Source organism: Bosea sp. 29B (genome assembly GCF_902506165.1).
Taxonomy (GTDB): domain Bacteria; phylum Pseudomonadota; class Alphaproteobacteria; order Rhizobiales; family Beijerinckiaceae; genus Allobosea.
The window spans coordinates 3,062,899-3,174,020 of the sequence record NZ_LR733817.1 but is presented as its reverse complement, the minus strand read 5'-3'; the positions used below and the strand labels follow the sequence as shown (position 1 = coordinate 3,174,020).

The following is a 111,122-nucleotide window of genomic DNA, read 5'->3' as shown; positions in this document are numbered from 1 at the left end:
TGCGGGCGGCGGCAGCTTCCCTATCGTCGCCCTTCATGCAAGGTTGCCGGCGAGATCGCCTGTGCCGCAAGATCGCCTGAGCCGAAGGAGAACACCATGGGTTGGGTCGTCCTTGGACTGATCGTCGTCGTCGTGGTCTGGCTGATCATGACCTATAACGGCCTCGTCGCGATGCGCCAGCGCGTCAACCAGGCCTTCGCCGACATCGATGTACAACTGAAGCAGCGCCATGACCTGATCCCGAACCTGGTCGAGACCGTGAAGGGCTATGCCACTCACGAGAAGGAAACCTTCGACGCGGTGATCAAGGCGCGCAACCAGGCCCAGGCCGCGACCGGTCCGCACGACCAGGCCGTGGCGGAGCAGCAGCTCACCGGCGCCGTTGGCCGCCTGCTGGCACTGGGCGAGGCCTATCCGGACCTCAAGGCGAGCGCGAACTTCCAGCAGCTCCAGCAGGACCTCGGCAATGTCGAGGACAAGCTGGCGGCGGCGCGGCGCTTCTTCAACAATGCGGTCAGCGAGTTCAACGCGGCGATCCAGGCCTTCCCGGCCGTGTTCTTCGCGCCGCAGATGGGCTTCAGCCCGCGCGAGTTCTTCGATGTCGGCGAAGAGACGCGCAAGCAGATCGAAGTCGCACCGACCGTGAAGTTCTGAGCGGCGCGATAGCCTCACAGCGGAGCTGCGGCGATGCCGGGGGAAGCCTTCGGGCTCTACACCCATCAGCGCAACAACCGGACCCGGTCGATCGCCCTGATCATCGGGCTCTTCCTGATGGTCTACCTGACCGTCTGGGGCGTGATGCTGGTCGGCTATGGCTATGTCGGCGTGCCGCGCGGGCGCACAGTGCTGAACTTCGTCGGCCAGCGCTTCTGGTCCTGGCTGCCCTTCATCACGCTCGCCACCGGCGCCTGGGTCCTGATCGGCTTCAAGATCAATGTCGGACTGATCGAGGCGGTCTCTGGCGCCGAGGGCGTGACGCGCGAGGCGCAGCCCAAGCTCTACCGGATGCTGGAGAACCTCTGTATCTCGCGCGGCATGGTGACGCCGAAGCTCGCCATCATCCAGAGCGACGCGCTCAACGCCTTCGCCAGCGGCGTCAATGACAAGCAGTTCACGGTGACGCTGACCACCGGGCTGATCGAGCAGCTCAATGACGCCGAGATCGAGGCTGTCATCGCGCATGAGCTGACCCATATCCGCAATGGCGACGTCCGGCTGATGGTGATCGCCGTGGTGATCGCCGGCATCATCTCCTTCGTCGGCGAAGTCGTGTTCCGCAATCTCGGGCGGGTTCGCATCTCCTCGGACGGCGACAAGAAGGGCAGCGGCTTTGCGATCATCCTCGGCTTCGCGGTGATCGCCGTCGCGTGGCTGCTCGCCGTGCTGATCCGGCTGTCGCTGTCGCGGGCCCGCGAATATCTCGCCGATGCCGGGGCGGTCGAGCTGACCAAGAACCCCGACGCGATGATCTCGGCGCTGCTGAAAATCTCCGGCCGCGCCGACATCGACAATGTCCCGTCGGGCGTGATGGACATGTGCTTCGAGAACGATCCCGACGATTTCGCCGACCTGTTCTCGACTCATCCGTCCGTCACCAAGCGGGTGCAGGCGCTGGTGCAGACAGCCGGCGGACGCCTGCCGCCGCAGGCCCCGCCCGGCCCGCCGAAAATCAGCGAAAGGCAGACGCTGCCGGAGATCGCCGAGACCTCGGCCGCGCACGGGCCGTGGTCGCGCCCGGCGCCGCCGACTGGCGGCTAGCGCCCGTCCTTCGCCCAGCCGAGCGCTTCCTCGAGCCGGTCGTCGCCCCAGAACAGTTCGCCGTCGCCGGTGACGAAGGTCGGTGCGCCGAATATCCCGAGCGATTTGGCGAGCTCGGTCTCGGCCTTGAGCCGACCCTTGACCTCCTCGCTGCGCGAGGCGGAAAAAGCGGCGGTGGGGTCGGCGCCCGCCTCGCGTAGAGCTGCCGTCAGCACCGTCTCTTCAGCGATGTTGCGGCCTTCGCCGAACTCAGCACGGAACAGCGCCTTGGAGAAGGCTGGCAGCCAGCCGGCCTCGCGTCCGGCCAGCGCGAGCCGCGCCGCGATCAGCGAGTTTTGCGGGAAGGTCTCGGGCTTGACGATGGTGAGACCGGCCCGGCCAGCGCGGCGCGCCACATCGCGCCACATATAGCGGCCCTTGTTCGGATAGAGGTTGAAGGGCGAGCTGGTCCAGCCCTGCGCGGCGAAGATCGGCCCCAGCAGGAAGGGCCGCCAGCGCACATCGACGCCAGCCGCCTCGGCCAGTTCCTCGATCCGCAGGGCGCTCAGGCAGGAATAGGTCGACGCGAACTCGTACCAGAAATCCAGAACAGGACGATTCGGCATCTGACCCCCAACCAGCAACGCATCGCTCCGCCCGCATTGCGGGCGGCAACCCATCAGCGGATGACGCCAGATCGATCAGAAGGTTCCGATTGCGTCGCCCCGAACCCTGCGATAGTGCCCGGTTACGTCCGAAATGCGGCCGGCCAGGTCGCATTCTCTACTCCAGGCACGAGCCCCCGTGCCGCCACTGCAGGAAGACCAGTCCATGGCCGACAAGCGCGTGAACAAGGTCGTACTCGCCTATTCCGGCGGGCTCGACACCTCGATCATCCTGAAATGGCTGCAGACCACCTATAATTGCGAGGTCGTGACCTTCACCGCCGATCTCGGCCAGGGCGAGGAGCTGGAGCCGGCCCGCCAGAAGGCGCTGCTGCTCGGCATCAAGCCCGAGAACATCCATATCGAGGACCTGCGGGAAGAGTTCGTCCGCGACTATGTCTTCCCGATGTTCCGGGCCAATGCCGCCTATGAGGGCGTATATCTGCTGGGAACCTCGATCGCCCGCCCGCTGATCGGCAAGAAGCTCATCGAGATCGCCGACCGTGTCGGCGCCGACGCGATTTCCCATGGCGCCACCGGCAAGGGCAACGACCAGGTCCGCTTCGAACTGACCGCCTATGCGCTGAAGCCCGACGTCCATGTGATCGCGCCCTGGCGCGAATGGGATCTGCGCTCGCGCGAGCAGCTGATCGCCTTCGCCGAGCAGCACCAGATCCCGATCGCCAAGGACAAGCGCGGCGAAGCGCCGTTCTCGGTCGACGCCAACCTGCTGCACGCCTCTTCCGAGGGGAAGGTGCTGGAGGACCCGGCGCAGGAAGTGCCGGACTATGTCTATTCGCGCACGATCTCGCCCGAGGAGGCGCCGGACAAGCCGACGGTCATCAGCATCGACTTCGCCAAGGGCGATGCGGTCGCGATCGACGGCGTCCAGCTCTCGCCCGCCAAGCTGCTGGCCAAGCTCAATGAGCTCGGCCGTGACAACGGCATCGGCCGGCTCGACCTGGTCGAGAACCGCTTCGTCGGCATGAAGAGCCGCGGCATGTACGAGACGCCCGGCGGCACGATCCTGGCCGTCGCGCACCGCGCCATCGAGTCGATCACGCTCGATCGCGGCGCCGCCCATCTCAAGGATCAGCTCATGCCGCAATATGCCGAGCTGATCTATAACGGCTTCTGGTTCTCGCCGGAGCGCGAGATGCTGCAGGCGCTGATCGACAAGAGCCAGGAGTTCGTCGCCGGCCAGGTGCGGCTCAAGCTCTACAAGGGCGGCGTGCATGTCATCGGCCGCTCCAGCCCCTATTCGCTCTACGATCAGGACCTCGTCACCTTCGAAGAGGGCGCCGTCGCCTACGACCATCGCGACGCCGCCGGCTTCATCAAGCTCAACGCACTGCGCCTGCGCACGCTCGGCCAGCGCAAGCGCAAGCTGGGGCTCTGAGACCGACAGGCATCGGCCTGGATCGATTGAAACGCTGGTCACCCCGGGGCTCCCTTCGCCCCCGGGGGTGACCAGCTTTTTTTTGTTGCGGGAGAAATTCCGCGCAAGATCAGATCTCGATCTCGACCCCGACCTCCACGACCTGCTTGGCCGGGATGTGGAAATGCGCAGCGGACCGCTCGGCATTGCGCTGCATGAAGGCGAAGAGCGCTTCGCGCCACATCGCCATCCCCGCGATGTCCTCGCGGGGAATGACCGTCTCGCGGCCGATATAATACGACATCTCAGCAAGATCGACGCCCTGCAGCAGGCCGTGCTCGACGCCGCAGCGCAAGCCGCTCGGGATGTGCGGCGTTTCCATGAAGCCGAAATGCAGGATCACGCGCGTAACGCTGGGGGCCAGTTCGACCAGTTCGATCCGGTTCTCGTCGGAGACGCGGGGAATCTCCTCGAGCTTGCCGGTCACCAGCAGGACGCGCTCGTGCAAAGCGTGGTTGTGGCGGACGAAATGCGTGAGCGAAAGCGGGAGCCCGCGCGCGGCCGAGGCCAGAAAGGCAGCCGTCCCAGGCAGGCGTAGCGGCGGGTTCGTCGCCAGCATGTCCAGGAACGCCTTCTCCGGCTCGCGCTGGCGGGCGCGCGCCGCCTCCACCAGAACAAGGCCGCGCCGCCAGGTCAGCATGATCATCGTCAGCACCAGGGCCAGCAGCAGCGGGTACCAGCCACCCTCGTGCAGCTTCGGCAGGTTCGCCGAGAAGAAGGCGAGATCGATCAGCAGGAAGAAGCCGTTGACCGCCACGACGAGGATCGGGTTGTAGCCCCATTTCAGCGCGATCAGCGCCGCGAGCCCGGTGGTGATCGCCATCAGCAGGGAAACGGCAATGCCGTAGGCGCCGGCCAGCGCATCGGAGGAGCGGAACATGAAGACCGAGGTCAGGGTCGCCAGGCAGATCATCCAGTTGACGATCGGGATGTAGATCTGCCCCTTCTGGTCATCCGCCGTGTGCTTGATGTGGATCGCCGGGAAGAGGCCGAGCTGCACGGCTTGCCGGGTCAGCGAGAAAGCGCCGGTAATCACCGCCTGCGAGGCGATGACGGCGGCGGCCGTCGCGAAGAGCACCATCGGATAATGCGCCCAATCGGGGGCGAGCTGATAGAACGGGTTGTCGAGCGCCTCGGGATGGGTCAGCAGCAGGCCGCCCTGGCCGAAATAGTTCAGCATCAGCGCGGGGAGCACGACCGTCAGCCAGGCGATGCGGATCGGTAGCGGGCCGAAATGACCCATATCCGCATACATCGCCTCGCCGCCGGTCACGGCCAGGAAGGTCGCGCCGAGAACCGCGAAGCCGACAAGCGGGGCGGTGTGGGTGATGAAGTAGAGCGCGTTGAACGGATTGATGGCGGAAAGGATCTCCGGCGCCATCAGGATCCCCCGGATGCCGAGCAGAGCGAGGGCGATGAACCAGAGCAGCATGACCGGCCCGAACAGCTTGCCGATGAAACCCGTACCCTTGCTCTGCACGAGGAAGACGCCGATCAGGATCGTGGCGCTCAGCGGAACGATCGCCGGCGCCAGGAACGGTGCATCGACCTTGAGGCCTTCGACCGCGCTCAGCACGGAAATCGCCGGCGTGATGGCGCCGTCACCATAGAGCAGCGCTGCACCGACAAGCCCGACCACGAGGACATAGGCCCGTGCCGAGCCCGGCTTGGCATGGCGCGCCTTGAGCAGGGCCAGCATCGCCATGATGCCGCCTTCGCCGCGATTGTCGGCGCGCATGATCAGCAGCGAATATTTGAGCGAGATGACCAGGATCAAAGCCCACAGGATCATCGAAACGCAACCGACGACGGCTGCGGGCTGAAGGGCTCCGCCGGCACTCGCGGCGCGGGCGGCTTCCTTCAGCGCATAGAGCGGGCTGGTGCCGATGTCGCCGTAGACGACGCCGAGCGCGCCGAGCGTCAGGGCCGGCATGGAGCCGTGCTGCTCGCCATGAGATGGCGCGCTGCCCTGTGACAGAACCCCTTGGGTCATGCGCCGTCCTCCCCTTTTGCAGGAGTAGGGCACGCAGCGGCAACGACAGCAAGGCTGGAGCCGCGGGATTACGCTGCGGAGCAGCAACACCCGAAGAGGTCGGTAGGCCGGCGGGAAGAACTCGCCGGCCTCTTATCGTGCCGTCTTACTTCGCGAGCTTGCCGAAGGCGAAGAACTGGGTCTCGCCGGAGGAATCGTCGACGCCGTCATTATCGGTGACGACGAAGAGGTTGCCATCCTTGTCGACCGCCATGCCCTCGACCTTGTCGAGCCCGTAGCCACCGAGCTTCATCAGGTCCGGCGTCAGGTCGCGCAGCAGCTTCTTCTCGACCGTCGGGATCTCCGAGGAGCCGAACGGCGCCGGCTTCAATCCCTTGACCGAGAAGGTCGCCAGCGTCTTCACCGCCTTGGTGCCGAACTGGTTGTCGCGCTCGATCACCGCGAAGCTGTCGTCGCCGAGATAGGTCAGCTCCGAGAGACCCATCCAGGCGCCGGCGGCAGGAGCCGTCAGCGGGTAGTGGAGGATGCCCCAGCTCTTGGTAAAAGGCTTGTAGGTCAGGATCTTGACCTTGCCCTTGGGGTCGTCCTTCCACTCGCGCTGGACTGCGATCCAGACCGTCTCGTTCTGGCCGGAGCCGGTGACGGCGACGCCCTCATAGCCCTGGTTGATCGCTTTGGCGGCGAATTCTTCCGGCAGGGCGATCTCCTCCTCGATCTCGCCCTTGGCCGAGGCGCGCAGCAGCAGGTTCTGCGTCGGCTTCTCCTTGCGCTCAGGGGCTCCCTCCGAAGCCAGCCAGAAGCCGCCGCCGGGACGCGTCGCAATCCCCTCGAGATCGTAGGAGGCGGGCTTTCCATCCTTGGTCACGGTGATCGCGCCGGTGATCGTCGCCGGCTTCTTCGACGCGTCGATCTCGAGGATGCGCGAGGGCGTATAGGCGCTGTCGGTGACGCTGAAGAGCTGGCCCGGAAGCTCGGGATGCGCGGCGAGGCCTGAGAGCGCGCCCCAGCCGAGCGGGAGGCCGTCGACATCGGCCGAGACGATGGTCGGATAGGCTGCCGGCGCCTCGCTGCGCTCATAGATGGTCACGGCCGAGCGCGCGCCACCCTTTTCCCCGAGATCGGCTTCGGAGGCGCTGACGAAGAGATTGCGTTGCGGGATCGCCAGCAGGCCTTCAGGCGCGATGCCGCCCGGCAGCGCCTGCAGGTAGCGCGGCGCCTTGCCCGGTCCCTCATCCTTGAAGACGAGCACGAGCGAGGCCCGCTCCAGGCCAACGAAGAACAGGCGCTCGCCATTATAGGTACCGACTTCGATGCCCTCCGGCTCGCTGCCCTTAGCAGCCGAGCGCCTCTCCGGGTAATGGCCGAGGCGGATGGCGATGTGATCGACCATGTTGCCCGCGTCGAACTCGACCGTGCCGTCCTTGCGGAAGATGGTGAAGCCGCGCGAACCACCCTTCCAGTCACCTTCATTGGCAGTGACGAAGCGGTCATTGTCGAGCCAGCGCACCGCATCGGGCTCGCGGCGCACGCCCTTCAGCTCCTCGACCGGCTTGATCTGGCCGTCGCGGGTCTTGTCTATGTTCGTGAGATCGACGGTGCCGGCCGGGAAATGCGCGACGAGCTTGCCGGTCTTGGTGTCGACCACGGCGATGTGGTTGTTCTCCTGCAGCGTCACCACGGCGAGGCCGTCCTGGTTGACGTCGACGAATTCCGGCTCCGGATCGGTCGGCTCGACCGCGGCGATGCCGGTGAGGTCGACGATCTGCTTCGAGGCGCAGTCGGCCTCGCCGCTCTTGATGCCGACCAAGGTGAGATTGCCGGCGGGAAGCTGCGGCAGGTCGCCCTTGTTCAGCTTCTCGTCGCGCTCGTTCTCGATGACGATGGCGAGCTTGCCCTTGTCCTTGGTCAGCGCGATCGAATCCGGCTGGCCGCCGAGCTCGCATTTGGCCACGACCTGCTTCGTCTTCAGATCGATGGAGGCGAGATGACCGGCCGGCTCCTTGAAGTTGTCGCCGGAGCTGACGACGACGGCAAAGGCGCGCTCGCCGAGGATCACGACCGAGGTCGGCTCACCGCCGACCGGGATGAAGCCGGCGGGCCTGGGCGCATTGGCGGTGGTGATGTCGATCAGGCCGATCGCCTTCTGCTCCGCGTCGGTATAGGCGAGCAGGGTTCCGGCCTCGTTGGCCGAAATGATCTCCGCGACCGTCTTCTTCTTCGCGTCGCGATCAGCCGGGAGATTCAGCGGCACCTGGAAGGTGGCGATGCGGTTGAAGGTCGGCTCGGCGAGCGCCGTTCCGCCAGCGAGGAACGTCGCGAGAGCCGCAAGGACAAGGGATTTGCGCATGGGACGGTCCTGTTCCGCAGGGTGGGGAGGCAGGCCTTCCGGCTAGTGAGCACAGGCGACAGTTTCGTGACAAGTCGTCGCAAAGCAAACGCCGCCGCGGGAGAGCCGCAACGGCGTGATCTGGGAAAGAGGCTGGTCAGCGCAGTGCGGCTTCGGCTCCGGCGGCTTCCGTGACCGACTTCTTCAGGCCGATCACCTCGAGTTCGGTAACGATCGCGACCGCCGCGGCCTGGGCCAGGACGAAAGCGATGCCGAGCGTGGTCGGCGCGAACCAGCCGGCGACCAGGATCAGCACGCTGTCGGCAATCCAGAGGATGTTGACGCCGATCACGGCGTAGACCGCGAGGCGCGGCAGGCGCAGCCGGCTGGCGAAGAACGCAAGCAGGGCAGCACAGGGCAGGAGCAGGAGACCGGCGCCACGCAGGAACTCCGCCGGAAAGCCGAGCAGGCCGGAGAGCGAACCGGCGCCGACGCTCAGCAGCAGACCGGTCGTGGCGCAGGCGGCGGCATCGAGGGCAAGGGCATTGCGCAGGAAACGCGAGGACTGGATGAAGGCCATGGTCGTTCTCCGGTTCAAGCCCCGTCTCAGCCGGGGCGGTTGCTGATGGAGGCCATGCTGCCGAAAGCCCGGCGGCCGGTCGATTAAGCCGGAGGTAATTGGATGGCGGCGCGGCTGCGGCTAGCTTGCCTGTCATGAACAAGCATCAGCAGCCCGCGATCGGGCATCTCATCCGCGACTGGCGCCAGCTGCGCCGTCTCAGCCAGCTCGACCTCGCGCTCGAAGCCGAGATCTCGCAGAAGCATCTGAGCTTCGTCGAGAGCGGCCGCTCGATACCGAGCCGGGACATGGTGCTGCTGCTCGCCGAGCATCTCGGCGTGCCGCTGCGCGAGCGCAACGCGCTCCTGCTCTCGGCCGGTTATGCACCGGTCTATCTCGAACGTTCGCTGGAAGACCCCAGCCTGCAGGCGGCCCGCAGCGCCATCGACCTGCTGCTCAAGGGGCACGAGCCCTACCCGGCCGTGGCGGTCGACCGGCACTGGACCCTGCTCGCGGCGAACAAGATGATCGCGCCGATGCTCGCGGTCGTCGAGGATGCCGACCTGCTGCGCCCGCCGGTCAATGTGCTGCGACTCAGCCTGCACCCGCGGGGGCTCGCTCCGGCGATCATCAATCTGACAGAGTGGCGCGGCCATCTCATCGCGCGGTTGCGCCAGCAGATTCGCGCCACGGCCGACCCGCTGCTGGCCGAACTCCTGACCGAATTGCTGAGCTATCCCGTCCCGGCCGCGCCGGTCGTCAAGGGTAGAGCGCAAGAGGAGGCGGAGCCGCCGATCGTACTGCCGCTGCACCTGCGGCTGGGCGAGACCGAACTGTCACTGATCTCGACCACGACGGTGTTCGGCACGCCGGTCGACGTGACCTTGTCGGAGCTGGCGCTGGAGACCTTCTTCCCCGCCGATGAGGCGACGGGCCGGGCGCTGCGCGCGATTGCGGAGGCCAATGCATCCGCCTGAGAGGCGGAACCAAAAGTTGGCGGCAACGTTCTTCCACCGAACCGGCGCTACCGCACCGATTTCGCGTCATTCGAAAAGGAAAACGTCCATGGGCAGCACCGCCGACAAGATCAAGGGCATGGCCAACGAAGCGGCCGGCAACGTCAAGCAGGCCGCCGGCAAGGCGCTGAACAAGCCCGGCCTCGAAGCCGAAGGTATCATGCAGGAGCGCAAGGGCGAGGCCCAGCAGGCGATCGGCAAGACCAAGGACGCGGTCAAGAAAGTGATCGACAAGGCCTGAGAATCAGGCCGGCTCCGATCAAAAAAGGACGGGCGCCGCGAGGCGCCCGTTTTTCTGTCTCAGGCCGCGCCGCCGAGGCCGCCGAGGAAATCCTTGACCCGGCCGAAGAAGCCAGCGGTCTCGGGATGGGTGGCGCCCGAGCTCTCGCGCTCGAACTCCATCAGCAATTCGCGCTGGCGGGCGGTGAGCTTCTGCGGCGTCTCAACCAGGACCTGGATATAGAGATCGCCCATCTCGCGCGAGCGCAGCACGCTCATGCCCTTGGCCTTGAGCCGGAACTGCTTGCCGGTCTGGGTACCCTCGGGGACTTTCACCCGGGCCTTTTCACCGTTCAGCGTCGGCACCTCGATCTCGCCGCCGAGCGCGGCCGAAGTCAGGCCGATCGGCACGCGGCAGAACAGGTCGGCGCCGTCGCGCTGGAAGATAGCGTGCGGCTTGATCGAGAGGAAAATGTAGAGATCGCCCGCCGGGCCGCCACGCAGGCCAGCCTCGCCCTCGCCGGCAAGGCGGATGCGGGTACCGTCCTCGACGCCGGCCGGGATATTGACCGAGAGCGTGCGCTCGCGGGTGACGCGGCCGGCGCCCTGGCAGCCGGTGCAGGGATCGTCGATGATCTCGCCGCGGCCGTTGCAGGTCGGGCAGGTGCGCTCGACCGAGAAGAAGCCCTGGCTGGCGCGGACGCGGCCATGGCCGCCGCAGGTCGGGCACTGGCGCGACTTCGAGCCGGCCTTGGCGCCGGTGCCGGAGCAGACCTCACAGGTCACAGAGGTCGGAACGCGGATGGTCTCGTTCTTGCCGGAATAGGCGTCCTCGAGACCGATCTCGAGATTATAGCGCAGGTCGGCGCCGCGCTCACGCGAATTGGCGCCGCGAGGGCCGCCACGGCCGCGGCCCTCGCCGAAGAAGGATTCGAAGATGTCGGACATGAAGTCCGACATGTCGGCCGGGCCACCACCGCCGCCGCCATTGTCGAAGGCCTGGTGACCATAGCGGTCATAGGCAGCGCGCTTCTGGCCATCAGAGAGGATCTGATAGGCCTCGTTGATCTCCTTGAACTTGATCTCGGCCTGCTTGTCGCCCGGGTTCTTGTCCGGGTGATGCTGCATGGCGAGCTTGCGGAACGAGCCCTTGAGCTCGACTTCCGTCACCGTCCGGGAGACCCCGAGGATCTCGTAATAGTCGCGCTTCGACATTCAACCAGCTGCCCCTGCGCCGCCCCGCGCTCCTTGCGCAGGCCGGCGAGTCATGTCCTGCCGACGCCATCGCCTTAAGGGAATGGCCGGGTCAAGCCCGGCCATCCCGTCACGGTCGATGGATGACCAAGTAGCGCGATCAGGCGCTCTTCTTCTTGTCGCCCTTGTCGTCGCTGACATCCTTGAAGTCGGCGTCGATGACGTCGTCCTTCTTCGGTTCCTCGGCAGCGGCGCCCTCGGCGGCAGCGCCTTCAGCAGCCTGGCTGGCGGCATACATCGCCTCGCCGAGCTTCATCGACGCCTGCATCAGCTCGTTGGTGCGAGCCTGGATTGCCTCGACATCCTCACCGGTGAGAGCAGTCCTCAAGGCTTCGAGCGCGGTCTCGATCGCGCCCTTGTCGGCGGCCGAAACCTTGTCGCCATAGTCCTTCAGCGACTTTTCGGTCGAGTGCACGAGGCTCTCGCCCTGGTTCTTGGCCTCGACCACCTCGCGACGCTTCTTGTCGTCGGCGGCGTTGGCCTCGGCATCCTTGACCATCTTCTGGATCTCGGCCTCGGAGAGGCCGCCAGATGCCTGGATGCGGATCTGCTGCTCCTTGTTGGTGGCCTTGTCCTTCGCCGTCACCGAGACGATGCCGTTGGCGTCGATGTCGAAGGTCACCTCGATCTGCGGCATGCCGCGCGGGGCCGGCGGAATGCCCATCAGGTCGAACTGGCCGAGCATCTTGTTGTCGGCCGCCATCTCGCGCTCGCCCTGGAAGACCCGGATCGTCACCGCGCCCTGATTGTCCTCGGCGGTGGAGAAGACCTGGCTCTTCTTGGTCGGGATCGTGGTGTTGCGGTCGATCAGGCGCGTGAACACGCCGCCCAACGTCTCGATGCCGAGCGAGAGCGGGGTCACGTCGAGCAGCAGAACGTCCTTGACGTCGCCCTGCAGCACGCCGGCCTGGATCGCGGCGCCGATAGCGACGACCTCGTCAGGGTTGACGCCCTTGTGCGGCTCCTTGCCGAAGAACTGCTTCACCACCTCCTGGACCTTCGGCATGCGGGTCATGCCGCCGACCAGGACGACCTCGTCGATCTGGCCCGCGGACAGGCCGGCATCCTTGAGCGCCTTGCGGCAGGGCTCGATGGTGCGCTGGATCAGGTCGTCGACCAGGCTCTCGAACTTGGCGCGCGAGAGCTTGATGGCAAGGTGCTTGGGACCCGAGGCATCCGCCGTGATGTAGGGCAGGTTGATCTCGGTCTGCGCGGTGGTCGAGAGCTCGATCTTGGCCTTCTCGGCAGCTTCCTTCAGGCGCTGGAGGGCGAGCTTGTCCTTCTTCAGGTCGATGCCCTGCTCGCGCTTGAACTCGTCCGCCAGGTACTCGACCAGGCGCATGTCGAAGTCCTCGCCGCCGAGGAAGGTGTCGCCATTGGTCGACTTCACCTCGAAGACGCCGTCGCCGATCTCGAGGACCGAGACGTCGAACGTACCGCCGCCGAGGTCATAGACCGCGATGGTGCCGGCCGACTTCTTGTCGAGGCCATAGGCGAGCGCGGCCGCGGTCGGCTCGTTGATGATGCGCAGCACCTCGAGGCCGGCGATGCGGCCGGCATCCTTGGTGGCCTGGCGCTGGGCGTCGTTGAAATAGGCGGGAACGGTGATGACGGCCTGAGTCACCGGCTGGCCGAGATAGGCCTCCGCGGTCTCCTTCATCTTGGTCAGCGTGAAGGCGGAGATCTGCGAGGGCGAGTAATCCTTGCCATCGGCCTCGACCCAGGCGTCGCCCGACGGGGCCTTCTTGATCCTGTAGGGGACGAGATCGATGTCCTTCTTGGTCATCGGATCGTCGAAAGTGCGCCCGATCAGGCGCTTGATGGCGAAGAAGGTGCGCTCCGGATTGGTGACCGCCTGGCGCTTGGCAGGCTGGCCGACCAGACGCTCGCCGTCATCCGTGATGGCGACGATCGAAGGCGTGGTGCGGGCGCCCTCGGAATTCTCGATGACCTTGGGCGTCGACCCCTCCATCACTGCAACGCAGGAATTGGTGGTTCCGAGGTCGATACCGATGACTTTACCCATGGACGGGATCCCTTTCGATTTAGCAGATCGCCGGAAGAGCGCGCGTAAGACGCCGCTCCCCGGCCCATGGCCCCGGGTCGCCCCCACCTTCCGCGGCGAACGAACCCGGGATACCCACGTCTGGCGGCCGAAGCGACGGAACGGAGCTTCAAGCCCCGGCCCGGCCTCACCCGCCGGTTACAACAAAGATCGACCGGCCCTGCGTTTCAGCGTTCGCATGTGAGTGCTGGCGCCTGGCGCAATCCGGCCCCGATGGCCCGTAAAAACCACCGCTTCGCGGCGTATATAGGGAGGGTGACGGCCTGCTTGCAAGGCGCGGAGCCGGATTAAGAATCGGCTTTGTGCAGTATCCCTCACAGAATTCGCGGGGCTGACCATTCCGGGTAAGTGTTGCGCGCATGCTCTTGCGCAACCGGCGTAGCCACTCCATTCAGAATGGACCTTGCGCCACCAGGAAACAGCCGTGACGACGCTCCGCCGCCCGACTGCCCATCGCCTCGCTGCCGGCGCAGTCATGGCCTGGCTCGGCCTTGCAGGCGCGGCTCTGGCTCAGCCGATGCAGCTTCCCGGTGCGCAGCCCTTCAACCAGCCCGGGGCCCAGCAATCGGCGCCGGCCTCCGTCGGCGGCCAGTCGTCGGCGCCGCGCCCGCGCACCATGCCGGCCATCAAGATCCCCGGCGAAGACTCGATTCTCGGCAAGACCTTGCGACGCAATGGCGGCTTCGGCGAAGCAACGCTGGAGAAGACCGGCAGCGGCTACGGCCTTAAGCTGCGCGCCGAAGGCTTCCAGTCCAGCAACCTCGTCGAACCCTGCGCCATCTCCTTCGGCGATACGCCCGTGCCGGTGACCTCGCTCGGCAAGCCGGCCGGGCTGCCACGCTACAAGCTGGAAGCCGCGGCCTGCCCGATCGTCTTCGACGTACTCGAAGGCGCCTTCCTGGTGGTCGAGCCGGAGCAGCCCTGCGTGATCGAGGCCGCCGCCTGCCGCATCGATCCCCGCGGCGTCTGGGGGCCGGACGTGCGCACCCTGCCGGCCCGCGCCAAGGAGACCGAAGCCGAGCGCAGCAAGGCGGAGACCGCGGTGCGGGAGGGCTACCGGGCGCTCTCGGCCAAGGCCAACCTGACGGAGCAGCGCACGATCGCCCGCGAGCAGGCCGGCTTCTCGTCGGAGCGCGAGCAGATCTGCCGCGACTTCCAGCGCGAGGGCTCACACGGCTTTTGCGGCGCCCGCATCACCGAGGCGCGCGCCGCCTCGATCCGCGCCCGCCTCGGCCTGCCCGAGCCGAAACCCGAGGCGGCCAAGCCGCGCCCGGCCACGGCAAGGCGGGCGCCCCCGCCTGCGGCAGCGCCCGCTCCGACCATCCAGTAAGCTTTTCGGGTTCAGGCGGCCTCGCCGCCCGCGACCTGGCCGGCCTCCCAGCCGAGGATGGCGCGCTTGCGCGTCAGCCCCCAATGGTAGCCGGTGAGCGCGCCGGACTTGCCGATGACGCGGTGGCAGGGGACGACGAAGGAGATCGGGTTCTTGCCGACCGCCGCACCGACCGCGCGAGCCGCCGAGGGCTTGCCGATATGGTCGGCGACGTCGCCATAGGTGGTGGCGCAGCCGACGGGGATGCGCAGCAGCGTCTCCCAGACACGGACCTCGAAATCGGTGCCGATCAGCACGACGCGCAACGGCGTCTGCGGCGACCAGCTGCCCGGCTCGAAGATGCGCGTCGCATAGGGCGCCGTGCTCTGCGGGTCGAAGCGGTAATCCGCATGCGGCCAGCGCCGCATCATGTCGGCCAGCGCCTCGGCCCGGCCGCCAATCACCTTGCCGCCGTCGAGGCTGTTCGAGACCCAACCGAGACCGGCGAGCCCACGCTCGGTGACCACGACCAGCGCCTCGCCGAAAGGCGACTGGTGGAAGCCATAGGACATGCGCAGCCCCTCGCCGCCGGTCTTCCACTCGCCCGGTGACATCGCCTCATGGGTGACGAAGAGGTCGTGCAGGCGGCCGGGGCCCGAGAGTCCGACCTCGAAGCTGGTGTCGAGGATGCTGGCGGAGGCGGCCAGCAGGCCTTTGGCGTTGTCGAGCGTGATCGCCTGCAGGAAGGCTTTGGGCGTCAGCCCGCACCAGCGCCGGAACAGGTGATGCACGTCGGTCGGGGTCGCACCGGCGGCGTCGGCGATCGCCTCGATCGTCGGCTGCTGGCGCCAGTTGTTGGTGATGTAGGCCAGGATGCGGCGCACGGTGTCGTAATCCGAGCCGGGCACCACCGCCGGGAAATCGGCTTCCGAGGGAATGGCCTCGGTGGCGCGGGCGAGCACGGCATTGGAGACTACGATCGGTTTCATCGCGGTCCTGAGACTGGAATGGGCGTTCATCGGTCTATCCTCGCGATCTGATCTCTCATGCTCACGAAGCTAGTCATGTCAGCATGCGTCTCCCACCCGAAAGCTGACAAGCTCGTCTTCGCCTCCGAGGCCACGTAGACATGCACAGATGACCGATTCAGCCGACGCCGTCGTCTCACTCTACCAGCGCCACGCCGCTGCCTATGACCAACAGCGCGGCCGCAAGCCGATGGAGGCGCGCTGGCTCGACCGCTTCCTGTCGCTGCTGCCGGCGACAGCAGCGGTGCTCGATCTCGGCTGCGGCATGGGCGAGCCGATCGCAAGGCATCTGATCGAGCGCGGCTGCACCGTGACCGGGATCGATTCATCGGCGCCTCTGATCGCGCTCTGCCGCGAACGCTTCCAGCAGCAGGACTGGCAGGTCGGCGACATGCGCGAGCTCGCACTTGGCCGGCGCTTCGACGGGCTGATAGCCTGGGACAGCTTCTTCCACCTGAAGCCCGACGACCAGCGCCGGATGTTCCCGCTCTTTGGCGAGCACGCCGCCGAAGGCGCTGTGCTGCTCTTCACCAGCGGGCCGGCCCATGGCGAGGCGATCGGCAACTTCGAGGGCGAGCCGCTCTACCATGGCAGCCTCGACCCGGCCGAGTATCGCGCGCTGCTGGACGCGAACGGCTTTGCCGTCGTCGAGCATATCGTCGAAGACCCGAACTGCGGCGGGCATACGATCTGGCTGGCGCAACGGACGGCCTGAGGCCTCCCTCAAGCGAAGCGCTGCAGCTTTGCGCGCGTCAGGCGCTGGTTGTTGCGGTGCCATTCGTCGTCAGTGAAGAAAACCGGCGAGCTCTCATCCCAGCCGCTGCAGCTGTAATCCGACTGCTCGGCGAAGAAGGCGACGAAGTCCTCGCGCAAGCGCCATTCGGCAATGGCCGCGCCCGGATGGTGGCCATCGAGGATGTCGCAGAGCTTGATCCCGGCCTCTGTGCGGATCAGGCCATGACCGCAGAAGTCGCGGTGGAATTCATGGATCAGCCCCTCGCCGACCGGACGAGTGATCACGCGATCCCAGACCTGCCCTGCCAGCACCGGGCCGAACAGGGCGCGATCGAGCTTGTCGCGCAGGACGAGTGCATAGGCGCGGACCGCTTCCTCGCCACCGTTCTGGTTGGGCAGCGGGCCGCGCCGACCGCGATTGGCGCGCAGGGCCGCGACAACGACGAAGAGGATCACCGCCCATGCGATCAGCGGGATGATCGTCGCGGCCATGCTCAGGCCGGTTCGAAATCCGGGCCGCGCTTGGCCTTGGCGAGCGCCGTGCCGAGTGCTTGCGCAAAACCCTCGCGCTCCCCCGGCGACAGCGCAGAGGCGACCACGGTGCGCTGGCCGCGCGAGACCAGGGACAGTTCGAGCAGGCCGTAATCCTCGTCGTCCTCGCGCTCGAGCTTGGTCCAGGCGGGGTTTGAGCGCCAGATTTTCTCGCGGCCATGATGCGAGACCTTGCGCAGCAATACCTCGAGCGGCGTCACGACAATGCGCTCGAAGGCGCGGGCCGCGTTGAAATTGACCTTGAAGGCGATGAAGATCGCGATGATGTCGAGGCCGAAGAAGCCGGCAACCGGCCAGGCGCCGAGCACCATGAAGGGAATGGAAGCTGCAACGCTGGTCAGGCAGACCAGCGTCATCACGATGCGAAAGCCGTCTTGGCCGAGCGAACGGTGCGGCGTGATCGTCGCGTCGAAGACCGGCTTCTCGGCCGCTTCGGCTGCATTGTCGCAATCGGGCTTGCCCAAGGTCATCCGCGAATTATAACGCCGCGATGCCCGCGCCGAACAGTCCGAAACGCCGCAGCCCTCTCCCGAAGCGGATCACAAGTCCGAAGCCGCGGAGCGCTGCCGAGGTCTACGAGATCTTCAGCCGATTCCGGCAGCAGAGACCCGAGCCAAAGGGCGAGCTCGACTATGTCAACGCCTTCACGCTGCTGGTCGCCGTGGTGCTCTCGGCGCAGGCGACCGATGCCGGCGTCAACAAGGCGACGAAGCGGCTGTTCGACCTCGCCGATACGCCGGAAAAGATGCTCGCCCTCGGCGAAGACCAGGTGCGCGAGCTGATCAAGACGATCGGGCTCTACCGCAACAAGGCGAAGAACGTCGTCGCGCTCTCGGAAAAGCTGATCGCCGAGTTCGGCAGCGAAGTCCCGACCGCACGCGAAGCGCTGGAGAGCCTGCCGGGCGTCGGCCGCAAGACCGCGAACGTCGTGCTCAACATCGCCTTCGGCGAGATCACCCATGCGGTCGACACCCATGTCTTCCGCGTCGCCAACCGCCTGCGCATCGCGCCCGGCAAGAATGTGCTGCAGGTCGAGCTGGGGCTGGAAAAGGCAGTGCCGGCCGAGTTCGGCCGGCACGCGCATCACTGGCTGATCCTGCACGGGCGCTACACCTGCAAGGCGTTGCGTCCGGCCTGCGAGACCTGCGTCGTCGCCGATCTCTGCGATTCCGCCGACAAGCGGATCGCGTAGAACGCCATCAGTTAATCGCCAATCGGGCCTGCTTGATGATCCCGGCCCAGCGGCGCGACTCCGCCTCCATCATCGCGGCGAACTCCTCGGGCTTGTTGCCGATCGGCTCGGCACCCTCGTTCTGCAGCCGCTCGCGGATGAGCGGGCTGTTGATGGTCTCGACCGTCGCCTGGCGCAGCTTCGCCGCGATATCCCTGGGCGTGCCCTTGGGCACGACGAAGCCGTACCAGGCGGTCGCCTCGTAGTCCGGCCAGCCGCTCTCGGCGACCGACGGGACGTCGGGGAAGAGCTTGGCGCGCGCCTTGCCGGTCACTGCCAGCGCCCTGACCTTGCCGCCCTCGATCAGGCCAAGCACGGAGGGCACAGTGGTGATCATGAAGTCGCTGTTGCCGGCGAGCAGGTCGGTCAGCGCCGGTCCGGCGCCGCGATAAGGCACATGCACCGCCTCGAACTGCGCGGTCTGCGCCAGCAGGATCGTCGCCAGATGGCTGGCGGAGCCGTTGCCGGCCGAGCCATAGGTCAGCTTGCCCGGATTCTTTTGGCCCTGTCCGACGAGCTCGGCCAGCGTCCTGTGCGGCGAGTTCGGCGCGACCACCACGACGAGCGGCGCCGCCGAGATCAGCGTCAGCGGGTCGAAAGCGGTCAGTGGGTCGACCCGGACATTCTTGAACAGATGCGGATTGACCACCATCGGGCCCTGATTGGCCATCAGCACGGTATAGCCGTCGGGCGAGGCCGCAGCCGCCTGGGCGGTGGCGAGATTGCCGCCGGCCGAGCCGTTGTTCTCGACCACCAGCGACTGGCCGAGCCGCTCGCCGACGCCCTGCGCGACGAGACGCGCGATCGCGTCCGTGCCGCCGCCGGCGGCGTAGGGCACCAGGAGCTTCATCGGCTTGTCTGGGAAGGCAGCCTGGGCGCGGGCGAACTCAGGCAGGCAGGTGCTGGCCAAGGCGGCTGTGATCAGGCTGCAGAGATGGCGGCGCGTGATCGTCATGGGTCAGTTCTCCTCCCGTTTCCGCCCTCTCTGCAAGCGCGAGGATCGCACTGGCGGGGACGATGACGTTACCTTCGAAAATGCGGCGCGCGGTGCGCACCAGGCTGGCGCGGACCACCTGACCGGCTGCGTCGAGCGCAAGGTCGACCTGGATGGCACCGCTCGGATGCTCGACCGCGACCAACGAGCCGATCTCGGGGGAAAGCATCTCGGCTGCGACACTGCCGGCGATCCGGCTCGCCGCGGCGACACAGAGCGCACCGGTGACGGCATGGCTGCGATGGCAGCGATCCGGTGTGAAATAGCGCGAGGTCAGGCTACCGCCGCGACGCGCCGGCGAAAGCACCCCGACCTTGGGAATGACGCGGCCACTGACGTCGCCGAGACCCATGCGGCGGCCCGCTTCGCGGCGCAGCTCTTCCAGGCGCGCCAGCAAGGCGGCATTCGCATCGAGTTCGGCCGGCGTCTCATCGCCGGCGAGGCCGAGATCGCCTGCCCGCACCAGCAGCATCGGCGTGGCATAGTCGACCAGCGTCACCGGGACGCCGTCGATCTCCTCGCGAGCGAGGCCGGTCGGCAGCAATGCGCCGGTTTTCGAGCCTACCGCTTCGAGGAAACCGAGCTTGATCGGGGCGGCCGTGCCGGCGACCCCATCGATCGCGGTTGCGCCGTCATAGGCGACGACGCCACCCGGCGTCTGCACGGCCGCCTCGATCAGCGCGCCGGTGTTGCGGTTGTGGATGCGCACGATCGTCTCGCCGTCGGCGGCCGGCACCAGGCCGGCCTCGATCGCGAAGGGGCCGACGGCGGAGAGCATGTTGCCGCAATTGGGGCTGAGATCGACATGGGCGCGCTCCACCGCGACCTGGGCGAAGAGATACTCGACATCGGCATCCGGCCGGCTGGAGCGGCTGACGATCGCGACCTTGCTGGTCAGCGAATTGCCACCGCCGAGCCCGTCGAGCTGGAGCATGTGCGGCGAGCCCATCGCTGCGAGCAGGACGCGATCGCGAACCGCCGGATCGCTTGGCAGGTCGCGCTCCAGGAAGAACGGGCCGCGCGAGGTGCCGCCGCGCATCAGCACGCAGGGGATGCGCAGGGCCTGAGCATGCGGAAGCTGGAAGGGAGCGGACAAGGGCGTCACCCGGCGATTGGCGATGCTCTCTCTTCCCAAATCGAATAATCGCTGTGAAATGCAGAGATCGGCGCTATTCATACGCCATGAGCATCAATTTCGAAGCCCTCGATCTGCGCGCCTTCATCTCGGTGGTCGAGCTCGGCGGCTTCCACCGCGCCGCCGAGGCGCTCAATATGTCCCAGCCGGCCCTGAGCCGGCGCATCCAGCGGCTGGAAAGCGCGGTCGGGGCGGCGCTGCTGGAGCGGACGACGCGCCGGGTCGCGCTGACAATGGTCGGACGCGAGATGCTGCCCTTGGTCCGGCGCATGCTCGACGAGTTCGATACCTCGATCTTCGCGATGCGCGATCTCGGCAGCCGCCGCGCCGGGCTGATCGCGCTCGCCTGCGTGCCCACGGCCGCCTTCTACTTCCTGCCCTCGGTGATCGCGCGTTTCCAGGTGCAGTATCCGAACATCCGCTTCCGCATCCTCGACCTCTCGGCCAATGACGGTCTGGAGGCAGTGGCACGTGGCGAGGTCGAATTCGGCATCAATCTGATCGGCGGCTCCGACAGCGAACTCAGTTTCGAGCCGCTGATCGACGACCCCTTTGTGCTCGCCTGCCGGCATGATCATGCGCTGGCGCAGAAATCAGCTTTGAGCTGGACTGATCTCGAAGGCCATCCGCTGGTCACGGTCAGCCGCAGCAGCGGTAATCGCGCCATCCTCGATGCAGCACTGGTCAAGGTCGGCGTCCGGCTCGACTGGTCCTTCGAGGTGACGCATCTGTCGACCTCGCTCGGCCTGGTCGAGGCCGGCCTCGGCATCTCGGTGCTGCCCAAGCTGGCGACGCCGGGCGAGAATCACCCGATCATCGTGACGCGGCCGATCCGTGACCCGGAAGTCTCGCGCACCATCGGCGTGGTCAGGCGCCGCGGCGTCAAGCTCGCGCCAGCGGCGGAGCGCTTCCTGGAGATGCTGCTAGGAACCTGGCGTGGGCCGGTGTCGGGCTGACCCGTCTTTCCGGGGCTTCGCGCAGCGAAGAGCCCGGAACCCATGAACACCGACGCTATTCCAGTTCGTCATGCTCGCCCTTGTGGCGAGCATCCACGTCTTGAACACCGCACGCGATCAGGGAAGCGAAGACGTGGATGGTCGGGACAAGCCCGACCATGACGGAGAAGGGCAGTGTTCATGGGTTCCGGGCTCAGGCCTTTGGCCTGCCCCGGAATGACGGCGAAGGTTCCGCCTCAGCCGAAGACCCAGAGCCCGGCGAGGCCGGCTGAGCCGACGATGATCCGCCACCAGGCGAAGGGCGTGAAGCCGCGCTTCGAGACGAAGTCGAGGAAGCTGCGGACGACGATCAGCGCCGAGACGAAGGCGGTGACGAAGCCGATGCCGATCAGCGCGACATCGTTCGTCGTCAGCTCCTTGTAGTTCTTGAGGAGATCATAGGCGAAGGCGCCGGCCATCGTGGGCATCGCCAGGAAGAAGGAGAACTCGGCCGCAGCCCGCTTGTCGGCGCCGAGCAGCATGGCGCCGACGATGGTCGAACCCGAGCGTGAAACCCCCGGCACCATCGCAAGGCACTGGATGAAGCCGATCTTGAGATACATCGGCAGTGGGAATTTGGTGGCGTCGTGATGCTTCACCTCGAGTTCCAGCTCGTCGACGACGAGGAGGACGAGGCCGCCGGCGATCAGCGTGCAGCAGACCAGGAAAGGGTTGAACAGCACGCCCTTGATGAAGCCGTGCGCCAGCGCGCCGATCACCGCCGCCGGCAGGAAGGCGACGAGCACGCCGAGGACGAAGCGCCGCGCGGACGGGTCGGTGCGCAAGCGCAGGGCGATGTCGAGCAGGCGGCGGAAATAGACCAGCAGGATCGCCAGGATCGCTCCGAGCTGGACCAGTATCTCGAAGGACTTGCCCTTGGATTCGAAGCCGAGGAAATGCCCAAGCAGGAGCAGGTGGCCGGTCGAGGACACCGGCAGGAATTCGGTCAGCCCTTCGACCACGCCGAGCACGGCGGCGACAAGAAGGTCATGCATGGGAGGGTCCTTCCGAGCCTTGCTGGTGCGACGCAACAAAGCTGCACCACACGCGTTAAAGCTATGGCGCAGGGTCTTTGCAAATTGGTTACCAGACCGGCAAGGATTTCTGCGCAATCCGCCACTTCACCCGGTCCCGGGTTGTTAGGCTTAGCCGGCAGGCCTATACGGGGGGCGCTCTATTGCGCTGCATCAGCGCCGGCCTACCCCACCCGAACCGTCCTCAGTTCCAGCAATCGATGGCCACGCTTCACCATTATACGCTCTGTCCGCATTCGCGCTTCATCCGGCTCGCACTCGGCGAGTTCGGCCTCGACGCCACGCTGGTCGAAGAGCGCGTCTGGGAACGGCGGCGCGAGTTCCTCGAGCTCAATCCGGCCGGGACGACCCCGGTGCTGCGCGAGGATAGCGGCCTCGTCGTGCCCGGCCCCGGACCGATCGCCGAATATCTCGACGAGACCCGCGGGCTGGCGCTGGCCGAACGGCGCCTGCTGCCGGAGGGGCCCGGCGGACGCATCGAGGTGCGCCGGCTGCTCGACTGGTTCAACATCAAGTTCAACGAGGAAATCACCGCTCCGCTCGTGCTGGAGAAGGTGATGAAGCGCTTCATGAGCCGGGATGAGGGCGGCGGCCCGCCGGAAATGAGTGCAATCCGCGCGGCGCGCGGCAATGTGCGCTATCATCTGCGCTACATCGCTTGGCTGACGGCGAAACGGAACTGGCTCGCCGGCGACAATCTGAGCTATGCCGATCTTGCCGCGGCGGCGCATCTCTCCTGCGTCGACTATCTCGGCGACGTGCCCTGGGACGAGGATGAGGCTGCCCGCGCATGGTATGCGAGGATCAAGTCCAGACCGAGCTTCCGGCCGCTGCTGAGCGACCGGATTCCCGGCATGGCGCCCTCGGCCCACTACGACGACCTGGACTTCTGAGCGGCGACAAGCTCAAGGCCGCGATCGCTGCGCGCGCCAAGGCTGAAGGCTTCGCTGTCATGCGCGTCGCCTCGGTCGACGCTATCCCCGAAGCGCCGGAGCGCCTCGCCGGCTGGCTGGGGGCTGGTCATCACGGCGACATGACCTGGCTGACCGAGCGCACGGCGGAACGTGCCGATCCGGCGACCCTGTGGCCGGCCGCCCGATCGGTCGTCATGCTCGGCATGAGCTATGCCGGCGAAGGCGATCCGCTCGCCGTCCTGGAGCAGCGCGATCGCGGCGCGATCTCGCTGTATGCCCGCCGGCGCGACTATCACGACGTGATCAAGGGCAAGCTGAAGAGCATCGCCGGCGTGCTGGCGGCGCGCGGCGAGGCCGAGGTCAAGGTCTTCGTCGACACCGCCCCGGTTATGGAAAAGCCGCTGGCGCAGGCGGCAGGGCTCGGCTGGCAAGGCAAGCAGACGGTGCTGGTCTCGCGCCAGCATGGCACCTGGCTCTTCCTCGGGGCGATCTACACTTCGGCGGAGCTGACGCCGGACGAGCCCGAGCGCGACCATTGTGGCTCCTGCACGCGCTGCCTCGACATCTGCCCGACCAAGGCCTTCCCGGCCCCCTACCAGCTCGATTCGCGCCGCTGCATCGCCTATCTGACGATCGAGCATCAGGGCCATATCGGCGCCGAGTTCCGCGCTGGCATCGGCAATCGCGTCTTCGGCTGCGACGATTGCCTGGCCGTCTGTCCCTGGAACAAGTTCGCGGAAGCCTCGCAAGAAACGCGCCTGGCGCTGAAGGGCGAGCTCGAGGCCCTGCCGCTGGCCGACCTCGCCGGGCTCGACGACACCGCCTTCCGCACGTTCTTTGCCGGCACGCCGGTGAAACGCACCGGCCGCGACCGCTTCATCCGCAATGTCCTGATCGCGATCGGCAACAGCGATGATCCAACTCTGGCCGCAAGCGCCGAAGCCTTGCTCGACGATCCCTCGCCCCTGGTGAGGGCGATGGCGGCCTGGGCACTTTGGCAGCTCGTGCCGAGCCATGCGGCGAAACTCGCGCCCGCCCGCCTCGCGCGGGAAACCGACCCCGAGGTCAGGGCCGAATGGGCTCAGCCTTCTCCGAACCAACTGGAACCTGCATGAAGCTCGTCATCTTCGGCCTCGGCTATTCCGCCGGGTTCTTCGCGCGCGCCGCTCTGGCGAAGGGCTGGGAGGTCACCGGCACGGTGCGCTCGGCAGAGAAGGCCGGCGAGCTCAGCAAGCAAGGGCTGCACACGCTGGTCTTCGGCGGCTTTGCGGTGTCGACGCCCCTGGCAAAGCTCGTCGCGGAGGCGGATGCCGTATTGGTCTCGGCCCAGCCCGACGAGAACGGCGATCCGGTGCTCGGCGCGCTCGCCGACAAGCTCGCGACCGCCGAGAAGCTGCGCTGGATCGGCTATCTCTCGACCATCGGCGTCTATGGCGACCATGGCGGCGCCTGGATCGATGAGACCGCCGAGTGCCGTCCGACCAGCAAGCGCTCGCGGCAGCGGCTGGAGATCGAGCAGGACTGGCTCGCCTTCGGCGAACGCAGCGGCAAGCCGGTCCAGATCTTCCGCCTCTCCGGCATCTACGGCCCCGGCCGCAATCCGATCACCAAATTGCGGGGCGGCACCGCCAACCGGCTGATCAAACCCGGCCAGGTCTTCAACCGCATCCATGTCGACGACATCGCCGGCGTGCTGATGGCCTCGATCGAGGCGCCGCGCGCCGGCGCGATCTACAACGTCACCGATGACGAGCCGGCGCCGCCGCAGGATGTCGTCAGCTTCGCCGCCGAGGTCACCGGACTCGCCCCACCGCCGGAAACCCCGTTCGACCCCGCAAGACTCTCGCCGATGGCGGCGAGCTTCTATGGCGAGAACAAGCGCGTCTCGAACGCGCTGGTGAAGCGCGAACTCGGCTATGCCTTCCACTATCCGGAGTACCGGCAGGCGCTGCGCGACCTCGCCGCCACGGGCGAGTGATCACGCTCAGGCGGCGTAGCGTCCGGCGTCGCCGTCGAGATACTCGATATAGCGCCGGTCGATCGCAGCGACCGGCAGGATGACCAGCACGTCGGTGGTGCCGAACTGCTTGTCGACCACGGCGCCGGCGCCGAAGCGGGCACCGAGGCGCAGATAGCCCTTCACCAGCGGCGGCAGGCATTTCAGCGCGAGCTTGGCGTCGACCATGCCGGCAGGCAGGCGATCCATCGCCACATGCCGATCGGGCTGGGCCACGACGCGCCAGTCGCCCTGGGCGGTGGCGTGGTGGTGGATGAAGCTGAGCGGCAGGGCCAGCATGTCGGGGTCGGTGCCGTCCAGGCTGGCACAGCCGAACATCGCGTCGATGCGGTGATGGCGGCAATAGGCCCAGATTCCGTGCCAGAGCAGCTCCACCGTCTTCTTGGTGCGGTAGGGCTTCAGCACACAGGAGCGGCCGAGCTCGAGGAAGCGCATGTCGGGATGGCGCGCCAGCAGCGGCGCGATGTCGAATTCGGACTGGGTGTAGAAACCGCCGAGCTTCGCCACGGCCTGCTCGCGCATCAGCCTGTAGGTGCCGACGACCTTGGGCTTGATCCCGCCGAAGCGGCCGCGCGCGGCATGGTCGATGACGAGGAGATGATCGCAGACGGCGTCGAATCGGTCGGCGTCGCGGCGGAACATGCGCGAGATGACATCGGGCTTGGCCGACATCTCCTGGTAGAACACGCGGTAGCGCAGGCGCTGCGCCCGCCAGATCTCGCGCGGGCCACGCGCCAATCGGACCTCGAGCGTGCCGGAGCGGCCGAGCGTGCCGGACAGAGCGTCAGCGCCGGGGAAAGCGAAGCCGCCAAGCTGCTTGCCGGCAGCCAGCAGGTTCGAGGGGGAGAAACGCTGCAACAGGGCCTGGCCGGCCAGCTTCTGCTTTGCCGGCTGACGGGAACCCTGAAAAACGTCGTGCGTCATAGACGGTCTGGCCCCTGCGATCTCGGATCGGCGCATGACAGCTCTGCGCCGACCGTCTTACGGGATCGCGACAAAACTACGTCACTGTGATGACGAAGCCAACCGCCTGTGGAGCAAACCGTGGCTTACGCCGACAGCATCTGTGCCGTTCGCAGCTGCGAAAGCCGCTCGATCCAGCCACGCAGCTGGTCGCGTGACAGTGGCTTAGCCAGGCAATCATCCATGCCGGCGGCGAGCGCCTCGCGCCTGTCATCCTCCGCCGTGTTGGCGCTGACGGCGACGATCGGCATCCGGGCGAGGCCTTGCGCCTTCTCAGCCGCACGGATCCGTCTGCTGACGGCGAGCCCGTCCAGCACCGGCATGCGGACATCGAGCAGGGCAAGATCGAAACCTGCCGACCGGCCGGAACGAGCCTCTTCGGCCAGGCGGACAGCCTCGCCGCCATCATGCGCCCAGACCGCGATGCAGCCGAGCCGCTCCAGCGTGCGAGTCAGCAGAAGCGCGTTGATCTCGTTGTCCTCGGCGACCAGAACTCGCAAACCGGCGGCGGATTGTTGCGCCGACGCATCGCCCTCCGGCACCGCCTCGGCTGCGTGCTGCAACCGCTCGACCGGGTCGAGCCGCACTTGCAGCGAACGCGCCCGGACCGGCTTGACGAGGAAGCCGCTGAAGCCGGCGGCATAGGGAGAGCCGAAGCTGCGGCGCTCGGCCGGCGCCAGCATGATCACGATATCGGCGACACCGGCGCGCCGCGCCGCGGCCGCCACCGCCTCGACCTCGCCGCCCGGAAGATTGCGGTCGACCAGCACCGCGGACAGGGCCGAATCGCCGGCGAGCGCCGCCAAGGCCTGCGCGTGATCGCCAGCCCGCAGGACCTGCGCGCCCGTCCGTTCGAGGCAAGCGGCGATATGGGCCGCGCTGAACGGCGCCGAGGATGCCACCAGGATCCGCCGACCCTGCCAGTTCGGCGAGGCCGGGCGCGCGGTTCCGGCCATGTCAGATCGCAGCGGCAAGGCCAGCCGGAACAATGCGCCGGCCTCCGCGCGATTACCGGCTTCGATCTCCCCGCCCATGGCGCGGGCGAGCCGGCGGGCGATGGCGAGGCCGAGACCAGTACCGGCCTGGTCGCGATGGCCGGTCATGCCGCCCTGCTCGAACTCCTCGAAGATCGTCGCCAGGCGCTCGGCCGGAATGCCCGGCCCGGTATCGGCGATGGCGACGACGAACTGACCAGCGACAGCATCCGCCTCGATACCGACGCCGCCTGCTTGCGTGAACTTCACGGCATTGCCGACGAGATTCAGCAGGATCTGGCGCAGGCGCTCCGCATCCCCGACGAGCCTTCCCGACAGGGCGGGCCCGAGCAAAGTGGAGATCTCGATGCCCTTGGCCTGGGCGCGCGGCGCCATCAGCTCGGTGACGTCCTCGATCAGCGCGGCAGGATCGAACGGCGCGTCGGCGAGTTCGAGCTTGCCGGCCTCGACCTTGGCGAAGTCGAGGATGTCGTCGACGAGACCGAGCAGCGCCTCGCCAGAGCTTCTGAGCGCCTTGACATAGGTCGCCTGCTCCGGGTCGAGCCTGGTGTCGCCGAGCAGGTCGGCCATCCCCAGGATGCCATTGAGCGGCGTGCGGAATTCATGACTGACGGTCGCCAGGAAGCGCGACTTGGCGGCGCTCGCCTCCTCGGCCCGGCTGCGCGCTTCCTCCAGCGCTGTTTCAGCAGCGATGCGCCCGCTGATCTCGCGGCCGACCCGCTGCAGCACGGTCTGGCCGGCGGCGACAGGGACGACAGTCTCGACCCAGGAGAGCCAACGCTCGCCCTCTTGCGTCTCGATGCATTCGTCGACGACGCGAGCGCCCCCCGGCAGGGCCTGCACCGGCCGGGCGCTGCGCACGCGCGGCTGCTCGACGCTGCCGACGGCCTCGGTTTCACTCTTGCCGATCAGCGCTGCATAGGCGGCGTTGGCGTAGATGATCCGGCCCTCGCTGCGGCGCACGATCAGGTCGCCCTGCGCCTCGATCAGACTGCGATAGCGTTCCTCGCTGTCGGCGAGCACCCAGAGCCGGTCGCTCAGCTTCTCGACATCGGCCGTCAGCGCCCTCGCCTGCCGGGTCACCTGCCGGCGCTCCCGCAGCAGCCGGATCGCGACGATGGCACAGGCGAGCGCCAAGGCGATGGCGGCGCCGGTCAACAGGATGAGGGAGGACGGCAGCTCGATCATGTCATCTCATCTATCACGCGCCCTCTTGAGAAAGGGTTCGCCCTCCGCGTGAGGATGCCGGATGGTTTGAATGGTTTCGTTAACCTTTCATCAGGCGGCAATCCTTCATCAGGCGGCTTGGGCCGCCTGGTCGATGCGCGAGCGATAGGACAGCGCCTCGGCGAGATGGATACGCCCCAGATGATCCTCGCCGTCGAGGTCGGCAAGCGTGCGCGCGACCTTGAGCACGCGGTGATAGCCGCGCGCCGTCAACCGCATCGCCTCGGCGGCACTGCGCAGCAGCGCGAGCCCGGCTGCATCCGGCCGCGCGATATCGTCGAGCAACGCGGCGGGACAGCGGGCATTGGTCGTGCCGCCGGGAAGGCCGAGCGCGGCATAGCGCTCCGACTGGCGAGCGCGGGCCGCAGCGACGCGGGCGGCGACCTCGGCCGAGCCTTCGGGCGCTGCGGGCAGAATGAGATCGGCCGCCGTCAGGGCGGGAACGTCGATGGTGATGTCGATCCGGTCGAGCATCGGGCCGGAAATCCTGGCCTGGTAGCCCGCCATGCAGCGCTCGTTCGGCTGGCGGCGGCAGGCATAGCCCGGCTCGGTCGCCTTGCCGCAGCGACAGGGATTCATCGCCGCGATCAGCTGGAACTTCGCGGGATAGACGGCGCGATGATTGGCGCGCGAGATCAGCACCTCGCCGGTCTCCATCGGCTGGCGCAAAGCATCGAGCGCCTGCGCCTGGAACTCCGGCAGCTCGTCGAGGAAGAGCACGCCGTGATGGGCGAGCGAGATTTCGCCGGGCCGGGCCTGCAGGCCTCCTCCGACCAGCGCCGCCATCGAGGCCGAATGATGCGGGGCGCGGAAAGGGCGCCGGTCGGTCAACTTGCCATCGGCGAGATGGCCGGCGACCGAGAGCACCATCGAGACTTCGAGCAATTCGCGTGGATCGAGCGGCGGCAGGATCGAGGGCAAACGGCTCGCCAGCATCGACTTGCCGGCGCCGGGTGGCCCGTTCATCAGCATATTGTGCTACATTATGAAGCGTCAACCATGAATCGCCATTTCGATCCTTGACACCGTTAGAATTCTTGAAGGAAATCAGCCGCTAAGATTGCTGTGGACGAAGTGTTGAGCGTTGGCGATGGCCAAAAAATCGAGCAAGCAAGCTGCAGCCGCGGCCCAGCCTTATGCCATATCCTACATGCGTTTTTCGACGCCCGAGCAAGCCAAGGGCGACAGCATTCGCCGCCAGAAAAAGAAGGCGTTGGACTGGTCCACTCGCGAACGCATTCCAATCAACACGACTTTCACCGACGCGGGAACGTCGGCATTCACCGACATCGCGGAGAACCTGAAGGCGATCCTCAAGCTCATCGAGACTGGGAAGATTCCGGCGGGCACCTACCTGCTCGTCGAGTCATTGGATCGATTGAGCCGGAAGAAGGTGCTCGAAGCGATGCCGGTCATGCTTCAGCTGATCGATGCCGGCATCATCATCGTCTCACTCGTCGACAACCAGACATACTCCAAGGAGACACTCGGCGAGAACGACGGACTGATCTACTCGCTGATTGGCACGATCCTGAGGGCCAATCAGGAATCCGAGGTCAAGTCGATGCGCCTGTCGGAGGCTTGGGCGAACAAGCGCGCGCAGGCGACTAGCAGAGGCACGGTGATGACTCGCCGCGCTCCGGCTTGGCTTCAGGTCACCGGCTCGGGCAAGAATCAGAGGTTCGAAGCTATTCCCGACCGCGTGGGGATCGTGCGGCGCATCTTCGATTCGACGATCCAGGGCGTGGGTCGAAGGACCATCGTGAGGCAACTCAATGATGAGGGGGTGGATTGTTTCGGGCGCGGCGCAAAATGGCATCCGAGCGCGATCGCCAAAATTCTGACAAACAAGGCGGTGTTGGGTCAATTCCAGCCGATGCGGAAGCTGAAGGGCGGCGGCAAAGAAGCGCATGGGGATCCGCTTCCAAGCTATTACCCGCGGGTTATTTCGCCCGGCCAGTTCTATCGCGCGAAGGTCGCCATTCAATCCCGCGTCGCCGCTGGCGGGCCAAGATCGGAACGGGTGATCAATCTGCTGAATGGCCTCGGCTATTGCGGTGCCTGCCAGAGCCGCATGATGACCGAAAACAAAGGGCCCAAACCGAAGGGCGGGCGGTATTTCTTGTGTTCCTCTTACGCCCGTAGAGCCGGGTGTACGAATGGCGCACGGTGGTCGGTCGAAAAGATCGAGGAACTTGTCCTGGCGCAGGGGCGGCTTGTCGACTGGAGCAAACTTGCTCCGGAACCTGCCCCGGGCAACGACATCGACGCGTTGATCGCCGCTCAAGCCGTAATCATGACACGGCGCCGCAACGTGATGGCCATGGCCGAATTCAACGCCGACCTTGTCCCGAAGGCGAACAGCCTATCGATTGAGATAAACGAACTTCAAAGTCAGATCGACAAACTGAAATCTGACGATCAGGAAATCAAGAATCGGGTCTCTCCTGCAGAAAACCTGAAAATTCTGTCTGAATTGCTTGAGGAAATGGAGAGCGCGTTCGGGGACGATCTTGTGAATTTACGGATCAAGATCGCCCAAACGCTCCGCAATGGCATCGCGAGGCTATCCTTTTACCCCAGCAGCGTCGAAGTCCTGTTCAGCGGAGTAGTTCACTCCTCCGACCCTCCGCGACGTATGCCGCCGATCGCGCTTATACCGCGCCCGCTGACTGAAGCCGAGCAACAGGAACTCGAAGACCTAGGCTACGATTCCGAACAGCCTCCGGTAGAATGGAAGGGCTTTCCGGGCGCCAAGGCGCGCAAGGCGTCTGGAACGGCGGCCAAAGCGCGCTCGTGACGGACAAGTCAACAGTGGGCGGCCTATCACTCGGGATTTACTCGGATTTGAGTTTCGTCCTGATCAGAAGGCCGTGACAACGGCCGGTAGTGACCGACCTCGCGCACAAATCTGCGTCCTTGAGCAAAGCTCCGATGAAGGCGAATCATCAAGTTTTCCTGGTTGACGACCTCGCCTTCTCGTTCCGCTCTTTCCAGAATATCGGCAGGCATTCGCTTCAGAATCTGTCCGCAAATCAGTCCCCGGCTGCCGACAGGCTCCGCAAGCAGCATCTCAAGAACGCGATCGAGGACATCTTCCCAGAACACTTCCGAACGGCTCGAATCCGGCTTCACCGGTGTCGCCGGCCGTGTCGCCATCAGCTTTTCTAGCAACCCATTTGACTGGGATCGCGACTGCTCAAGTTCGTTCGTCAACCTGGAAATTTCGGCCTTAAGGCTCTCGACCTGGGCTGAAAGGACATCGGCACTAGCGAGCGCTTCGTCTCTCAGCTCCCGATCGACCGCAGCGACCGCGGAAAGCTGCTCGCGCTCCGCGTTCAACAGCCGAGTTGCCTGCTGCATGGCCGCTTCCCACAGATTGGCGGCCGCGCGAGCCATTTCCGTCTGCATATGCTCCGGAAGGACTGCAAGTTCGATGCGCGGCTGATAGCTTCGCTGCGCTTTCCATGCCGCGAGATGCGGACCGATATCGCGATAGGACCCGCCACGCGGCAGGGCCGCCCGCACTGTCCGGAGCGAAACGCGTTCGGGCTTGTCCCTCAAGCTGTCCGCAATGCTCCAGACCTGGTGTTGGGTAGGCATCGTCCATCTCCTCAGCCGAGACAGAGCTAAGCCGGGAGAGGTGAATATGGCGTCAAGGGCCCGTCCCTCGGCGTGAACCTGCGAGGTTTCCGGTATCTTGGCCGGCTCGCTCCGCCGACTAGGTCAGGCCACGGCGATTGACGAATCCCGCCGACTCACAAAACTATCTGAGTCAGCGGAGCAGTCTCCCGCACCGTCCACATGGTGAAGCCTTCGGGGCAAGTACGGCTAAATTTTCCCTGGCACTCTTTCGAGCGCGCCGCAGGGCGAGTGGACCGACCCATGATTGGCGCCCTTGGGAGATTGGTATGAGACTGCATTTTCCGAACACGACTCGTGCAAAGAAGGCGGCCAAACGCTTGGCCGGTGCCTTAGGCGTGCCACTAGGCCGCGTACACCACGCTCTGGCTCAAGCATGCGGCTATCGCGATTGGTTCGAGTTCGAGCATCAGGTTGCGCAGGGTCCTCTGAGCACCCTGGATCAGCAATTGACCCTCGAACAGTTTGTCGATCGCCAAAGCCACCTGATCCGGTCGGTTTCTCAGAGCTTGAGCCTGCCCGACAGCGATGTTCAGTGCCATCTGCCCATCGCAAGACTGACAGGCGATCGGCCGGTTCGGTTGCAAGAGCAGGTTGCAATCAGGCTTGCCTGCTGGCGCGCGACCTGCCTGCCCCTCGCAGCCCGCCGAGAAACCGGTGCGATGGGGACATTGAGGTCCGCCGGGCGCAACGGCGAGATCGTCATTCTGAGGCGTTTTGGCCGCCCTACGCACGTCATCTCGGACAAGGCACTGAGCTTCGTCGGAGATTTCGAGTACACCTCGCCGCGAAATCCACCGCCGCTCTTCCTGCCGACGCGGCTCTACCTGCCCTACGGCTATGACGTCGAAACAGACGGTGCGCGGGTGGTCTTCTCCCGGGACTACCTTCCAATGTGGAGGCTGCGGGAAGGCCGGCGGCCCGAGCGCCTCAATCCGTGGGATTCTTTCGAAACCGAGGACCGATATCTTCTGTCCGACGGGTTGAGCACCTGGAACTTCGATCAACTGCAGGCTTTGCAGCAAACCTTCGCTGACGAGCACCAGCTCCAACAGCTCCCGGTGCTGGCGGACCTCCTGCCAATCCTGGTTCATGCCGATCCGGACATCGGACCTTACCCATCTGACTACGTCCACTTGATGAGGCCGAAGCCGCTCCAGCAAGCAGCCTGACGTCTGCGGTCGTAGAGGGAATCGTACCGCTCGATCCAGGCGGCTCATAGGAGGGGACCAGGCGCAATCGCCAGTCGGTGCGCCTGCGTCTTCTGCGCAACATGGCCCCGTAACCGCCTGGAAGGGGCTTTCCGAACCGGCGGCTCTTTGGCTATCCCGCCGCCATCCCCAAACCAGAGGCCAATTTGTATCAGATCAAAGCCACAGTCCGCGGCTCCACCACCAAGGATCGCGCAGCCAACGCAACGGACGCACTGCGCATTTTCCGAAAGGCGCAGACGCTACCATCACTACGGTCGTGCACGGTGCTTCGAAAAGGCGTGATCATTAGCGCTGCCGAACTCGAAAGCGATGCGCGCGGCGAGCAACGCTGAGCTCCCAAGTTCCGTCGTGCATAGCAGTGGCGGCTGGCGGCCAACAGCGATCACCTGGCTAAGAAGGCTGGTCGAAGTTCGTCACCCGTCCCCGGAGGGCAAGCCATCGCCCTCCACCAGCTTTGCAAGGCCAATTAGTTCCAGAACCCTTCCTGATAGTCGCGCGGCGACACAGGCTCAGTCTCCGGCTCCTGCTCAGTTTTCTGGTGCGGGGTTTCGAGCTTTTCGTCGTCTTGCTGCTCGTTTTCGGGCTTCGGCTGACGATCCAGCATGATCTCTCCTTTCAGGGACTGTGGGATGAGATGCTTGGAGCGGACGAACCATATGCACTTTGCTGCGGCGCACAAGACAGCAGGGGGGCGCCGAGCGGCAAGCTAGGCGCAACAATCAACGATTCCATATGCGTGGAATTTTCTGTGTGCGGGAGACCCGCAGCATTAACGCTTAGGTAATGAACCTGCAGTTATGGTGGAGTCAGGTTCGATCTACCGCTTTCCTGCCAGCTGTCGAGCGAACCAGGTTATGGCCCCCGCGGCTGCCACTTCACGGGGCCAACCGGCGCGCGTTGCGCGCTGGAGAACCGACCGAAGGGTAACATCGAGGGCACGGGCAGCGTCAGAGGTGCCAGCGTCCTCGCTGTCCCATTCAAGCGTTTCAGGCGGCTCGATTTGGTGGCGGAGCATGGAACTCAGAATGAGCTCCATGTGATCGGGCGGTCCGCTTTTTGCCCAATTTTGCACGGTTCTGACGGGCAACCGGTGCTCGCGCGCAAAACTGGACTGAGTGTGCCCCAGCTTGGCTAAAGCCTCTTTGAAGGCAGCTCCGTCCATCTGCATCCTGTTGCGTGAGCAGCAGCGTGAGTCGGTCGGCCAATCCTTTGTAGGCCACGATCATCACTTCTCGGCAGACTCTGCAAGCCGGTTAGTTAATGCAGCGTTGAGCGCCAATCCTGCCCATCCGGTAAGGATTAATCCTTCAGTCATGCATTGCACCAAATCGGTGTAGCGCCAATCCTTTGGCCCTGGCCTCCCCAGGGCCTCGCAGGCGCTGCAGCACGCCTGTCCACCGCCCCTAAAATCTGGAGAACGACAGATGGCTTTTGACGACCCGAATCTGCGCGCCATCGCACTGCATCAGATCGATCGGCTGCAGCGGCTAACCGATGACCTCGCCGACATCGTAGGTGGCACAAGGCCGACAAAGGCGGATTTGGACGGAGCCGTTCTTCTCCGGAATTTTCGCGTCGCGGAACGCTCAGTGCCTTGCTTGCGCGGCCTGGCCCACGGACACCCCCAGCTCGACACCGGCCTGATCATGACATCGCAGCTTTACGCGCTGGATCCGGAAGGACGGTGGGCCAGGACCTTGTCGCGCTTCTATCGCTTGATGCCGCCCGAGCAATCGCCTGAACACGCGCTCGGAATCCTCCAATGAAATTCCGGCCGACGAAATCCTCAGGCCGCTTCAACTTTCAGAACGAAGGCAGCTTCGAACTCTTCGTCCACATGGAAGCCGACCCCGACACGCTATCGTACGCCGAATTCAGCTTCGAAATGACGCTGAAGGATCACCGATTCCGCTCCTTCTCCGGCATCACAGCCTATCTGCTCCGACACACCGCCGGACTGTTTGTCATCGCGATCGATTCCCCGCGTTCCCACGCCACGCATCGCTTTCAATCCCTATGGCGCGAAGCCGATCACGCCCTGACCAGGAAAGGCATCTGGCTCTTCGCAACCACCTGCGAAAACCTCCGGCAAGAACCATTGTGGTCAAACGCCCTGGAAATCACGCGCGCCGCACAAGCCGAAGAGATCGCACCCGCCGATCGCGCGCTGATCGTCGAGTTCCTCTCGATCGCCGGCAGGGCACCCCTGCGCGAATGCGCCAGGCTTTGCGACAGCAGCAGCGACAGCTACGACGCCGTTCTCAAGCTCGTTTCCGCAGGTACCCTTCAACTCGCCGAAGACGGCCCGCTATCAGCCGCCACCCTACTGTGCCTATGCAGTTCACCCGATCCGGGAACTCGCAGCATTTCCATCGGAGATTCCTAGGCGGTAGCAGGTAGCGCTACCCGCAACCTGCTTTCTCACGATTCCGGATTCCCCGCGGTTTTCAGTCCATCGACCGCCCGCTGGCATCCCGGCGAATGGCTTTTTTAAAGCCCCCTCGGCGCCTTCCCGGGATTCGTTTCTCCGTTTGGCGGTGCAAATCCAATCCATCGTTCCCCACCCCGCGCTCGCGGACTGGTTCCCGGCGCCAAGATCCGGACCTCCAATGTCCCAGATGATTCAAGACCTACATGACCTCGCTCCTCTCGAAGATCCCAAGTCGCAAAGTTCCGGTAGCCACACTGCGAAACCCAGGAAGAGGTTGCCACGCAAGGATGTCGACCAGCACCTCGGCGAGCGCATGATCTGGAGGGCCTGCCCCCCGGCCTTGCGGCGCGCCATTCATCGTCGGCGTAGCGTCGTCGTCGTGATCGAGGCGATCAGACCGGATTGGGCTGGTATCCTTCATGAAGCGGCCCAGGGGCTTTTTCGGTCGACCAATATTCTGATGGTCGACAGTTCCAAGAAGTCGAAAGTGGATCTTCAGGAAGCCTCGCTCCGATCGGCTACAACCGGGGGGCTGTCGTTTATAATCATCTGCAATGGAAGTCTGGCTGGGCTCAGCCCGGCAGTCGCCGACGCCGCCGACTATTGCCTCCAGATCCATTCTCCCGATCGATCTCTCATAACGGCCACGTTGAAAGCGGCGTTCGAGGTGGACTCGGTCAGAAATATCCCCAGCCGCGTGGGCCACGAATCTTCCGCGGCCGCTCTCATCGCGGCCATCAGACCCAAGGAGACCGCCGCCCGCGCGATTGCCCGGTTGCGCGACCTCGACCGACGCAATCAGGATCGCTCGCGCCACAGCCTTTCACCGGGCCCCACGCTCTCAGATCTGGACGGATACGGAGCGGCAAAGCGCTGGGGTCTGGAACTTGCCGACGATCTTGCGGCCTATCGACGCGGAGATGTAGGCTGGTCGGAGCTGTCGACCGCAGCGATTCTGCACGGCCGGCCCGGCACAGGCAAAACCTTCTTTGCGTCGGCGCTCGCTCGGAGTTGTCGCGTGCCGATGGTTGCGACCTCGCTCGGTCACCTCTTCAGCCAGACCCCGGGCTACCTCGACAGCATCGTCAAGGGCCTCGATCAGGTGTTCGCCGAGGCGCGCAGCCGGGCGCCTTGCATACTATTCATCGATGAGCTCGACGCATTCCCAGATCGCGCGACGCTCTCCGGCCGCGGGCGCGACTGGTGGACTACGGTCGTCACTCATTTCTTGAAGCTGCTCGATGAGGCGAGAGACCGCGTCATCGTGCTTGGCGCGACCAATATGATTCACCGGATCGACGCCGCCATTCTTCGCGCCGGCCGGATCGAGCGGCAGTTCGAGATTGGACCTCCGGGCGAGGCCGAGTTGGCCAACATCTTCCGGTTCCATCTGGGCGCGCGCCTCACGACGACCGAGGTCGACGGCATCGCTCGCCTCGCCAGGGGGGCCACCGGGGCCGAAGTCGAATTTCTCGTGAAGACTGCGATCGGCCAAGCGCGTCGCGAGCAGCGTGAATTGAAAGTCGATGACCTGCGACGGCTGCTGCTCCGCGACGGCCTCACCGACGAAGAGCTGCACCGCATCTGTATCCACGAAGCCGGCCATGCGGTGGCTGCGATGGCGCTTGGCATCAAGGTCGATCTGATCTCGACGGTGAGCCAGGGTAGCCTTGGCGGAGTGGTCATTACGGAGTCCGCCGGCCGCGTCGCGACGCGTCAGCGCCTCGAGGACAGCGCAGTCGTCTCTCTGGCCGGCCGCGCAGCCGAGACCGTCGTGTTTGGCGATGCCTCGGCCGGCTCTCAACGCGACCTCGAAGCCGCCACCCAGTGCGTCGCTGCCGTCCATGGCTCGCTCGGGCTGGGGTCAAGCATCCTCCATCGCGCAGCGCCAAGCGAGACAAGCCGGCTCCTCGCCGACCCGGACTTTTGCGATCTACTCGAAGCGGAGCTGCGCATCCTCGACGCACGGTGCGTCGTCCTGCTGACCAACCACCTTCAGCAGATCCGAACCATAGCCCAGGCACTCCAGGAGCACAGGGTACTGACCGGGGACGCGCTCCAGGCGTTGCTGCAGTCGTGAGCGCGCTGATCATTGCACTGTTTCGCCGCTGGCAGGTCGACGAGGCTTGCGGCCAGTGCATTCTGGGTCTCGATCAGGCCCGGTACCATCAGTGGAAATACGGCCGCCTCTACGAGGTCGACGACGAGCTGGCCTTCAGGCTCGCCCTCCTCTTCAGCATTCATACCAGCCTCTGCACGATCTTCATGGATCCGACCAAGGGCTATCACTGGATGCGGCACCACAATCTGATACTCTGCCAGACTCCCATTGCCATGATTGCGAGCGGCGATCTCGATGCCCTGAGGCGCCTGCAGACCTACCTCGCTGCTGAAGCCCAGGGGTGGTAATCACTCATTCGACGTTCCGCAGTCCGCCAAAGAGAAGCGATGCCGTATTCGTCCCTCAACGACCTGGTCGACGTCGCCCGAGCCCAAGCAGCCCTCGATCGCGCGTGGCAGCAATTGAAACCTGGCGTTGCCTCAGCCGACTGGGAACGAGAACGCTCCCGGCTGGCCTACATCATCGCGGCGTTTGCGATGGTCGCGATGGATGAAGACGATCTGGTCGATCGCGCGCTGGAACGCTTCAAGCGCCCAAGCCCGTAAGCGTCACGTTCGTCAGGTCCGCGTCCGCGATATCACAATTTCTAGCCGATGCGCCAAGCGAGTGGCGCTGTCCCGAAGCGCGGCAGGCACGGCGGGTCATTTCAGCCGACTAGCTTGGCAGCCTCGTCTGTCTGTGAACGCCTTGCTGCCGGCATGGACCCATGCCCGCCCCTCCCCTTGAAAGGAAATTGATATGCGATTGCTCGTCCTGAGCGATCTCCATCTGGAATTCGAGAACTTCGGTTTTCCGGGGAACCTGCCCTTCGATGTCGCGATATTTGCCGGTGACACCTGGCAGCCGGTCAGCAATACGGTCGCTTGGCTGGCTGAGCAGCGAAACGGTCCTTTGCAAGGCAAACCGGTCGTCGTCGTGCCCGGAAATCACGAGTACTACGGCTGCCGCGACATGATGGCGAGCCGCCAGGAAGGCCGCGTACTCGCCGATCAGTTGGGAATTCACCTGCTGGATCCCGGTAGCGTCGTGATCGCCGGCGTGCGCTTCATCGGGGCGACCCTCTGGACAAATTTTGGCCTGCTCGGGAACCCGATCGTAGCCAAACGAGCGGCTGAGCATGGCATGAACGACTACAGGCGCATCGGCATCGTCGTGGACGGGAAGCGACGCCGCCTCCGCCCTTCGGACACCCAGGCCCTTCATCGCCAGGACGTGGCGTTCATCGAGGCAACCCTCGCACAAGACTTCGCGAACGCCACTGTGATCGTCACTCACCACGCGCCGCACCCGAATTCCGTTGACACCCTATATGGGAGCGATCCGTTGTCAGCCGCCTACGCCTCAGACCTGACCGAGCTCCTGATGAAGTACCAACCGAACCTCTGGATCCACGGTCACGACCATAGGCATCACAACTACTGGGTAGGCGGCACCCAGGTGATCGCGAACCCAGCCGGCTACCACACGGTTGGCGGGTACGAAAATAGGTTGTTCGATCCGTGCTTCATCGTCGATGTTTAGCCCCTTGCGGCCAAACTGATGATTTTTGATCCCGGCGATTGTTCGCTTCAGGCGACTGTGTCCGCGAGGTCCATGGCCGCCTTGAGTAAGCGTGCGCTGACCGTCAAATCGGAATCCGCGATATCACAATTTCCGGGCGATGCTCGAAGCGGGTGACGCTGTCCGCGATATCTCGCTCGGCTCGCGGGCCGACGATGATGCGTTTCGGGCTGATACCCGGTGTCCAGTTCGAACCAAGCGCGATGATGCGCCGATCACCGATGGGCTCAATCGTCTTGGCAACAGCCAAGCCTGTAAAGGGCCGGACCACCGTCTGATCCTCGGGGAACGCCAGTATTCGGACCTCCCGTTCGTCTCGGAAAATCGGGTCCTTATGCGTGGCGCAGAAGCGCATCAGTTTTCTGGCGACCGCTGATGGGGCCCAATGAACCCCGTGATTGACGGGAATTCGGGGATCGCGCGTCTGCTTCAATATAGCGAGAAGCTGCAGCTCGCCCAGCTGTTGAACAAGCTGCCTGAACTCCCACGTCGTTTCGTCCACGCCATAAGTGACCGGCGCCAAATCAAGCAGACCGTATGTCGACTTCCACCCCTCCATCTGGATCATTCGCTCGATATCGGCCGGATCATATTGAAGGCAATAGCCGGTGCCATTGCCTGCGAAATGGCGCCAATGGGTTAGCGATCCTCGCTCCTCATCGTCATCCGTTTCATGGCGAATGAACGAGCTCATATAGAGGTGGCCGTAGCCTGCGCTGCCATTGAGCTCGGCTCGGAAAAGCTCCTCTAGTTGATCACCGCTGGGATCAACTATGTCGGCAAAGACATCCGCAGGGAGCCTTTCACGCACATAGCGCAGCGCTGCGAGCTGAACGATGCGCCACCCATAGAACAGCTCGGACCGGTCCTCGACCGTCAAGAAGTTCGTGGCCCAAAACGTCCCACTGGTCGCGATGCCGCGCAATCCGGCTGGATTGGTGTAGTGAGACAGGTGCTTCACGGCTTCCCCAAAGCGATTGATCGAATCGCCTTGAGATTACCAATTCTGGGCCTGCCGAAGCCCGCTACTGTTTGCGGCTCGCATCAAACGTCGACCGGCCCTTCGGCAGGAGGACCTTCAATCTGCCGCCTGGGCTCTGACTCCGCGACGATCATGTCGACAACTCCTTCAAGCTCACGACTCATCGCGATCAAGTCCGGAACGGAGACCTCTTTCTCGATCTGCTTCGGCTGTGCCTCTTCCGAATCGGACACATCGTCATTGCCGACAAGCGTCTCCAGCTCACGCTGAGACACCGTATTGACCGTAATTTTCGACCCTTGGCGGACGCGCTCCATTAACAAGGTCGAGGTGACAGTCAGTCGGCTTCGCAGATCCTCCGATATCGGTCGCTTGGTCTCCTCGGCGATGATCGCCAGCTGCTGGCTGATCGTCTCTTGAAGGAATTTCTCACTGAACTGCGCAACTTGCTCCTGGGAGAAACCGCCATCGACTCCGGCGGTCTTGAGTGCGCCCATCGCCCTTAGAATATCGGCGGTCTTTCGGGCGGCCATCACCACGGCCGAATACATCTGCACTATGCTGTAAACGACGTAGATGGTGCCCGCCATTATCGCGATGGCACTGCCATTATCCAGGAGCAAGACCCGAGGTTTCGCCTCCTCGGGCACCGCTGCCTCCCGCACCGCTGCTGCAAACCGGTCGAACAGCTCGAAGACCTTGGAAAGCTCGGTCAGATCCCCCGAGTAGGAACGATCGGAAATCACGACGCTGTAGCTGATTTCGTCAGGCTGAGGTTCGTAGGTCTTGAGCGGCAGATCACGAGCGATGTCGCGAAACATCCGCAGCTTGTGCAGATTCTGATCCAGAAGGCTTGCGAAGTAGCCGATTTCTCCTGACGGAATGCCCCGCGCCTTCGCTTCCGGAATGCCACGCACAATCAGATCTGCCAGCTTTCCCGGCAGCGTCGGTCCGAATTGCGTGAGCTCCAGGAATTCCTGGTCCTTCCGCGACATCAGATTGTAAGCATTGTGCCTCGCCAAAGCCTCAGCGCGATCGATCAAATCCCGGGCTTCGCTCGCATATGTCGGATCAGGCGTCGCCGGCCGATTACTCAGGAGGCTGATGGCCCGAGCGAGTAATTCAGGGACATTCTGGCGCTCGTAATCCTCAATTAAGGCACTGAACAGCCTAAGCACGTCGGTCGTATACAATATTGTCGTCTCCAGCCTCGGTGATTCTCCTAGCACGTCGCCACCGGCTGACGAAGGCGGAGGATGCCGGTTGAACTCCATTTCATCTGCGTCACCGGGCTTCCAATTGGCATCGCGAACATGCAATCAATAGTTGTTTCCATGCTGTGATTCCAATGCGCTATTCATTAGACGAAGACTGGATTGGTGCTGCGCGGGAAGCCGCAACGCAGCAATCCGGTGCCCCTCCCGCTTCAATCGACGATATCGCCGCACGCCTCATCCAGCTGCACGAGCTGATGCTCGACATGCCGGATCCTCTTGCACGGGCGTTCGATCGCCTTTCCGAGAGCGACCTTGGGGCTCAAGCTCGCCTACGCGCCGATGACTACTACCGCGAGGAGTGGTCATGGGAATTGCCAGCCGCATGCGACAACCCGACAGCCGCATTCGTCGTTGGTGCGGAGATCCGCGCGCTTGACAGGCATCTTGCTGATGAAAGCCGCGATCGTCTGGGACATCCGTTGGAAGCAGCGATCACTGTCGCTAAGAGCTGGACGCTTGTCCGCCGCAACCTGGATTGGCGCCCTCGCACTCCAACGAAACTCCATCCCTACCGCCGCCGCGGACTGCTTCACCATCGCGCCATCCCGCGGATTTCCAACGGGTATCGCGTGCGCCTGGTCGAGCTACACGACGCCAGAAAGGATCCGGTCCATTTCGGAGCTGCTCTCGCTCCCGGCGTAAAGCACTCCGTGACGGCCGACCAAGGCCGATTCGTCATCGATGCGATCGACTTTCCCGATGCCGAGCGCATCACCGCAGAGCAGCTCGCCTCGTCCGCACAAGGCCTGTGCTGGTTGCATGTCTGGCCGGAACTGACGATCGCTCCCTCCGTCCGAGATCAGGTCGTCGAAATCCTCAAGAAATGGCGCTTTGACCAAGAGCCGCCGCCCGCGCTCATCATCGCGGGCTCATGTCACGAAAAGGTCGGAGACGAGGTGTTCAACCGCGCGACGCTGCTGGACTCACGCGGCAGCCAGCTCGCGCAGCAGGGGAAGATCGTCCCGTATTCCGCCAAGGACGAGGAAGGGAACCACGAGGAAGAAGCCATCTCGCCCGCGACAGAGATAATCATCCTGATTTCAAGCGGCCCAGCTGTCGCGATCGGAATCTGCCGGGATTTTTGTGACCTCAATCATGCGGGCGGCCTCTACCTCGGGTTGGACGTCGATCTGGTCGTTGTTCCGTCGATGGGAGGCCTGACGACCACCCAGAGCCATCTCATCGCAGCAAAAGGACTTCGAACCGAAACCGGCACTGTGGCGTTTGTGGTCCAGCAAGCGGATCCGAAAAAGGCGCAAGTCCACTATGTTGTCCGACCGGATAGCACATACGACGCCGCAATGGCCGAAGTGTCGGAAAGCTGGACCTGCCATGCCTGGACGTGACGCCGCACGAGCTTGTGTCCGTAATTTCAGTTGCTAGCTAAAACGTACTGAAGCGATATAAAGCATCGATTAGGAAACATGGGTTACAAGCCGCATATGGCCAACACTCTCGGACTCGACAGGATCGCCCTGGCAGATGCGAGTGCAGTCGAAGCGCGCGCCATCCTCCAGCAAGCTCTTGCACAGCCTTCGGTCGACGTTTTCAAGAAAGTTGCGTCGACAATGCGCGCCTGGGCGTGGAAAGCTCTGACCAGTCGCCGCAGCGACAGCGAGCTCGCCGATTGGCATGATTTACTGCGTCGACTGGCAACGCGAGCCAATGATGTCGATCAGAAGCTGGCCGCGCGCTTCGAAATGCTGGCTGAGCTCATCCATGAGTCGATTGCGTCAGCTGAAATCTCGGACCCGAAATTCGTTCTTCAGCGATCCCATACGCGCAAGATGCTGACGCTTCTGGCAGAGGCGCCGGATAAGCGCCTGGAGCGCAGTGAACTCGGGACGCAACTTGGATTGCAGCAGGCAAACCTGACACGTGTGATCAACATGCTCGTCGACGCTGGCCTGGTGATCAAATCAATGGACGGCAAGCGTGTGGTCGTCGAGATCACGCGCGCCGGCGAACATGAAGCTGCCCGCCTGACGCCGAGCCACTCGCCGCTCTCCGTGGACGATTTTCTGTCAGTGCAGCGGATTATCCAGGAAGAGATCTCGCGCCAATTCGCTCACGGCTACTTGCCCTTCCATGATCCTCATTCCCTGCCGCTACCAAACGTTCGGCCGGCTGATCCTCCGACGCCTGCCGGAGCCATCATTGGCCTCAGAATTGCGACGGATAGACATGTGTTCGTGGTCAAGGCGTCGTCTTACCCCAACAAACTCACTTATGTGGATTGCTTGGCGAAGGCGTTTCCGGACCAGCCCAATAACCCTGCATTGGCTCACTCGATGCTGCCCTCCCCCGCATTCCTTGCGTTCAAACACCAGGCCGATGACGCATGACTGACACCGCGGATGACATCGGCCCGGAAATTCCGATTGGGCTATCCGGTGCCATCGGCCGACGGATGACCGTCGTCAATGCATCGCAGACCCGGCTGTTGACCACGTTCGGTGCGCTCGACGGCGACTCCGGCGAGCAGGTGCTGATGGGATTGACGGACTTCTCGCTGCAAACGAGCTCCGCCTTGTCGCAAGCAGCGCCTCAGGAACCCATCGAATTGACGCTGACCGTCGAGAATATGGCATTCTTGCTGTCAGACATGAGCCGGGACTTCGCTGGCGTTTGCGAAGGCCTGGCGCGGCTTTCGTCGGACGCCGCTCCGATGGAGCCTACCCGGCTGAAGCTGATGCAGAGCTTCCTTGCAGACGTGCTCAAGGAAATCTCCAGGGCTCAGGAAGCGCTGCAGAAAGTCACCACGCTGCGCGTGCCTTAGGGACGGGTCTTGCGGCCCAAATCCATAGGCCACCAGTGAGCTGATGATCGGATCGCCTCGACCGCAGCTGGACTGCAATCTTTAGGTATCGAGCCTCTTCGCGAAGTCGGGTTCGCGCTGCCCCGGGAGACCGGGCCTTTCTTAGGCGACCCTGCCTTCCACGATCGCCTCGATCTCCCTCAGGACATCATCCATGTCATGAGATTGCCCTGCTGCGATTTGCCGCCGACCTTCGATTATCGCCAGGACGTCACGGCCTTCTGACGCGAGATATAGCTTAAGGGCTCGAACCATGACCCAGCTCCGGGTCCGATCGAGGGCCTGACCGACCTGCTCGATGTCCCGCAAGACGTCCGCGGGCAACCGCAAGGTGATTGGATCGCTCAGCTCCAGCTTGGGCATGCTCGTGCTCCCTTCGCCAGAGACTACCTTGCATCACAGATCCGGTCACTTCCAGGATACGGCCACCCCGTGGGGCTACCCGCGAAGAGAATGGCCTTTCGGATTACCGTGTGGGGAACTCGCTACCACAGGCGTTTGACGGCGAAGCCGTCGAATAGCGCTTCGTTCGAAATCAGTACCATGTCCTCGGATTGAGCCTGGGCAATCAGGAAGCGGTCGAACGGGTCCTTGTGTGCAATGTTCATCTCACCGGCTCGCAGGGCATGGAGAACGGTGATCGCCAGCTCAATAAAGCCTTGATCGGCGATGATCGCCTCGAAGTCCTGCGCTAGCGGCGCGGCGTCAGGAAGTTTCCCTATTCGGAATTTGGTGGCAATCTCCATGGCTGAGGCGGCACTGACGGCGATGCTGTTGCCCTCGTCCTCGATCGCCTCGCGGGCCCGACTGCTCAGCGCCTCGTCACCCGCAAGCCACCAAATCAGAGCATGGGTATCGAGTAGCAGCCTCAAGTGAGATTCCATCCCACGAGTTCGTCCTCTGGCAACGGCTCGTCAAAGCGCGCATCGACGGCAATCTTTCCTTTGAGTGCCCCAAAGCGCCGCTTGCCGCGTGGCGAGACCGGCACCAGGCGTACTGCCGGCACGTTACCACGAGCGATGACGACATCTCCGCCCTCAAGTGCGTCTGCGATCAGTTTGGATAGATTGGTCTTCGCTTCGTGAACCGAGAACTGGGCCATGAGCACTCTCCTTAGCTAAGGATATAGCTAAGGGCCCCGCACCAAGCAAGAACCGTGCTGTTGCCGGGGTAATGCTGCACACGACTCCCCACGCGATAATCCGGATAGCCAAGAGAATTCAGGCGACGGCGTCCGCGAGGTCCTTGGCCACCTTGAACTTGACGACCGTCTTCGCCGGCACGTCGATCATCGCACCCGTCGAGGGGTTACGGGCCTGCCGCGCATCACGCTTGGCCGAGGACAGCTTGCCGACGCCACCGAGCATCACGTCGCCGCCCGACTTGAGCGTCTTGGACACCACGCCCGCAAGGGAGGTCAGCACAGCCGACACATCGGCCTTGGACTTGGCCGTCTCTTCCGCGATGGCAGCAATGAGCTCGTTCTTGGTCATCGAGTATCTCCAGGTTCAATCAAACGTGCTCAGGCCTTGGCCTTGCCGCGCGCCGGCGACTTCCGGCGCTGCTGCCCCAAGCCCATCTTCTTGGCCAGCGTGGAGCGAGCCTCGGCATAGGCAGGTGCAACCATGGGATAGTCAGCCGGCAGCCCCCAGCGCGCCCGGTACTCTTCCGGCGACATGTTGTAGGCCGTGCGCAGGTGGCGCTTCAGCGACTTGAACTTCTTGCCGTCCTCCAGGCAGATCAGGAAATCCGGGGTGATCGACTTCTTCAAGGACACAGCCGGCGTCGGCTTCTCCTCGACGGCCGCTGCCGGCTCCAAGCCCAACCCGGCGATCGCGGCATGGGTCGTGGCGATCAGCGCGGGGAGTTCACCGGCCGGGACACTATTGTTCGAGACGTAAGCAGAAACGATATCCGCAACCAGGCCGATCAGGTTTTCGTTCTCTTCAGCCACTGTCGTCTCCTGACTCAATGGGTTTGGTTATTGGAGGGCGAAGAATCAACAATCTGCGACCCGCTTATTCCTGTCGAATGAGAGAGACAAGAGTGTAGCTCAACATCCAGGGAGTTGACGGCGAACTGTCTCTCCTCGTTCAATGTATCCATCTTGTGTGTTGTGGTGGTTGTTCATGCAGGGTCCTCGGATCTTTTCAACCAACTCGCGAGCCGTATGGATGAGAACGCTGATCGTGGCGGCGTTGGTGCTCGCGGTAGTTACCCCGGCATGGCTCTGGCGTCAGGCGAACTGACCCCTTCCAGCCGTTCCACGCGCTTTACTGAACAGCTCGATGCTTGGGTTACTCGGCGCTACGAAGGCACGGTACGCGCAGATAGTGTGTCAGGCCACAGTACCTCGACTAGCTATTCGAATGAGGTGGGCTAACCTGCAGATGAGTCGGGGCTAAACTGCAAAAGCGGAGCGAGCTCCAGGCGCGGATAATGTCCGGAGCCCAGGCCAACAAAATGCGCATCGAATTCTTGCGTCCGCAGGGGCCCCAGCCGACCGAAAAGATAGGGCTGGCGGAGTTTCGTCAAAAGCTGCCAATGGCCTGGAAAGGCTACGCCAATTTCACTTTGTGCATCCCGAAGCGTTACGGGCACGACCGGGAGATCGACGTCGTCATAATCGCTCCCGACCGGTTGATCCTGGTCGACCTGAAACATGTCCGCGGCAAGATCGAATCCCGCAGCGGGACCTGGTTCAAGGGCAACGAGGATTACGGACCGTCCGCCTATTACAAGATTCGCGACAACGCGAAATTCCTCGCTGAAATTATCCGTCGCCAAGTCCACCAGATTCCCGGGTGTCCCCCAATTGAGAGCGCGGTCGTCTTCACGCACGAGCAAAGCGATCTCAGCGGTTTGGATGCTACGGAGCGCGAGAATTGCTTCAAGCTCTCGGATTTCATCCGCATCGGCAACGAAAACGAGTTTAGAAAGACTTATTGCGGCCGCAGCAGCTTCGGGACATCTGCGCCGCTCAACACTGGACCTTTCTACCAGGCGCTCCAAAAATTGTTTGCCAACGGCCGGTTGATCGAAGCCAGCCGAGCCAAGTACCACGGCTTTGTTCCCACCGGGCAGCCAGAGTTCAGCCACCGTCTATACGAAGAGTACCCGTGCCACGAAGCAGGCGATCCGAATTACACGGGATTGCTGCGTCTTTGGCGGTTCGACGAGGATCCGGATGCCTTCAGCATAGAGGAGGAGCGCCGCCCGGTTGCCGAGCGAGAGCGATCGGTTCTTGGCTACCTCAGAGCTGGCAACTCCCAGCTCTATGACAACTACGTCATGCGCTCGATCGCCTACGATCGCGAATATCCCTTGCGGCACTCGGAGGTCTTCGAGCGGCACGTCGGACTGGCTCGCCTGACGCGCTTCGTTGGTTCACTCGTCGACCACGACCGGGATCGCCGACTTGAGTTTGCCAAGCTCTTCCTCGACCGGGTCGCGGCTCTGCATCGGCTGCGCGTCGCGCACCGCGATCTGGACCGGCATTCCGTTTGGATCGACGAGCGTCGTAGCAACGTTGTGTTGTCGAGTTTCGGCGCGGCCCATTACCCGGATCGCGAAACGATCGGCGCGAAACGCAGCAAGATCCTGGCCGGAGGGTTTCGCACGCCCGAGGACACCGGCGCGGGAAAGCGCGGTACGCCGTTCCAGACCGATGTTTTCCTTGCGGCGGCTGTCGTCTGGACATTGCTAACCGGCGAACGCTTGCCCGAAATCGACGAGGTTCCGGTCTGGACGGCGATGACGTCGGATCGTCCGGATGTACCAGCCGATCTGGGGCCATGGTTCGACGCGGCCCTTTCAATCAACGCGACAGACCGCCCGGTAGATGTCGTCGAAGCCGCTCAGCAATTCGCGAACATTATTCACCGCAGCCAGGTCGTCTCCCTGGAGCGCCAACTGGAACGATATCGGCAGGAAATCGACCCCGTTGCCGATCATGACGTGCTTGACTGGATTTCTCGCAAACCCGTTCGCGTCTTCAAGGCTCAGCGTATCGGGGGAGCCGCCGGTGAAACCGTGCTGGTCAAAAGCTGGCCCGAAAATTTCCTGGGTGATCGACGCAAGGCCGCTCCTCGTTTGATCGAGTTTTTCGCGCGAGCCGACAAGATTCAGACATTGTCAGCGCCCTGGGCTCCCCGAATTCATACAGCTTGCCTGTCAATGGACGGCCTCCTGTTGGCTCAGGAATGGCTTGAAGGGCAAACGCTGGATCCAAAGGCGACCGCGCAATGGTCAGATGAGGAAATCCGCGCCTTCCTGATGGGCCTGGTCACCGCCACAGAAGAGCTTCATGCAGTGGGCCTGACCCATGGGGATCTTAAGCCAGACAACATCCTCGTAAGCCGCGCCCCTGCAAACGACCCCGAAAAGGCCGAGTCCTCGGAGCAGAAACCGACACCGATCTTGCTCGACCTTCTCGACTATGCGCCAGACGCGTCGGGCGAGAGGCGGACGCAAGCCTACTGCCCTCCTAACGACGAAGACAATCCGCTGATACGCGACCGGTTCGCCGTTTGCGCTATCGCGTTGGAGCTGGCAGAGAACCGGCCGACATCCTCCCCGCTCGCCAATGAAATCCGTGCCTCCGCCGTCAAATGCGGCGCGGAGGAGGCACCGTGGCTGACAATGAAGTACTTGAGAAAGGCAGTCTCTGGCCAACAGGCGAAAAGGAAGGATCGCGACCAGGCCGAGGAGTTTCATCTCACCTTCGAGCTCAGATCACCTGGCTTCGAAGGTAAGCTCCTGGCGGATAATGGCCGGTTTCACGTCGTCCAGAAAGACCGCCATCAGGTCGAGATATTTGGCTTCGACCAGAAGCTCACTATCGAGATCGACCCTGCCGACCATCGCCCGAAACGGGCCTTTGTCGCACGAGCGGACGTTCGAGCCGTCGGCTGGGCATTGGGTAGGCGCATCCTCTCCTTCCCGGGAACCATCCAGATTGCGCACTCGCGAATATTACGATTCTCCGGAATTGAGGCGCTGCTATCGCGCTTGAGTGAGCACACCGCCTACCAAACCCGTGGGGCTTCCTCCGTCTCTGTTTCGGACGGTGATGACGTTGCGGAGGCTCTTTCGCTTCCTGATCCAGGGGCCGTCGATGAAGAGATGGCCGCCTTCGAAGGCGCGGATACGCCCTCTCCAGCTACCCGCCCCGCTGACGGTAAATCGCTCCCCGAGCCCCGGAAGAAGCCATGGCGTTTCCCCGTCGCCAGATTCTGGCGGGAAACGATCGCGGTGGAGGAAGCTATCCAGCCGGAACTGACACTGGATCAGCCCCCGGCGGAAACAGGTGAAGCTGGTGTGGTGATCCTGCGGTGCACGGAGACATCCAAGGAGGAAACCTCGGAAGCCATTGAGTTGGGTGACGCTCAGGGAGGCGTCAGCGTCAGCTTCAACGGCAGCAAGATTGGCGATGTCGACCTGGGGCGTAGCCGCGCAGGCGTCGTGACGTTGCGCAATGCGCGCGGATATCGCCGCCTGCGAACCGGAGATCGCCTTCGAATCCAGAATTCTGGAAGCGTCGGCAGTTTTCAGCGCCGATCGAAGGCCCTGACCAGAGTGGTGCAGGGCCTCGGCCAGTTGCCTGAGCTGGTCTCATATTTTGACCCCCTGGCTCAACTTGAACCCAGGGTGATGGCCGACGAGGTTCCGAAGGGTCTATTGCAACGATACGGCCTGAATGAAGAGCAGGAAGCGGCCTTCAATCATCTCTGGAAATTTGGTCCTCTCGGCTTGCTGCAGGGGCCGCCAGGTACCGGCAAGACCAGCTTCATTGCCTCGTTCGTTCACCACGCGCTCAATGAAGGCAAGATGCGCAATGTCCTCGTCTTGTCTCAGTCGCACGAGGCAGTCAACGAGGTCGCCGAGCGCATCCTCAAGGTCTCGAACACGGTCGGGGGGGAAATCGACCTGCTGCGAATCGGGGACCACGAAAAGATATCCTCAAGTCTGCAAAAATTCCATTCGCAATCCGTCCAGGACCGCTATCGCGAACTATTCCGGGCGGAACTGAAGGACAGGATGCTGATCCCCGCGCGCAGGTTGGGCCTAGAGACGGAGTTCATACGCGACATCTTCGAGATCGAGGCGACTTATGGCCCCATTGTTCGACAGATGTCGCTGGCTCGCCGGGAGATCGATGATGACATCGCCCCTGAACTCGCCAAAACCGCTCAGATTCGTCTGCAAGCGCTGTCGGCTGCTTTCGAGCGCCGCCTTTCCGTGGAGCATCGCTCGTTCGAAGGTGAGCCGGATGAGGTGTTTGAGGAGATGCTCGACGATGCGGCTCGACGACACCGGGTTTTCGATCCCGACGCCACTCGGCGGCTGGCGCGACTCAACGCCCTATCTTTGAATTGGTCGCAAGCCCTGGGGCTGCGAGGCCGCACGCTCGAAGAGTTTCTGGCACGCAGCCGCAACCTGGTATGTGGCACCTGTGTGGGCATCGGACGCCCAGGCCTTCGGATCGACCGTGGTGCATTTGACCTGGTGGTGATCGACGAGGCTGCGCGCTGCACGCCGAGCGAGCTTGCGGTCGGGATGCAGTCGGGCAAGCGAGTGCTCCTGGTTGGGGATCACAAGCAACTGCCGCCGCTGTTCGACCACGAACTCATCCGCACCGTAAGCGAACGGCTGAAAGCACCCTCCCTTGCCGAGTTGCGTCGCAGTGACTTTGAAAGGGCTTTCAGATCCGGGTACGGCAAGGCCGTCGCTCAAACGCTCGTGCGCCAGTATCGGATGGCGTCTGAAATTCATGCGCTGGTCTCGGGCACGTTCTACAACAGCGAAGGCTTGGTGCGGAGCCGACCCGAACCTCTCGACCTCTACGCGCTCTTGCCCACCCCGCTCGACAAACAGGTTATCTGGCTGGATTCCAGTGGGAAATCGTCGACTGAGGCGCAGGCCGGAACCAGCTTCACGAATCGTCGCGAAGCTCTGACAGTTATCGAGCTGCTGAGGCGTATCGGACGCTCCCGTCCCTTCCTCGACCGGCTTTCCGAACTGGAGTTGAAGGAAGGCGAGCATCTGATCGGTGTGATCTGCATGTATGCTCAGCAGGCGGAGCTGATTTCGAGCCTCGTCGTGTCTTCCGACCTCCCGCAGGAACTTCGCAACCTGATCAAGGTGGACACGGTCGACGCCTATCAGGGAAAGCAAAATCGGATTGTCATCCTTTCGCTCGTGCGCAGCAATTTCGAACGCGATATGGGCCATGTTCGCAGCCGTAACCGGATAAACGTCGCGCTTTCCCGAGCTATGGACAGGCTACTGATCATTGGGGCCGCTCGCATGTTTGAAACAAGCAAGAATCCCCTCCGGCCTATCGTGCGCAAGCTCAAGACCCTCGATCGCATCAGCTCGGCTTCAGATATTCTTGGACGCCAGCAATGAAGGCCTTTCGCGCGAATTCCGAGCGTCCCCGGAAACAGGGTCAGCCCAACTCTCCCAGTTCACACGAAAGCCCCGGCGGGAGCGTCGGCAACGGCTCCTGGAACGGCACGGACACGTCGGAAATCGACCGGCTTTCCTTCGCTATCCGCGCCCACAGGTTTCGTTTCACGGCTACGATCATGCAGCGAAACGCGATACCGCTCGCGGCCGAGTACGCTGTGCGCCTCGTCCATGCCGTGCCGGACCTGGCAACCGAGGATATTGCAGCGTTTTTCGGTTTTGGGTCTGCAGAAGCGGAGATCCTCGTCCAGGATATGCTTGCAACGGGGCTCGTCTCCGAACGCGAGGGACGGTTCTCCCTATCGTCGCGTGGAATCGCAGCGGTATCAGACGACGACGTCGAGCTCTTCGAGACCGAAGAGCTCGCGGTTACGCAGGCATTTGAATTGATCGCGTTCACCCCCGTCGATGACAATGAGCTGACCGGCGTTTTCGGACGCATCGTACCGGAGATTGCGATTCCTGATCGCGAACGGGCGGCGAACGCAACCGAAGGCGCGCGGGACGCCTTTGATCTCCACTTTCGGGAATTGGCCCAACGGCACAGCCGTCGCCGACGTCCAGAGGACATCCGTTTGCATCTGGTCGAGGACGTTCATTTCATGAGGGCGTTTGGCGCTCATTTTGAACTACCGATCCGCTACAGGCAGGATGATGCGAGCATCGGCGCTCTCGGTGTCGATCCCGATTTCTCCTCGCTCCGGCACCGCGGCCGCGTGAGCTCTCGCGATCCGGTGATTGCCGCCTTGAGCGCGCGGGTTCAATCGCTCCAGGCTCCGGCCGACTTTGACGATGCACTCTCCCGGACGGCCTCGATCGATGGCGGCATTCTGACACGCTCAGACCTTAAGTCTTCGGAAGGTCAGGCAGCCTGGGCACAAAGTTGCACTGACAAAAGCGCCAGGCAGCTGGAAGGGGAACAGGGCCCCGGCATGCGCGTGATGGGATCCGTAGCCGCTACCGCAATTGGCTCAGCGCTGTTACGCACCGCCCCTTCAGCGGAGCAGGAGCGGCTTGATGTGCCGACGCCTGTGCTATGGCTTCCGCCAGGCGCCGGATATTGGGGCCGTAGTGTTGCATTCGCAAATATCGCCCGCGAGCTCTCGGCTGCGGATCCAGACGGGACAGTCCTGTTGGCTCGAACGAGCGACACTCAGCAATCCTGGAAAAACTGGCGGACTCTCTATGGGCCACGACATGATCAGCCAGGACTTTTCGATCGCAGTCTCGCGGTCCAAACGGATTTGCCGAATGCCCTCGAGGTCGTCATGAAGCCTGGCGCTTGGGCACTGGTTCTTGTGCATGTGCCAGTAGCGCAGGGTACTTATCCGATCCCATTTGGCTATCTGACCACCTCTCCTCGCCTGGTGAGCCGGTGGCGCGATGCGCTTGCAGAGGTCGCGATCACCGCGGATGGCTCAAAGAGCATATTGTGGTGCGACAAAAGCGAAACAGCCGCCGATGCGCTGGCCGTGATCGATCTTGCTCTCGGGATCGGAGCCGCTACCTGAGACCTAAACCTCGGGCCGGCAGATGTGATCGAGCGTTAATCTATGTCCAGGCAATTGCCCCCACCTTGAGCCGAGCTGTTACGGCATTCGTCGGTCGGCGCATCTTCTGGCTCTCGCGGTAACAGAGTTAAGGGAAATATCGGCCGAAGAATGAGGACAAACAAAGAACGTCCTTGGCTTTCCATCCTTTTCCGTCAGAATCTAACCTCTGAATCGGGAAAATCGCCGTGATGAAGCTGCGATACGCTAAATCGGCCCAGCTATCAGGAGGGCGAAAGCCGCTCTCGCAAAACCAGACGGCCACCCCAACCAAGATACGGGATTTGCCGGGGTTCAATGCCGTCGAAGATGCAGCCCTCCTCTACGGTGGCGATCGTCTCGAAGAGGCAGCCAAACGCTTCACCAAGCGTCATTTCGATATCAACCTCGATGACCTCGACGATTTTCGGCCGACGGACGACACCTGGATCGAGCCTACGGAACTTGACCGCGAGTTGCAGCGGCATCCGCGCCGACTGCTCGTGGACTATCTTAGCGACGACGAGACAGTCGAATTTCTCCTGACGCTTGGCTTCGATTTGCGTTGCGAACGCGGGCAACCCTTACGCTCAACCGAAGCCATCGCCCCTCAAATCGAAGCGGCCGCTCGCGGGTTTGCCGGAAGGCTGCCGGATCGAGCTGCAATCGAGGTGGAGACCTTCGAAGCTCGGATGGCCGCCGATGCCACTGCTTTTGCTGCAAGGAAACGGACGAGGCCGCGGTAGCTCAACGGCATCAATGCGCCAGTTTGCCGAAATATCATTTTGGCTGTGCGCCTGCGGGGCCGCCCTGAAGGTTTTTTCCGGCTGTTTTCGCGTTCAGCCGTTCGGCATCTTCGCCTCAGTCAGGAGGCAAGACCGATGTCTTTGAAAACAGTTCTCAGCCGCGCCTCGGATCTTGAGCATGTCGAAGAGAGCGAGCTGCGCAAGCCACCGCTGGATGTTGTCGCATTTTCCGTCGCCGTCACCCGCAAGCTCCGCAACTGGAAGAAAACGACCTTGGCGGATTTCGCCCGGGTTTCCCTTTCCACCGTTGAGCGTGTGGAGCGCGGCGAGGCGGTCAGCGACGAGGCCTTGGATCGAATTGCCCAGGCTTTCGGTCAGGAGCCCGGACACTACACCGCGCCTCGTGTGACGATCCCAAGGGAGCAAGCAGAGGCCGAGGTCAGCGAGACCTACGGAAAGCTGTGGCCTCTGGAGGTGGCACGGTTCACGACGCAGGCTCAGGTCCGGGAGGCGGCGCGGTGCTGCGCCCATCTGATGCACGCTCCCAATCTGCCGGAAGCATATGAGGCAGATGTCGAGAGCCTGCGCGAATATCTCGACTTGGTGTCGTTCTGTCTAGCTGAGCAGTCCGATGGGATACCGATGTCAGACACCGCCCGTCGCCCTCTCTATGATCACACCCTGGCCGCCGTGAAAGAATTGGAACGGCGCAGCGTAACTGTTCTGATTGGATACCTCGATGCCCCACAGCCAAAGATTCCGGACTGGCGCGTCTGCATCGTCTCTCTGACATCGCGCCTCACGGATCCGGGAGCACCGAAGCGCAAGATGATGTTCATCGACAAGCGTGTCGTCGCGATCGAAAACATGAATATGGGCCTTGATGACTAGCCGGAGCGCGCCCCCGCTCCTCTGTCAAGCTGCCGCGCGACGCCGCCGGTCCGAACGGCGCTTTGCCATTTTCAACCAACGGCCGATCTCCCCAGACAGCGGATGCCGATCCACGAACTCCCAAAACCGCCCTAGGCTAGCTCGTCCAGCCCGCATCTCCCGTGTGAAATGGCTGACGATATCCTCCCAGGCCGGATCACGTTGGGGCGAGGCGATAGACCCATCATCGTAAACTACCGGGCGTTCTCGAAGGCGAACTGCACGGAGCCGGATATCCCGCGGCAAAGGCCTTGCTGATTGGAGGAGCAGCTCTGACTTCACTCCCTCGCTCGGCGGCGAAAACTCGTCCTTATCGGTAGGATGGTAGCGATTGTCATTGCCTACGCGCTCCAGCCGTCGGAACTCGAAAAGCCCACCCTCCGGGCGTACGACGCGCATGAGGGTATCCAGGCTCTGCTGATCGAATGCCGGCGGAAAATACACGTTCTGATACGCATTCAGCCATTGGAGCTCGTTCAGCCCTGACACCTCCGCGGCGCTGGAAAGAGTGATGATGTTTCGATCTGAGGCCGCATTGTACACATTGCTATCGTGCATCATCAGCGCAAACTTCGGCGTCAGCGGCAAAATCATCTGCAGCCCGGAACGCCCGATCCCCACCATACGGCGCGGACGATCCCTGGCAACAGCAAGTCCGCAGGCCAACTCCTCGCTTGCCTCTCACTGACTGAGATCGAGATCCTTCTCGGAGCCATGTTCAATCTGAACGCGACTCCGACGAGACAAGCTCCCTACCCTTGCGGGACTCAGTATGGCGTCGCATAGGTGCCTCGTTTTGCCTCGAAAACAACGGCACATGCGAAATGCCTGAGCAAATCCCAGCGAATGTCGATGTAGGCGTGCTCATTGGAGGCGCTCATGCTGTCGCGACCGCAAGATTGGCAGGAAATCCAGGAATTATACTCAGCCCTGAAAAGGACGAGCGAACACTCAGCTGGAACGATTTTGGTCTAAATTTCTGCGCTACGCTGTTTGTCATCAACGGCGATCTGCTAATTCAAATTCCTGCCCGTTTCATGATGGAAGGAATCGACCGCACCTCTCCGGAACTGGAGCGCCTCCTTGTCGAGCACGGAGGAACGCTCACGCTCGAAAAGCTGAATCGCTCCTTCGTCTCGCTCCTTCCCGATGAGGATGCGTACAGCCACGTCATCAGAGCACTTGGTTTCGAAGCCGGCATCAGTGCCCTTCGCAGGCTCGGGGATATCGTCGTCGCTCGCATTGAGGGAAGCAACCAAGCGAGCCTGACGCTCGCCGACACCGAGAGCTTCCACTTCGGCGTATTGAGGGCCGTAAACGGCTACACGGCCTTGCGGCGCAGCGCCCGTCATTTCCGCAGATCCCCGCCGGCACCAGTGGAAGATCTAACCGGAAGCTTCTCGTTCGAAACATCCCTGCCCGCAGCTGACAACCCATACCAGATTGATTTCGCGTTCGATGGAAATCCTCTGTTTCAAGACAGAGTTGCTGTCCTCATCGGGCGCAACGGTGTCGGCAAAACCCAGTTGCTCAAGGCGCTGGTGGACCGCCTGACCCGTGATGAAGCGTTCGATCCATCCTCGGTTTCATCCAAACTCACACCGGAAATCATGCCGCGGCGCGTGCTGGTGTTTTCTGCCGTTCCGACCGATCCCTTTCCAAGTTCCATCGGCGCCTGGCATGGGATCGATTATGAGTATTTTGCCATCAACGCTACGCGCGAAGAAGGAGCTGACTCACTTCTGACTTCTCTAATGGCATGTGTGAGAGATGAGGGCCCCGACCGATTTGGCCCGCAAGACGAGGAGTCGCGGGCGAGCCTCGTCCGGTCAGTGCTGAAGAAGCTGAACGTCTGGCAAAGCCTATACGTACCCTTGCGCCCGCTCCAAGCTGAGCAGGAGGATCTGCGTGCATCGATCATAGTGGACGGGCAGCGCCTCTTCCCGATCAAGCAGCGACTGAATGAGCAGGCCGGCTTGCGCCTCCTGCATCAGCTCGATTGGACCCGCTCTCCGATCATCCTCGATGAACTCCATTCACCGAAGGCGCTGAGCAGCGGCGAATACGCCATGATGCGTTTTGCAGTCCAGGCCATCGCTTCCGTGGAACAGGGTAGCCTTCTCCTGATCGATGAGCCGGAAACGCACCTCCATCCCAATTTCGTTTCGGATTTGATGGAAGTTCTCTACGGGATCCTCGAAGCGACGGGCTCGGTCGCAATCATTGCGACCCACTCGGCCTATGTGGTTCGCGAAGCGCCCCGTCAACGGGTCAAGGTCCTCACACTCCAGGACCGTCAGATCCAGATCGTTGAGCCCCGGATGCAAACCTTCGGTGCGAGCATCGACAAAATCTCCCAATTTGTCTTTGGCGACACCGACATGGAGCACCGCTACCAAAAGAAGCTCGAAGAATGGACGGATCGCGTCGGAAGGGATCTGGGAATCGAGAAAATCATCCGCGATTACGGTGCGGAATTGAATCCTGAAAGCCTGTCGTTCATCGCCGGGCATCTGCGTGCGCAACGGCCGTCCGAATGAAGCACCTGCCTGTGCCCGCCACGGCGGAGGAAGACGATGCCGTCATCACCGACCTCTGCACCGACCCAATCTGGTCCGCTCATGAGACAGACTGGCTGGCGACCTACAAAGCCTACCGTAACCATGCCGGCGACCCGTGGAAGCTGAAGCCATTCAATTTTGGCGATGGTGTCGCTGACCGCCAGTATAAACTCTACTCCAGCCGAGCCAGCAGCGGCCCCTTCAACGAGATCCGGCATAAGAAGGGGCTCAAGTCCTGCCCCCTTTGCGGGTCACCGACGATCGGTTCGCTGGATCATTATCTTCCGCGCCGCACTTTTCCGGAGCTCGCGATCATGCGCGCGAACCTCCTGCCAGCCTGCGCGCACTGCAATTCCGGCGTTAAGCGCAAAACCTACAAGGGCAACCGCTCGCCGAAGCGTTTCATCCACCCCTATTTCGACTCGTGGGCGAATGACGCCATTTGGCATGTTGAATTTCAGCGCCCCCTCGAAGCCGCGACGTTCAGGGCCAAAGCTTCAGCAAGCTTGCCCACCGCCCGAGCCGAACTCGTCCAGTTTCATCTCGATAACGTCCTGGGCAGGGCCTTCTACCGGGCTATGGAAAACAGCTGGGGCGACCTGCCGTCTACGATCCAGAAGCGATCGAAAAACAGCCCAACCAAGAGCATGGCAGAGCTGATCCAAACGGAACTGGAAATCTGCGACGAAAGCAACGGCTCGAACGGCTGGCCTACGGCCTTCTACCGCGGCCTCGCCTTGGATGGTGCAGCAATGGATTTCATCTGGGATCAGATCTCGACGCCGGCGGATAGCAAGGCCCGAGAGCTTGTGTGAGATCAGGCAGATTGCGGCAGCCACGCGCTTGGTTGGGGCAATGGCGAAAACGATCTGATAGGATCCAATAACCTGGTCAGCGCAGGCCTTGATCCTGCTCCATTCGAGCTATCCGCTTGGCTAGTTCGTCTCGCTCCCAGCACCGCCTCTCGAACTCCCAACGCTTGCGCACGAGTTGCAGCTTGGAAGCCATTTTGGTCGGAACATCGTTCTCGGTCGTCGCTTTCAGGAGCTTGTCGGCCCTGTTGAAAAACACCTGATCGGAGACGCGTGGTTCGCTGAAGAAGTCGGGTAAGCCCCCATCTTTCTCAAGGAATTCGATCACACAGGCCGCGAGCGCCAGCCAATCCGAACGCTCCGGTACGATCCCTTGCGGCCCCCGCCACCCCCCGTCATCGACAGGCCGATGCTCCCCGGCAAAGACCCAGGCATCGTCGATGCGGTCCAGCCGGAACTGGCGGTGCGCTAGTCGAAAGTCGGGGGCAATCACCAGATTGGCACGATAGGCCTCAACCAGACGGACGGGCCCGAGCCGGTGAAGCGTGTCGTTCCGAGCATTGTCAATCTGCCAAACAGGCTCCTCGCACTGAACCCAAAGGGCTGTCTCTGATGCGAGGAGAGTTCGGTGATAAAACGCGCGAGCCTGCTCTGCCAGCATATCTCGCATTCTGGCGTTCCACGTCTCGATGTGGCACTCGCGGTCGTGTGGAAGATCGCGAATCCGCACCTGCGCCTCAAGCACGGCCGGCGCCTGGAACGCATTCTTGACAACGCCAAACCTCACCCTCCTCATATACGGAGGAATGGGCAATTCGGGAGATTGCACCTGACGGCGCTCGCGCCCTCCCGTGTCGATCTTGGACTGAATGTACTGCTCGTCGCCGCGCAGCCACCTTGCGTATAGCCGATTGGACCATCGCGCGATCTGGTAATCACGAAGCTCGAAGACGACATGGTCCTCTAACCCCGGCGCCTCCGCGATCTCGACGTCGATTTCGGCTCGAACATTTTTGTCATGTTGAAGTCGGCCCGCGCGAACGAGGCTGCGTGTCTCATAGACGAAAGGTAGACGGAGTCGCATGGCTCACATCCAGAAAGGGGCCGATCCGAGATCCGCAGGGCCGACGTACCAGGGAAGATGTTTCCAAAGACTAAATCGAAGAGAACTTCGCCGTTATAAAATAAAACCCAACGCCCTGCCCGCTTGAAATGCTCGTTCACCCACTTTGAAGTCATCGAAGCCAAGATGCTTGGCAACAGCCAAATCAATTCTTTCACACAATTCCTACCTTGCAACACGCCGGGGTGCAGGGGAGGCATGCCGAACATTGGCTTGGGGCAGCGCGGAACAGCCCTCCAGACGGAAGCGCTTCCTCGATTCAGATATTATCTAGTAATTTCAATATGTTGCTAGAGTGCGAAAATGCCATGTCAACGAGCACGATCCCAGGACAAGGCCCGTTCACCTGCCATTCCGACAAAAATCGCAATCCACCGATTCATCACTTCAGTACTTTACAACGCCACCGAAACTACTGTATGAATCACACTGCCGGGTCAATGAGATACCGGCGCCGAATGTGATGGAGGTCAAAATATGCCTCGCGAGGCGAATGACATGGAGTCCCTATTTCAGTCGCTGGAGAAGCGTGCAGTCCGCGATTCGGATGGCCGAGTCCAGCACTATGAAATTGAGCCGGATGAAGAGGCGCGCAGGACGTTTATGCGCCAGCTGCTTACGCTGACAGGCGGCGATCCGGATGAGTATGACAGCTGAACGCAAAACGGCGCCGCGAGGAGCTCCCGCAGCGCCATGCAAGACGTCTAGGCTCGCGACTTCAGGCGATAGGTGGCACCAGCCATTCTCCGTTTCGAGGATCGCAAACCCCGGTAGAGATCCGAAAATGCCGATCGAAAACTCGATAGAACGAGCCGAAGCCCAAGATCGGCATTCCGTGTCCAACGGCTGCAGCAACTACCATCGCCTGCAACCGCCATCTCGGGTTCTCACTCAGCAGTCGCTGGACAACCGGATTGGCCAGCATCTTCTGCCTGACGCCAACCGAACACAGCGATCGCATATCGAGACGGCCAAGCGAGGATGCAATGGCCTCGGAGTGAGCGAGCAGCAGCTCCCCGCCGATCGGACGGCAGCGAGCCGCGCGCGCGTAACCCTCGAGGAACGCTACGCTCACTTCCGGGATGGTGACAGCACAGTCGAGGCCATACGCCTCGAGGAACTGCGCGAACGGCGGGCTGGGACTGAACAGACAGTGCAGTCCATGAAGGTCGAACACGATCTTCGAGAAGGGCGGGACGGCAGGCGGCGGGAACGCGGAAGTCAGGCTGTCCAAGTGATGAATCCTAGCGATTTCGGATGCCGACTTGATACCACGTACACCACTTCATAGCATTATCATACGATCCGTAATTCACCATTTTTGCTTCACCGAGTGACGGTCAAACCATGGCAAAAGATCAACATAAGGCGCAGGCGATCGCCTACGCGCGCCAGGAGCTGGAAGACATCAGCCGGGAGCTCGACGACCTGAATCGGCTCGTCACTGCCAAGCTGACAGAGCAAAAGCACGTGGCAGAATATCTTTCCAGGCTCACTGGCGAGCCGGTGAGCCTGAATGAACCCACCTCGGCGGGAGCGCCTGCGGCTGCGAAAGGCACTGGGCCGGCAGCACCCGAGACTGCGGCGTTTACGCCGTCGTTCGATGGTGACAAGGCGTATCATAGCCGCGCATTCAACAAGAAAGTCGTGAGCGAAGCGATTGAAATGATCCTGGGGGAAGGGCGGCCGATGTCAGCCCCGGAGATCAACCAGCGGCATTCCGCCCGGGCGGTCATTCCGACAGAAATGCTTTACAGGTTGATGTACAATCGCGTCCTGTCGGGCGTCCTGATGACGATCGATGGAGCGTTCTGGCCAGAATCCAAGGCGCTTCCCGCTGGATATGATCTCGCAGCGGCCAAACGCTCCAGCACAGTGGCCAAACAATGAGCACCCGCCCGCGGGACACGCGGCCAAATAGTTGCATAGTAGGTGCGTCATCGGACAAAGCGAAAGCGCCGCCCGGTTTCCAGGCGGCGCTTTCGTCACTTCAGGTATTTGTCACTTCAGGTATATGAATGTTTCTCCGAAGCCGGGATTGAGGGTGCGCTTTCGGTCAGGGAAATTCGCCTCCAACGCATCGAATATGCGCTTCCAGAGACCCGAGTAGAGGATAATTCCAAGCGCCCGCGAGACTTTCGACGAGTTCACGAGGCCGTACTTGCGCAGATAACGGCGCCGAAGTGAAATAGAGCCCGCAAACACAAGCAAATCCACCAACTCACGAGCCCCTACTTTCGCCTCCGGAGCAATCTCGGCAAGATCGTCAGAAAATTTTGAACTAATTACCTCCCATTCTGCATCTGATAGCTGATAGTAGCCACTGTTGTACGTCGGCACGATCTCGTTTGAGCAATCCCGCCACCGATGACCATAATAAATGTGAGTTTTAACTTCAGGCACCGATGAGTTTTCCGGCATTTTTATGCCCAGTAGATTCGAATTCGATATATCGATCCGTATCCTGAAAGACCTAGTTCCCGGAAGTTTCTCGATAACCACTCTCTTAATCAATCTCCGACAAACTGATCGCTCCATTCTTTCCTGGGTGCTCAGTTCTTTTTCGTGCAAGGCCGCCTTCGGCGTGATTCGGTCGAATACTTCGATTAAACCTGAGCGACGCGTGCTCTCGATAAGAAGTCGCTTGGTAAGGTCTGGCAACCTATCCAGCTGATCGTTAGCTTCGTTCCACTTGTCCGCGGTCTCCTGAATGCGCTCCTCCGCTATCGGCCGCGGGATCGATCCAAGGCTCATGGCATCTGCGACCCGATTTATCTCAGACTTTAAATGATCTCTACGGATCTCAAGGTCACGGCGGCGCTGCTCGATTGCCTTTCTCTGGCCATCCAACTCAACATCGAGCAATCTCTGATACTCTTTTTCGAGTGATCTATCTTGTAATTCCTCTCGAATTGCATTGATAACGGCGCTGCGAACTAAATTGACCGGAACCATCCTTATCGGACACGATTTTTGATCCTTTCCCAATTGATAGGATCTGGCATAATCATAGCATGTGAGCTTGGGATCCGGCCTTTCTGCAGAACCATGATTCATTAACAACCCACAGCTGCCACAGTATACTTTTCCGGTAAGAAACCGACGCCCGGCTTGACGTTGCGATACACCTTTGAAAGAATCGTATGCAGCTTCCCATTTCTCTCGGTCAATGATCTGCATATGAGGAATATGGACTTGTTTCCATTCTGAAGGCGGCCGGCGTCGACTCTTCCTTTTTCCCCCTTTTAGCGTTTGATCTGTCCTCCTGAACGTAAAAACTCCCTTGTACATTGGATTCTTCAAGCATCTTGAAATCTGGGAAACCGATTTCGGAAGGCGCTCCGGATCGGGCGCTATTTCGCGGAGTCCCATCAGGATGTCATAGATGCTCATGCCCTGCAGGCGCGCCTCGAACATCCATTCGATGCAGGGCCTCGTGGCTTCGTCGATCCGAAACACGCCCTTACGATAGGGGTCGCGGGCATAACCCCACGGCAGCATGCCGACAACGCGCCCCTGGCTGATCGCGAGGTCAACGCCATCACGCGAGCGGTTGCGCAAGGCGGTTTGGTGTTCAGTTGCAGCCAAGGCCTTGAAGGCGATGTCCACATTGCTCACTTCTCCGCCCTTGAAGACAGTATGAAGCTGGATACCCAACTCTTTGAATATGTCCCAAGAGTTGCCGATAACTCCCCAGCTTCGACCGACACGGTCGACATCCTCCACAACGATCTTGTCGAACAAGCCTGCCTCGGCGTCCTTCATCATCTGTATGAACCCGGGACGGTCAGCAGTCTCACCGGTAATGCCTTCATCTACGTAGAAGCGGGCAATCTCATCGTTCAGATGAGCCTGGGCATAGACCGCCGCGCGCTCCTTCTGGCGATCAATCGAGAGGTTCTCGATCTCCTTGGAACGGCGGCAGTACGCCACCGTGAGGCGAGCCAACTTGAGAGGCTGCGGCCCCCTTTTGGCCAGCGCCTCCGCTTTCTGCAGGTAGGCGGCGGAGAACATGCTGGAGAGAGTTGCGCTGACCGGCTCGGCGGCGTGGTTCTGTTTCGGCATTCTGATGAACCTCTTAGGCAAAGGAAGACCTCCACCGCCAAGGCGGTGTTTGGACCCTCTTCGAATCCGGGAGTGGCGTGGCGCCCTTAGTGAGGCGTCACTCCTTGCCCTCTGACGAGACTACTTCCCGATGAGGTACGCCTCACCGGACTGATGCCACCAATCGCGACCGATCGAGTGGAGGCGCTCGTCCCCATCGATGCGGGCGACCGCTCCCCAGAGGACGTGCCTGACCAGTTGGACCTCTTCAGGCCCGCCGTGGATTGTGTAAAGGCGGACATTGGAGATCAGGAGCCTGGCGAGGATCGCCTGCAGCGTGTGGAAATCTCGCGTAAGGCGATCGCAGCTCTCGACAACGACTGCATCAAATTCTGCGCGGAACAGTTTGCAGCGCAGCTTCGTCAATCCGCTCGCCGGCTGGCCGACGTCTACGAAAGTCTCGGCGACCGCGTCGGGGAAATGCGCGGCTATGAAGTCCGTGCAAAGGCGGCGCTGTCGGTCCAACTGCCCGGAATCGTTTTTCGCGCTACGGCAATAAATGGCGATTCGGCTCGGTGACGGCCGCGGATCCCCAGCGGGCTTGATGCGGTCCTCCATGTGTTCCATGGCAACTGCATTCTGCCTGGCGGCGCCGTCGGGTCGGCTGTTAGAGAAGCGGGCGTAGGAAGCGGCGTGCTTGGCTTGGGCAAGCGACTTAGCCATTGTTGCTCCTAATGTTTCGAGGACGGCTGCGCCTTGCCGCCGCCCCTAGGAGATCGAGCAGCTAAGGGCTATCATAGCATTTTCAAGCACTACAATTGCATTATTTTATTTTTCTTTTTCGGGGACACCGGCCACATCGATCACCGGCTGGGGCTGTATCGGTGCCCGGAACGGCTTTGCTGCGTTCATTAGGAGCCGTCTTGCTTCGTTGGCGGCAAGGACGCGCAAAAGGGACGCAAGTGGGGACTCAAGAGGCTTTTCGGGTGCTTTCATGGGGTTTCGCTCTGGCTTGCTCCTCCCCCGTCGCGCGACGTCAGCATGCGGCGCGACGACTGCCATGCACCCGCACAAGCGATTCGGCGGTGTCAACGGCGACGGCTTTTGGGGAGATGCAGATGGGGCCGCGGCAATCGAGCAAGGCGGCTACGAATCCATGTTAACAGCAGAAATCCTGACGCTTCGTTAACGAGGGCGACTGCTGCACCGTCTCGTTGGCACCGGCCGAGAATTCACAATTGGTGCTTCTGGGTTCTGGGGCAGGCTGCGTCGCGCCCAGACCGACGTTTAGCGGAAATCGCGTGTGCGCACCCTGATCTCATCGGTGACCGGATGTTATCCCGAGCCGGAGACTGTGCCGATCAAGCTGCCTTAGCCCCGGAACTTCCGATAGGAACCGCGCGCGTTCAGAAGAGTCAGCAGTCGGTCGTCCGAGCCATCATAGCGGGCCCTCGAGGTAGAGCTCACACGCCGCAACATCCCCTTCGTGAAATTCGGCGGTGTCAAGTTCATCGACAGCACGCATGTGAAAGACATGCTAGCGGTCCTGCGCTTCGCGCAGAACATGCGCGATCGCGTCGCCGACTTCAGGATCCTGCAACTCCTGCCGGGCGTCGGCCCGGCGACTGCGCAGACGGCGCTCGATGCGGTGGCCGACAGCGCCTATCCGATCGTGACGCTGACTGATCTGTCCTGCCCGCGCCGCCACGGACTGGCCCGCGCTGGTCACGCTGTTCGGGGAACTGCGCTCGGGCGCGGCCGGCTGGCTGGCTGGCTGGGCCAATGTATACGACATCAATGCCGCAGATGAATTACTTTTGATGCAGATCAATCCCATACAGCTGACTTCTAGTTTAAGAACTTGGGCTTGGGCGATGGAATTTGAGATGACCCCATTCATTGTGACAAACGACGAAGAGCGCCGGGCAGCTCTCAAACGCATTGAGTTCCTTGATAAATTCCCTCCTGTGACACCGGAAGCAATGGAGCGAAAGGCTTTATTAGAGGAAATTGAGTTGTTCGAAACATCTCGTGAGATTTACGTCACATATATAGATGATAAAAAATAACATTTGATCATACTTTGTACATCGTAACGCCAACAGTGCTTCATAATCGCATCGAGCGAGGTCAGGCGGCTATGAAATGTCAGGCTCTCCGAGCAATCTTCGTTGCGCGCGACGAGGCAAAAGGCGCCTATGCCCTCCTTGGCTTGGCACGCCCTGCGCTTGACCTCGGTGAATGGACCAGTTCATTGCCTTCTAGAATTTTACGGGAACAGGAGGCTGGATTCATCGGATTGCGAGATGGTGGGGGCTGTATTCACTCCTTATTTGCTTTTCAAGTCACCCAGCCATCAGGGCAGGAGCCTACACTCCAACTATGTGAATTTGCGTCCTTGCGTCTTCCCGGAACCTTGGTGATCCGTGAGTTGTTGCGCTTTGCGAACGAGTTCGCATCGAAACTGGGGGTGTCTTCAATTGCTATTGAAGTGGATTCCTCTAGCCTTCAGACACGAGACCGTCAGGCCCTTGAGCAGCGCGGCTTTGCGATCGAGCGCGTGATGATGCGTGGCAAGGTGCATCCTGCAGCGCTTCAGGTTATCGGCGGCAACAATGGAGCCTCCGTCGCACGTCCGTCGGATGTCACAAACCAATGATTACCTGAAACGGCATAGCTGCGGGGCCGACGATGAGTACATACCGCTTCGAGGCGCTGATGCAGCCGAGCTCGGTCGCGGTTGTCGGCGCAAGCGAACGCGCGGGATCCGTGGGCCACGCCGTTGTCGCTAATCTTCGCGAGGGCGGCTTCGCGGGCACGCTCAGCTTAGTCAATCCGCGCCACAGCGCGATCGGAGGGACAAACTGCTATCCCGATCTCGTAGCGCTTCCGAAGCCGCCGGATCTCGCCATCGTCTGCGCGCCGCCGGCAGCGGTGTCGGGCATCGTCGAAACCGCGGCGGCCCTTCGTGTTCCCGCCTGTCTGATCCTGACGGCCGGACTCGGGCGCGGCCCCGATTCGGCGGCGTGGGCGATACGCGATCTCGGGCATTCGTCCGGGATGCGGATCGTCGGCCCGAACTGCCTCGGGCTGATGTCGCCTTACGGCCATCTGAACGCCAGCTTCGCCTCCCGGCAGCTCAAGCAGGGTGACCTCGCCCTGATCTCGCAATCCGGCGCCGTCGCCGCCGGCCTGATCGACTGGGCGGCGGCACATCAGCTCGGCTTCTCGGGCGTAGTCACGCTCGGCGACCAGATCGACGTCGATTTCGGAGACTGCCTCGACCATTTCGCGATGGATCCGCGCACGCGTGCGATCCTGCTCTACGTTGAAGCCATCGCCGACCCCCGCAAATTCATGTCGGCGGCACGCGCGGCGGCACGGGTTAAGCCCATCGTCGTCATCAAGGCTGGCCGCCACGCGCCTGCCGCAGTCGCGGCTGCGACTCACACTGGCGCGCTCGCTGGCTCCGATGCCGTCTATGATGCTGCCTTCAGGCGCGCCGGCCTCGTCAGGGCCTATGACGTCGCCGAGTTGTTCGCCGCCGCCGAGACGCTCGGCCGTCAGCGCCCCTTTGAAGGCAACCGGATCGCGATCCTCACCAATGGCGGCGGTATCGGCGTTCTAGCGGTCGATCGTCTGATCGATCTCGGCAGCCAGCTTGCGGTCCTGTCGCAGGAAACGCGAGATCGGCTCGACGCGATCCTGCCCCCATCATGGTCCAGAGCCAATCCTGTCGACATCATCGGCGACGCCGACGCCGAGCGGTTCGCCAGGGCGCTCGACATCCTGCTCGACGACGAGGCCAACGATGCCGTGCTCGTGCTCGACGTCGCGACCCGCCTGACCAGCCAGCGCGAGGCCGCCGAGACGATCGCCCGGGTTGTCGAGCAGCGCCGCGCCCACCGGCTGTTCGCCAAGCCGGTCTTCACGGCCTGGATCGGCGCCGACAGGGAGGAGGGGCCCGAGCGTTTCGTCGCCGCGGGCATCCCGAATTTCCCGACCGAGGCCGATGCCGTGAGGGGGATGACGCATCTCATCGCCTACAGGCGGGCCCAGTCCGAGCTGACCCGCATGCCAGACGCGATGCCGCAGGATTTCAATCCCGAGACTGAGACGGCAAGGGCGGTGATCGCCGGGGCGCTAGCGGGACGCCGAAGCTGGCTCGACCCGATCGAGACCGCACGGGTGCTGAACGCCTACGACATCCCGACCGCAGCCCCGCGCCTGGCCTCGACTCCGCAGGAAGCGGCAAGCCTCGGAGCGGAGGTGCTTGCCGAGGGCTACACAGTGGTGCTCAAGGTGCATTCGCCCGATATCGTGCACAAATCCGATGTCGACGGGGTTGCGCTCGATCTGACCACTGCCGAGGCCGTCGGCGCTGCCGCCGAGACTATGCTGGCCCGCATAAGGAGCGCGCGGCCCGAAGCGAAGATCTCCGGCTTCCTCGTCCAACCGATGATCCGGCGGCGGAATGGGCGCGAACTGATCGCCGGTATCGCCGACGACCCGACCTTCGGCCCCGTCGTCGTCTTCGGGCGGGGCGGAACGGCGGTCGAGGCCATTGCGGACAAGGCGCTGGCCTTGCCTCCCCTCGACCTCGACAGGGCGCGCGATCTTATCGCCCGCACCAGGGTGTCTCGCGTGCTCGCGTCTTACCGGAACGTCCCTGCCGCCAATCTGGACGCTGTCGCGATGACGCTGGTCAAGCTCGCCCAGCTCGCGGCCGATTGCCCGCAGATCTGCGAGCTCGACCTCAACCCCGTGCTGGCCGATCCCGATGGCGTCATCGTCGTCGACGCCAGGATCAGGATGATGCCGGCGGGCGACGGGCGCGAAGGCGACCATCCGCGCATGGTGATCAGGCCCTATCCGCGCCATTGGGAGCGCCAGACCGCCCTCAGGGATGGGCGCAAGGTCCGGATCAGGCCGCTGCGCCCGGAAGACGAGGCGCTCTATCCCGACTTCCTCGCCAGCGTCACCGACGATGATCTGCGCCGGCGCTTCTTCGCGCTGCCCGGCAAGCCCAGCCACGACTTCATCGCCCGCCTGACGCAGCTCGATTATGCTCGCGCGATCGCCTTTGCCGCCATCTCCCAGGAAGACGGGCGCCTGCTCGGAGTCTCCCGCCTGCACGCCGATGCGAACCATGAGCACGGAGAGTACGCCGTCCTGGTCCGGTCAGACCTCAAAGGCCAGGGTCTAGGTTGGACCCTGATGGAACTGGTGATCGCCTGGGCCCGGCAAGAGGGGCTGTCGACCATCCAAGGCCACGTCATGCGTGGCAACACGACCATGCTGCAAATGTGTCAAGAACTTGGCTTCGGCACGCAGCCGGACCCGAACGACCCGGAACTTGTCAGTGTCGAGTTGCACGTTCAGCAGGTCACAGCCGCCGTTTGAACGGAGGCAGAGCACGCTGCTCGGCCTTCATTCACTTCTGCATGACATCTTGATCGAACTCGCCAGCCCATTGCGTAATGCTGATGCAACGTCGCACTGCAGTATTCCGTCATAGCACCGGCGAGCTGAGTACAGTTTCATGAGGAGCGTCTCTCCGAACAGCCTCGAAGAACGCAGTATTGGGGCAGAACGCTGGTCCTCGTTCGACGGTTTGGTGGCCTTCAACCCACTTTCCACATTCACGATGCGCAGCACACCACAGACAGCGGCGGTTGGCCGCATCATAAAGCCGCCCATGTCTGGCGGCCATCTCCGCCGGCACACCAACGCGTTCCATCATTGCGCCCATCAAGCGGGCTTGCCGCTCGAAACGTCCTCGGAGCCAAACGTACATTGCTGTCACTCCCGGATGGCAAAGGTGCCAACTGAACGACGCAGCATATCAGATGCCCCGCGTGTCACTTTGATCTGGCGCAAACCCGCATACTCGCGAGTTGGACACGTGCCTGCCGGCGATTTCGTATCGTCGAACAACAAAACGAGTCGCTAAAACTGTTGCCGGATTCGGTCGCCCCAATCACGCGTTCTCCCGTTGCAGCATACGCTACGGGCATGTCGAGCGGGAGCTTTGCCAGAACCGGCAGTGCGGTGATTGTCAGGCCAGATACGTCGCGGCCTCGGCGCCGGAAAAGCTGCGGCCAGCCCCAGTGGCCGCCTGACAGAGGTGTTGCCACGATCCCGCGCCTTGTCGAACCGTGAAATCGAACAATCATCCCAGGCCTGTCCCCGCCCTGGACACGCGGTCATGGCTTGAGACCGCCGCGAGACGATTACGCTGCCAATTTGCTCGTTTCGCCGGTCTCCACCACCAGCTTGGCTCCGACCGTCGAAAGCGAGATGACGCTCCGGCGCACGACCTCGGAAAGTTGGTTCACTCCGCCCGAGTAGTCATCGGTGACGCGCTCCGTAAATTGGCGCTGAATAGCAACTGCCTCGCTGAGGCCCTGGCAGTCGCAGAGGCTCCACCAAAGGTACATCTGAGCCTGCAGCCGCCGGCTTGCGAAGATCAGAAACTCCGAAGCCATGGCCCAATTGGCCTCGATGATCGCCTGCGGGATCGCCGTTGCCACCTTGAGCTGCGCCTCGGCGGTGCGAGCTATTCCATCTAGCCCGGCGACTGCGTCTTTCGCCGGCTGCTGGTTCGACTTCATGCTGGTCATCTTCGCCTCTGTTTCTGGGATCGTGCGGTATCCTGGCTGCACTGGAAGCGTTGCGACATCTCGCTGCTTTGACCCGCGTCAAAGCGATGGATTGAGCGGGTCATACGGACCAGCCATGACCACCTCCCTCGACGCCCGATTGAGGGTCACGCGCTCGCGCTCACCACCGTGGTGCGGCGCCGCCCCATCACGGAAGCCTGCCGACGTGCGTGGAACCATTCCTTAATCACTGAGCGCTTCTTCCGATGATGATTTCTCTGACCAGGCTGATGCAACCTTTCAGTCGCAACCAAATAGAGAAGCGCGGTTTCTTATCGAGGGCATCGACCAAAGTTGGGCTCTTAGCCGCCCCATCTTTGCGCCAATGCGGTATAATTCTGGCGAGACACCGCGCGGTCTTAACTTTGACCATGACAAGCAACCGAGAACCGGAACCGAGTCCGATCTTCCCAGGAAAATTCACCCGTGTCTTTGATGGTGATCAAATATCCAGCAATCTCGTGCTGCGGATCGAGGTCCTAGAGGTGCAGGGCTGATCAACTTGGTCGATCGCGATCAACATGCTCGTCCTCATCGATCAAAATGCGCTCCGCTGCGCCATCGAGATCCTCATATTGGCCAGATCGCAGCGACCACAGAAACGCTGCCAGCGCGACCGCGCCTAGCAGGAGGGCCAGCGGCACGAGGAAAACTAGGCTGCTCACTTGCCGCGTTCCAGAGCCGGGGCGAGACTCATGCTCACTTCTCCGGCAGCCTCGGATCTGCGTGGCGACAGTCGGGGGTCGAGCCGTAGCGCGTTGGCGACGACGAGAATTGACGAGAGCGACATCGCGAGCGCAGCAATCAGCGGCGTGACCTGGCCGGCGATCGCGACCGGCAGGGCGAGCGCGTTGTAGAGGATGGCGAGGGCGAAGTTCTGCGACACCAGTCGGCCGGCGGCGCGCGAGACGGCGAGCGCAGTCGGAACCGCGCCCAGTCCTTCGTGCAGGAAGACGAAATCGGCGGCGTTGCGGCCGATATCCGCAGCTGAAGCCGGCGCCATCGAGACGTGGGCCGCGGCCAGCGCCGGCGTGTCGTTGAGGCCATCGCCGACCATCAGCACCTTGCGGCCCTCGCCCGCCAGCGCGTCGAGCCTGGCAACCTTCTGCGCCGGCGGCAGTCCGGCCGCGACCGTGTCGATGCCGAGCCTGTCGGCAACGACACCAGCCGCAGCCGGCGTATCACCGGATAGCAGCGCGACGTCGACCCCCGCGGCCCGCAAGGCGGCGAGGGCGGCGGCGGTCTGCGGACGCAGCGTCTCCTCGAAGCGGAAACGGGCGAGGAGCGCGCCGTCGCGGCTGAGCACCGTGCCGCCTCCCTCGGCCTGCGAGCTCTCGCCGAGCGCCCAGGCGGCTTGCCCGAGCCTGTAGAGGACGCCCCCGTATCTGGCCTCGAGTCCAAGGCCGGGCTGCTCGCGAAGCCCTGAGAGTACCACGGTGTCGGCCGGCGCCGCCGCTGCGATCGCCCGGGAGAACGGATGGCTGGAACTGCGCGCGAGCGCGGCGGCTATGGCGAGGTCCGCCGGCGCGATCTCCCCTGTATTGGCGAGACGCGGCTGGCCGAGGGTCAGCGTGCCGGTCTTGTCGAAGACGGCGCTGTCGATCTCGGCCAGCCGCTCGATTGCCGAGCCGTCCTTGACCATGATGCCGGCCTCGAACAGCCGGCGCGACGCGACCACCTGCACGATCGGCACCGCCAGCCCGAGCGCGCAGGGGCAGGTGATGATCAGCACGGCTATGGCGACGGTGACGGCGCGGTGCCAGTCGCCGCTCGCCGCCATCCAGCCGAGAAAGGCAAGGAAGGCCGTGGCGTGGACGACCGGCGAATAGAGCGCGGCCGCCCGGTCGGCGATGCGCCGATAGCGGGCACGCCCGCCCTCCGCCGCCTCCATCAGCCGGACCATCTCGGCGAGGAAGGAGTCCCCTGCCCGCGCCGTGGCGCGGATGATGAGCGACCCCGAGAGGTTGAGCGTTCCCGCCTGCACGCAGGCGCCGAGCGCGACCGGGCGCGGCGCGCTCTCGCCGGTGACGACGGCGCAGTCGAGCTCGGAGGTCCCTTCCGCGACATCCCCGTCGACGGGGATGCGATCCCCCGCGACGATCGCGATCCGCATGCCGGGCTCGATCTCAGCCAGCGGCAGGTAGTGGCGGCTGCCGTCGGCGCCGAGCACGGTGGCGCCGCGCGGCGACAACCGCATCAGGCCGCGCACGGCGGTGCGGGCTTTCTCGCGCATCAGATGATCGAGCGTGCGCCCGATCAGCAGGAAGAAGATCAGCGAGGTCGCGGCGTCGAAATAAGCGTGCGGCCCGTCATGGACGGTGTCGTAGAGGCTCAAGGCGAAGGCGAGGCTGATGCCGATCGAGATCGGGACGTCCATATTGGTGCGCCCGCGCCGCAGCGCCGACCAGGCGGAGACGAAGAAGATCCGGCCGGAATAGATCAGGCAGGGCAACGCCAGCGCGGCAGAGATCCAATGGAAGGCGCGGCGCGTCTCAGCTTCGGCCCCCGACCAGACCGAGACCGAGAGCAGCATGATGTTCATGGCGCAGAAGCCGGCGACCGCCAGCGCCCGGATCAGCCGGGCAAGGTCGGGATCGCTCCGCTCCGCCTCGCTTTCGAAGAGATGGCCAGGATAGCCGAGTCCCGCCAGGGCGGCCAGCAGCTCGGGCGGCTCCTCGCCCTGCCATTGGACCGCCACCCGCTTCGTCGAAAGGTTGACGCGGACATGGGCGACTCCGGGCAGCCGCGCCAAGCCGGCCTCGACGGTGCGGATGCAGCCGGCACAGTGCAGGCCGGGGACAGCAAGGTCGCTCTGCCGCAGGCCGTTGCCGAGATCGCGGCTAGCGAGCCGCATCTCCCGCTGCGCCGCCCTGCCGTCGAACGCCTCGTGCGGGTCGAGCGGCGGCGCGCAGCAGCTCATCTGATCGCCCGGTAGCTGTGCCAGGTGGCATGGCCGAGCAGCGGAAAGACTACGATCAGGCCGAACAGCCCGGTCGCCAGGCTCAGCAGGAAGAGCCCGAGCACGATCGCGCCCCAGGCGATCATCACCGGCAGGTTGTTCCAGACCAGCGAGATGCTGGTGCCCATCGCGGTGAAGGCGTCGACCCGCTCATCGAGCAGCATCGGGATCGCGAAGGTGCTGATCGCGAAGGAGAAGGCTGCGAAGAGCCCGCCCGCCACCGTACCGACCAACAGCATCGCCCAGCCGACCGGCGTCGAGATCAGCATAGCGAGGACGTCGTTGAAGCCGGGGAAAGGCCGCAATCCGAAGAACAACGCATAGATAATAACAGCGGCGCGCATCCATACCAGCATCAGCAAGCATAGGATCGCGCCGGTATACCAGACTTGCGCGCCTGAAGCCGCCTTGACGAAGATCATGCGAGACAGGTTGACGGGATGGCCCGTCTCGAGGTCGCGGCTTTTCTGATAGAGGCCAATCGCCAACACGGGCCCGACCACCATGAACCCGGCCAGAGCCGGAAACAGGATGTAGTCGAGCTCGAACCGGAACAAACCCCAGACGATGCTCAACGAAACCAGGAAGACTGCGAACCCGTATATAAAGCTCGGCAATGGAGTATTGCCGAGATCGCGCCAGCCAGCTCCGAGCCAGAAAAAGGCAGCGCGCGCCGGCAGATTGCGCCGCCGCTGCGCCGAGAGAGGCAGGGGGATGTCGTGGCCGTTCTCGATCGTGCCCATGTAGTCCTCCTCCCCTTCAGCAGACGGGGCGCGCGGCGCGCATCATACCTGCCTCGCCTGCCGATTTCGCATGCGGCACACAGGCTGGTTGCGAGCCGACGGCGACATAGACCAGGTGCGCGTTGGCTAGGACGAGCAACGCCACCAGTGCGGTCGCGAGAATGATCCAGAAGCCCCGCCGTTCGCTGCGCCGCCGCGTCTCGCCTCCGCTTGCCGCGCTCATTTTGCCTCTCCCGACAATGTGCCCACATAGAGCGCAAGCAGCTTGATATCCGCAGGGGACAGCCGACCTTCCCAGCTAGGCATGTGCCCTTGCCGCCCGTTCTGGACACTGTTGAAGATCGATTGCGGATCGCCGCCATAGATCCAGTGGCCATCGGTCAGATTCGGAGCCCCGAGATCATGCAGTCCCTTGCCTTCCGGGCCGTGGCAGGCGACGCAGTTCGCGGCGAACACCTCCCTTCCAGCGGGCACGCGCGCCTGTTCGGGCTCTCCAAGGCTCTGACCGGACAACGACCGGACATAAGCAACGACAGCGAGCACCTGCTCGCGCTGGAGCACACCGTCGCGGCCGAACGCCATCATCTGCGCCGTGCGCGTATCCTTGGTGGTGCTGTTGATGCCGACACGGATCGTTTCAGCGATGGTTTCTGGGCTGCCACCCCAGAGCCAGGCGCCGGCGGCGAGGCTGGGATACCCTGGCCCTCCCCGTCCCTCCGTGCCATGGCAAACACTGCAGTTGTCGGCGAACAATGTCCTGCCAGTCTCACGGACATGCCGCATCAACGCGGGATCGGCGGCGATGGTGGCGAAAGGCGCCTCGGCAATCCGGGCTGTCCAGCTCGCACGCGCTGCCGCGGCTTCCTTAACTTGGCGTGTCACGATCTCGCGCTGGTCATTCCCCAGGAGCCCCTTGGTATATGTCACACCCAGCGGCCAGGCGGGCATCAACAGCCAATAGCCCACCGCGAACAAGGTTGCGGTGACCAAGAAGAAGAGCACCACACGCGGAATTGGCGTGTCGAGTTCCTCAATGCCGTTCCATTCATGACCAGTCGTCACTCGACCGGTGACGGGATCGCGCGCCTCCTGTGCCATCACTCAATCCCCTGGCCTGTCGTCTTTGTCGAGAATGCTCTTCTTAGCGCGGTCAAAGCGAGCCCGGTTCGATGGCCAAAGCGCATAGACCAGCACGCCGATCGCAAGGGCGATCAGATAGAAAAGCCCCCAGCTCTTGGCGAAGCCCACCACTGACTGATGATCGAGCTCCATCGCCTCACTTCCCTGCGGCCGCCGTTTGGCGATGTGCGGCATCGGTCAGGCGGCCAAGCACCTGGAGATAGGCAACGACAGCGTCCATTTCGGTCAGCCTGCCCGGCTCGCCGTCAAACGCGCGCATATTTGTCGCCTCGCCGTAGCGCTCGGTGACGCCACTGGCATAAGGGCTGTCGGGGCTGGCCTGGCCGTAGGCGTCCGCGCTGGCATTAGCGATCATCGCATCGGAATAGGGCACTCCAACAGCGCGCTGCGCCGCCAGGTGCTTGCCGAGATCGTCCGCTTTCAGCTCATCTCGCATGAGCCAGCCGTATTTTGGCATCACCGACTGCGGGACGACATCGCGCGGATTGATCAGATGTGCGACATGCCAAGCGTCAGAGTACTTGCCGCCGAGCCGGGCGATATCCGGGCCGGTCCGCTTCGAGCCCCACAACATCGGATGGTCATTCTTCGACTCGACCGCAAGTGAGTACGGCCCATAACGCTCGACTTCGTCGCGCAGGGTGCGGATCATCTGGCTATGGCAGGCATAGCAACCCTCGCGGATGTAGATGTTGCGCCCGGCCAGTTCGAGGGGCGTGTAGAGACGCATATCCGGCGCCTCCTCAACTGTCTCGTGGATGGTGAAGAGCGGCGCGATCTCGACGAAGCCGCCAATCGCTGAGACGCCGATGATGGCGAGAACGAAGCCAATCGCGCTGCGTTCGAGCTTGCGATGAAAAAACTCACGCACCGGGCTCACTCCCCTGCCTGAGGTGTTACACCTGCGGCTTGCAGTGCCGGCAAGTCGGTCTCGCCTTCAACCGCAGCGACTTGCGCGCGAGCCATCTTGATCGTCATCCAGACATTGTAGGCGGCGACGATCGCGCCGAGCAGGAATAACAGGCCACCGACGGTGCGCGCGATGTAATACGGACGCATCGCGACTAGACTGTCGATAAACGAATAGGCCAGCGTGCCGCTGTCGTTGTAGGTGCGCCACATCAGGCCTTGAATGATGCCTGAGTTCCACATCGCGAAGACGTAGATGATAGTGCCCGAGAGCGCGAGCCAGAAATGGACTTCGATCAGTCGTGGCGAGTATATTTTCTCGACCTTCCACATCCACGGCACCAGCGCGTAGAGCGAGCCGAAGGTAATCATCGCCACCCAGCCCAGCGCCCCGGCATGGACGTGGCCGACGGTCCAATCGGTATAGTGCGAGAGCGAGTTGACCGAGCGGATCGCCATGAACGAACCCTCGAAGGTCGAGAGGCCGTAGAACACGGCAGCGACCATCATGAAGCGCAGCGTGGCGTCGTCGCGCACCTTGTCCCAGGCGCCGTTCAGCGTCGCCAGCGCATTGCCGGCCGAAGCCCAGGACGGCACCAGCAGCACGACCGAGAAGGTCATGCCCAGCGTCTGCACCCATTGCGGCAGAGCCGTGTAGTGAAGGTGGTGCGAGCCCGCCCACATGTACATGAAGGTGATGCCCCAGAAACTGATGATCGACAGCCGATATGAGAAGATTGGCCGTCCCGCGCGCTTGGGCAGATAATAGTACAGCATCCCGAGAAAGCCGGCGGTCAAGAAGAAGGCCACCGCGTTATGGCCGTACCACCATTGCGTCATCGCATCCTGGACGCCGGCAAAAAGCGAATAGCTCTTCGCTAAACCCCATGAGACCGGCACCGCCAGATTATTGACGATATGCAAGACGGCCACCACCAGGATGAAGGCCATATAGTACCAGTTGGCGACGTAGATATGCGGTTCCTTCCGCCGCTGAAGCGTGCGGATGTAGATCAGGAAATAGACAACCCACACAATGACAAGCCAGAGGTCGGCATACCACTCAGGTTCGGCATATTCCTTCGATTGCGTCACGCCCATCAGGTAACCGCTGGCCGCGAGCACGCAGAACAGATTGTAGCCGATCAACACGAACCAAGGACTGAACTGGTCGGGGAGCCGCGCACGCGAGGTGCGCTGCAGCACGTGGAAGGACGTTGCTATCAGCGCATTGCCGCCGAAACCGAAGATCACGCCCGAGGTATGAACTGGACGGATGCGGCCGAAGCTCGCCCAGCCCGCGTCAAAAGTGAAATCCGGCCAGGCCAGCAGCGCCGCGACCCATACTCCGAAGAACATGCCAACGACGGCCCAGCCAAGCGAGAGAACGATGCCCGCTCTAGTCGGATCGTCGAAGTAGCGCGACAGCCGCTCCTCCGACGGTTCTGGCTCGAAATAGCGCGACAGTACGAGGAAGATGACGCCCACGCCGAAGAGCATGACGATGACGCCATGAACCCCGAACGGATCGTGCCCTCCAGCGATAGCCATCGCCAGCCCGCATAGCGCGAGAAGCGCCGACACACCGATGGCGCGTTGGCGTTCGTCAAGTGTCAGTGCCGCAACCATCGTCACCCTCGTTGCTGCAAGTGTCGGTCGCGCCGCCGCCTGATCAGCCAAACGGCCGCGTCGGGGGCTTTCACGAACGAATCTCCCGTTTCAAAATAGGCGGCGTCATCCGCAGCCTCATGCTTTCGACGCGATATGGCACAAAAGTGCCATCCTAAATACTCAATTTAATCGCAACTGAGAGCGACAAAGTGCCCGCGCTGCCGTCGCTGGTACTCCACGAGGCATGCCTTGCATCATAGCCCGCCTCTGCGCTTCTCGATCTCGGCGAGATAAGCGCCGACGGCGCGCTCCGGCCCATGCCAGGCAGCCCCCTTGCCCTGCAGCTCCGGCGCTTCCTTCCAGCCCGGCTCGATCCCGGTCATGTTCGGCAGGAGATGCGCGATGCCCTTGTGGCAGTCGATGCAGGTCTTCTCGCCCGTCGTCAGGAAGCGGCCATGGATGTCGGCGGCGCGGCGCGTCTGCTTGGTGAAGTCCATCGCCACGGATGAGTGACAGTTGCGGCATTCCAGCGAGTCGTTGGCCTTCAGCCGTGCCCATTCGTGCTTGGCGAGTTCCAGCCGCATGTCCAGGAACTTCTCGCGCGTCGAGATCGTCCCGAAGATCTTGCCCCAGACCTCCTTCGACGCCTGCATCTTGCGGGCGATCTTGTCCGTCCAGTTGTGCGGCACATGGCAGTCGGGGCAGCTCGCGCGTACACCGGAGCGGTTGGAGAAATGTACCGTCTGGGTCAGCTCCTGATAGACGTTGTCGCGCATCTCATGACAGGAGGTGCAGAACTTCTCGGTATTGGTGATCTCCAGCGCGGTGTTGAAGCCACCCCAAAAGAGAACCCCGCAAATGAACCCGCCGAGTGTCAAAAAGCCCAGCGGTAGATAGGCGCTCGGCCGGCTGATGATGCGCCAGAACCAGAGGACCCGATTCCAAGCCCACAGGAATAGGGCCTTGAGCTTTGCCATTGCTACGCTCCGCTACGGCTTGCGCCCGATATCTTTGGCGTCCTGGAACCGGTTGGGCACGAGCGGCGGCACATCGGTCTGCTGGACATGGCAAGCCGTGCAGAAGTAGCGCCGCGGCGTCACGTCGGAGAGCACCTGCCCGTCGCGGTCCTGGAAATGGGTGACGCTGATCATCGGCGCGCCCGAGCCCTCGGTGAACTCGCGCTTGTGGCAGTCCATGCAGCGATTGGTGTTGAGCGTCAGCTGGTAGCCGTCGATGGCATGCGGGATCACCGGCGGCTGCTCCGGATAGTTGCGCATGCGCCTGACGTCGTCGACGACAGGCCGTCCGAGCGCCGGCACTCGCTCCAGCGCCATGGGCTGCGGCGTGCCGGTGAGCCGCGGCACGGTCTTCACCGGCGCGCCGTCCTGCGAGAAGGCGGCGCCGAAGGCGAGGACGAGGCAGGCCGCGAGCGCGCCCTTGAGGACGGTCGGCGCGCGCATCAGGCGGTGACCGGCAGGATCTTGACCGCGCATTTCTTGAAATCCGTCTGTTTGGAGATCGGATCGGTGGCATCCAGCGTCGTCTTGTTGATGAGCTGGCTCGCATCGAACCACGGGACGAACACGACGCCCGGCGGCATGCGGTTGCGGCCGCGCGTCTCGACGCGGGTGCGCATCTCGCCGCGCCGGGAGATGATGCGGACTTCGGCGCCCTGATTCAGCCCGCGGCTGCGGGCGTCCTCCGGATGCATGAAGCAACGCGCGCCCGGGAAGGCCTTGTAGAGCTCAGGCACGCGCATCGTCATCGAGCCGGAATGCCAGTGCTCGAGCACGCGGCCGGTGACCAGCCAGAAATCGTATTCGTTGTCCGGCACCTCCGCCGGCGGCTCGTAAGGCACGGCGATGATGCGCGCCTTGCCGTCCTTGTTGCCGTAGAACTCGACGCCTTTGCCCGGCTTCACATAGGGGTCGAGGCCCTCGCGATAGCGCCAGAGCGTCTCCTTGCCGTCGACCACCGGCCAGCGCAGCCCGCGGACCTGGTGATAGGTGTCGTAGGGCGCAAGGTCGTGGCCATGGCCGCGGCCGAAGGAAGCGTACTCCTCGAACAGTCCCTTCTGCACATAGAAGCCGAAGGCCTTCGCCTCCCGGTTCTCATAGCCGGGATCGACCTCGGAGATGTCGAACTTGTCGACATGGCCGTTGCGGTAGAGCACGTCGAACAGGGTCTTGCCCTTGTAGTTCGGATTGGCGTCGAGGATCTCGGCCGGCCAGACCTCGTCCGTGGTGAAGCGCTTCGAGAACTCCATCAATTGCCAGAGATCGGAGCGCGCCTCGCCGGGAGCATTGACGAGTTGGTGCCAGACATGGGTGCGCCGCTCGGCATTGCCGTAGGCGCCTTCCTTCTCGACCCACATCGCCGCCGGCAGGATCAGGTCCGCCGCCATCGCCGTCACCGTCGGATAGGCGTCGGAGACGACGATGAAATTGTCGGGATTGCGGTAGCCGGGATAGGCCTCGTTCGTGTTGTTCGGCGAGGCCTGCAGGTTGTTGTTGACCTGGATCCAGTAGAAATTGAGCTTTCCGTCCTTGAGCATGCGGTCCTGCTCGACGGCGTGGTAGCCCGGCTTTTCCGGGATGATGCCGTGCGGGACCCGCCAGATCTCCTCGGCGTGCTTGCGGTGCTCGGGGTTGGTGACCGTCATGTCCGCCGGCAGGCGATGGGCGAAGGTGCCGACCTCGCGCGCCGTGCCGCAGGCCGAAGGCTGGCCGGTCAGCGAGAACGGGCTGTTGCCGGGCTCGGAGATTTTCCCGGTGAGCAAATGCAGGTTGTAGACCATCTGGTTGGCCCAGACGCCGCGCACATGCTGGTTGAAGCCCATCGTCCAGAACGAGACGACCTTGCGCTTGGGATCGGCATAGAGCTCGGCGAGCTGCTGCAGGAAGCCGGGCTCGACTCCCGTCAGCGCCGAGACCTTCTCCAGCGTGTAGTCCTTCACGAAGGCGGCGAAGGCGGCGAAGTCGATCGGCGTCGTCGCGGTGACGTCCTCGGCCTTCTTCGCCTTGACCTCGCGCGGATCGTCCGGCCGCAGGCCGTAGCCGATATCGGTCGCGCCCTTCACGAAGGTGGTGTGCTTGTCGACGAAGTCCTTGTTCACCCGCCCGGTCGAGATGATGTGGTTGGCGATGTAGTTCAGGATCGCGAGATCCGTGCCCGGCTTGAACACGATCGGGATGTCGGCGAGGTCGGAGCTGCGATGGGTGAAGGTCGAGAGCACCGCGACCTTGACATGCGGCTGGCCGAGCCGGCGGTCCGTCACCCTGGTCCACAGGATCGGGTGCATCTCCGCCATGTTCGAGCCCCAGAGCACGAAGGCATCGGCATGCTCGAAATCGTCATAGCAGCCCATCGGCTCGTCCATGCCGAAGGTGCGCATGAAGGCGTAGGCCGCCGAGGCCATGCAGTGGCGGGCATTCGGGTCGAGATTGTTCGAGCGGAAGCCGGCCCGCATCAGCTTGGTCGCGGCATAGCCCTCGAAGATCGTCCACTGGCCCGAGCCGAACATGCCGAGCGCGGTGGGACCCTTCTCCTTCAATACGCGCTTGGCCTGCGCCGCCATGGTGTCGAAGGCCTCGGTCCATGACACCGGCGTGAACTCGCCGTCCTTGGCGTAGACACCGCTCTTCTTGCGCAGCAGCGGCTGGGTCAGACGGTCGGCGCCGTACATGATCTTGGAGAGGAAATAGCCCTTGACGCAATTGAGGCCGCGATTGACCTCGGCCTTCATGTCGCCATGGGTGGCGATGACCTTGCCGTCCTTGATGCCGACCATGACGCCGCAGCCGGTGCCGCAGAAGCGGCAGGGCGCCTTCGACCAGGAGATCTTCAGCGCATCGACGCCGCCGGCGACCGGCTGCGCCTGCGCCGCCCCTCCGACATTGGCCGCCATGGCGGCGATCCCCGCGGCCTGGGCCTTGAGCAGTTCGCGACGGGACAGGCTCATCTGTCGTCTCCGGAATCGTCGAGGGGTTCAATCTGCTCGAACACCATGTTGGCCGAGAACACGCCGTCCATCAGCGCCATGGTGGTGAGGCGGCTGCCGATCTCGCCGCTGCTTTCGCCTTCCATCACCACGACGATCTTGCTGCCTTCGACAGCGCGCACCTCGGTGTCCGGCATGGTCGCGATCAGGCGGGCGATCTCGGCGCACTGCTCGGGACGGGCGGTGACGACGGCGCTGGAGATGTGGAAGAAGCGTTGCGGGCGAGCTGAGGCGGGGCCGCGCTCGGGCAGGATGTCGCCGGTGAGGAATTTGCGGCGGTCGATCTCGCGCTTGCCGGTCAGCATGGCGAGACCTCAGTGCGGCGAGCCGGGAGGCCCGGGCGGTCCGAGGACAATCTGGGACATCCAGATCAGGAAGCCGTATCCGCCGACGATGCCGACGGCCACGATCGGCCAGATCAGGACCGCCAAAATGAGAAAGGCCAAGATTTCGGCTCTTCGCGTCGGCTTGTCCGGAGCAGGGTCCGGGCCGCGCACCGTCGCGGTCTCCATAGCCATCTCTTTTCCTTCTCCAAGACGGGCGATCTTGAATCGCGCCATCGCCAGATTAGAGATCGGAAAAAGAGGATAAGGACCCAGGCGCAACTGTCTAGCCCGTCTGTGCGGCGATGGCGCATTTTCTGAGCTGAGTTTGACGTAGCGCAAATTGAGCAGCTCGATCGCTGCCGATTTGCGGGGCTCCGGCAGCCGGTGTTCGGGACGTGGGGATACACGCGGCGACGTCGCCAATCGCGAACGCAGGCAACGCTGGCCGGCTCGCCACGACACCGGCGGTCAAACCGCCTGCAACCATCGCCTTGACAGCTTCGCGCGGTGTTCGACGCGCATTTGCCGGCACCTAACCGGGCTTGGCGCCATTCTCGGAGCGGCTTTTCACATCGAGCTTGATGTAGCGCAAACACCGGTCGTGGTGTGTCGGTTACCTGAGGCTACGGGCGGCGTTCCAGACAGACTGAGACGATCCGCACGCCCCCTCAACATTGGGCGTCGTGAATGCGGCGGCCGCTTCCCTCGCGCAGCTATGAAATTCGACCCTCAAGCTCTCAAACGGGCGCCGATGTTTGCAGCGCTATCCGATAGAGAGCGGTACGACATCCTGTCGGCGGCCTCGTTGCGCCACTTGGCAAGGGACGAACGCGCGTTTTCCGAGGGCGCTCCGGCCAATGATTTCTTCTTGTCCCTGTCAGGCCACGTAAAACTCTCGCGAGCGAGCTGGCACCGTGGCTCGATCATTTTGAGAATTGTCCACCCTGGCGAACCTTTCGGACTGGCCCGCGGGGCACAGGGTAAGCAATACGGCGCGTCAGCAATTGCGCTTCGTGACTGCACGCTCGCCGTCTGGCCAATCGAAATCTGGTCCGGATTCATCAAAGATATGCCGAGTTTGGCAACCGGATTGATTCAGGTCATTGAGCATCGCTTAGCTGTCAGTCAGGATCAGCTCGTAGAGATTGCCACCCTTGATGTCCCGCGCCGCATCGCTCATGGCGTTCTGCGATTGATCGACCAAGTCGGCCAGCAAGAAGATAATGGGGTCAAGATCGATTTTCCCATTACCAGGCGGGATATTGCGGAGCTCACAGGCACGACTTTGCACAGTGCATCTCGGGTTCTCACACAATGGGAGCGACTGGGAATCATCGGTGGGGGGAGACGAACCCTGGTCGTCCGAAACGTCCCTGCTTTGGTTAGCCTGGCAACCCCCAGAGTAGGGCAGCCGGGAAGTCCGATGAACGGCTGAGCGGCGCCAGCACGCCTCAACGAGGGCACTTCATTTCGAGATCTGGCGCTTCATGGCAGATGCAATCCGAGGCGGCACCGGGCGTGCTCCAAGACAGGCCGTTTGGGCTCTCTTCTGCGAACTAAGTGCAACTCTGCCCGGTACATTTGTATGCCGCGGTTAAGATCTGCACACGCTGCAGGCCCCAACGGCGTTATATGCCGCGCTATTTGATGCAGAGCAACGAACTTTGCTTTGTCTGGGAGAAGATACAGCTCCACTTTGCGAGCAGAAAAATGAGCCACAAGAGTCTGACTAAGTTCACTTTCCAACTGAAATGCTATTGGCTTGAGCTAAATAGCGACGTCGCTGAGCCGCGCCACGACATAGTAGAGCCATGGAGAGCAATCTGGTTGCGCGCCAGCGGCGCCCTGAGTTTTCTATCGCTTGATCTCTCAATGTAAATCACCTTATCATATCCACTATCAAATATTTTTTGGTAGAATTTCACTTACAGTGTATAAATTTTTATACAAAAACTTATAATTAACAATTTATACCAAGAATTTATTTGCCTCTATTTAAGATGACAGGCTGCCTTCGATAAAAAATTTTCAGGACTCCGGCACTGCGGGTGGCGACTGCGTTCCGTCAACATTGATGGCCAGTGCGGTGCCCCCTGCGACATGCGAACTTGGTTTGAATGATCACGCCTAACCCCGCGCAGTGAGGCGGAGCCCTGACCTGTTTGCCTAAGCGCAAAGAAGTCTCCTGGCAGCCCCGCTACCACCTGCTTGCGCCCCTTGCACGTGGGGCGCGTTTGGTCGGCCCCACCGGCCTCGTCCCCGGAAATGCACGCAAGGGAAGGTGAACCCATGGCCGAACGTCTAACGAAGGCGGGAGCCCGAAATGTCTTCTACGGCGGATCGATCTTCTTCTTCGCCATCTTCGTGGGGCTGACTGCCCACAGCCACTGGTTCATGCGGACGAAATCCACCGACGAATCGACGCTCACGCCCGCTGTCGCTCGCGGCAAGCATGTCTGGGAGCGCAATTCCTGCATCAACTGCCACACCCTGCTCGGCGAGGGCGCCTATTTTGCGCCCGAGCTCGGCAATGTCTGGAAGCGCTACGGCGGTGACAAGAATGCTGCCGGGGCGCGCGAGAGCCTCAAGGCCTGGATGGCGGCCCAGCCGACCGGAATCGAAGGTCGGCGCCAGATGCCGCAGTTCAACCTGACCGATCAGGAACTCAACGATCTCGCCGATTTCCTCGAATGGACGAGCCGAATCAAGACCCAGAACTGGCCGCCCAACGAGGCCGGCTGAGACGTCGCGACAGGAGAGAGCCATGCCAGGCTACAATACGACGAGATACAAGACCCAGAACGTCGCGATGCTCTATTTCTACGGAGCGCTCGCCCTGTTCATCGCGCAGATCACCTTCGGGGTTTTAGCCGGACTGATCTATGTCCTACCCAACACGCTTTCGGTCATCCTGCCCTTCAACATCGTGCGCATGATCCACACCAATGCGCTGGTGGTGTGGCTGCTGCTAGGCTTCATGGGGGCGACCTACTACTTGCTGCCGGAGGAGGCACAGACCGAGCTCTACAGTCCCAGGATCGCCGTCATTCAGTTCTGGCTGTTCTTCGTGGCGGCGGCCGTCGCGGTGGTCGGCTATCTCTTCCGTATCCACGAAGGGCGCGAATTCCTTGAGCAACCCTTCATAATCAAGGTCGGCATCGTCGTCGTCGCGCTGATCTTCCTGTTCAATATCACAATGACCTCGCTGAAGGGCCGCAAGACGACGGTCACCAACATCCTGCTTTTCGGCCTATGGGGGCTGGCGGTCTTCTTCCTGTTCGCCTTCTACAACCCGGCCAACCTCGCGCTGGACAAGATGTACTGGTGGTACGTCATCCATCTTTGGGTCGAGGGCGTCTGGGAGCTGATCATGGCCTCGGTGCTGGCCTTCCTGATGATCAAGCTCAACGGCGTCGACCGCGAGGTGGTCGAGAAGTGGCTTTACGTCATCGTCGGGCTCGCCCTGTTCTCCGGCATCCTCGGCACCGGTCATCACTTCTACTGGATCGGCGCGCCCGGATACTGGCAATGGATCGGCTCACTGTTCTCCACGCTGGAAGTCGCGCCCTTTTTCACCATGATCCTGTTCACCGTCCACATGACCTGGAAGGCAGGCCGTAACCACCCCAACCGCGCCGCCCTGCTTTGGTCGGTCGGCTGCTCGGTCATGGCCTTCATCGGTGCGGGAATCTGGGGTTTCCTCAACACGCTCTCCTTCGTCAACTATTATACCCACGGCACACAGTTGACCGCCGCCCATGGCCATCTCGCCTTCTTCGGGGCCTATGTCATGTTGAACTTGGCGGTAATGGCCTACGCCATTCCCGAACTGAAAAATCGGGCGCCGTACAACCAGTGGCTCTCGATTTTGAGTTTCTGGCTGATGGTACCGGCGATGATGGTGATGACATTCGCGCTGACGTTCGCCGGCGTAGTGCAGACTCATCTCCAGCGCGTGCTCGGCCAGTCCTTCATGGAGGTCCAGGACCAGCTTGCGCTGTTCTACTGGATCCGGCTCGGCTCCGGCGTGGTGGTGGTGATCTCGGCGCTGATGTTCGTCTGGGCCGTGCTAATTCCCGGCCGCGAGCGTACCGCAGAACCGCTCGCACTCGCCCATCCGGCGGAATGACGCCCTGCCCGCCGGCTCCGGCCGGCGGGCGTCGCCCCCTCCTCCGAAGGTTTCCCTGATGAACATGATCCCGCGCCTGCCCGTCGCGCCGCCTGTGGCCGATGCGCTCGACATTCCCGCCTACACCGCCTCCGGCAATGAGCGCTTCCTGTTCGAGAAGGCCTGGGAGCGGCGCCTGCCGCTGCTGCTCAAGGGGCCGACCGGCTCCGGCAAGACGCGCTTCGTCGCGCATATGGCGGCGCAGCTTGGCCTGCCGCTCTTCACCGTCGCCTGCCATGACGACCTCTCGGCCGCCGACCTGACCGGCCGCCACCTGCTCAAGGGCGGCGAGACCGTCTGGGTCGACGGGCCGCTGACGCGCGCCGTGCGCGAGGGCGGGCTGTGCTATCTCGACGAGATCGTCGAGGCTCGCAAGGACGTCGCGGTCGTATTGCATCCCTTGACCGACGATCGGCGCATCCTGCCGCTGGAGCGCACCGGCGAGCTGCTCGCCGCACCCGCCACCTTCATGATCGCGGTCTCCTACAATCCCGGCTACCAGAACCTGCTCAAGAACCTGAAGCCTTCGACCCGCCAGCGCTTCGTCTCGATCAGCTTCGACTTCCTGCCGCGGGAGCAGGAGATCGCCGTCGTCGCGCAGGAAAGCGGGCTCGACGAAGGCGCCGTCGCGCCGTTGGTCGACCTCGCCCGGCGACTGCGCACGCTGAAGGGGCAGGATATCGAGGAAGGCGTCTCGACCCGCCTCATCGTCTATGCCGCGAGCCTGATCGCCGCCGGGCTGCCGCGCTCCGAAGCGGTGACCGCCGCCATCATCGAGCCGCTGACCGATGAGCCGGAGGTCAAGGCCGGGCTCGTCGAGGTTGCGCGAGCGGTTCTCGTCTAGGAGGCGCGCAATGCTGGACTTCCTTGAGCTGGAAGAGACGGTCGGGCGGTTCTGGCACAGGCTGGTCGGTGACACTGCGAGCCTGCCGCATCACCCGCAAGCTGCGGTGACACTGGCAAGCATGGCACCGACGCTCGCCGTCTGCTTCCGCGGCTTCGGCGGCGAGCCCGGTGTCAAGATCGTGCCGGCCCGCGAGCGCGCCGCCAACCACCGGCTGAATCTGCGCCAGCGCGTGGGCCTTGGCGAGGAGCGGCTGGCACAGGCGCTGCGCACGCCTGACAGCCTGCACCTGCCCGCGCAGATCGCGCTATTCCCCCAGCCCCGGCTGAACCGCGACCTCTATATATGGCTCGCCGCCTGCATGGCCGCTATGCCGTCCCGACCGGTTGCGGAGAACGACCCTCTACAGCGTGATCTCGCGCGGATCGCGGCTGCGCAGCGGCTGGTCTCGCGGGTGCTCGCCACCTTTCCCGGCCTCGCCCCAATCTATCGCCGCCTGGCCGAGGCCTTGCTCACAAGCCGCCGCCGCGAAGGGCTGCCCGCAACCGAGGCCAGAGTCGAAGCGCTGATCTGCACGCTGCTGGGCGGAGAAGCCCCGGCCATCACTGCAGAAGACTGGCTCGCCAAGGCTCCGCCCGGCTATCTGCCGGCCCTTGGCGTTCCGCTCTGGCCGCTGGCCAGCGCAGCCGCGCCCGCCCGCCCGCGCCGACGCGACGGGGACCAGCCACCTCCGCCGGCCTCGGCCAAGACCGAGGAGCAGATGAAGGCCTATGCCGCCAGCCGCGACGAGACCGCGGAGGAATGGCGGGAGCGCAGCCCCTTCATTTTGAACCGCTTCGAGAAGATCTTGGCGATGTCGGAGATGGTAGCAGTCGACCGCCCCTCCGACGACAGTGAGGAGCACGATCCGGAAGCCGCCGACGAGCTTGACGACATGGTACTAAGCGAGCGCAAGGGTCGCCCGTCCTCGCGCTTCCGCTTCGACCTAGATCTGCCACCGGAAGCGATCGACGACGCTGCGCTCGCCGGCGCCTTGACCTATCCGGAATGGGATTTCCGCAGCGCGAGCTATCGCGAGGACCACTGCCGCGTCCTAGCCGCCACCGCCCATCAGGAAAGCGAAGCTCCGGTGCAGGACGCTGCGACGCGCGCGCTGGTGCGTCAAGTCCGCCGCCAGTTCGAGGCGCTGCGTCCCCTGCGCGAGCCGCAGCGCGGCCAGATCGACGGCCCCGACCTCGATCTCGACGCGGTGGTGCGCCGGCAGGCCGATCTCGCCGCCGGCGGCCCCGGCAGCGACCGCATCCACCGCGCGAGCCGCCCGCAGGCGCACGACCTCGCGGTGACGACGCTAATGGACGTCTCGCTCTCGACCGATTCTTGGTTCGACGATCTGCGCGTGCTCGATGTCGAGAAGCAGGCGTTGACCGTCTTCGCCCATGGGCTGGCCGCCTGCGGCGACCGCCACGAGATCTTGACCTTCACCTCGCGCCGGCGCGACTGGGTTCGGATCGAGACGGTGAAGCGCTTCGACGAAGCGATGGGGCCGGCCGTGGAGGCGCGCATCGCAGCGCTGAAGCCCGGCTACTACACCCGCATCGGCACCGCGATCCGCCATGCCGCGGCCGGACTTAAGGCGAGGCCCGACCGCCGCAAGCTCCTGCTCGTGTTGACCGACGGCAAGCCCAACGACATTGATCACTACGAGGGCCGCTTCGCCATGGAGGACACGCACATGGCGGTGATCGAGGCGCGCCGCGCCGGCATTTGCGTCTTCGCCGTAACGGTCGATCGCGAGTCGCGCGCCTATATCCCGCATCTCTTCGGCCGCAACGGCCATGCAATCATCTCGAAGCTGGAGCGGCTGCCGGCAGCGCTGCCGGCGATCTATCGTGCACTGGCTGCCTGAGGAGCCCAGCATGACCGACGCCCAGATGGGGCTTGTCGTCGCCACACCCGCCATCATCGTGATGGCGGCGATCCTCTACCGCATGGGTGTGTTGCAGAAGGGCGGGCTCGCCACCGCGGTGCTCGCCTCGCTGGTCATCGCGGTCATCCTCTTCCTCGAACAATGAGCAGCAGCCGCATTATTTGAGCCTCGACAAACTGTCGCGGGCGGAGCCCGACTAAGGTGCAAGGATGCCCTCTCGCAGTCGGGGCGCAACCGGAGCCGCAAGCCAATGACCACCCTGCCTCTCGAACCGCTGGACGTGCGCACCATCCCGCCGGTCGTGCGCCACGCTACGATCTTCGGAATCCTGGAGCGCCTGCCGCCGGGCGAGGCTTTCAGCATCGTCAACGACCACGATCCCGCCCCCCTGCGGCGCCAGATGGAGGCGCGTTATCCCGGCGCCTATTCCTGGAGCTATATCGTGCAGGGGCCGCAGATCTGGCAGGTCGAGATCGGACGTCTTGAAGTGGGCACCGAGGCCAATGCCGCCGATTGCGGCGGCCATGATGATGGCCACTCTTGCACCTGCGGTCACTGAAGCCTTTCGGTTCGGGAGACTTGCGGCCATGCCGATGGCATCGCTGTCCCGCTGGACAATGAGCTATTTCGCGGCGGCGCTAACTTTCCTGCTCGCCGCCGAGGCTCTTTCCATCACCGGCGTCGGCTACCCCGCCGCCGGCCTGACGGAACCGGCGACGCTCGTCGTCGTCCATATCGTGGCGATCGGCTGGCTCAGCCTCGCCATGGCAGGGGCGCTACTGCAGTTCGTGCCTGTCCTGGTCTCCCGCCCGCTCGCCTTCCCACAATTCGCCATGCCGGCGCTGGTAGCGCTCATAACCGGATTGCTGGTGCTCTGCGCCGGCTTCGCGGTGCTTGCCGGCTGGATTGAAGCCCCCCTTGAGTTGCTGCCGTTCGCTGCCGGGTGCCTCGTCGCAGGCTTCAGCCTTCTTATCGTCATGCTGGCGGCGACGCTGCTGAGCGCGCGCCCTGTCGGGCTGTTCGCCGGCTTCGTTCTAATCGGCCTCTCTTGCCTCGCGATGACAGCGTTCAGCGGATCGGCGTTCGCGTCGATCCTCTCAGGTCGCGGCCACTGGCTCGGCGCGATGGCGCTGCTGCCCGACGGCCTGCCATTCCACGCATTGCTCGGATTCGGTGGTTGGCTCGGCCTTATCGCCTTTGGAGTAAGCTACCGGCTCTTCGTCATGTTCATGATGGCGCCGGAGCTGCCAGTAAGCCGCATCCGCCCTGTCATGCTGCTCGCTGCCGTCGGCCTTAGCCTAGCCTGCGCCGGCCTAATTGCTCCCCTCGCTGGCTGGGAGAGCGCTAGCGGGCTCGCCACTACGGCCCTCAGCATGCTGGCAATCGCGAGCGCCCTCTACGGTCGTGATATCCTAACCCTCTATCGCCTCCGCCGCCGCAAGACGGTAGAGATCAATATGATCGCCAGTATCCCGGCCTTCGTCGCCTTGGGAATCGGCATCGCTCTGCTGCCGATTGCTGTTGCCGCAGATGCCGGCGAGGCGACGATTGCGGCACTGACATTTCTTCTCACGTTCGGTTGGCTCGGCGGCCTGACGCTCTCCCAGCTCGTGAAGATCGTCTCCTTCATAACCTGGCTCGAGGTCTATGCACCGCGGCTGGGGCGCGGCCCGGTGCCACGGGTGGGGGAACTTCTCGCCATGCCGCGTACAGGCTGGTGGTTCGCGCTGTACTATGGAGGAACAGCACTGGGAACAGTCGCACTTGCAGCCGGCATCCCGTCTGGTTTCAGATGGGCCATGCTGCCCTGCCTCATTGGGACTCTGGGGGTTGCCGCGGAGTTCGTGCGTGTGCGCCGCTTGTCCGAGATCAAGATGACCGATCGGCCTCCGGCGCCTGAGCGCCCATGGCTGCTGCTAGCACGGTCCGATGAAAGGAACCCCCCTCATGTCGACCACCGAAACATTGCCAGCCCACGAGCTTGACGTCCGACCGATGCTGCGGGCCGGCAAGGAACCGTTCCAGGCAATCATGGACGCGGTCAGCGCCCTCGCGCCCGGCCAGTCGCTGCGCCTGATCGCCCCGTTCCGGCCGGTGCCGCTGTTCTCGGTCATGGCCAATCGCGGCTTCGCCGCGAGCGACCGCCCGCTCGACGGTGGGGACTGGGAGGTCACCTTCGCGCCCACCGAGCCCATCGCCAACGCGGATGAAAACCTTGCGCTCGGCAGTAGCCCATCGGCCACGTCCTGGGGCATCCCCATCGAGGAGCTCGACCTCGTGGATCTCGAACCGCCCGAGCCAATGGTCCGCATCCTGGAAGCGCTCGAAGACCTGAAGCCTGGCGACGTGCTGTTCGCGCTGCTCGCCCGCGAACCGGTCTTTCTCTTCCCCGAGCTGGCCAAGCGCCAGCACGAATGGGCAGGCAATTTCGATGCTTCGGGCACGACCTATCGGCTGCTGGTGCGCCATGGTGGTGGAGGTGCCCACTAATGAGCGCTCATCTCGAACGCCTCGTCGAGATCGCGCTGCGCGACGTGCTCGACCCCGAGATCGGCCGTAGCGTCGTCGATCTCGGCCTGATCTATGCGATCGAAGCAGCACCGGACGGCGCCGTCGCGATCACCATGACGACGACCACGCGCGGCTGCCCGCTCGCCGGCTTCCTGAAGGAAGCCGTGGCCATCGCAGCCGGGGCCGTCGAGGGTGTCACCTCCGTCGTGGTAACGCTGACCTACGAGCCGGCGTGGGAACCGGTGATGATCGCAGCGGAATGATGGTTCTTCGCGGGATCGTCAGAAATATTGTGCTGCAACAAAGAGCGGTTTCGCCAGGCTCCTAAAGTCTTCACGACCGGTTGATCTCCGGTCGTTTGGCAAGGAGACAAGCCATGGGCGAAGAGCTCAATCTGACCCGCCGCAGCATTCTGGCGGGAGCGGCGGCCACCGGGGCATTCGTCCAGGCGGTTTCTACGCCCGGGCAGGCGCAGAGCGTGATGACCAAGGCGACGGCGACCGACGTGGCCAAACTGCCGCGCGTCAAGCCGAAGCTGGTCGATCCCCCCTTCGTGCATGCGCATGAGCAGATCGCGACCGGCGGGCCGAAGCTCGTCGAATTCGAGATGACGATCCACGAGAAGAAGATCGTCATAGATGACGCCGGCACCGAGACCTTCGCCTTCACCTTCAACGGCACGGTACCCGGCCCGCTGATGGTTGTGCACGAGGGCGACTATGTCGAGCTCACCCTGATCAATGCCGAAACCAACGAGCTGATGCACAATATCGACTTCCATTCAGCGACCGGTGCACTCGGCGGCGGAGCGCTGACCGAGGTCGGTCCGGGCGAGCGTACCGTGCTGCGCTGGAAGGCAACCAGGCCAGGCGTGTTCGTCTATCACTGCGCCCCTCCCGGCATGGTGCCCTGGCACGTCACCGCCGGCATGAACGGCGCCATCATGGTGCTGCCGCGCGACGGCCTGAAAGACCATCAGGGCAAGTCGCTGAAATACGACAAGGTCTATTATGTCGGCGAGCAGGACTTCTACGTGCCGCGCGACGAGACCGGCAAGTTCAAGCGCTATGCCAGCGTCGGCGAGTCGCATGACGACGTGGTCAAGGCGATGCGAACGTTGACCCCGAGCCATGTCGTCTTCAACGGCAAGGTCGGCGGCCTGACCGGCAAGAACGCCCTCACCGCCAAGGTCGGCGAGACCGTGCTGATCGTGCACTCGCAGGCCAACCGCGACACGCGCCCGCATCTGATCGGCGGCCATGGCGACTATGTCTGGGCCACGGGCAAGTTCCGCAACCCGCCCGAGCGCGACCTCGAGACCTGGTTCATCCCCGGCGGCTGCGCGGGCGCAGCGCTCTACACCTTCCTGCAGCCGGGCATCTACGCCTATGTCAACCACAACCTGATCGAGGCCTTCGAACTCGGCGCAGCCGGGCACTTCAAGGTCGAGGGCGAGTGGAACGACGACCTGATGAAGCAGATCCGTGCTCCCGCCGGCATCTGACTTCCGGGTCTCCCCGCACCTCAGCGGGGAGACCTCCCTTTTTTCCGACGGGATCGCTCCCATGGCGACGACGCTGCGCCCCTCCCTGCCGAGCCTTGCGACTGCGCTCGGCCTTGTGTTCATGGTCGGCGCGGCCGCCCTGCTGCTCGCCGGCCCAGGTCACAGGGTGGCCTCCACCCTCCCCCTGCCGCAGACAGCGGTCATCCCCCCGGCTACGCTGCTGCACCGCCTCGACGGCGAGTACAGCCGGGCCAACCGACCAGTCGATCCGCCGCGTGTCACGGTCCGGATCGAGCGGCCGATCGAGATCATGCGCTATCAGGTGACGGTCGCCGACTATGTGCGCTGCGTCGCCGCCGGCGCCTGCAAGCATCTCGACAACCCGCCGGGGCGCGGTGACCTGCCCGTGACCGGGGTCAGCTACAGCGACGCCACCGACTATGCCGGCTGGCTGTCGCGCGCAACCGGCACGCGCTGGCGGTTGCCGAAAGACCTCGAATGGGTACACGCGGCGGGCTCGCGTTTCGTCGACGACGCGCGCGGTCTCGACGGGAGCGAAACCAACCCGGCGCTGCGCTGGCTCGCCGACTACGAGCGCGAGGCCAACCGCAAGGCGTCGAGCGATCCTGCCCCGCGACCAGTTGGCAGCTTCGGCGCCAACGAGCACGGCGTTCACGACATCGCCGGCAATGTCTGGGAATGGACGCAGACCTGCCTGCGCCGCGTCTCGCTCGATGCGGCCGGCCGCACGCTCGGCGAGACCAGCAATTGCGGCGTCTACATCGTCGAGGGCCAGCACCGCGCGCCGATGACCTTCTTCATGCGTAACCCAAAGGCCGGCGGCTGCTCCGTCGCGACCCCGCCCGACAATCTCGGCGTCCGCTTGGTCAGGGACCCTGACTGGCGCGAGCGGCTGCCGGCGAGCTTGCGCCGGCTCCTGCCAGCATGAACATCGCGATCCGCATCAGCGCCCCCGACACCGCGCAGTCGGCGTCAGAAGGTGGCATGGAGCTCCTGTTCTGGATCCTGGTCTGGAGCGAACTCATTGTTTTCGGCGCGCTGCTCGGCGCCTTCATGCTGCTCGCTGCGCTCGATCCATCGGCAATAACCGCCCTGCATGGGGAACTCGACCTGCCGCTCGCTGGCGTCGCCACCGCGACGCTGCTCACCAGCGGCTGCTTCGCAGCACAGGCCACCTTCGGGCACAAGCCGCGGCGCAATCTCGTCCTCGCAGCGCTGGGCGGCTTCGCCTTCTGCGGGCTCAAGGTCGCCGCCTTCAGCCATGAGCTTCCGGTGCTGGCGGCGACAGAAGGGCGGCTCGCCGAGCTCTACATGCTCATCGTCGGCTTCCACTTCGCGCATGTGCTGTTCGTCGCGGGCCTGCTGCTGCTCGTCGCCTGGCGGCCGGCACCTCGCCACGTCGCCACGGTCGCGACCGTCTGGCACCTGATCGACCTGGTCTGGCTCCTGATCCTTCCCGTCATCTATCTGGGCTGAGATGCAACGCTCCCTCGCTCTTCCGCTTCCCGCCGTCCTGCTCGTCCTGATGCTCGCGACGGGAGCGAGCTTGCTTGCGGCGGCGATGCTACCAGCCGGCCCGCGCGGGGCCGCAATCGCGCTACTGAGTCTCGTCAAGGCGGCGCTGGTGGTGCTAGGCTTCATGCGCCTGCATCGGGAGAACTCCGCCCTAGCCGCGGCGCTGATCAGCTATGCTGCGCTCCTGTGCCTGCTGGCCGGGCTCCGGATCGCTCTTACCGGGTGATCGTGACGCACTTGAACCGCAGGCGCGATTGCGGTCTTATCCGGCATCATCCGCCGTGACCGATGGCGCGGTGCCGCCAGCGCCCAAATCCGCCGTAAGGAAAGACAGTCACGTGGCTATCGATCGCAGCGTGCTACGCAGCATCCCGCTGTTCTCGGAGATGAGCGACGCACAGCTCGACCGCATGACGGCGCAGGCGAGTGCGCGGCGGATTCCCCAAGGCGAAGCTGTGTTCGAGCAAGGCGATCCCGCCAAGGCCTTCTACTTGCTCTTGCATGGCCGGCTGAAAGTGACCCAGGTCACGCGCGACGGCCAGCAGATCATCGTACGCGTCGTCCATCCCGGCGACTTGTTCGGTTTCACGCGCGCGCTCGGCCGCAGCGACTATCCTGGCACCGCGACAGCGGCAGTCGACAGCCTGGTCGCGGCATGGCCCACTGAATCCTGGGATGGGTTCGTCGAGGGCAATCCGCATCTGGCGATGAACGCTATCCGCACGATCGGCCAGCGCCTCGACGAAGCCCATACCCGCATCCGCGAGATGTCGACGGAAGAGGTCGAGCGGCGCGTGGCCCATGCCGTGCTTCGCCTGATCGAGCAGGCCGGCAAGCGCGACGAAGGCGGATTGCGCGTCGACTTTCCGATATCCCGGCGCGACATCGCCGAAATGACGGGTACGACACTGCATACAGTCTCGCGCATTCTCAGCGCCTGGGAGACCCAAGGTCTGGTTGAGGGCGGGCGCCAGAAACTCGTGGTGCGCGACCGGGCCGGCCTGAGCCGGCTAGCTGAGAACACTGAGTAGCGCTACCGCGAGGTCGCTGCTTCAGGACGGCTTGTGAAACTCCACGAAGAAGCGAACAGAACCGCAAGGCTCGACCTCGTGCAGCATCTCTGGAAAGATCAGCGGATGAACGCCGGCCGACAAGGCCCACTGTTCGCCGCTCGCCAGATCACGAAATTTCAGCGTGCCCGCGAGCACATGTAGCTTCGCCCACACGCTATGCTTAGTGGCATGGGCCTTGAGCAGGCCGGGCGGGATTGTCGCCTCGGTAAAGTCGGGTGTGCGCCGATAAGGCGTCAAGCCCTCAGGCCAGGGCTGTCGAGGCATCGTCCGGCACCCAGTTGTAGAGATGGATCAGCTTGGGATCGTCGGCATGCTCGATAAGCATTCGGCGGACTCGGTCCTGCCAGAGCGCGGCGAAGCTGTTTAACCCCACAGCATCGGCCTCACCGGATACGGCCCCGGGCATCACCGCTGCCATTTCGGCCGCATGTGGTACGGCACCGGTATCGATGTCGACCACTACACCGGTACCGGAGTCGCGGCGGCGCAGCGCCATGACGCCGTCGACATCTGCGCCGAAGTGCAACAAGCCCCGCCGAGCGAAACGCCGCGCCGGGCCGATCCCCTGGAAGCCGCCCGCCGCGGCCGCTCCGGTGAGAAGCGTCACGATCGATGCTACGACGCCGGTGGTGCCCTCGTCGCACTCAGCGCGCATGAACACCTCGATGCCACCTCGCTCCGGCAAGGCCTCATCGTAGAGATAAGACAGGCCGTTGACGACCATGAGATAGGCACCGGCTACTGCCGGGCAGGAATGCCCGGCGAGCCGGACCGCGTCCTCATAGCCGTATTCCAGGGCCCCGTCCTCGCTGGCGCCGAGAAAGGCAGCCAGCGGATCGCGGACCTTAAGGCGCGGGGCCTCTGCGAAGAAGGAAGGAAAATTCATTAGCTTCCTCGATTCCAGCCCGAGATTTCGGGCAAACCATGATCACACGATCATAGCCGAACCAATCACCCGCCCTGCTTGCCCTTTCACAAGCAACGGAGCAGCTTCCCGCGGCCCACCTGAACTCAGGCGGCTGGCCGACCGACGCCGAAGCGCCCGGGATCGGCCGCGAGATCGCAGAGCGAATACCGGTCGAGCTCGGCTAGGAACGCCGCCATCGCCTCCGATTGGATGGCGCGCCAGCGATCGAGGCTCATCAGCGAGCGCCCCTCCGCCTCGCCAAAGCACTCCATCACCGCGAAGGCGGGCTCGGTCGCTCGGATCAGCGCTCCGATTGAGATATTCCCCGCCGGCCGCGCCAGCGCCAGGCCGCCCGAGCGGCCGCGCACCCCTTTCAGGAAATCCTGACGGACCAGCAGATTCGCAACCTTCATCAGATGCGTGCGCGAGATGTCATAGGAGGTCGCCGCTTCCTCGACGGTGACCAGCCGATCCGGATGAGCGGCGGCGAAGATCAGGAGCCGCAGCGCGTATTCGCTGAACTGGGTCAATCGCATCGCAAAACTCGCACGGGTGCTTCCGTCACCGACTCTCAGAGCTCAACCCTAGCGCGGGATTGCGGCGCAACCTACCCGGTGGCTCGCAAGAATTCATATTAGAATAATTCAAATTCATACATGGAATAGAGCGCAGAGCTAGCAGAATTCCTCCAAATTGATCTGAAACAACATGTCGCATGGCGAAGAATACTATTTACAGCCGGCAGAGCTTACCCGTATAAAAGTGGTATCTGAAATTCTCATTTAGATTCTCTCTCATGAAATTCCAGCGTACGCCCTCCGCCCGGCCTTCCCCGGATGCGCCCGAACGGGCTTCCCGCGCGCTCTGCCGCCACGGGCGCCTGCTGCTCGCCACGCTTCTGACAATGGTTTCGGCGCAGGCCTGCCTTGCCCAGTCGGCCTCTCCGGGCTCGGCGATCGTTCTCGACACGATCGTGGTCGAAGGCACTTCCGCAGGCGTGCCCGCCTTTGTCCGAGAGCGCTTCTTCGCCACGGCCGGCGGTGCGACGCTGTTGACCGCGGACGATATTCCCCAGAGCGGCAACCCGACGCTGGCGCAGGCATTGCGGGACGCTCCAGGCGTCGTCGTCCAGGAGTTCTTCGGCGGCAACGACCAGCCGCGCATCCAGATCCGCGGCTCAGGCCTCCAGCAGAATCCGGTGGAGCGCGGCATCCTCGTGCTGCGCGACGGACTGCCGCTCAACCGCGCAGACGGTTCTTACGTCGTCGGGCTTGCCAACCCGCTGCAGGCGCAATCGATCGAAGTCTACCGCGGCCCGACCGCACACCGCCTCGGCGCCACCGTGCTGGGCGGCGCCCTCAACTTCGTCTCGCCGACGGGCAACAGCGCACCCGGCACGCAAGTCCAAATTTCGGGCGGCAGCTTCGGCCAGCTCAATCTCTCCGCGCAGACCGGTTTTCGCCGCGACGGCGTCGATGCGCTGATCCAAGGCGATTTCAGCCGCCGCGACGGCTACCGCGTCTACAACGAGTCCCAACGCGCCAGCGTCAGCGCCAATGTCGGCATCGCCCTGACCGAGACCATCAAGACCCGCTTCTTCGTCGGCTACACCGATCTCGGCTTCGACGTCGCCGGCCCGCTGACGAAGCAGGGCCTGCGCACCGATCCGAAACAGGTGCATGGCGGACCGCGCGTCGTCGCCGGCGTCGCCGTCGACCCCGGCCCCAATGTCCTGCGCGACCGGCCGCGGCGCGAGACGCGGCAATTCTTCATCGGCAACCGCACCACCGCCGAGTTCGGGCCGCATCTCGTCGATCTCGGCCTCGGCTATACCTATACCGACGACATGTTCCGCTTCCCGATCTCCTCGGGCGTGCGGGTCACGAAGGGCGGCGATTTCACCGCGGTCGCCCGCTACGCCTACAAGCCGGACCAGGCCGCCCCACTGCCGCTGTTCGAGACCACGGCGCAATATGTTATCGGCTCGGCCAGGCGCGAGAACTACCTCAACCAGGGCGGCGCGAAGGGCACGCTCTTCGGCGAGAGCGATCTCGATGCGAGCACGCTCTCGCTCTATGCCGGCGCCAATATCCCGATCTGGCAGAGCGTGACGCTGTCGCCGGCGATCTCCTACGCCCATGCGACGCGCGACAACACCGATACCTTTTCGGCCGCGCGGCGCCCGACCAATGCCTATAACCCGGCCTCGCCCTACGCGCTGCTGCCGAACGGGTCGGTCCCGAGGCTGGATTCGAGCTACAAGCGCTCCTATGACGGCTGGAGCCCGAGCCTCGGCCTGAGCTGGCGGCCGAACCCGGACCAGATCGTTTTCGCCGCGCTGTCGCGCTCTTTCGAGCCGCCGACCCATGACGACCTTCTGGCGACGATCAACGGCACGCCCAACAGCAGCCCCGGCCGTCCCAATCCCGGCGCGCCAATGGCGGCTTCCGCGGCGTTCTCGACGCCTTCCCTGAAAGCGCAGACCGGAACCACGCTCGAAGGCGGCTGGCGCGGCCGGCACGGCGATGTCTCCTGGGACGGGGTCGTCTACTATTCCTGGATCGACAAGGAGCTGCTCAGCCTGCGCGACGCCACCGGTGCCTCGCTCGGCGCCGTCAATGCCGACAAGACAACGCATTTCGGCGTCGAGCTCGGCCTCGGCGCCAGGCTCCTCGACCGGCTGACCGGGCGCCTCGCCTATACCTACCAGGATTTCCGCTTCGACAACGATCCGACGCGCGGCAACAACCGCATCGCCGGAGCGCCGCGCCATCTCATCAACGCCACGCTGCAATTCCAGGCGACGCAGGCATGGATGCTGCAGGCTGCCTTGCGCTGGAATCCGGAGAAGACCCCGGTCGACAATATGAACACGCTCTATGCGGCGCCCTATGCTCTGGTCGACCTGCGCACCGAATACCGCATCAACGACCACTTCACCGTCTTCGGCGAGGTCAGCAACGTCTTCGACAAGACCTATGCCGCCTCGACGTTGATCGTCGACCAGGCCCGAGTCGATCAGGCGGCTTTCCTGCCGGGCACCGGCCGCGCCTTCTATGCCGGGCTCAAGGCCCGCTTCTGACGCCGGATGATGGCTCGCGCCGCCGGCAGGGCGGCGCGGCAAGGAGATCGCGATGCTCGACCGCCGCCACTTTCTCGCCACCGCGACCGCCGCGGTCGCCATGCCTCGCCTCGCCCGCGCGGCCGAGCCGCTCGTGCTGTGGGGGCCGCCGGCGACGCCGGGCCTGCTGCTCGTCGCGGCGGCGAAGGACCCCGCGCTCAAGCGCTTCGCGGAGGCGGTCGAGGTCAGGATCTGGCGCACGCCGGATGAGATGCGCGCCGGTGTCTCGTCGGGCGGCATGAAGGCCGTGGTGGTGCCGAGCTATGTCGCAGCCAATCTGCACAACCGCGGCCTCGGCATCCGGCTCGCCAATGTCCTGACCCACGGCCTGCTCCAGGTCGTGGCGCCGGCCGGCACAGTCGACTCCCTAGCCGACCTCAAGGGCAAGCGCGTCGCGGTGCCGTTCAAGAACGACATGCCCGATTTTCTCTTCCGCCGCCTGCTGGCGGCGCAGGGCCTCAAGCCGGAGGAGCTGACCATCGACTATTCCGGGACGCCGCCCGAAGCGGTCCAGCTCCTGCTCGGCGGGCGCGTCGATGCCGCCCTGTTGTCCGAACCTGCGACCTCCGGCGCGATCCTGCTGTCGGGCTTGCGCGCCAAGCCGCTGGAGCGGGCCGTCGATTTGCGCAAGCTCTGGGCCGCCGCGACGGGGCGCCCGAACATGCCGCAGGCCGGCCTCGCCTTGACCGACGCGCTGACGAAGCAGATCGGCACGGAGGGCATCGCCGCGCTCCAGCGCGCGATCGAGGCGGCCCTCGGCACGGTCATCGCCGATCCCGCGGCCGTCGCCAGCGAAGCCGCGCCCCTGTTCCAGCTGCCCGCCCCCGTGCTGGCTCGCGCCGCGCCGGTCAGCAATCTCGCGGCGCAGACCGCCTCGGCGGCGCGTCCGGACCTGGAGGCGCTGTTCGCGGCGCTCGCCGCGGACGATCCGCGCATCATCGGCGGCAAGCTGCCGGGCGACGCCTTCTACGCCCTGTGACGCGATGCGCTATAGGCTCGCCTTCCTCGGCTGGGCCGGCCGCTATCTCTGGTCCGGCTGGGCCGGCGCGGCCGGGCTGCTCTGCATCGCCGCCGCCTGGCAGGCCGGCCACGAGCTCTATGGTTCCTTCATCCTGCCCGCTCCGCTCGAAACCGCACGGGAAGTCGCGAAGCTGGCGGGAGACGAAGCCTTTCGCCATGCAGCGCGCCAGACAGCCGAGCGCGCGGGGCTCGGCTTCGCGCTCTCCGTCCTGATCGGCACCGCCGCGGGCATCGCCGCGGGCTACTCCTTCGCCGCGATGCGCCTGATGCGCCCCGTGGTCACCGTCATCCTCGGCGTGCCGCCGATCGCCTGGATCGTGCTGGCGCTGATCTGGTTCGGCGCCAGCGGCGGCACCGCCGTGATGACCGTCGTCGTGGCCTCGCTGCCGATCTCCTTCGCCGGCGGCCTCGAAGGCGTCGCCACGCGCGATCGCGGGCTCGACGCCATGGCGCGCTCCTTCGGCGCCGGCGCCTTCATGCGGCTGCGCACCGTCACCGCCCCGCACATGGTCTCGTACCTCTTCCCGGCCTGGACGACGACGGCGGGCTCGGCCTGGAAGGTCACGGTGATGGCGGAACTGCTCTCCAACGCGGGCGGGCTCGGCGGCGACCTCGCCAGCGCGCGGGCGCTGTTCGATATCCCGCGCGTCACCGCCATCGTGCTCGTCACCGTCGGCTTCGCGCTGTTCAGCGAATATGCGCTGCTCCAGCCCATCCGCGACCGGTTGGAGCAATGGCGCGAGGCCGGACGGCCCTGGGGCGTGAAGCGATGAGGCTCAAGCTCGACCGCATCGGCCACGCCTTCCTCGGCAGGCCCGTCTTCGAGAATCTCTCGCTGGCTCTCGGTGACAGCGAGGTCGTTGCGCTGGTCGGCCCCTCCGGCTGCGGCAAGACCACCGTGCTTCAGATCGCCGCCGGATTGATCGATCCGCTGCGTGGACGGGTGCGCCGGCATTATCGGCGGCACGCCGTCGTCTTCCAGGAACCGCGTCTGCTGCCCTGGCTGACGGCGCGCGACAACATCGCCTACGGCCTCGCGGCTGGCGGGATCGGCAAGGCCGAGCGCCACGCCGTGGCCGAGCGGCGCGCGGCCGAGGTGGGCCTGTTCGCGCGTGATCTCGACAAGTATCCAGCCGAGCTTTCCGGCGGCATGCGCCAGCGGGCGGCCGTCGCGCGGGCGCTCGCGATCGACCCCGAGATCGTCTATTTTGACGAGCCCTTCACGGCCGTCGATGTCGGCCTGCGCCGTGTGCTGCAGGACCTCGTCATCGCCGCCTCCGCCCGGGAGAAATTCTCGGCCTTCTTCATCACCCATGATCTCGCCGAAGCGATGAGGCTGGCACATCGCATCGTGGTGCTCTCGGGCCGGCAGGAGGGGATCGTCGCAGAGCGCGTGCTCGACGGCGCTCCGGGCGAGCGAGACGACCGTAGCGTGTTCGAGACCGTGCAGGCCTGGGCGGCCGATCCCGCCTTTGCCGATCTGTTCGACGGCGACAGGCAATAGCATGACCGAGCCTTCGCCCGGGCGCGTCGACGTCACGCATCCACTACTCGCCGAAGCGCTGAAGCTGTTCTTCCCCGTGGCGGCAGCCCATGCCGTGCTGCTGCCGCTGATCTGGGTGACGCTCTTCACCTTCGACCTGCCCTTCGCGCGGCAGGTGCCGCCGGGGCAATGGCATGCACATGAGATGATCTTCGGCACCTATGGCGCGGCGCTCGCCGGCTTCCTCGGCTCGGCCATGCCGGAATGGACGGACACCAAGCCGCAACGGGGCCGCGCGCTGCTGCTCCTGCTCACGTTCTGGCTGCCCGGGCGCCTGATCGGCTTCGTCGGCGCCGATGTGCTGATCCTGCCGGCGGCGCTGACCGATCTGGCCTTCCTGAGCCTCCTGCTCGTCTTCGTTACCCGCCCCTTGATCGAGCGACGTAGTGCGCGCCATGGCTCCTTCGCGCTTTGGATCATTCTCTTCGCCCTGATCGAGCTGGCGATCCGCGTCGCCTGGTTCCTGGGAGAGACGGCATGGTCGGCGCGGCTGCTGCAGGCGGCACTTGCCGTCTTTCTGGTCTTCCTCTCGCTCGCCATCGCGCGCATCAATGTCGTCGTCGTCAACCATGCTCTCGATCCGACCGGCGAGACGACGCCCTACCGGCCCCATCCCGGCCGCCAGAACCTCTCCGCCGGGCTGGTCGGGCTTCAGCTTGTCGCGGCGCTCGTCGCGCCGGATTCGGCCGTGCCTGCCTGGCTCGCGCTCGCCGCGGCGGCCGCCTTCTTCGACCGGCTGGCTGAATGGTTCATCGGACGTGCCGTGTTGCGCGCCGAGGTTCTGGCACTGGCAGCGGCCAATGCCAGCGGAGGCGTCGGCTTCCTGGTGATCGGCCTCGCCGGGCTTGGTGCCCCGGTCGCGCCGACGACGGGGATCCACTTGCTCTCAATCGGTGCGCTCGGGCTCGCGGTGATAGCGGTCTTCGTCATCGCCGGCCTGCGCCATAGCGGGCGCGATCTCGTGCTGCCACCTCTGGCCAAGCTGGCGCTCGGGGTCATGGCGGCGGCAGGCCTCATGCGGGTCCTGCCCGAACTCGGCATCGGCGAGAGCGTGCTCGGCCTGCACTACCAACTCTCTGCAGGTCTCTGGTCTGCATCCTTCGCAATCTGGCTGATCGGATTCTGGCCAATCCTCAACAGCCGCAGGGGAGCCGACGGCTGCCAGCCAGACTGAGCACCTTAGGATGACTCGGCAGGTCGACTTATCGGTTCGGATCGCGCCGTAAAAGGCGTCTACCGCACGGCAGACCGGAACAGCTGGCTCCATCACCAGTTTGGATGGATAGGGTCCAAGCGAAGGAGAGCGAGATGGCCAATGTAGGCGAGAATGTGAGCGAAACGAATCTTGAGCAACTTAAGATAATATTCAATACGCTCTATCTTTGCCTTGAATTTGCAATGAAGCATATCTCAGCCCGAGAGGGCAGCGAGGCTGCGGCTGACTTCAAACGCCAGTTGCTGGAGGCCTTGACCACCGGCGATATCAACATGGCCTTGCTGGAAGAAAACAAGACGTTCGACATCGTGGTGTCAAAGATTGAAGGTCTGGGGAACACATCAGCGTAAGCCAGTAGCCTGCACGAGCCCAGCTAAAGACGGCCGGGCTCCTTTGTGATTTCCCGGAGCTCGGCATCGGCACGAGGCTGCTGGGCCTGCACCTTCAGCTTGCCTGCAGCTTCCGGTCAGCCACCTTCGGAGGCTGGGTGATCGGCTTTTTGGCCGATCCTGAATTCATCGAAGCGCGAAGACTATGGCTGCGCCAGATCAGGCCCGGGCGACTGAGGCCGCCTTCGGTGCGATGCGAGCGCCGGTCAGGACCTGCCAATAGGCCAGAGCGAAGACGAGGAAGGCCAGTGACCAACTCAGCCCGGCCACATGCAGCAGCGTCGTCGGGCCATGGCCAAGAGCCGAGCAGATCCGCGCAACGCTACCGATAACAATCATCAGATAGCAGGCCTGAGTCGCGCCCGTCGCCACCAACGCCCGGCCAGTATGGCCGAGACTGGCGCGAGACATCACGGCAAGCGTCATGGTGCCGAAGGCTCCGGCAGTCCAGGCGTGGATACCAGCGCCCGGAGCGACAAAGCCGAGACTTGCCAGCGCTGTCAGGGCAAAGCCCGCGGGCACGAACAAATAAGCGACATGGAGGATGACGAGCAGCGGATTGCGCCAGGACCGATCACCAGCCCAGCGAGCCAGCCTGAAGAGGTGGAGCCCCGCGGCAAGCAGCATGGCGACACCGGTTGCGGCATTATCTGGCACGGCAACCCACAATGCGAGCGCGACAGCGGTAAGAGCGAGGACGATCTTGTCGTAAGTACCGAAAGGCACCGGCATCCGCCCTTCGCCGCGCTGCGCCAACCAATTTCGCGTGAAGCTCGGCACGATGCGTCCAGCGATCAGCACGACTAGCATCAGGATAACAGCAATCGCGAAGCGACGGGCGAAATCGGCGCTTCCCATCAGCCCTGCCTCGAGATGGAAGGCAAGGTTCGCCATCAGTAGGAGCCCGACCAGAACCACGACCTTGAGATTGCGCCAGTTGCGCCCCGCTAAGATCTCGCGCGCAGCTGCTCCGGCGAGCAGTAAGAGGAACATCGCGTCGATCGCCATGGCCAGGCGCCAGCCGATCGCAGCCGAAGCCCAGACCGCGAGACGTCCGGCGAGCCAAGCGAGAACGAGGACCAGAAGCGGCCTGCCCTGGACCGGCAACCGGCCAGTCCAATTCGGGATGGCGGTCAGTAGGAAGCCGCCGATCGCCGCGGCCTGGTATCCGAACAACATTTCATGGACGTGCCAATCCACCGGCGCGAAGGCCGTCGGCACGATGATATGCCCTGTGACGAAAGGCAGCCACACCAAGACCGTAAGCCCAGCCTGCAATGCCGCCAGCAAGAAGAACGGCCGGAAGCCGTAAGACAGCAAAGCCGGCCCCTCATAGGCGCGCAATCTCGGTATGGGTGCCATGGGCCCCGTCCTTCCCGCGGCCGGGAAAGATCCGGCCGCGCCCCTTTGTCGGGTTTCGAGTTACTGCGCCTTGGCGACTTGGTTGGCCTTGGCAACCAGGTCGGCAAAGACCTGCTTGGCCTTGCCGGGATGCTTGGCGGCCGAGGCAGCTTCCAGATTGGTCGGTTCGCCGACCACGATCAGCGCGACCATGCCCATCCCGTAGTGCGGCTTGCACTTGACGCCGTAGACGCCGTTCTCCTTGAAGGTGACGGTGATGTCCTCGTTCATCTTGCCGGCGAAAGGCTCCACGCCGGTCGGCAGCATCTCGGGGATGCTCTCGGCATTGTGGCTCTTGTCGGTCGCAATGAACTTCACCGTGTCGCCCGGCGCGACCTTCACCAAGGCGGGCTCGAACACCATTGCCCCGGCAGCGCCCTTGTTGAGCATCTTGACCTCGATCTCGGCCGCGTTCGCGCCGGCCGCGGCCAACGCCATCAGTGCGCCGGCCAGAATCGTCCTGAACATCTGTCTTCTCCGTTGCTGCAGCGGGCTCATCAACCCCTCGCTGCAGCGCGACATTAGTCGGAGCGGACCGGCGTCAAGTTGCGAAAGCGCAAAGATGCGATGCATTGCACGGACGATTTGCGCGAACCTCTCGTCACAGTTCGCGTAGCGCCGCAGCGCCAGCCTCAGCACTGCGGGCGATCTCGACAAAGAGCAATGCGAGTTCCTCGAAAACGCTGCGATCGCTCTCCGCCTCAGTCAACAGATCAAGATCCGAAAGAAACGAGAGCAAGGCGGCGATGCGCTCCTTGTGATCGCGGGCTGCAGCGAGTTGCCGACGCGACTCTCGCCGACGTTCGAGGCGATCGAATCGTTCCAGCGCCCCGTCGAGTGTCTCTCGGCAGGCGCAATTCAGCTGCTCCGGCCGCAGCACGCGGCGCAGTCGGCCGATCAGCTCGCTTCCAGGCGCGGCCGAAGCACCACGCTCCAGCGCTTGGCGCGCTCCCTTTCCCAGACCGCGATCCATGACCGCCTCCTTCCGTCCCTGGCGGTTCAACACATCTCGCCCAGGCCTGCCCCGCTAGCCCCCATCCGAACGTGCCCAGCAGCGCCGTGCAGGAAGCCATTGGCCAGCGGCACGTCGGGGTAGATCTCCGAGAGCCGGCGCTCACCCTCTGCCGGCCCAATTTCCCCGTCGATGACCTCGCGGAATAGGCGCGCAACCGCGACCATGTCGCAGTCCTGTGGTGAGAGCCGTAGCGAGGCGACCCCGGCTTTCCGTAGGGCAGGGATGTCGAGGAGCAGGCTGGTGCAGCCATGCGATAGGGTCTGCACGCCGTTGACCGAAAGGAAGCCCGCGCCATCTATCGTCGTGACCGGCATGCCGTCGGGGTCCTGCTCGCAAACGAAGCGGCAATTATCCTTGGTCAGGTTATGCGCGCGTGCGTGGTAGCAGCGCGCCGAGATCGCCAGCGGGATCTTGCCGAAGGCGAACACCTCGATCGCCAGTTGCGGCAAGGCGGCGGCGATGGTCGCTACAGTCGGCAAGGCCAGCTCGGGCGGCAGGCAGATGCGCATCGCGCCGCGCTCGGCCAGGAAGCCTGCGGCAGCCTCGTTGTAGACATTCACGAAGGGGCCAACCGCAAAGGGCTTTTCAGCTAGGGAGGCGAGGCAGGTCAGATCATTGATCTCGACCTCGGCATCCTGCGCACCCATCAATTCGCGGGTCTGACGGCGCTCGCGCGGCAGCGAGACCAGGATCAGGCTGGCATGCAGAACCCGTTTGCCCGCGGCCTCCAGCCGCTCGACGACACCGGCGATGTGGTCCTGCTTGAACGGCGTCCGTTTGGAGCAGACGACCTCGCCGAGCACGACTGTGCCCACCGGCGCCTCATCAGCGATCCGGTAATAGAAGTCGCGCCAACGGTCCGGCGGCCAATGATAAAGCACGGGGCCGAGGGTGAGTTGCATCGCCGATGATCCTTCCTGCGATCCGAACCGGCTAGCGCCAGCCCTTGCGATAGGCGCCGACCGTGCTCGCCTGCCCCTCGGCCAGCGCAGCCAGGCTCGGAGTGTGCGCGCTGCGGCCTTCATCGAGCCCGGCCAGAATGCCGCGGAAGGAGCGCACCACCCCGGCGATGTAAGCGCGCCCACGCTGGCGCCCCTCAATCTTGAGCGCGGTGACCCCGGCGTCGCGCAGGGCCGGCAGCATCACGGCGGCATCCAGGCTCACCGGCTCCTCAAAAATGTAGCCGGAGCCTTTCGGCGTCGCGAACCGCCCTTTGCACAGGGTCGGATAGCCGGCTGGCTCTCCCTTGCGGAAGTTGTTGATGGTGAAGCCACCCAGGGTCGACTGGATGCGGCCGTCGCGTTCGGAATAGGCGACATGGCTCGCCGGCGAGCAGACGCCGTTCATATTCGGCGACTGGCCGGTGGCGTAGGAGGACAGCGAACAGCGCCCCTCCTCCATCACACACAGCCCACCGAAAACAAAAACCTCCGTCTCGCAGGTCGACTCGCGCACGATCGAGGCGATCTCCATCACGCTGAGCACGCGCGGCAGCACGACACGGCGCGCCCCAAAGCTCTCGGCATAGAAGCGGATCGCATCAGGATTGGCCGCACCCGCTTGCACCGAAACATGCAGCCGCTGGCTTGGATGGCGACGAGCGGCATAGTCGAGCGTCGCCAGGTCCGCCAGGATCAGCGCATCGGCCCCGGCCGCGACGGCATCGTCGATCGCCGCCTGCCACAACCCGAAGGAGCCGGCCCGGGCGAAGGTGTTGATCGCAACCAGCACCTTGACGCCATGGCGGTGGGCGAAGGCGATGCCCTTGCGCAGTTCGTCGCGCGAAAAGTTGAGGCCCGGGAAGTTGCGGGCATTGGTCTCGTCGCGGAAGCCGCAGTAGACCGCATCGGCGCCCGCCGTGACGGCAGCCTCGAGGCTCGCTGGGGTTCCTGCCGGACAGATCAGTTCCATGGACGCTCTCCCACCGACGGCTGCGGCCGCAGCCGTCGGCGCAGCTCCTGCGCCACATGGTCTCCGAGCGGTCCGAGGTCGCGAAGCAGGATGCGGCCGAAATCGATCCGGGCATCATCCACGGCGTTGCGCAGCGCGAGCGCGGCGGCGACGTCGCCCTCGATCCAGAGTACGCGGGAGAAGAACAGTGCATCGCCGTCGAGCGTCCCCTCCGCCATACCAATTAGCCCGGAGAGTGGCCCGCGGATGCTGGCGTCGAGCCCTGCCGGTAACTCCCGGACGGCGCGCGCCAGCGGTCGGCGCGGCTTCGGTTCCAGCACGAAGGCAAAAGGCAGATCGGTCGGATCGATACCGAAGCGCTTTTCGGTGTGCTCGCCAAGGCGATCATAAAGATCGGGATGGGCCTGCCCGATGCGTGACAGCATCAGCGCCAGAGCCGGCTGCAGCGGCGCGAGCGGCAGCGGCGCCATGGCGCGCGCGAACCATGGCGGCAGCACCGGCACACTCGCCGGAAGCTCGGTCATCTGCGGATCCGTCATCGATCACCTCCGGAGGCAAATTAGGCACCCGGCCGGCCTGCTCATTGTTCCCGCACAAAGACGGCTCCGAAATATGCGGGTCATGGTCCGGCAACCGGAGCCCCTACCCTTGCCGATCCGCAACCTGCCCCGCTTCCGCGACCTCAGTGCCTTCCTCACCCATCTCGACGCGGCCGGACAGTTGCGGCGGATCTCCGAGCCGGTCAGCGTCGTGCACGAGATCACCGAGATCCACCGCCGCGTCATCGCCGCAGACGGCCCGGTGCTCCTGTTTGAGCGTCCGATCCAGCTGGATGGGACGGTCTCACGTATGCCGCTACTGACCAATCTTTTCGGCACGGTGGAGCGTGTCGCTTGGGGGCTTGGCGTCGAGGAGCGCAACCTCCCCGCGCTCGGCCGCATGCTCGCGGAACTGCGCGAGCCCAGGCCACCGCGGGGGCTCGCCGAAGCCTGGCAGGCCTTACCGCTGGCCCGCGCCGCTCTGTCGATGCGTCCACGCGAGCACCGGCGCGCACTAGTTCAGGAGCTGGTGTTCCGGGGTGACGCGATCGACCTAACGGCGCTGCCGGTGCAGCTCTGCTGGCCAGGCGAACCAGCCCCGCTGATCACCTGGCCGCTTGTGCTAACGGCTCCGCCCGAGCCGTCATCCGAAGACGAAGGCAATCTCGGGGTCTACCGCATGCAGGTGCTCGGCCGCGACCGGGCCATCCTGCGCTGGCTCGCCCATCGCGGCGGCGCACGCCATCATGCGCAATGGCGCCGGCTCGGACGTGAGATGCCGGTCGCTGTCGTGATCGGCGCAGATCCGGCAACGATCCTTTCCGCCGTGCTGCCGCTCCCGGAAACGGTTCCGGAGATCCGCTTCTCCGGACTGCTGCGCGGCGAGCGGCCAGCGCTTGCCCGTTGCGTCAGCGTCCCGCTATCGGTTCCGGCCGAGGCAGAGATCGTGATCGAAGGGCTGGTCTCGCCCGACGATACCGCCCCCGAGGGGCCGTTCGGCGACCACACAGGCTACTACAACGCGGTCGAGCCCTTTCCCGTGATGCGGGTGACGGCCGTGACCATGCGGCGCACGCCGCTCTATCTCTCGACCTTCACCGGCCGAGCTCCGGACGAACCTTCGCGTATCGGCGAGGCGCTCAACGTGCTGTTCCTGCCGCTGCTGAAGCGGCAGTTCCCCGAGGTGGTGGATGTCTGGCTGCCGCCGGAAGCCTGCTCCTATCGGATCGCTGTCGTCGCCATTTCCAAGCGCTATCCCGGCCAGGCGCGGCGCCTCATGCTCGGCCTGTGGTCGTTGCTGCCGCAATTCAGCTACACCAAACTCGTGATCATCGTCGATGCCGACATCAACCCGCGCGACTGGGCGCACGTGATGTGGGCCGTCGCTACCCGCGCCGATGCGAGTCGCGACCTCGTTACCATCACGGACACACCGATCGACTATCTCGACTTCGCTTCGCCGAAGCCCGGCCTGGGAGGCAAGCTCGGCATCGACGCCACCAACAAGCTGCCTCCGGAGACCGAGCGCGAATGGGGCCGGCCCATGGCGATGGATCCGAAGGTCGTCGCCCGTATCGACCAACTCTGGCCCGCACTCGGTCTGGTGCCTGCCCCGGGAGCTCCGCGATGAGCCAGTTGCGTGTCATTGTGGGGATAAGCGGGGCCTCAGGCGCAGCGATCGGGCTCCGGGTGCTGGAACGTCTGGCCGAGACCGACTTGATCGAGACCCATCTGGTGATCTCTCCGGCAGCCGAGCGGACGCTTGCCGCCGAGATCGGCCCGGAGGCGCCGACACGGGCGCGGGATCTGGCCTTCTGTTGCCACGATCATCGCGACATCGGCGCCAGCATCGCCAGCGGCTCGTTCCGCACGGCTGGGATGATCGTCGCGCCCTGCTCGATGCGCACGCTCTGCGCCATCGCCTATGGCCAGCTCGGCGATCTGCTGGTGCGGGCTGCCGATGTCCAGCTCAAGGAACGCCGCCGGCTGGTGCTGCTGGCCCGGGAAAGCCCGCTGCATCTCGGCCACCTGCGGGCGATGGCGCAGGTCACGGAATATGGCGGCATCGTCGCGCCACCGGTCCCGGCCTTCTATCTGAAGCCCGGTGACATCGCCGCCGTCGTCGACCAGATCGCGCTGCGTGCAATCGGCCTGCTCGACCTCGGCGTCGCCCAGCCGGCGCCGGTCGAATGGGCGGGCGGCGTCGCCTGACGCGACTCAGACGGCGCGGCTGTACTTGCGCGGAGGCTGGTCGAGATGGGCGTCGAAGACCGAGGCCACCTTGCGTACGAAGAGCCGTGCATTCTCCGGCAGCAGCACGCGGCTTCCGTCGAAGTCGATCACGCCCTCGCGCGCCAGTTGGTCAAGCTTGCGCAGAGCAGGCACGAGAACCTCCGGTGCGACGGAGTACTGGGCACGGACGGCATCGATATCGACAGAAAGATCGCACATGACCCGCTCGATCAGCTCCGCGCGCAGGCGATCC

At 63.7% G+C, this 111,122-nt stretch carries 110 protein-coding genes and 2 pseudogenes (1 of these 112 running past the window's edge); 59 read left to right on the top strand and 53 right to left on the bottom strand.

Going from position 1 to position 111,122, the window contains the following annotated elements:
• Window positions 1–96: 96 nt before the first annotated feature.
• On the top strand, window positions 97–654 hold the full coding sequence (locus GV161_RS15410; protein ID WP_091833473.1) for a LemA family protein: 558 nt from the start codon (window positions 97–99) through the stop codon (window positions 652–654).
• 33 nt (window positions 655–687) lie between these two features.
• Window positions 688–1,758 carry a M48 family metallopeptidase gene (locus GV161_RS15405; RefSeq protein WP_152016527.1) on the top strand — a complete coding sequence of 357 codons (1,071 nt, stop codon included), beginning with the start codon at window positions 688–690 and terminating at the stop codon, window positions 1,756–1,758.
• Here the strand turns inward: GV161_RS15405 and GV161_RS15400 are convergent.
• Entirely contained in the window at window positions 1,755–2,363 is a 609-nt protein-coding gene (locus GV161_RS15400; protein ID WP_152016526.1) for a 2-hydroxychromene-2-carboxylate isomerase, read from the bottom strand. The two genes, GV161_RS15405 and GV161_RS15400, sit on opposite strands and share 4 nt — an antisense overlap.
• Window positions 2,364–2,568: 205 nt before the next feature.
• Here GV161_RS15400 and GV161_RS15395 point away from each other — a divergent pair, with 205 nt between their 5' ends.
• A complete protein-coding gene (locus GV161_RS15395) occupies window positions 2,569–3,801 on the top strand; it encodes an argininosuccinate synthase (RefSeq protein ID WP_152016525.1) in 1,233 nt (410 codons plus the stop codon).
• Window positions 3,802–3,910: 109 nt separating this feature from the next.
• Here the strand turns inward: GV161_RS15395 and GV161_RS15390 are convergent, their stop codons facing one another.
• The 3 genes from GV161_RS15390 to GV161_RS15380 all read right to left on the bottom strand — a co-directional run bounded on the left by GV161_RS15390 (window position 3,911) and on the right by GV161_RS15380 (window position 8,739).
• The gene (locus GV161_RS15390) at window positions 3,911–5,773 is read right to left on the bottom strand and encodes a potassium transporter Kup (RefSeq protein ID WP_244624292.1); all 1,863 of its coding nucleotides are present in this window, start codon (window positions 5,771–5,773) and stop codon (window positions 3,911–3,913) included.
• A 205-nt stretch (window positions 5,774–5,978) separates the two neighbouring features.
• A complete protein-coding gene (locus tag GV161_RS15385; RefSeq protein ID WP_152016523.1) occupies window positions 5,979–8,180 on the bottom strand; it encodes an esterase-like activity of phytase family protein in 2,202 nt (733 codons plus the stop codon).
• 136 nt (window positions 8,181–8,316) lie between these two features.
• On the bottom strand, window positions 8,317–8,739 hold the full coding sequence (locus GV161_RS15380) for a hypothetical protein (protein ID WP_152016522.1): 423 nt from the start codon (window positions 8,737–8,739) through the stop codon (window positions 8,317–8,319).
• Window positions 8,740–8,873: 134 nt separating this feature from the next.
• Here GV161_RS15380 and GV161_RS15375 point away from each other — a divergent pair, with 134 nt between their 5' ends.
• Both GV161_RS15375 and GV161_RS15370 read left to right on the top strand, forming a co-directional pair.
• Window positions 8,874–9,695 carry a helix-turn-helix transcriptional regulator gene (locus tag GV161_RS15375; RefSeq protein WP_152016521.1) on the top strand — a complete coding sequence of 274 codons (822 nt, stop codon included), beginning with the start codon at window positions 8,874–8,876 and terminating at the stop codon, window positions 9,693–9,695.
• Window positions 9,696–9,783: 88 nt separating this feature from the next.
• Window positions 9,784–9,975 carry a CsbD family protein gene (locus tag GV161_RS15370; RefSeq protein WP_152016520.1) on the top strand — a complete coding sequence of 64 codons (192 nt, stop codon included), beginning with the start codon at window positions 9,784–9,786 and terminating at the stop codon, window positions 9,973–9,975.
• A 59-nt stretch (window positions 9,976–10,034) separates the two neighbouring features.
• Here GV161_RS15370 and dnaJ read toward each other — a convergent pair whose 3' ends face one another.
• Complete coding sequence (dnaJ, locus tag GV161_RS15365) at window positions 10,035–11,168, bottom strand: molecular chaperone DnaJ (protein ID WP_152016519.1); 1,134 nt, start codon at window positions 11,166–11,168, stop codon at window positions 10,035–10,037.
• Window positions 11,169–11,307: 139 nt separating this feature from the next.
• The gene (gene dnaK, locus GV161_RS15360) at window positions 11,308–13,233 is read right to left on the bottom strand and encodes a molecular chaperone DnaK (protein WP_152016518.1); all 1,926 of its coding nucleotides are present in this window, start codon (window positions 13,231–13,233) and stop codon (window positions 11,308–11,310) included.
• A 463-nt stretch (window positions 13,234–13,696) separates the two neighbouring features.
• Here dnaK and GV161_RS15355 point away from each other — a divergent pair, with 463 nt between their 5' ends.
• Window positions 13,697–14,602: a hypothetical protein gene (locus GV161_RS15355; RefSeq protein WP_152016517.1), complete on the top strand. Its 906-nt coding sequence runs from the start codon at window positions 13,697–13,699 to the stop codon at window positions 14,600–14,602.
• 11 nt (window positions 14,603–14,613) lie between these two features.
• Here GV161_RS15355 and GV161_RS15350 read toward each other — a convergent pair whose 3' ends face one another.
• Window positions 14,614–15,600: a methylated-DNA--[protein]-cysteine S-methyltransferase gene (locus tag GV161_RS15350; protein ID WP_244624225.1), complete on the bottom strand. Its 987-nt coding sequence runs from the start codon at window positions 15,598–15,600 to the stop codon at window positions 14,614–14,616.
• A gap of 118 nt (window positions 15,601–15,718) precedes the next feature.
• Here GV161_RS15350 and GV161_RS15345 point away from each other — a divergent pair, with 118 nt between their 5' ends.
• Window positions 15,719–16,324, top strand: a complete 606-nt coding sequence (locus tag GV161_RS15345) for a class I SAM-dependent methyltransferase (RefSeq protein ID WP_152016516.1) — start codon at window positions 15,719–15,721, stop codon at window positions 16,322–16,324.
• Between the two features lie 8 nt (window positions 16,325–16,332).
• Here GV161_RS15345 and GV161_RS15340 read toward each other — a convergent pair whose 3' ends face one another.
• A complete protein-coding gene (locus GV161_RS15340) occupies window positions 16,333–16,836 on the bottom strand; it encodes a hypothetical protein (RefSeq protein ID WP_152016515.1) in 504 nt (167 codons plus the stop codon).
• 2 nt (window positions 16,837–16,838) lie between these two features.
• Complete coding sequence (locus GV161_RS15335; protein ID WP_152016514.1) at window positions 16,839–17,366, bottom strand: DUF2244 domain-containing protein; 528 nt, start codon at window positions 17,364–17,366, stop codon at window positions 16,839–16,841.
• Between GV161_RS15335 and nth the strand changes: the two genes are divergently transcribed.
• Window positions 17,333–18,088 (top strand): endonuclease III, encoded by a 756-nt coding sequence (gene nth, locus GV161_RS15330; RefSeq protein ID WP_244624291.1) that lies wholly within the window; start codon window positions 17,333–17,335, stop codon window positions 18,086–18,088. The two genes, GV161_RS15335 and nth, sit on opposite strands and share 34 nt — an antisense overlap.
• A 7-nt stretch (window positions 18,089–18,095) precedes the next feature.
• Here nth and GV161_RS15325 read toward each other — a convergent pair whose 3' ends face one another.
• On the bottom strand, window positions 18,096–19,082 hold the full coding sequence (locus GV161_RS15325) for a tripartite tricarboxylate transporter substrate binding protein (protein ID WP_152016512.1): 987 nt from the start codon (window positions 19,080–19,082) through the stop codon (window positions 18,096–18,098).
• Complete coding sequence (locus GV161_RS15320) at window positions 19,015–20,217, bottom strand: 4-oxalomesaconate tautomerase (RefSeq protein WP_280179060.1); 1,203 nt, start codon at window positions 20,215–20,217, stop codon at window positions 19,015–19,017. The genes GV161_RS15325 and GV161_RS15320 overlap by 68 nt, the downstream gene beginning before the upstream one ends.
• An 86-nt stretch (window positions 20,218–20,303) precedes the next feature.
• Between GV161_RS15320 and GV161_RS15315 the strand changes: the two genes are divergently transcribed.
• Entirely contained in the window at window positions 20,304–21,212 is a 909-nt protein-coding gene (locus GV161_RS15315; protein ID WP_152016510.1) for a LysR family transcriptional regulator, read from the top strand.
• A gap of 236 nt (window positions 21,213–21,448) precedes the next feature.
• On the opposite strand, the gene GV161_RS15310 is transcribed toward GV161_RS15315, so the two are convergent.
• Window positions 21,449–22,246, bottom strand: coding sequence for an undecaprenyl-diphosphate phosphatase (locus GV161_RS15310; protein ID WP_152016509.1), 798 nt, complete (start codon window positions 22,244–22,246; stop codon window positions 21,449–21,451).
• A gap of 239 nt (window positions 22,247–22,485) precedes the next feature.
• Between GV161_RS15310 and GV161_RS15305 the strand changes: the two genes are divergently transcribed.
• The 3 genes from GV161_RS15305 to GV161_RS15295 are packed head-to-tail and all read left to right on the top strand — an operon-like array spanning window position 22,486 to window position 25,177.
• Entirely contained in the window at window positions 22,486–23,178 is a 693-nt protein-coding gene (locus GV161_RS15305; protein ID WP_152016508.1) for a glutathione S-transferase family protein, read from the top strand.
• Window positions 23,179–23,201: 23 nt separating this feature from the next.
• Window positions 23,202–24,314, top strand: coding sequence for a tRNA epoxyqueuosine(34) reductase QueG (queG, locus tag GV161_RS15300; RefSeq protein ID WP_280179064.1), 1,113 nt, complete (start codon window positions 23,202–23,204; stop codon window positions 24,312–24,314).
• On the top strand, window positions 24,311–25,177 hold the full coding sequence (locus GV161_RS15295) for an SDR family oxidoreductase (protein WP_152016506.1): 867 nt from the start codon (window positions 24,311–24,313) through the stop codon (window positions 25,175–25,177). Before queG ends, GV161_RS15295 begins: the two co-directional genes overlap by 4 nt.
• Window positions 25,178–25,183: 6 nt before the next feature.
• Here the strand turns inward: GV161_RS15295 and GV161_RS15290 are convergent, their stop codons facing one another.
• The 3 genes and pseudogenes from GV161_RS15290 to GV161_RS15280 form a co-directional block, all read right to left on the bottom strand.
• Window positions 25,184–26,140 carry a GNAT family N-acyltransferase gene (locus GV161_RS15290; RefSeq protein ID WP_193219581.1) on the bottom strand — a complete coding sequence of 319 codons (957 nt, stop codon included), beginning with the start codon at window positions 26,138–26,140 and terminating at the stop codon, window positions 25,184–25,186.
• A gap of 125 nt (window positions 26,141–26,265) precedes the next feature.
• Window positions 26,266–28,362, bottom strand: a complete 2,097-nt coding sequence (locus tag GV161_RS15285; protein WP_152016504.1) for a response regulator — start codon at window positions 28,360–28,362, stop codon at window positions 26,266–26,268.
• A 108-nt stretch (window positions 28,363–28,470) separates the two neighbouring features.
• Window positions 28,471–29,379: pseudogene (locus tag GV161_RS15280) on the bottom strand (ATP-binding protein); the annotation flags it as partial.
• A gap of 112 nt (window positions 29,380–29,491) precedes the next feature.
• Between GV161_RS15280 and GV161_RS15275 the strand changes: the two are divergent.
• Window positions 29,492–31,201, top strand: a complete 1,710-nt coding sequence (locus GV161_RS15275) for a recombinase family protein (protein ID WP_152016502.1) — start codon at window positions 29,492–29,494, stop codon at window positions 31,199–31,201.
• Between the two features lie 26 nt (window positions 31,202–31,227).
• Here the strand turns inward: GV161_RS15275 and GV161_RS15270 are convergent, their stop codons facing one another.
• A complete protein-coding gene (locus GV161_RS15270; protein ID WP_152016501.1) occupies window positions 31,228–32,004 on the bottom strand; it encodes a DNA-binding protein in 777 nt (258 codons plus the stop codon).
• A gap of 308 nt (window positions 32,005–32,312) precedes the next feature.
• Between GV161_RS15270 and GV161_RS15265 the strand changes: the two genes are divergently transcribed.
• Together GV161_RS15265 and GV161_RS15260 are read left to right on the top strand one after the other, a co-directional pair.
• A complete protein-coding gene (locus GV161_RS15265; RefSeq protein ID WP_152016500.1) occupies window positions 32,313–33,215 on the top strand; it encodes a hypothetical protein in 903 nt (300 codons plus the stop codon).
• Between the two features lie 185 nt (window positions 33,216–33,400).
• The gene (locus GV161_RS15260; protein WP_159653996.1) at window positions 33,401–33,589 is read left to right on the top strand and encodes a hypothetical protein; all 189 of its coding nucleotides are present in this window, start codon (window positions 33,401–33,403) and stop codon (window positions 33,587–33,589) included.
• 134 nt (window positions 33,590–33,723) lie between these two features.
• On the opposite strand, the gene GV161_RS15255 is transcribed toward GV161_RS15260, so the two are convergent.
• On the bottom strand, window positions 33,724–33,861 hold the full coding sequence (locus GV161_RS15255; protein WP_159650324.1) for a hypothetical protein: 138 nt from the start codon (window positions 33,859–33,861) through the stop codon (window positions 33,724–33,726).
• Window positions 33,862–34,681: 820 nt separating this feature from the next.
• On the opposite strand from GV161_RS15255, the gene GV161_RS15250 reads away from it, so the two are divergent.
• The 6 genes from GV161_RS15250 to GV161_RS15225 all read left to right on the top strand — a co-directional run bounded on the left by GV161_RS15250 (window position 34,682) and on the right by GV161_RS15225 (window position 39,331).
• Window positions 34,682–35,023 (top strand): DUF6634 family protein, encoded by a 342-nt coding sequence (locus GV161_RS15250; protein ID WP_152016499.1) that lies wholly within the window; start codon window positions 34,682–34,684, stop codon window positions 35,021–35,023.
• The gene (locus tag GV161_RS15245) at window positions 35,020–35,643 is read left to right on the top strand and encodes a hypothetical protein (protein WP_152016498.1); all 624 of its coding nucleotides are present in this window, start codon (window positions 35,020–35,022) and stop codon (window positions 35,641–35,643) included. The genes GV161_RS15250 and GV161_RS15245 overlap by 4 nt, the downstream gene beginning before the upstream one ends.
• Before the next feature lie 223 nt (window positions 35,644–35,866).
• A complete protein-coding gene (locus GV161_RS15240) occupies window positions 35,867–37,768 on the top strand; it encodes an AAA family ATPase (RefSeq protein ID WP_152016497.1) in 1,902 nt (633 codons plus the stop codon).
• Window positions 37,765–38,097, top strand: a complete 333-nt coding sequence (locus GV161_RS15235; protein WP_152016496.1) for a hypothetical protein — start codon at window positions 37,765–37,767, stop codon at window positions 38,095–38,097. The genes GV161_RS15240 and GV161_RS15235 overlap by 4 nt, the downstream gene beginning before the upstream one ends.
• A gap of 39 nt (window positions 38,098–38,136) precedes the next feature.
• Window positions 38,137–38,355, top strand: a complete 219-nt coding sequence (locus GV161_RS15230) for a hypothetical protein (protein WP_152016495.1) — start codon at window positions 38,137–38,139, stop codon at window positions 38,353–38,355.
• A 193-nt stretch (window positions 38,356–38,548) separates the two neighbouring features.
• On the top strand, window positions 38,549–39,331 hold the full coding sequence (locus GV161_RS15225) for a metallophosphoesterase (RefSeq protein WP_152016494.1): 783 nt from the start codon (window positions 38,549–38,551) through the stop codon (window positions 39,329–39,331).
• Between the two features lie 103 nt (window positions 39,332–39,434).
• Here GV161_RS15225 and GV161_RS15220 read toward each other — a convergent pair whose 3' ends face one another.
• The gene (locus GV161_RS15220) at window positions 39,435–40,331 is read right to left on the bottom strand and encodes a DUF2971 domain-containing protein (protein WP_152016493.1); all 897 of its coding nucleotides are present in this window, start codon (window positions 40,329–40,331) and stop codon (window positions 39,435–39,437) included.
• An 83-nt stretch (window positions 40,332–40,414) separates the two neighbouring features.
• Entirely contained in the window at window positions 40,415–41,545 is a 1,131-nt protein-coding gene (locus GV161_RS15215) for a hypothetical protein (RefSeq protein WP_152016492.1), read from the bottom strand.
• Between the two features lie 155 nt (window positions 41,546–41,700).
• On the opposite strand from GV161_RS15215, the gene GV161_RS15210 reads away from it, so the two are divergent.
• The 3 genes from GV161_RS15210 to GV161_RS15200 all read left to right on the top strand — a co-directional run bounded on the left by GV161_RS15210 (window position 41,701) and on the right by GV161_RS15200 (window position 44,408).
• Window positions 41,701–42,975, top strand: coding sequence for a hypothetical protein (locus tag GV161_RS15210; protein WP_152016491.1), 1,275 nt, complete (start codon window positions 41,701–41,703; stop codon window positions 42,973–42,975).
• A gap of 96 nt (window positions 42,976–43,071) precedes the next feature.
• Window positions 43,072–43,974: a hypothetical protein gene (locus GV161_RS15205; RefSeq protein ID WP_152016490.1), complete on the top strand. Its 903-nt coding sequence runs from the start codon at window positions 43,072–43,074 to the stop codon at window positions 43,972–43,974.
• Entirely contained in the window at window positions 43,971–44,408 is a 438-nt protein-coding gene (locus GV161_RS15200) for a hypothetical protein (RefSeq protein WP_152016489.1), read from the top strand. Before GV161_RS15205 ends, GV161_RS15200 begins: the two co-directional genes overlap by 4 nt.
• A 141-nt stretch (window positions 44,409–44,549) precedes the next feature.
• Here GV161_RS15200 and GV161_RS15195 read toward each other — a convergent pair whose 3' ends face one another.
• The 5 genes from GV161_RS15195 to GV161_RS15175 form a co-directional block, all read right to left on the bottom strand.
• On the bottom strand, window positions 44,550–44,810 hold the full coding sequence (locus tag GV161_RS15195; protein ID WP_152016488.1) for a CopG family transcriptional regulator: 261 nt from the start codon (window positions 44,808–44,810) through the stop codon (window positions 44,550–44,552).
• Window positions 44,811–44,932: 122 nt separating this feature from the next.
• Window positions 44,933–45,319 (bottom strand): type II toxin-antitoxin system VapC family toxin, encoded by a 387-nt coding sequence (locus GV161_RS15190; protein WP_152016487.1) that lies wholly within the window; start codon window positions 45,317–45,319, stop codon window positions 44,933–44,935.
• A complete protein-coding gene (locus GV161_RS15185; RefSeq protein WP_152016486.1) occupies window positions 45,316–45,549 on the bottom strand; it encodes a type II toxin-antitoxin system prevent-host-death family antitoxin in 234 nt (77 codons plus the stop codon). The genes GV161_RS15190 and GV161_RS15185 overlap by 4 nt, the downstream gene beginning before the upstream one ends.
• A gap of 118 nt (window positions 45,550–45,667) precedes the next feature.
• Window positions 45,668–45,940: an HU family DNA-binding protein gene (locus GV161_RS15180; RefSeq protein WP_152016485.1), complete on the bottom strand. Its 273-nt coding sequence runs from the start codon at window positions 45,938–45,940 to the stop codon at window positions 45,668–45,670.
• 29 nt (window positions 45,941–45,969) lie between these two features.
• Window positions 45,970–46,401 (bottom strand): MucR family transcriptional regulator, encoded by a 432-nt coding sequence (locus tag GV161_RS15175; protein WP_280179059.1) that lies wholly within the window; start codon window positions 46,399–46,401, stop codon window positions 45,970–45,972.
• 509 nt (window positions 46,402–46,910) lie between these two features.
• Between GV161_RS15175 and GV161_RS15170 the strand changes: the two genes are divergently transcribed.
• From GV161_RS15170 to GV161_RS15155, 4 genes are all read left to right on the top strand, one after another.
• Window positions 46,911–51,857, top strand: coding sequence for an AAA domain-containing protein (locus GV161_RS15170; protein WP_152016483.1), 4,947 nt, complete (start codon window positions 46,911–46,913; stop codon window positions 51,855–51,857).
• Entirely contained in the window at window positions 51,854–53,428 is a 1,575-nt protein-coding gene (locus GV161_RS15165) for a hypothetical protein (protein ID WP_152016482.1), read from the top strand. The genes GV161_RS15170 and GV161_RS15165 overlap by 4 nt, the downstream gene beginning before the upstream one ends.
• A 230-nt stretch (window positions 53,429–53,658) precedes the next feature.
• Window positions 53,659–54,192: a hypothetical protein gene (locus tag GV161_RS15160; RefSeq protein ID WP_152016481.1), complete on the top strand. Its 534-nt coding sequence runs from the start codon at window positions 53,659–53,661 to the stop codon at window positions 54,190–54,192.
• A gap of 135 nt (window positions 54,193–54,327) precedes the next feature.
• Window positions 54,328–55,083, top strand: coding sequence for a helix-turn-helix transcriptional regulator (locus tag GV161_RS15155; RefSeq protein WP_152016480.1), 756 nt, complete (start codon window positions 54,328–54,330; stop codon window positions 55,081–55,083).
• A 24-nt stretch (window positions 55,084–55,107) separates the two neighbouring features.
• On the opposite strand, the gene GV161_RS15150 is transcribed toward GV161_RS15155, so the two are convergent.
• The gene (locus tag GV161_RS15150) at window positions 55,108–55,746 is read right to left on the bottom strand and encodes a hypothetical protein (RefSeq protein WP_152016479.1); all 639 of its coding nucleotides are present in this window, start codon (window positions 55,744–55,746) and stop codon (window positions 55,108–55,110) included.
• 200 nt (window positions 55,747–55,946) lie between these two features.
• On the opposite strand from GV161_RS15150, the gene GV161_RS15145 reads away from it, so the two are divergent.
• Both GV161_RS15145 and GV161_RS15140 read left to right on the top strand, forming a co-directional pair.
• Window positions 55,947–57,662 (top strand): AAA family ATPase, encoded by a 1,716-nt coding sequence (locus tag GV161_RS15145; protein WP_152016478.1) that lies wholly within the window; start codon window positions 55,947–55,949, stop codon window positions 57,660–57,662.
• Window positions 57,659–58,498: a hypothetical protein gene (locus GV161_RS15140; RefSeq protein ID WP_152016477.1), complete on the top strand. Its 840-nt coding sequence runs from the start codon at window positions 57,659–57,661 to the stop codon at window positions 58,496–58,498. Before GV161_RS15145 ends, GV161_RS15140 begins: the two co-directional genes overlap by 4 nt.
• Before the next feature lie 76 nt (window positions 58,499–58,574).
• On the opposite strand, the gene GV161_RS15135 is transcribed toward GV161_RS15140, so the two are convergent.
• Window positions 58,575–59,579: a hypothetical protein gene (locus GV161_RS15135; RefSeq protein WP_152016476.1), complete on the bottom strand. Its 1,005-nt coding sequence runs from the start codon at window positions 59,577–59,579 to the stop codon at window positions 58,575–58,577.
• A gap of 516 nt (window positions 59,580–60,095) precedes the next feature.
• On the opposite strand from GV161_RS15135, the gene GV161_RS15130 reads away from it, so the two are divergent.
• Window positions 60,096–60,275, top strand: coding sequence for a hypothetical protein (locus tag GV161_RS15130; RefSeq protein WP_152016475.1), 180 nt, complete (start codon window positions 60,096–60,098; stop codon window positions 60,273–60,275).
• Between the two features lie 61 nt (window positions 60,276–60,336).
• On the opposite strand, the gene GV161_RS15125 is transcribed toward GV161_RS15130, so the two are convergent.
• Complete coding sequence (locus GV161_RS15125) at window positions 60,337–60,852, bottom strand: hypothetical protein (RefSeq protein WP_152016474.1); 516 nt, start codon at window positions 60,850–60,852, stop codon at window positions 60,337–60,339.
• Window positions 60,853–60,965: 113 nt separating this feature from the next.
• Between GV161_RS15125 and GV161_RS15120 the strand changes: the two genes are divergently transcribed.
• A complete protein-coding gene (locus GV161_RS15120; RefSeq protein ID WP_152016473.1) occupies window positions 60,966–61,508 on the top strand; it encodes a hypothetical protein in 543 nt (180 codons plus the stop codon).
• 111 nt (window positions 61,509–61,619) lie between these two features.
• Here GV161_RS15120 and GV161_RS15115 read toward each other — a convergent pair whose 3' ends face one another.
• Together GV161_RS15115 and GV161_RS15110 are read right to left on the bottom strand one after the other, a co-directional pair.
• Window positions 61,620–63,683, bottom strand: a complete 2,064-nt coding sequence (locus tag GV161_RS15115) for a recombinase family protein (RefSeq protein ID WP_152016472.1) — start codon at window positions 63,681–63,683, stop codon at window positions 61,620–61,622.
• 120 nt (window positions 63,684–63,803) lie between these two features.
• Window positions 63,804–64,385 carry a recombinase family protein gene (locus GV161_RS15110; RefSeq protein WP_152016471.1) on the bottom strand — a complete coding sequence of 194 codons (582 nt, stop codon included), beginning with the start codon at window positions 64,383–64,385 and terminating at the stop codon, window positions 63,804–63,806.
• A 686-nt stretch (window positions 64,386–65,071) separates the two neighbouring features.
• On the opposite strand from GV161_RS15110, the pseudogene GV161_RS31195 reads away from it, so the two are divergent.
• From GV161_RS31195 to GV161_RS15095, 4 genes and pseudogenes are all read left to right on the top strand, one after another.
• Window positions 65,072–65,434, top strand: a pseudogene (locus tag GV161_RS31195) (3'-5' exonuclease); the annotation flags it as partial.
• A 48-nt stretch (window positions 65,435–65,482) separates the two neighbouring features.
• Window positions 65,483–65,731, top strand: a complete 249-nt coding sequence (locus tag GV161_RS31190) for a hypothetical protein (RefSeq protein ID WP_244624311.1) — start codon at window positions 65,483–65,485, stop codon at window positions 65,729–65,731.
• A 14-nt stretch (window positions 65,732–65,745) separates the two neighbouring features.
• Window positions 65,746–66,321 (top strand): hypothetical protein, encoded by a 576-nt coding sequence (locus GV161_RS15100; protein WP_152016470.1) that lies wholly within the window; start codon window positions 65,746–65,748, stop codon window positions 66,319–66,321.
• Between the two features lie 32 nt (window positions 66,322–66,353).
• Window positions 66,354–69,065, top strand: coding sequence for a bifunctional acetate--CoA ligase family protein/GNAT family N-acetyltransferase (locus tag GV161_RS15095; protein ID WP_152016469.1), 2,712 nt, complete (start codon window positions 66,354–66,356; stop codon window positions 69,063–69,065).
• Window positions 69,066–69,895: 830 nt separating this feature from the next.
• Here GV161_RS15095 and GV161_RS15090 read toward each other — a convergent pair.
• The 14 genes from GV161_RS15090 to napE all read right to left on the bottom strand — a co-directional run bounded on the left by GV161_RS15090 (window position 69,896) and on the right by napE (window position 82,198).
• Window positions 69,896–70,285 (bottom strand): hypothetical protein, encoded by a 390-nt coding sequence (locus GV161_RS15090; RefSeq protein WP_152016468.1) that lies wholly within the window; start codon window positions 70,283–70,285, stop codon window positions 69,896–69,898.
• Window positions 70,286–70,821: 536 nt separating this feature from the next.
• A complete protein-coding gene (gene ccoS, locus GV161_RS15085) occupies window positions 70,822–70,989 on the bottom strand; it encodes a cbb3-type cytochrome oxidase assembly protein CcoS (RefSeq protein ID WP_152016467.1) in 168 nt (55 codons plus the stop codon).
• On the bottom strand, window positions 70,986–73,244 hold the full coding sequence (locus GV161_RS15080) for a heavy metal translocating P-type ATPase (RefSeq protein WP_152016466.1): 2,259 nt from the start codon (window positions 73,242–73,244) through the stop codon (window positions 70,986–70,988). The genes ccoS and GV161_RS15080 overlap by 4 nt, the downstream gene beginning before the upstream one ends.
• Window positions 73,241–74,026: a DUF2189 domain-containing protein gene (locus GV161_RS15075; protein ID WP_152016465.1), complete on the bottom strand. Its 786-nt coding sequence runs from the start codon at window positions 74,024–74,026 to the stop codon at window positions 73,241–73,243. The genes GV161_RS15080 and GV161_RS15075 overlap by 4 nt, the downstream gene beginning before the upstream one ends.
• Window positions 74,027–74,042: 16 nt before the next feature.
• Window positions 74,043–74,249 (bottom strand): hypothetical protein, encoded by a 207-nt coding sequence (locus tag GV161_RS15070; RefSeq protein WP_152016464.1) that lies wholly within the window; start codon window positions 74,247–74,249, stop codon window positions 74,043–74,045.
• Window positions 74,246–75,124, bottom strand: coding sequence for a cytochrome-c oxidase, cbb3-type subunit III (ccoP, locus tag GV161_RS15065; protein ID WP_152016463.1), 879 nt, complete (start codon window positions 75,122–75,124; stop codon window positions 74,246–74,248). The genes GV161_RS15070 and ccoP overlap by 4 nt, the downstream gene beginning before the upstream one ends.
• Before the next feature lie 3 nt (window positions 75,125–75,127).
• Window positions 75,128–75,298: a cbb3-type cytochrome c oxidase subunit 3 gene (locus tag GV161_RS15060; protein WP_152016462.1), complete on the bottom strand. Its 171-nt coding sequence runs from the start codon at window positions 75,296–75,298 to the stop codon at window positions 75,128–75,130.
• A 4-nt stretch (window positions 75,299–75,302) separates the two neighbouring features.
• Window positions 75,303–76,037: a cytochrome-c oxidase, cbb3-type subunit II gene (gene ccoO, locus GV161_RS15055; RefSeq protein WP_152016461.1), complete on the bottom strand. Its 735-nt coding sequence runs from the start codon at window positions 76,035–76,037 to the stop codon at window positions 75,303–75,305.
• Window positions 76,038–76,042: 5 nt separating this feature from the next.
• The gene (ccoN, locus tag GV161_RS15050; RefSeq protein WP_152016460.1) at window positions 76,043–77,704 is read right to left on the bottom strand and encodes a cytochrome-c oxidase, cbb3-type subunit I; all 1,662 of its coding nucleotides are present in this window, start codon (window positions 77,702–77,704) and stop codon (window positions 76,043–76,045) included.
• A 236-nt stretch (window positions 77,705–77,940) separates the two neighbouring features.
• Entirely contained in the window at window positions 77,941–78,663 is a 723-nt protein-coding gene (locus GV161_RS15045; protein WP_152016459.1) for a cytochrome c3 family protein, read from the bottom strand.
• A 12-nt stretch (window positions 78,664–78,675) separates the two neighbouring features.
• Complete coding sequence (locus GV161_RS15040) at window positions 78,676–79,179, bottom strand: nitrate reductase cytochrome c-type subunit (protein WP_152016458.1); 504 nt, start codon at window positions 79,177–79,179, stop codon at window positions 78,676–78,678.
• Window positions 79,146–81,647 carry a periplasmic nitrate reductase subunit alpha gene (napA, locus tag GV161_RS15035; RefSeq protein WP_152016457.1) on the bottom strand — a complete coding sequence of 834 codons (2,502 nt, stop codon included), beginning with the start codon at window positions 81,645–81,647 and terminating at the stop codon, window positions 79,146–79,148. Before napA ends, GV161_RS15040 begins: the two co-directional genes overlap by 34 nt.
• A complete protein-coding gene (locus GV161_RS15030; RefSeq protein WP_152016456.1) occupies window positions 81,644–81,991 on the bottom strand; it encodes a chaperone NapD in 348 nt (115 codons plus the stop codon). The genes napA and GV161_RS15030 overlap by 4 nt, the downstream gene beginning before the upstream one ends.
• 9 nt (window positions 81,992–82,000) lie before the next feature.
• Window positions 82,001–82,198 carry a periplasmic nitrate reductase, NapE protein gene (gene napE / locus GV161_RS15025; RefSeq protein ID WP_152017474.1) on the bottom strand — a complete coding sequence of 66 codons (198 nt, stop codon included), beginning with the start codon at window positions 82,196–82,198 and terminating at the stop codon, window positions 82,001–82,003.
• A 529-nt stretch (window positions 82,199–82,727) separates the two neighbouring features.
• On the opposite strand from napE, the gene GV161_RS15020 reads away from it, so the two are divergent.
• From GV161_RS15020 to GV161_RS14955, 15 genes are all read left to right on the top strand, one after another.
• A complete protein-coding gene (locus tag GV161_RS15020) occupies window positions 82,728–83,447 on the top strand; it encodes a Crp/Fnr family transcriptional regulator (RefSeq protein WP_152016455.1) in 720 nt (239 codons plus the stop codon).
• An 854-nt stretch (window positions 83,448–84,301) separates the two neighbouring features.
• Window positions 84,302–84,754 carry a cytochrome c gene (locus tag GV161_RS15015; RefSeq protein ID WP_152016454.1) on the top strand — a complete coding sequence of 151 codons (453 nt, stop codon included), beginning with the start codon at window positions 84,302–84,304 and terminating at the stop codon, window positions 84,752–84,754.
• A gap of 22 nt (window positions 84,755–84,776) precedes the next feature.
• On the top strand, window positions 84,777–86,141 hold the full coding sequence (locus GV161_RS15010; protein ID WP_152016453.1) for a cbb3-type cytochrome c oxidase subunit I: 1,365 nt from the start codon (window positions 84,777–84,779) through the stop codon (window positions 86,139–86,141).
• A 58-nt stretch (window positions 86,142–86,199) separates the two neighbouring features.
• Window positions 86,200–87,024 carry an AAA family ATPase gene (locus GV161_RS15005; RefSeq protein ID WP_152016452.1) on the top strand — a complete coding sequence of 275 codons (825 nt, stop codon included), beginning with the start codon at window positions 86,200–86,202 and terminating at the stop codon, window positions 87,022–87,024.
• A gap of 10 nt (window positions 87,025–87,034) precedes the next feature.
• The gene (locus tag GV161_RS15000) at window positions 87,035–88,930 is read left to right on the top strand and encodes a VWA domain-containing protein (RefSeq protein ID WP_152016451.1); all 1,896 of its coding nucleotides are present in this window, start codon (window positions 87,035–87,037) and stop codon (window positions 88,928–88,930) included.
• Between the two features lie 10 nt (window positions 88,931–88,940).
• On the top strand, window positions 88,941–89,096 hold the full coding sequence (locus GV161_RS30925; RefSeq protein WP_193219580.1) for a hypothetical protein: 156 nt from the start codon (window positions 88,941–88,943) through the stop codon (window positions 89,094–89,096).
• A gap of 105 nt (window positions 89,097–89,201) precedes the next feature.
• Window positions 89,202–89,510, top strand: coding sequence for a DUF2249 domain-containing protein (locus GV161_RS14995; RefSeq protein WP_152016450.1), 309 nt, complete (start codon window positions 89,202–89,204; stop codon window positions 89,508–89,510).
• Between the two features lie 28 nt (window positions 89,511–89,538).
• The gene (locus GV161_RS14990) at window positions 89,539–90,936 is read left to right on the top strand and encodes a hypothetical protein (RefSeq protein ID WP_152016449.1); all 1,398 of its coding nucleotides are present in this window, start codon (window positions 89,539–89,541) and stop codon (window positions 90,934–90,936) included.
• The gene (locus GV161_RS14985; RefSeq protein WP_152016448.1) at window positions 90,899–91,441 is read left to right on the top strand and encodes a DUF2249 domain-containing protein; all 543 of its coding nucleotides are present in this window, start codon (window positions 90,899–90,901) and stop codon (window positions 91,439–91,441) included. Before GV161_RS14990 ends, GV161_RS14985 begins: the two co-directional genes overlap by 38 nt.
• On the top strand, window positions 91,441–91,725 hold the full coding sequence (locus GV161_RS14980; protein WP_152016447.1) for an iron-sulfur cluster assembly protein: 285 nt from the start codon (window positions 91,441–91,443) through the stop codon (window positions 91,723–91,725). The genes GV161_RS14985 and GV161_RS14980 overlap by 1 nt, the downstream gene beginning before the upstream one ends.
• Before the next feature lie 113 nt (window positions 91,726–91,838).
• On the top strand, window positions 91,839–92,966 hold the full coding sequence (gene nirK / locus GV161_RS14975; protein ID WP_152016446.1) for a copper-containing nitrite reductase: 1,128 nt from the start codon (window positions 91,839–91,841) through the stop codon (window positions 92,964–92,966).
• A 61-nt stretch (window positions 92,967–93,027) separates the two neighbouring features.
• Window positions 93,028–93,915: an SUMF1/EgtB/PvdO family nonheme iron enzyme gene (locus GV161_RS14970; RefSeq protein WP_244624223.1), complete on the top strand. Its 888-nt coding sequence runs from the start codon at window positions 93,028–93,030 to the stop codon at window positions 93,913–93,915.
• Window positions 93,912–94,463 (top strand): cytochrome c oxidase subunit 3 family protein, encoded by a 552-nt coding sequence (locus GV161_RS14965; RefSeq protein WP_244624222.1) that lies wholly within the window; start codon window positions 93,912–93,914, stop codon window positions 94,461–94,463. Before GV161_RS14970 ends, GV161_RS14965 begins: the two co-directional genes overlap by 4 nt.
• A 1-nt stretch (window position 94,464) precedes the next feature.
• Window positions 94,465–94,728: a cytochrome C oxidase subunit IV family protein gene (locus tag GV161_RS14960; RefSeq protein WP_152016445.1), complete on the top strand. Its 264-nt coding sequence runs from the start codon at window positions 94,465–94,467 to the stop codon at window positions 94,726–94,728.
• A 112-nt stretch (window positions 94,729–94,840) separates the two neighbouring features.
• Window positions 94,841–95,533 carry a Crp/Fnr family transcriptional regulator gene (locus GV161_RS14955; protein WP_244624289.1) on the top strand — a complete coding sequence of 231 codons (693 nt, stop codon included), beginning with the start codon at window positions 94,841–94,843 and terminating at the stop codon, window positions 95,531–95,533.
• Window positions 95,534–95,554: 21 nt separating this feature from the next.
• Here GV161_RS14955 and GV161_RS14950 read toward each other — a convergent pair whose 3' ends face one another.
• The 3 genes from GV161_RS14950 to GV161_RS14940 form a co-directional block, all read right to left on the bottom strand.
• Window positions 95,555–95,812 (bottom strand): DUF1971 domain-containing protein, encoded by a 258-nt coding sequence (locus GV161_RS14950; protein WP_201303032.1) that lies wholly within the window; start codon window positions 95,810–95,812, stop codon window positions 95,555–95,557.
• Between the two features lie 4 nt (window positions 95,813–95,816).
• The gene (locus tag GV161_RS14945) at window positions 95,817–96,461 is read right to left on the bottom strand and encodes a hypothetical protein (protein ID WP_152016443.1); all 645 of its coding nucleotides are present in this window, start codon (window positions 96,459–96,461) and stop codon (window positions 95,817–95,819) included.
• 125 nt (window positions 96,462–96,586) lie between these two features.
• A complete protein-coding gene (locus GV161_RS14940; RefSeq protein ID WP_152016442.1) occupies window positions 96,587–97,018 on the bottom strand; it encodes an Rrf2 family transcriptional regulator in 432 nt (143 codons plus the stop codon).
• A gap of 368 nt (window positions 97,019–97,386) precedes the next feature.
• Here GV161_RS14940 and GV161_RS14935 point away from each other — a divergent pair, with 368 nt between their 5' ends.
• From GV161_RS14935 to GV161_RS14910, 6 genes are all read left to right on the top strand, one after another.
• Complete coding sequence (locus GV161_RS14935; protein WP_244624288.1) at window positions 97,387–99,564, top strand: TonB-dependent receptor; 2,178 nt, start codon at window positions 97,387–97,389, stop codon at window positions 99,562–99,564.
• A gap of 52 nt (window positions 99,565–99,616) precedes the next feature.
• Window positions 99,617–100,582, top strand: a complete 966-nt coding sequence (locus tag GV161_RS14930; RefSeq protein ID WP_152016440.1) for an ABC transporter substrate-binding protein — start codon at window positions 99,617–99,619, stop codon at window positions 100,580–100,582.
• A gap of 4 nt (window positions 100,583–100,586) precedes the next feature.
• Window positions 100,587–101,396, top strand: coding sequence for an ABC transporter permease (locus tag GV161_RS14925; RefSeq protein ID WP_152016439.1), 810 nt, complete (start codon window positions 100,587–100,589; stop codon window positions 101,394–101,396).
• Window positions 101,393–102,127: an ATP-binding cassette domain-containing protein gene (locus GV161_RS14920; RefSeq protein WP_152016438.1), complete on the top strand. Its 735-nt coding sequence runs from the start codon at window positions 101,393–101,395 to the stop codon at window positions 102,125–102,127. The genes GV161_RS14925 and GV161_RS14920 overlap by 4 nt, the downstream gene beginning before the upstream one ends.
• A gap of 1 nt (window position 102,128) precedes the next feature.
• Entirely contained in the window at window positions 102,129–103,340 is a 1,212-nt protein-coding gene (locus tag GV161_RS14915; protein ID WP_152016437.1) for an NnrS family protein, read from the top strand.
• A 134-nt stretch (window positions 103,341–103,474) separates the two neighbouring features.
• Window positions 103,475–103,732: a hypothetical protein gene (locus GV161_RS14910; RefSeq protein ID WP_152016436.1), complete on the top strand. Its 258-nt coding sequence runs from the start codon at window positions 103,475–103,477 to the stop codon at window positions 103,730–103,732.
• Window positions 103,733–103,930: 198 nt separating this feature from the next.
• On the opposite strand, the gene GV161_RS14905 is transcribed toward GV161_RS14910, so the two are convergent.
• The 6 genes from GV161_RS14905 to GV161_RS14880 all read right to left on the bottom strand — a co-directional run bounded on the left by GV161_RS14905 (window position 103,931) and on the right by GV161_RS14880 (window position 108,637).
• A complete protein-coding gene (locus tag GV161_RS14905) occupies window positions 103,931–105,133 on the bottom strand; it encodes an NnrS family protein (protein ID WP_152016435.1) in 1,203 nt (400 codons plus the stop codon).
• A gap of 60 nt (window positions 105,134–105,193) precedes the next feature.
• Window positions 105,194–105,640 (bottom strand): pseudoazurin, encoded by a 447-nt coding sequence (locus GV161_RS14900; protein ID WP_152016434.1) that lies wholly within the window; start codon window positions 105,638–105,640, stop codon window positions 105,194–105,196.
• 133 nt (window positions 105,641–105,773) lie between these two features.
• Window positions 105,774–106,145, bottom strand: coding sequence for a hypothetical protein (locus GV161_RS14895; protein WP_244664284.1), 372 nt, complete (start codon window positions 106,143–106,145; stop codon window positions 105,774–105,776).
• Between the two features lie 26 nt (window positions 106,146–106,171).
• On the bottom strand, window positions 106,172–107,089 hold the full coding sequence (locus GV161_RS14890; protein WP_152016433.1) for a U32 family peptidase: 918 nt from the start codon (window positions 107,087–107,089) through the stop codon (window positions 106,172–106,174).
• A 31-nt stretch (window positions 107,090–107,120) separates the two neighbouring features.
• Complete coding sequence (locus tag GV161_RS14885) at window positions 107,121–108,098, bottom strand: peptidase U32 family protein (RefSeq protein WP_152016432.1); 978 nt, start codon at window positions 108,096–108,098, stop codon at window positions 107,121–107,123.
• The gene (locus tag GV161_RS14880; protein ID WP_152016431.1) at window positions 108,089–108,637 is read right to left on the bottom strand and encodes an SCP2 sterol-binding domain-containing protein; all 549 of its coding nucleotides are present in this window, start codon (window positions 108,635–108,637) and stop codon (window positions 108,089–108,091) included. The genes GV161_RS14885 and GV161_RS14880 overlap by 10 nt, the downstream gene beginning before the upstream one ends.
• Window positions 108,638–108,746: 109 nt before the next feature.
• Between GV161_RS14880 and GV161_RS14875 the strand changes: the two genes are divergently transcribed.
• Together GV161_RS14875 and GV161_RS14870 are read left to right on the top strand one after the other, a co-directional pair.
• A complete protein-coding gene (locus tag GV161_RS14875) occupies window positions 108,747–110,267 on the top strand; it encodes a UbiD family decarboxylase (protein ID WP_244624221.1) in 1,521 nt (506 codons plus the stop codon).
• Complete coding sequence (locus GV161_RS14870) at window positions 110,264–110,848, top strand: UbiX family flavin prenyltransferase (protein ID WP_152016429.1); 585 nt, start codon at window positions 110,264–110,266, stop codon at window positions 110,846–110,848. Before GV161_RS14875 ends, GV161_RS14870 begins: the two co-directional genes overlap by 4 nt.
• Before the next feature lie 6 nt (window positions 110,849–110,854).
• Here the strand turns inward: GV161_RS14870 and hemN are convergent, their stop codons facing one another.
• Window positions 110,855–111,122: the 3' end of an oxygen-independent coproporphyrinogen III oxidase gene (hemN, locus tag GV161_RS14865; RefSeq protein ID WP_152016428.1), read on the bottom strand. It continues 1,076 nt past the right edge of the window; the window shows 268 of its 1,344 coding nt (coding positions 1,077–1,344); its start codon lies off the right edge, out of view; the stop codon is at window positions 110,855–110,857.

What these genes read in the sequence shown, in the direction of transcription:
- GV161_RS15410 (WP_091833473.1), top strand. Translation starts at nt 97, where the DNA reads ATGGGTTGGGTCGTCCTTGGACTGATCGTCGTCGTCGTGGTCTGGCTG.
- GV161_RS15405 (WP_152016527.1), top strand. Translation starts at nt 688, where the DNA reads ATGCCGGGGGAAGCCTTCGGGCTCTACACCCATCAGCGCAACAACCGG.
- GV161_RS15400 (WP_152016526.1), bottom strand. Translation starts at nt 2,363, where the DNA reads ATGCCGAATCGTCCTGTTCTGGATTTCTGGTACGAGTTCGCGTCGACC.
- GV161_RS15395 (WP_152016525.1), top strand. Translation starts at nt 2,569, where the DNA reads ATGGCCGACAAGCGCGTGAACAAGGTCGTACTCGCCTATTCCGGCGGG.
- GV161_RS15390 (WP_244624292.1), bottom strand. Translation starts at nt 5,773, where the DNA reads ATGCCGGCCCTGACGCTCGGCGCGCTCGGCGTCGTCTACGGCGACATC.
- GV161_RS15385 (WP_152016523.1), bottom strand. Translation starts at nt 8,180, where the DNA reads ATGCGCAAATCCCTTGTCCTTGCGGCTCTCGCGACGTTCCTCGCTGGC.
- GV161_RS15380 (WP_152016522.1), bottom strand. Translation starts at nt 8,739, where the DNA reads ATGGCCTTCATCCAGTCCTCGCGTTTCCTGCGCAATGCCCTTGCCCTC.
- GV161_RS15375 (WP_152016521.1), top strand. Translation starts at nt 8,874, where the DNA reads ATGAACAAGCATCAGCAGCCCGCGATCGGGCATCTCATCCGCGACTGG.
- GV161_RS15370 (WP_152016520.1), top strand. Translation starts at nt 9,784, where the DNA reads ATGGGCAGCACCGCCGACAAGATCAAGGGCATGGCCAACGAAGCGGCC.
- dnaJ (WP_152016519.1), bottom strand. Translation starts at nt 11,168, where the DNA reads ATGTCGAAGCGCGACTATTACGAGATCCTCGGGGTCTCCCGGACGGTG.
- dnaK (WP_152016518.1), bottom strand. Translation starts at nt 13,233, where the DNA reads ATGGGTAAAGTCATCGGTATCGACCTCGGAACCACCAATTCCTGCGTT.
- GV161_RS15350 (WP_244624225.1), bottom strand. Translation starts at nt 15,600, where the DNA reads ATGAACGCCCATTCCAGTCTCAGGACCGCGATGAAACCGATCGTAGTC.
- GV161_RS15345 (WP_152016516.1), top strand. Translation starts at nt 15,719, where the DNA reads ATGACCGATTCAGCCGACGCCGTCGTCTCACTCTACCAGCGCCACGCC.
- GV161_RS15340 (WP_152016515.1), bottom strand. Translation starts at nt 16,836, where the DNA reads ATGGCCGCGACGATCATCCCGCTGATCGCATGGGCGGTGATCCTCTTC.
- GV161_RS15335 (WP_152016514.1), bottom strand. Translation starts at nt 17,366, where the DNA reads ATGACCTTGGGCAAGCCCGATTGCGACAATGCAGCCGAAGCGGCCGAG.
- GV161_RS15325 (WP_152016512.1), bottom strand. Translation starts at nt 19,082, where the DNA reads ATGACGATCACGCGCCGCCATCTCTGCAGCCTGATCACAGCCGCCTTG.
- GV161_RS15315 (WP_152016510.1), top strand. Translation starts at nt 20,304, where the DNA reads ATGAGCATCAATTTCGAAGCCCTCGATCTGCGCGCCTTCATCTCGGTG.
- GV161_RS15310 (WP_152016509.1), bottom strand. Translation starts at nt 22,246, where the DNA reads ATGCATGACCTTCTTGTCGCCGCCGTGCTCGGCGTGGTCGAAGGGCTG.
- GV161_RS15305 (WP_152016508.1), top strand. Translation starts at nt 22,486, where the DNA reads ATGGCCACGCTTCACCATTATACGCTCTGTCCGCATTCGCGCTTCATC.
- GV161_RS15295 (WP_152016506.1), top strand. Translation starts at nt 24,311, where the DNA reads ATGAAGCTCGTCATCTTCGGCCTCGGCTATTCCGCCGGGTTCTTCGCG.
- GV161_RS15290 (WP_193219581.1), bottom strand. Translation starts at nt 26,140, where the DNA reads ATGACGCACGACGTTTTTCAGGGTTCCCGTCAGCCGGCAAAGCAGAAG.
- GV161_RS15285 (WP_152016504.1), bottom strand. Translation starts at nt 28,362, where the DNA reads ATGATCGAGCTGCCGTCCTCCCTCATCCTGTTGACCGGCGCCGCCATC.
- GV161_RS15275 (WP_152016502.1), top strand. Translation starts at nt 29,492, where the DNA reads ATGGCCAAAAAATCGAGCAAGCAAGCTGCAGCCGCGGCCCAGCCTTAT.
- GV161_RS15270 (WP_152016501.1), bottom strand. Translation starts at nt 32,004, where the DNA reads ATGCCTACCCAACACCAGGTCTGGAGCATTGCGGACAGCTTGAGGGAC.
- GV161_RS15265 (WP_152016500.1), top strand. Translation starts at nt 32,313, where the DNA reads ATGAGACTGCATTTTCCGAACACGACTCGTGCAAAGAAGGCGGCCAAA.
- GV161_RS15255 (WP_159650324.1), bottom strand. Translation starts at nt 33,861, where the DNA reads ATGCTGGATCGTCAGCCGAAGCCCGAAAACGAGCAGCAAGACGACGAA.
- GV161_RS15250 (WP_152016499.1), top strand. Translation starts at nt 34,682, where the DNA reads ATGGCTTTTGACGACCCGAATCTGCGCGCCATCGCACTGCATCAGATC.
- GV161_RS15245 (WP_152016498.1), top strand. Translation starts at nt 35,020, where the DNA reads ATGAAATTCCGGCCGACGAAATCCTCAGGCCGCTTCAACTTTCAGAAC.
- GV161_RS15240 (WP_152016497.1), top strand. Translation starts at nt 35,867, where the DNA reads ATGTCCCAGATGATTCAAGACCTACATGACCTCGCTCCTCTCGAAGAT.
- GV161_RS15230 (WP_152016495.1), top strand. Translation starts at nt 38,137, where the DNA reads ATGCCGTATTCGTCCCTCAACGACCTGGTCGACGTCGCCCGAGCCCAA.
- GV161_RS15225 (WP_152016494.1), top strand. Translation starts at nt 38,549, where the DNA reads ATGCGATTGCTCGTCCTGAGCGATCTCCATCTGGAATTCGAGAACTTC.
- GV161_RS15210 (WP_152016491.1), top strand. Translation starts at nt 41,701, where the DNA reads ATGCGCTATTCATTAGACGAAGACTGGATTGGTGCTGCGCGGGAAGCC.
- GV161_RS15205 (WP_152016490.1), top strand. Translation starts at nt 43,072, where the DNA reads ATGGCCAACACTCTCGGACTCGACAGGATCGCCCTGGCAGATGCGAGT.
- GV161_RS15200 (WP_152016489.1), top strand. Translation starts at nt 43,971, where the DNA reads ATGACTGACACCGCGGATGACATCGGCCCGGAAATTCCGATTGGGCTA.
- GV161_RS15195 (WP_152016488.1), bottom strand. Translation starts at nt 44,810, where the DNA reads ATGCCCAAGCTGGAGCTGAGCGATCCAATCACCTTGCGGTTGCCCGCG.
- GV161_RS15185 (WP_152016486.1), bottom strand. Translation starts at nt 45,549, where the DNA reads ATGGCCCAGTTCTCGGTTCACGAAGCGAAGACCAATCTATCCAAACTG.
- GV161_RS15180 (WP_152016485.1), bottom strand. Translation starts at nt 45,940, where the DNA reads ATGACCAAGAACGAGCTCATTGCTGCCATCGCGGAAGAGACGGCCAAG.
- GV161_RS15170 (WP_152016483.1), top strand. Translation starts at nt 46,911, where the DNA reads ATGCGCATCGAATTCTTGCGTCCGCAGGGGCCCCAGCCGACCGAAAAG.
- GV161_RS15165 (WP_152016482.1), top strand. Translation starts at nt 51,854, where the DNA reads ATGAAGGCCTTTCGCGCGAATTCCGAGCGTCCCCGGAAACAGGGTCAG.
- GV161_RS15160 (WP_152016481.1), top strand. Translation starts at nt 53,659, where the DNA reads ATGAAGCTGCGATACGCTAAATCGGCCCAGCTATCAGGAGGGCGAAAG.
- GV161_RS15155 (WP_152016480.1), top strand. Translation starts at nt 54,328, where the DNA reads ATGTCTTTGAAAACAGTTCTCAGCCGCGCCTCGGATCTTGAGCATGTC.
- GV161_RS15150 (WP_152016479.1), bottom strand. Translation starts at nt 55,746, where the DNA reads ATGGTGGGGATCGGGCGTTCCGGGCTGCAGATGATTTTGCCGCTGACG.
- GV161_RS15145 (WP_152016478.1), top strand. Translation starts at nt 55,947, where the DNA reads ATGCCTGAGCAAATCCCAGCGAATGTCGATGTAGGCGTGCTCATTGGA.
- GV161_RS15140 (WP_152016477.1), top strand. Translation starts at nt 57,659, where the DNA reads ATGAAGCACCTGCCTGTGCCCGCCACGGCGGAGGAAGACGATGCCGTC.
- GV161_RS15135 (WP_152016476.1), bottom strand. Translation starts at nt 59,579, where the DNA reads ATGCGACTCCGTCTACCTTTCGTCTATGAGACACGCAGCCTCGTTCGC.
- GV161_RS15130 (WP_152016475.1), top strand. Translation starts at nt 60,096, where the DNA reads ATGCCTCGCGAGGCGAATGACATGGAGTCCCTATTTCAGTCGCTGGAG.
- GV161_RS15120 (WP_152016473.1), top strand. Translation starts at nt 60,966, where the DNA reads ATGGCAAAAGATCAACATAAGGCGCAGGCGATCGCCTACGCGCGCCAG.
- GV161_RS15115 (WP_152016472.1), bottom strand. Translation starts at nt 63,683, where the DNA reads ATGCCGAAACAGAACCACGCCGCCGAGCCGGTCAGCGCAACTCTCTCC.
- GV161_RS15110 (WP_152016471.1), bottom strand. Translation starts at nt 64,385, where the DNA reads ATGGCTAAGTCGCTTGCCCAAGCCAAGCACGCCGCTTCCTACGCCCGC.
- GV161_RS31190 (WP_244624311.1), top strand. Translation starts at nt 65,483, where the DNA reads ATGCAGATCAATCCCATACAGCTGACTTCTAGTTTAAGAACTTGGGCT.
- GV161_RS15095 (WP_152016469.1), top strand. Translation starts at nt 66,354, where the DNA reads ATGAGTACATACCGCTTCGAGGCGCTGATGCAGCCGAGCTCGGTCGCG.
- GV161_RS15090 (WP_152016468.1), bottom strand. Translation starts at nt 70,285, where the DNA reads ATGACCAGCATGAAGTCGAACCAGCAGCCGGCGAAAGACGCAGTCGCC.
- GV161_RS15080 (WP_152016466.1), bottom strand. Translation starts at nt 73,244, where the DNA reads ATGAGCTGCTGCGCGCCGCCGCTCGACCCGCACGAGGCGTTCGACGGC.
- GV161_RS15075 (WP_152016465.1), bottom strand. Translation starts at nt 74,026, where the DNA reads ATGGGCACGATCGAGAACGGCCACGACATCCCCCTGCCTCTCTCGGCG.
- GV161_RS15070 (WP_152016464.1), bottom strand. Translation starts at nt 74,249, where the DNA reads ATGAGCGCGGCAAGCGGAGGCGAGACGCGGCGGCGCAGCGAACGGCGG.
- ccoP (WP_152016463.1), bottom strand. Translation starts at nt 75,124, where the DNA reads ATGGCACAGGAGGCGCGCGATCCCGTCACCGGTCGAGTGACGACTGGT.
- GV161_RS15060 (WP_152016462.1), bottom strand. Translation starts at nt 75,298, where the DNA reads ATGGAGCTCGATCATCAGTCAGTGGTGGGCTTCGCCAAGAGCTGGGGG.
- ccoN (WP_152016460.1), bottom strand. Translation starts at nt 77,704, where the DNA reads ATGGTTGCGGCACTGACACTTGACGAACGCCAACGCGCCATCGGTGTG.
- GV161_RS15045 (WP_152016459.1), bottom strand. Translation starts at nt 78,663, where the DNA reads ATGGCAAAGCTCAAGGCCCTATTCCTGTGGGCTTGGAATCGGGTCCTC.
- GV161_RS15040 (WP_152016458.1), bottom strand. Translation starts at nt 79,179, where the DNA reads ATGCGCGGTCAAGATCCTGCCGGTCACCGCCTGATGCGCGCGCCGACC.
- napA (WP_152016457.1), bottom strand. Translation starts at nt 81,647, where the DNA reads ATGAGCCTGTCCCGTCGCGAACTGCTCAAGGCCCAGGCCGCGGGGATC.
- GV161_RS15030 (WP_152016456.1), bottom strand. Translation starts at nt 81,991, where the DNA reads ATGCTGACCGGCAAGCGCGAGATCGACCGCCGCAAATTCCTCACCGGC.
- napE (WP_152017474.1), bottom strand. Translation starts at nt 82,198, where the DNA reads ATGGAGACCGCGACGGTGCGCGGCCCGGACCCTGCTCCGGACAAGCCG.
- GV161_RS15020 (WP_152016455.1), top strand. Translation starts at nt 82,728, where the DNA reads ATGAAATTCGACCCTCAAGCTCTCAAACGGGCGCCGATGTTTGCAGCG.
- GV161_RS15015 (WP_152016454.1), top strand. Translation starts at nt 84,302, where the DNA reads ATGGCCGAACGTCTAACGAAGGCGGGAGCCCGAAATGTCTTCTACGGC.
- GV161_RS15010 (WP_152016453.1), top strand. Translation starts at nt 84,777, where the DNA reads ATGCCAGGCTACAATACGACGAGATACAAGACCCAGAACGTCGCGATG.
- GV161_RS15005 (WP_152016452.1), top strand. Translation starts at nt 86,200, where the DNA reads ATGAACATGATCCCGCGCCTGCCCGTCGCGCCGCCTGTGGCCGATGCG.
- GV161_RS15000 (WP_152016451.1), top strand. Translation starts at nt 87,035, where the DNA reads ATGCTGGACTTCCTTGAGCTGGAAGAGACGGTCGGGCGGTTCTGGCAC.
- GV161_RS30925 (WP_193219580.1), top strand. Translation starts at nt 88,941, where the DNA reads ATGACCGACGCCCAGATGGGGCTTGTCGTCGCCACACCCGCCATCATC.
- GV161_RS14995 (WP_152016450.1), top strand. Translation starts at nt 89,202, where the DNA reads ATGACCACCCTGCCTCTCGAACCGCTGGACGTGCGCACCATCCCGCCG.
- GV161_RS14990 (WP_152016449.1), top strand. Translation starts at nt 89,539, where the DNA reads ATGCCGATGGCATCGCTGTCCCGCTGGACAATGAGCTATTTCGCGGCG.
- GV161_RS14985 (WP_152016448.1), top strand. Translation starts at nt 90,899, where the DNA reads ATGTCGACCACCGAAACATTGCCAGCCCACGAGCTTGACGTCCGACCG.
- GV161_RS14980 (WP_152016447.1), top strand. Translation starts at nt 91,441, where the DNA reads ATGAGCGCTCATCTCGAACGCCTCGTCGAGATCGCGCTGCGCGACGTG.
- nirK (WP_152016446.1), top strand. Translation starts at nt 91,839, where the DNA reads ATGGGCGAAGAGCTCAATCTGACCCGCCGCAGCATTCTGGCGGGAGCG.
- GV161_RS14970 (WP_244624223.1), top strand. Translation starts at nt 93,028, where the DNA reads ATGGCGACGACGCTGCGCCCCTCCCTGCCGAGCCTTGCGACTGCGCTC.
- GV161_RS14965 (WP_244624222.1), top strand. Translation starts at nt 93,912, where the DNA reads ATGAACATCGCGATCCGCATCAGCGCCCCCGACACCGCGCAGTCGGCG.
- GV161_RS14960 (WP_152016445.1), top strand. Translation starts at nt 94,465, where the DNA reads ATGCAACGCTCCCTCGCTCTTCCGCTTCCCGCCGTCCTGCTCGTCCTG.
- GV161_RS14945 (WP_152016443.1), bottom strand. Translation starts at nt 96,461, where the DNA reads ATGAATTTTCCTTCCTTCTTCGCAGAGGCCCCGCGCCTTAAGGTCCGC.
- GV161_RS14940 (WP_152016442.1), bottom strand. Translation starts at nt 97,018, where the DNA reads ATGCGATTGACCCAGTTCAGCGAATACGCGCTGCGGCTCCTGATCTTC.
- GV161_RS14935 (WP_244624288.1), top strand. Translation starts at nt 97,387, where the DNA reads ATGGTTTCGGCGCAGGCCTGCCTTGCCCAGTCGGCCTCTCCGGGCTCG.
- GV161_RS14930 (WP_152016440.1), top strand. Translation starts at nt 99,617, where the DNA reads ATGCTCGACCGCCGCCACTTTCTCGCCACCGCGACCGCCGCGGTCGCC.
- GV161_RS14925 (WP_152016439.1), top strand. Translation starts at nt 100,587, where the DNA reads ATGCGCTATAGGCTCGCCTTCCTCGGCTGGGCCGGCCGCTATCTCTGG.
- GV161_RS14920 (WP_152016438.1), top strand. Translation starts at nt 101,393, where the DNA reads ATGAGGCTCAAGCTCGACCGCATCGGCCACGCCTTCCTCGGCAGGCCC.
- GV161_RS14915 (WP_152016437.1), top strand. Translation starts at nt 102,129, where the DNA reads ATGACCGAGCCTTCGCCCGGGCGCGTCGACGTCACGCATCCACTACTC.
- GV161_RS14910 (WP_152016436.1), top strand. Translation starts at nt 103,475, where the DNA reads ATGGCCAATGTAGGCGAGAATGTGAGCGAAACGAATCTTGAGCAACTT.
- GV161_RS14905 (WP_152016435.1), bottom strand. Translation starts at nt 105,133, where the DNA reads ATGGCACCCATACCGAGATTGCGCGCCTATGAGGGGCCGGCTTTGCTG.
- GV161_RS14900 (WP_152016434.1), bottom strand. Translation starts at nt 105,640, where the DNA reads ATGTTCAGGACGATTCTGGCCGGCGCACTGATGGCGTTGGCCGCGGCC.
- GV161_RS14895 (WP_244664284.1), bottom strand. Translation starts at nt 106,145, where the DNA reads ATGGATCGCGGTCTGGGAAAGGGAGCGCGCCAAGCGCTGGAGCGTGGT.
- GV161_RS14890 (WP_152016433.1), bottom strand. Translation starts at nt 107,089, where the DNA reads ATGCAACTCACCCTCGGCCCCGTGCTTTATCATTGGCCGCCGGACCGT.
- GV161_RS14885 (WP_152016432.1), bottom strand. Translation starts at nt 108,098, where the DNA reads ATGGAACTGATCTGTCCGGCAGGAACCCCAGCGAGCCTCGAGGCTGCC.
- GV161_RS14880 (WP_152016431.1), bottom strand. Translation starts at nt 108,637, where the DNA reads ATGACGGATCCGCAGATGACCGAGCTTCCGGCGAGTGTGCCGGTGCTG.
- GV161_RS14870 (WP_152016429.1), top strand. Translation starts at nt 110,264, where the DNA reads ATGAGCCAGTTGCGTGTCATTGTGGGGATAAGCGGGGCCTCAGGCGCA.